This is a genomic window from Lysinibacillus sp. NPDC056220 (assembly GCF_049315265.1).
Classification (GTDB): domain Bacteria; phylum Bacillota; class Bacilli; order Bacillales_A; family Planococcaceae; genus Lysinibacillus; species Lysinibacillus pinottii.
The window spans coordinates 115,343-230,173 of record NZ_JBMOXD010000004.1; the positions used below are offsets into that span (position 1 = coordinate 115,343).

Annotated in this window: 125 protein-coding genes, 2 pseudogenes, 1 riboswitch and 2 other annotated features (2 of these 130 only partly in view); of the genes and pseudogenes, 37 read left to right on the forward strand and 90 right to left on the reverse strand. The window is 36.5% G+C overall.

Annotated elements, in window-relative coordinates:
• The 11 genes from ACOZBY_RS15225 to hmpA form a co-directional block, all read right to left on the reverse strand.
• Positions 1-252: the 5' portion of a c-type cytochrome gene (locus tag ACOZBY_RS15225; RefSeq protein WP_325882047.1), read on the reverse strand. The gene continues 699 nt to the left of window position 1, outside the view; only the first 252 of its 951 coding nucleotides appear in the window; it begins with the start codon at positions 250-252; its stop codon lies off the left edge, out of view.
• 231 nt (positions 253-483) lie between these two features.
• Complete coding sequence (locus ACOZBY_RS15230) at positions 484-1,188, reverse strand: DsbA family oxidoreductase (protein ID WP_036164834.1); 705 nt, start codon at positions 1,186-1,188, stop codon at positions 484-486.
• A gap of 2 nt (positions 1,189-1,190) precedes the next feature.
• The gene (locus ACOZBY_RS15235) at positions 1,191-1,976 is read right to left on the reverse strand and encodes a sulfite exporter TauE/SafE family protein (RefSeq protein ID WP_012295882.1); all 786 of its coding nucleotides are present in this window, start codon (positions 1,974-1,976) and stop codon (positions 1,191-1,193) included.
• 68 nt (positions 1,977-2,044) lie between these two features.
• Positions 2,045-2,272 (reverse strand): sulfurtransferase TusA family protein, encoded by a 228-nt coding sequence (locus ACOZBY_RS15240; RefSeq protein WP_012295883.1) that lies wholly within the window; start codon positions 2,270-2,272, stop codon positions 2,045-2,047.
• Between the two features lie 145 nt (positions 2,273-2,417).
• Positions 2,418-3,545 carry an MBL fold metallo-hydrolase gene (locus ACOZBY_RS15245; protein ID WP_031416578.1) on the reverse strand — a complete coding sequence of 376 codons (1,128 nt, stop codon included), beginning with the start codon at positions 3,543-3,545 and terminating at the stop codon, positions 2,418-2,420.
• An 84-nt stretch (positions 3,546-3,629) separates the two neighbouring features.
• Complete coding sequence (locus ACOZBY_RS15250; protein WP_012295885.1) at positions 3,630-4,025, reverse strand: DsrE/DsrF/DrsH-like family protein; 396 nt, start codon at positions 4,023-4,025, stop codon at positions 3,630-3,632.
• 16 nt (positions 4,026-4,041) lie between these two features.
• Entirely contained in the window at positions 4,042-4,590 is a 549-nt protein-coding gene (locus ACOZBY_RS15255) for a sulfurtransferase TusA family protein (protein WP_031416580.1), read from the reverse strand.
• A 63-nt stretch (positions 4,591-4,653) separates the two neighbouring features.
• The gene (locus ACOZBY_RS15260; RefSeq protein WP_012295887.1) at positions 4,654-4,953 is read right to left on the reverse strand and encodes a rhodanese-like domain-containing protein; all 300 of its coding nucleotides are present in this window, start codon (positions 4,951-4,953) and stop codon (positions 4,654-4,656) included.
• Positions 4,954-4,964: 11 nt separating this feature from the next.
• Positions 4,965-5,306, reverse strand: coding sequence for a rhodanese-like domain-containing protein (locus tag ACOZBY_RS15265; RefSeq protein ID WP_031416581.1), 342 nt, complete (start codon positions 5,304-5,306; stop codon positions 4,965-4,967).
• Positions 5,307-5,348: 42 nt separating this feature from the next.
• The gene (locus tag ACOZBY_RS15270; protein WP_012295889.1) at positions 5,349-5,609 is read right to left on the reverse strand and encodes a metal-sensitive transcriptional regulator; all 261 of its coding nucleotides are present in this window, start codon (positions 5,607-5,609) and stop codon (positions 5,349-5,351) included.
• 180 nt (positions 5,610-5,789) lie between these two features.
• Positions 5,790-6,956 (reverse strand): NO-inducible flavohemoprotein, encoded by a 1,167-nt coding sequence (gene hmpA / locus ACOZBY_RS15275; protein ID WP_036164842.1) that lies wholly within the window; start codon positions 6,954-6,956, stop codon positions 5,790-5,792.
• 190 nt (positions 6,957-7,146) lie between these two features.
• Here hmpA and ACOZBY_RS15280 point away from each other — a divergent pair, with 190 nt between their 5' ends.
• A complete protein-coding gene (locus ACOZBY_RS15280) occupies positions 7,147-7,584 on the forward strand; it encodes an Rrf2 family transcriptional regulator (RefSeq protein ID WP_012295891.1) in 438 nt (145 codons plus the stop codon).
• Positions 7,585-7,632: 48 nt separating this feature from the next.
• Here the strand turns inward: ACOZBY_RS15280 and ACOZBY_RS15285 are convergent, their stop codons facing one another.
• The 4 genes from ACOZBY_RS15285 to ACOZBY_RS15300 all read right to left on the reverse strand — a co-directional run bounded on the left by ACOZBY_RS15285 (position 7,633) and on the right by ACOZBY_RS15300 (position 10,132).
• A complete protein-coding gene (locus ACOZBY_RS15285) occupies positions 7,633-8,613 on the reverse strand; it encodes a GNAT family N-acetyltransferase (protein ID WP_012295892.1) in 981 nt (326 codons plus the stop codon).
• Positions 8,614-8,657: 44 nt separating this feature from the next.
• A complete protein-coding gene (locus ACOZBY_RS15290; protein WP_012295893.1) occupies positions 8,658-9,035 on the reverse strand; it encodes a VOC family protein in 378 nt (125 codons plus the stop codon).
• Between the two features lie 277 nt (positions 9,036-9,312).
• Positions 9,313-9,492 carry a hypothetical protein gene (locus ACOZBY_RS15295; protein WP_036164848.1) on the reverse strand — a complete coding sequence of 60 codons (180 nt, stop codon included), beginning with the start codon at positions 9,490-9,492 and terminating at the stop codon, positions 9,313-9,315.
• A 145-nt stretch (positions 9,493-9,637) separates the two neighbouring features.
• On the reverse strand, positions 9,638-10,132 hold the full coding sequence (locus ACOZBY_RS15300) for a DUF1648 domain-containing protein (RefSeq protein WP_197224175.1): 495 nt from the start codon (positions 10,130-10,132) through the stop codon (positions 9,638-9,640).
• A gap of 311 nt (positions 10,133-10,443) precedes the next feature.
• Here ACOZBY_RS15300 and ACOZBY_RS15305 point away from each other — a divergent pair, with 311 nt between their 5' ends.
• Entirely contained in the window at positions 10,444-12,138 is a 1,695-nt protein-coding gene (locus tag ACOZBY_RS15305) for a methyl-accepting chemotaxis protein (RefSeq protein WP_012295897.1), read from the forward strand.
• A 495-nt stretch (positions 12,139-12,633) separates the two neighbouring features.
• Positions 12,634-12,872 (forward strand) — a binding site (T-box leader).
• Positions 12,873-12,964: 92 nt separating this feature from the next.
• Positions 12,965-14,536: a 2-isopropylmalate synthase gene (locus ACOZBY_RS15310; RefSeq protein ID WP_036162389.1), complete on the forward strand. Its 1,572-nt coding sequence runs from the start codon at positions 12,965-12,967 to the stop codon at positions 14,534-14,536.
• 47 nt (positions 14,537-14,583) lie between these two features.
• Here ACOZBY_RS15310 and metG read toward each other — a convergent pair whose 3' ends face one another.
• The 4 genes from metG to rsgA all read right to left on the reverse strand — a co-directional run bounded on the left by metG (position 14,584) and on the right by rsgA (position 18,824).
• Positions 14,584-16,218, reverse strand: a complete 1,635-nt coding sequence (gene metG, locus ACOZBY_RS15315) for a methionine--tRNA ligase (protein WP_422762531.1) — start codon at positions 16,216-16,218, stop codon at positions 14,584-14,586.
• A 56-nt stretch (positions 16,219-16,274) separates the two neighbouring features.
• Positions 16,275-16,535 (reverse strand) — a binding site (T-box leader).
• A gap of 110 nt (positions 16,536-16,645) precedes the next feature.
• Positions 16,646-17,293 (reverse strand): HAD-IA family hydrolase, encoded by a 648-nt coding sequence (locus ACOZBY_RS15320; RefSeq protein ID WP_012295901.1) that lies wholly within the window; start codon positions 17,291-17,293, stop codon positions 16,646-16,648.
• Positions 17,294-17,308: 15 nt separating this feature from the next.
• Positions 17,309-17,734 carry a FosM family fosfomycin resistance protein gene (gene fosM, locus ACOZBY_RS15325; protein ID WP_031416589.1) on the reverse strand — a complete coding sequence of 142 codons (426 nt, stop codon included), beginning with the start codon at positions 17,732-17,734 and terminating at the stop codon, positions 17,309-17,311.
• A gap of 10 nt (positions 17,735-17,744) precedes the next feature.
• Entirely contained in the window at positions 17,745-18,824 is a 1,080-nt protein-coding gene (gene rsgA / locus ACOZBY_RS15330; protein WP_171821127.1) for a ribosome small subunit-dependent GTPase A, read from the reverse strand.
• A gap of 391 nt (positions 18,825-19,215) precedes the next feature.
• Here rsgA and ACOZBY_RS15335 point away from each other — a divergent pair, with 391 nt between their 5' ends.
• Both ACOZBY_RS15335 and ACOZBY_RS15340 read left to right on the forward strand, forming a co-directional pair.
• On the forward strand, positions 19,216-20,298 hold the full coding sequence (locus ACOZBY_RS15335; protein ID WP_036164860.1) for a type III polyketide synthase: 1,083 nt from the start codon (positions 19,216-19,218) through the stop codon (positions 20,296-20,298).
• Between the two features lies 1 nt (position 20,299).
• Positions 20,300-20,842 carry an isoprenylcysteine carboxyl methyltransferase family protein gene (locus ACOZBY_RS15340; protein WP_012295905.1) on the forward strand — a complete coding sequence of 181 codons (543 nt, stop codon included), beginning with the start codon at positions 20,300-20,302 and terminating at the stop codon, positions 20,840-20,842.
• Positions 20,843-20,860: 18 nt separating this feature from the next.
• Here ACOZBY_RS15340 and ACOZBY_RS15345 read toward each other — a convergent pair whose 3' ends face one another.
• Positions 20,861-22,048, reverse strand: a complete 1,188-nt coding sequence (locus tag ACOZBY_RS15345; protein WP_012295906.1) for a GTP-binding protein — start codon at positions 22,046-22,048, stop codon at positions 20,861-20,863.
• A 175-nt stretch (positions 22,049-22,223) separates the two neighbouring features.
• Here ACOZBY_RS15345 and rpmG point away from each other — a divergent pair, with 175 nt between their 5' ends.
• Positions 22,224-22,373: a 50S ribosomal protein L33 gene (gene rpmG / locus ACOZBY_RS15350; protein WP_012295907.1), complete on the forward strand. Its 150-nt coding sequence runs from the start codon at positions 22,224-22,226 to the stop codon at positions 22,371-22,373.
• Positions 22,374-22,449: 76 nt separating this feature from the next.
• Here rpmG and ACOZBY_RS15355 read toward each other — a convergent pair whose 3' ends face one another.
• From ACOZBY_RS15355 to ACOZBY_RS15370, 4 genes are all read right to left on the reverse strand, one after another.
• On the reverse strand, positions 22,450-23,169 hold the full coding sequence (locus tag ACOZBY_RS15355; protein WP_012295908.1) for a hypothetical protein: 720 nt from the start codon (positions 23,167-23,169) through the stop codon (positions 22,450-22,452).
• Between the two features lie 11 nt (positions 23,170-23,180).
• Positions 23,181-23,465, reverse strand: coding sequence for a hypothetical protein (locus ACOZBY_RS15360; protein WP_012295909.1), 285 nt, complete (start codon positions 23,463-23,465; stop codon positions 23,181-23,183).
• On the reverse strand, positions 23,452-24,030 hold the full coding sequence (locus tag ACOZBY_RS15365; protein WP_012295910.1) for a hypothetical protein: 579 nt from the start codon (positions 24,028-24,030) through the stop codon (positions 23,452-23,454). Before ACOZBY_RS15365 ends, ACOZBY_RS15360 begins: the two co-directional genes overlap by 14 nt.
• An 86-nt stretch (positions 24,031-24,116) precedes the next feature.
• Positions 24,117-24,755, reverse strand: a complete 639-nt coding sequence (locus ACOZBY_RS15370) for a hypothetical protein (RefSeq protein ID WP_012295911.1) — start codon at positions 24,753-24,755, stop codon at positions 24,117-24,119.
• A 235-nt stretch (positions 24,756-24,990) separates the two neighbouring features.
• On the opposite strand from ACOZBY_RS15370, the gene ACOZBY_RS15375 reads away from it, so the two are divergent.
• Complete coding sequence (locus ACOZBY_RS15375; protein ID WP_197150602.1) at positions 24,991-26,190, forward strand: hypothetical protein; 1,200 nt, start codon at positions 24,991-24,993, stop codon at positions 26,188-26,190.
• A 169-nt stretch (positions 26,191-26,359) separates the two neighbouring features.
• Positions 26,360-26,974 carry an exosporium glycoprotein BclB-related protein gene (locus ACOZBY_RS15380; protein WP_031416594.1) on the forward strand — a complete coding sequence of 205 codons (615 nt, stop codon included), beginning with the start codon at positions 26,360-26,362 and terminating at the stop codon, positions 26,972-26,974.
• A gap of 98 nt (positions 26,975-27,072) precedes the next feature.
• Here the strand turns inward: ACOZBY_RS15380 and ACOZBY_RS15385 are convergent, their stop codons facing one another.
• The 9 genes from ACOZBY_RS15385 to ACOZBY_RS15425 all read right to left on the reverse strand — a co-directional run bounded on the left by ACOZBY_RS15385 (position 27,073) and on the right by ACOZBY_RS15425 (position 36,147).
• A complete protein-coding gene (locus ACOZBY_RS15385; RefSeq protein ID WP_281486847.1) occupies positions 27,073-27,600 on the reverse strand; it encodes a YfiT family bacillithiol transferase in 528 nt (175 codons plus the stop codon).
• A 644-nt stretch (positions 27,601-28,244) separates the two neighbouring features.
• Positions 28,245-29,813, reverse strand: coding sequence for a BCCT family transporter (locus ACOZBY_RS15390; protein ID WP_012295916.1), 1,569 nt, complete (start codon positions 29,811-29,813; stop codon positions 28,245-28,247).
• A gap of 128 nt (positions 29,814-29,941) precedes the next feature.
• The gene (locus tag ACOZBY_RS15395) at positions 29,942-30,712 is read right to left on the reverse strand and encodes an alpha/beta hydrolase (protein ID WP_036164871.1); all 771 of its coding nucleotides are present in this window, start codon (positions 30,710-30,712) and stop codon (positions 29,942-29,944) included.
• On the reverse strand, positions 30,709-31,491 hold the full coding sequence (locus ACOZBY_RS15400) for an ABC transporter ATP-binding protein (RefSeq protein ID WP_012295918.1): 783 nt from the start codon (positions 31,489-31,491) through the stop codon (positions 30,709-30,711). Before ACOZBY_RS15400 ends, ACOZBY_RS15395 begins: the two co-directional genes overlap by 4 nt.
• A 29-nt stretch (positions 31,492-31,520) precedes the next feature.
• Positions 31,521-32,516, reverse strand: coding sequence for a FecCD family ABC transporter permease (locus ACOZBY_RS15405; protein ID WP_012295919.1), 996 nt, complete (start codon positions 32,514-32,516; stop codon positions 31,521-31,523).
• A 28-nt stretch (positions 32,517-32,544) separates the two neighbouring features.
• Entirely contained in the window at positions 32,545-33,552 is a 1,008-nt protein-coding gene (locus ACOZBY_RS15410) for a FecCD family ABC transporter permease (RefSeq protein ID WP_036162397.1), read from the reverse strand.
• A 104-nt stretch (positions 33,553-33,656) separates the two neighbouring features.
• Complete coding sequence (locus ACOZBY_RS15415) at positions 33,657-34,637, reverse strand: ABC transporter substrate-binding protein (protein WP_031416602.1); 981 nt, start codon at positions 34,635-34,637, stop codon at positions 33,657-33,659.
• Positions 34,638-34,841: 204 nt separating this feature from the next.
• On the reverse strand, positions 34,842-35,672 hold the full coding sequence (locus ACOZBY_RS15420) for a helix-turn-helix domain-containing protein (RefSeq protein ID WP_012295922.1): 831 nt from the start codon (positions 35,670-35,672) through the stop codon (positions 34,842-34,844).
• Between the two features lie 10 nt (positions 35,673-35,682).
• On the reverse strand, positions 35,683-36,147 hold the full coding sequence (locus ACOZBY_RS15425) for a DinB family protein (RefSeq protein ID WP_031416603.1): 465 nt from the start codon (positions 36,145-36,147) through the stop codon (positions 35,683-35,685).
• Between the two features lie 194 nt (positions 36,148-36,341).
• Between ACOZBY_RS15425 and ACOZBY_RS15430 the strand changes: the two genes are divergently transcribed.
• A complete protein-coding gene (locus tag ACOZBY_RS15430) occupies positions 36,342-37,088 on the forward strand; it encodes a sulfite exporter TauE/SafE family protein (protein ID WP_012295924.1) in 747 nt (248 codons plus the stop codon).
• Here ACOZBY_RS15430 and ACOZBY_RS15435 read toward each other — a convergent pair.
• On the reverse strand, positions 37,081-37,449 hold the full coding sequence (locus ACOZBY_RS15435; protein WP_012295925.1) for a YybH family protein: 369 nt from the start codon (positions 37,447-37,449) through the stop codon (positions 37,081-37,083). The two genes, ACOZBY_RS15430 and ACOZBY_RS15435, sit on opposite strands and share 8 nt — an antisense overlap.
• A gap of 137 nt (positions 37,450-37,586) precedes the next feature.
• Here ACOZBY_RS15435 and ACOZBY_RS15440 point away from each other — a divergent pair, with 137 nt between their 5' ends.
• The gene (locus ACOZBY_RS15440) at positions 37,587-38,072 is read left to right on the forward strand and encodes an SRPBCC family protein (protein ID WP_332291065.1); all 486 of its coding nucleotides are present in this window, start codon (positions 37,587-37,589) and stop codon (positions 38,070-38,072) included.
• A gap of 44 nt (positions 38,073-38,116) precedes the next feature.
• Here ACOZBY_RS15440 and ACOZBY_RS15445 read toward each other — a convergent pair whose 3' ends face one another.
• The 5 genes from ACOZBY_RS15445 to ACOZBY_RS15465 all read right to left on the reverse strand — a co-directional run bounded on the left by ACOZBY_RS15445 (position 38,117) and on the right by ACOZBY_RS15465 (position 43,800).
• A complete protein-coding gene (locus tag ACOZBY_RS15445; protein ID WP_036164885.1) occupies positions 38,117-38,878 on the reverse strand; it encodes a hypothetical protein in 762 nt (253 codons plus the stop codon).
• A 71-nt stretch (positions 38,879-38,949) separates the two neighbouring features.
• Positions 38,950-40,578, reverse strand: a complete 1,629-nt coding sequence (gene abc-f / locus ACOZBY_RS15450; protein ID WP_325882044.1) for a ribosomal protection-like ABC-F family protein — start codon at positions 40,576-40,578, stop codon at positions 38,950-38,952.
• A gap of 360 nt (positions 40,579-40,938) precedes the next feature.
• Positions 40,939-41,301 carry a hypothetical protein gene (locus tag ACOZBY_RS15455; RefSeq protein WP_036162402.1) on the reverse strand — a complete coding sequence of 121 codons (363 nt, stop codon included), beginning with the start codon at positions 41,299-41,301 and terminating at the stop codon, positions 40,939-40,941.
• A gap of 1,173 nt (positions 41,302-42,474) precedes the next feature.
• Complete coding sequence (locus ACOZBY_RS15460) at positions 42,475-42,987, reverse strand: DNA-deoxyinosine glycosylase (protein ID WP_036162405.1); 513 nt, start codon at positions 42,985-42,987, stop codon at positions 42,475-42,477.
• 18 nt (positions 42,988-43,005) lie between these two features.
• On the reverse strand, positions 43,006-43,800 hold the full coding sequence (locus ACOZBY_RS15465; protein ID WP_012295933.1) for a DUF2268 domain-containing protein: 795 nt from the start codon (positions 43,798-43,800) through the stop codon (positions 43,006-43,008).
• A gap of 105 nt (positions 43,801-43,905) precedes the next feature.
• On the opposite strand from ACOZBY_RS15465, the gene ACOZBY_RS15470 reads away from it, so the two are divergent.
• Positions 43,906-44,157, forward strand: coding sequence for a hypothetical protein (locus tag ACOZBY_RS15470; RefSeq protein WP_012295934.1), 252 nt, complete (start codon positions 43,906-43,908; stop codon positions 44,155-44,157).
• A 66-nt stretch (positions 44,158-44,223) separates the two neighbouring features.
• Here the strand turns inward: ACOZBY_RS15470 and ACOZBY_RS15475 are convergent, their stop codons facing one another.
• Positions 44,224-44,961 carry a polysaccharide deacetylase family protein gene (locus ACOZBY_RS15475; protein ID WP_031416614.1) on the reverse strand — a complete coding sequence of 246 codons (738 nt, stop codon included), beginning with the start codon at positions 44,959-44,961 and terminating at the stop codon, positions 44,224-44,226.
• Between the two features lie 258 nt (positions 44,962-45,219).
• Here ACOZBY_RS15475 and ACOZBY_RS15480 point away from each other — a divergent pair, with 258 nt between their 5' ends.
• The 4 genes from ACOZBY_RS15480 (at position 45,220) to ACOZBY_RS15495 (ending at position 47,237) form a co-directional block, all read left to right on the forward strand.
• Positions 45,220-45,342 carry a hypothetical protein gene (locus ACOZBY_RS15480; protein WP_012295936.1) on the forward strand — a complete coding sequence of 41 codons (123 nt, stop codon included), beginning with the start codon at positions 45,220-45,222 and terminating at the stop codon, positions 45,340-45,342.
• A 148-nt stretch (positions 45,343-45,490) separates the two neighbouring features.
• Positions 45,491-45,793, forward strand: a complete 303-nt coding sequence (locus ACOZBY_RS15485; protein ID WP_008175342.1) for a YunC family protein — start codon at positions 45,491-45,493, stop codon at positions 45,791-45,793.
• Between the two features lie 121 nt (positions 45,794-45,914).
• Positions 45,915-46,538, forward strand: coding sequence for a DUF2238 domain-containing protein (locus tag ACOZBY_RS15490; protein ID WP_036162408.1), 624 nt, complete (start codon positions 45,915-45,917; stop codon positions 46,536-46,538).
• A gap of 54 nt (positions 46,539-46,592) precedes the next feature.
• The gene (locus tag ACOZBY_RS15495; RefSeq protein ID WP_422762532.1) at positions 46,593-47,237 is read left to right on the forward strand and encodes an SIMPL domain-containing protein; all 645 of its coding nucleotides are present in this window, start codon (positions 46,593-46,595) and stop codon (positions 47,235-47,237) included.
• Between the two features lie 114 nt (positions 47,238-47,351).
• On the opposite strand, the pseudogene ACOZBY_RS15500 reads toward ACOZBY_RS15495, so the two are convergent.
• From ACOZBY_RS15500 to ACOZBY_RS15510, 3 genes and pseudogenes are all read right to left on the reverse strand, one after another.
• Positions 47,352-47,866 (reverse strand): annotated as a pseudogene (locus ACOZBY_RS15500) (histidine phosphatase family protein).
• The gene (locus tag ACOZBY_RS15505; RefSeq protein ID WP_200990718.1) at positions 47,866-48,744 is read right to left on the reverse strand and encodes a DMT family transporter; all 879 of its coding nucleotides are present in this window, start codon (positions 48,742-48,744) and stop codon (positions 47,866-47,868) included. The pseudogene ACOZBY_RS15500 and the gene ACOZBY_RS15505 overlap by 1 nt, the downstream one beginning before the upstream one ends.
• Positions 48,731-49,654 (reverse strand): DMT family transporter, encoded by a 924-nt coding sequence (locus ACOZBY_RS15510; protein ID WP_036162410.1) that lies wholly within the window; start codon positions 49,652-49,654, stop codon positions 48,731-48,733. The genes ACOZBY_RS15505 and ACOZBY_RS15510 overlap by 14 nt, the downstream gene beginning before the upstream one ends.
• Positions 49,655-49,772: 118 nt before the next feature.
• Between ACOZBY_RS15510 and ACOZBY_RS15515 the strand changes: the two genes are divergently transcribed.
• Positions 49,773-51,110 (forward strand): PLP-dependent aminotransferase family protein, encoded by a 1,338-nt coding sequence (locus ACOZBY_RS15515; RefSeq protein WP_012295943.1) that lies wholly within the window; start codon positions 49,773-49,775, stop codon positions 51,108-51,110.
• Between the two features lie 74 nt (positions 51,111-51,184).
• The gene (locus ACOZBY_RS15520) at positions 51,185-51,427 is read left to right on the forward strand and encodes a hypothetical protein (protein ID WP_031416620.1); all 243 of its coding nucleotides are present in this window, start codon (positions 51,185-51,187) and stop codon (positions 51,425-51,427) included.
• Positions 51,428-51,476: 49 nt separating this feature from the next.
• Here the strand turns inward: ACOZBY_RS15520 and ACOZBY_RS15525 are convergent, their stop codons facing one another.
• The 8 genes from ACOZBY_RS15525 to ACOZBY_RS15560 form a co-directional block, all read right to left on the reverse strand.
• Entirely contained in the window at positions 51,477-51,635 is a 159-nt protein-coding gene (locus tag ACOZBY_RS15525) for a DUF1540 domain-containing protein (RefSeq protein ID WP_004231699.1), read from the reverse strand.
• Positions 51,636-51,738: 103 nt separating this feature from the next.
• Entirely contained in the window at positions 51,739-52,623 is an 885-nt protein-coding gene (locus ACOZBY_RS15530; RefSeq protein ID WP_012295945.1) for a helix-turn-helix domain-containing protein, read from the reverse strand.
• A 68-nt stretch (positions 52,624-52,691) separates the two neighbouring features.
• A complete protein-coding gene (locus tag ACOZBY_RS15535) occupies positions 52,692-53,951 on the reverse strand; it encodes an erythromycin esterase family protein (protein WP_375827905.1) in 1,260 nt (419 codons plus the stop codon).
• Between the two features lie 19 nt (positions 53,952-53,970).
• Complete coding sequence (locus ACOZBY_RS15540; RefSeq protein ID WP_036164912.1) at positions 53,971-54,708, reverse strand: ABC transporter permease; 738 nt, start codon at positions 54,706-54,708, stop codon at positions 53,971-53,973.
• Positions 54,708-55,418: an ABC transporter permease gene (locus ACOZBY_RS15545; protein ID WP_012295948.1), complete on the reverse strand. Its 711-nt coding sequence runs from the start codon at positions 55,416-55,418 to the stop codon at positions 54,708-54,710. Before ACOZBY_RS15545 ends, ACOZBY_RS15540 begins: the two co-directional genes overlap by 1 nt.
• Positions 55,415-56,326, reverse strand: a complete 912-nt coding sequence (locus ACOZBY_RS15550) for an ABC transporter ATP-binding protein (protein ID WP_422762533.1) — start codon at positions 56,324-56,326, stop codon at positions 55,415-55,417. Before ACOZBY_RS15550 ends, ACOZBY_RS15545 begins: the two co-directional genes overlap by 4 nt.
• Positions 56,327-56,427: 101 nt before the next feature.
• The gene (locus ACOZBY_RS15555; protein ID WP_422762534.1) at positions 56,428-57,810 is read right to left on the reverse strand and encodes a histidine kinase dimerization/phospho-acceptor domain-containing protein; all 1,383 of its coding nucleotides are present in this window, start codon (positions 57,808-57,810) and stop codon (positions 56,428-56,430) included.
• Complete coding sequence (locus ACOZBY_RS15560; protein WP_036164918.1) at positions 57,807-58,475, reverse strand: response regulator transcription factor; 669 nt, start codon at positions 58,473-58,475, stop codon at positions 57,807-57,809. Before ACOZBY_RS15560 ends, ACOZBY_RS15555 begins: the two co-directional genes overlap by 4 nt.
• A 419-nt stretch (positions 58,476-58,894) precedes the next feature.
• Here ACOZBY_RS15560 and ACOZBY_RS15565 point away from each other — a divergent pair.
• A pseudogene (locus tag ACOZBY_RS15565) lies at positions 58,895-59,139 on the forward strand (transposase); the annotation flags it as partial.
• Positions 59,140-59,422: 283 nt separating this feature from the next.
• Here the strand turns inward: ACOZBY_RS15565 and ACOZBY_RS15570 are convergent.
• Positions 59,423-59,863 carry a VOC family protein gene (locus ACOZBY_RS15570; protein ID WP_012295953.1) on the reverse strand — a complete coding sequence of 147 codons (441 nt, stop codon included), beginning with the start codon at positions 59,861-59,863 and terminating at the stop codon, positions 59,423-59,425.
• 349 nt (positions 59,864-60,212) lie between these two features.
• Between ACOZBY_RS15570 and ACOZBY_RS15575 the strand changes: the two genes are divergently transcribed.
• Positions 60,213-61,058 (forward strand): aldo/keto reductase, encoded by an 846-nt coding sequence (locus tag ACOZBY_RS15575; protein ID WP_036164948.1) that lies wholly within the window; start codon positions 60,213-60,215, stop codon positions 61,056-61,058.
• Positions 61,059-61,111: 53 nt separating this feature from the next.
• Here the strand turns inward: ACOZBY_RS15575 and ACOZBY_RS15580 are convergent, their stop codons facing one another.
• Positions 61,112-61,495, reverse strand: a complete 384-nt coding sequence (locus tag ACOZBY_RS15580; RefSeq protein ID WP_012295955.1) for a winged helix-turn-helix transcriptional regulator — start codon at positions 61,493-61,495, stop codon at positions 61,112-61,114.
• 110 nt (positions 61,496-61,605) lie between these two features.
• On the opposite strand from ACOZBY_RS15580, the gene ACOZBY_RS15585 reads away from it, so the two are divergent.
• The 5 genes from ACOZBY_RS15585 to ACOZBY_RS15605 all read left to right on the forward strand — a co-directional run bounded on the left by ACOZBY_RS15585 (position 61,606) and on the right by ACOZBY_RS15605 (position 67,151).
• On the forward strand, positions 61,606-62,790 hold the full coding sequence (locus tag ACOZBY_RS15585; RefSeq protein WP_422762535.1) for an MFS transporter: 1,185 nt from the start codon (positions 61,606-61,608) through the stop codon (positions 62,788-62,790).
• Positions 62,791-62,952: 162 nt separating this feature from the next.
• On the forward strand, positions 62,953-63,903 hold the full coding sequence (locus ACOZBY_RS15590) for an ABC transporter substrate-binding protein (RefSeq protein ID WP_197150583.1): 951 nt from the start codon (positions 62,953-62,955) through the stop codon (positions 63,901-63,903).
• Between the two features lie 78 nt (positions 63,904-63,981).
• Positions 63,982-65,553, forward strand: coding sequence for a helix-turn-helix domain-containing protein (locus tag ACOZBY_RS15595; RefSeq protein ID WP_200990725.1), 1,572 nt, complete (start codon positions 63,982-63,984; stop codon positions 65,551-65,553).
• 162 nt (positions 65,554-65,715) lie between these two features.
• Positions 65,716-66,117 (forward strand): hypothetical protein, encoded by a 402-nt coding sequence (locus tag ACOZBY_RS15600; RefSeq protein WP_375827940.1) that lies wholly within the window; start codon positions 65,716-65,718, stop codon positions 66,115-66,117.
• Positions 66,118-66,217: 100 nt separating this feature from the next.
• Positions 66,218-66,324: riboswitch (SAM riboswitch) on the forward strand.
• Between the two features lie 89 nt (positions 66,325-66,413).
• A complete protein-coding gene (locus ACOZBY_RS15605; RefSeq protein WP_375828033.1) occupies positions 66,414-67,151 on the forward strand; it encodes a cyclase family protein in 738 nt (245 codons plus the stop codon).
• 29 nt (positions 67,152-67,180) lie between these two features.
• Here the strand turns inward: ACOZBY_RS15605 and ACOZBY_RS15610 are convergent, their stop codons facing one another.
• Together ACOZBY_RS15610 and ACOZBY_RS15615 are read right to left on the reverse strand one after the other, a co-directional pair.
• The gene (locus tag ACOZBY_RS15610; protein WP_012295962.1) at positions 67,181-67,777 is read right to left on the reverse strand and encodes a DedA family protein; all 597 of its coding nucleotides are present in this window, start codon (positions 67,775-67,777) and stop codon (positions 67,181-67,183) included.
• A 91-nt stretch (positions 67,778-67,868) separates the two neighbouring features.
• Complete coding sequence (locus ACOZBY_RS15615; protein ID WP_031416644.1) at positions 67,869-68,642, reverse strand: Cof-type HAD-IIB family hydrolase; 774 nt, start codon at positions 68,640-68,642, stop codon at positions 67,869-67,871.
• 324 nt (positions 68,643-68,966) lie between these two features.
• Here ACOZBY_RS15615 and ACOZBY_RS15620 point away from each other — a divergent pair, with 324 nt between their 5' ends.
• From ACOZBY_RS15620 to ACOZBY_RS15630, 3 genes are all read left to right on the forward strand, one after another.
• On the forward strand, positions 68,967-69,650 hold the full coding sequence (locus tag ACOZBY_RS15620; RefSeq protein ID WP_012295964.1) for a DUF2225 domain-containing protein: 684 nt from the start codon (positions 68,967-68,969) through the stop codon (positions 69,648-69,650).
• Positions 69,651-69,672: 22 nt separating this feature from the next.
• A complete protein-coding gene (locus ACOZBY_RS15625) occupies positions 69,673-70,026 on the forward strand; it encodes a hypothetical protein (RefSeq protein WP_012295965.1) in 354 nt (117 codons plus the stop codon).
• A 161-nt stretch (positions 70,027-70,187) separates the two neighbouring features.
• Positions 70,188-71,597 carry an erythromycin esterase family protein gene (locus ACOZBY_RS15630; RefSeq protein ID WP_422762536.1) on the forward strand — a complete coding sequence of 470 codons (1,410 nt, stop codon included), beginning with the start codon at positions 70,188-70,190 and terminating at the stop codon, positions 71,595-71,597.
• A 44-nt stretch (positions 71,598-71,641) separates the two neighbouring features.
• On the opposite strand, the gene ACOZBY_RS15635 is transcribed toward ACOZBY_RS15630, so the two are convergent.
• The gene (locus ACOZBY_RS15635) at positions 71,642-72,817 is read right to left on the reverse strand and encodes a DUF4272 domain-containing protein (RefSeq protein WP_422762537.1); all 1,176 of its coding nucleotides are present in this window, start codon (positions 72,815-72,817) and stop codon (positions 71,642-71,644) included.
• Positions 72,818-72,846: 29 nt separating this feature from the next.
• Positions 72,847-74,124, reverse strand: a complete 1,278-nt coding sequence (locus tag ACOZBY_RS15640; RefSeq protein ID WP_080717384.1) for an SMI1/KNR4 family protein — start codon at positions 74,122-74,124, stop codon at positions 72,847-72,849.
• Between the two features lie 285 nt (positions 74,125-74,409).
• Between ACOZBY_RS15640 and ACOZBY_RS15645 the strand changes: the two genes are divergently transcribed.
• On the forward strand, positions 74,410-75,051 hold the full coding sequence (locus ACOZBY_RS15645; protein WP_012295970.1) for a TetR/AcrR family transcriptional regulator: 642 nt from the start codon (positions 74,410-74,412) through the stop codon (positions 75,049-75,051).
• Positions 75,052-75,168: 117 nt separating this feature from the next.
• A complete protein-coding gene (locus tag ACOZBY_RS15650; protein WP_036164965.1) occupies positions 75,169-76,578 on the forward strand; it encodes an alpha/beta hydrolase family protein in 1,410 nt (469 codons plus the stop codon).
• 33 nt (positions 76,579-76,611) lie between these two features.
• Here ACOZBY_RS15650 and ACOZBY_RS15655 read toward each other — a convergent pair whose 3' ends face one another.
• Positions 76,612-77,442, reverse strand: a complete 831-nt coding sequence (locus ACOZBY_RS15655; protein ID WP_012295972.1) for a MerR family transcriptional regulator — start codon at positions 77,440-77,442, stop codon at positions 76,612-76,614.
• Positions 77,443-77,528: 86 nt separating this feature from the next.
• On the opposite strand from ACOZBY_RS15655, the gene ACOZBY_RS15660 reads away from it, so the two are divergent.
• Complete coding sequence (locus ACOZBY_RS15660) at positions 77,529-77,996, forward strand: GNAT family N-acetyltransferase (RefSeq protein ID WP_012295973.1); 468 nt, start codon at positions 77,529-77,531, stop codon at positions 77,994-77,996.
• Positions 77,983-79,326, forward strand: a complete 1,344-nt coding sequence (locus ACOZBY_RS15665; protein ID WP_036162418.1) for an MATE family efflux transporter — start codon at positions 77,983-77,985, stop codon at positions 79,324-79,326. The genes ACOZBY_RS15660 and ACOZBY_RS15665 overlap by 14 nt, the downstream gene beginning before the upstream one ends.
• 44 nt (positions 79,327-79,370) lie before the next feature.
• On the opposite strand, the gene ACOZBY_RS15670 is transcribed toward ACOZBY_RS15665, so the two are convergent.
• The 3 genes from ACOZBY_RS15670 to ACOZBY_RS15680 form a co-directional block, all read right to left on the reverse strand.
• Positions 79,371-79,826, reverse strand: a complete 456-nt coding sequence (locus tag ACOZBY_RS15670) for a GNAT family N-acetyltransferase (RefSeq protein WP_012295975.1) — start codon at positions 79,824-79,826, stop codon at positions 79,371-79,373.
• 219 nt (positions 79,827-80,045) lie between these two features.
• Positions 80,046-80,582 (reverse strand): GNAT family N-acetyltransferase, encoded by a 537-nt coding sequence (locus tag ACOZBY_RS15675; protein ID WP_196243928.1) that lies wholly within the window; start codon positions 80,580-80,582, stop codon positions 80,046-80,048.
• 91 nt (positions 80,583-80,673) lie between these two features.
• Positions 80,674-81,726 carry an AI-2E family transporter gene (locus ACOZBY_RS15680; RefSeq protein WP_012295978.1) on the reverse strand — a complete coding sequence of 351 codons (1,053 nt, stop codon included), beginning with the start codon at positions 81,724-81,726 and terminating at the stop codon, positions 80,674-80,676.
• A gap of 436 nt (positions 81,727-82,162) precedes the next feature.
• On the opposite strand from ACOZBY_RS15680, the gene ACOZBY_RS15685 reads away from it, so the two are divergent.
• Complete coding sequence (locus ACOZBY_RS15685) at positions 82,163-82,552, forward strand: RidA family protein (protein WP_012295979.1); 390 nt, start codon at positions 82,163-82,165, stop codon at positions 82,550-82,552.
• A gap of 160 nt (positions 82,553-82,712) precedes the next feature.
• Here the strand turns inward: ACOZBY_RS15685 and ACOZBY_RS15690 are convergent, their stop codons facing one another.
• The 6 genes from ACOZBY_RS15690 to ACOZBY_RS15715 form a co-directional block, all read right to left on the reverse strand.
• Positions 82,713-83,651, reverse strand: coding sequence for a ring-cleaving dioxygenase (locus tag ACOZBY_RS15690; protein WP_031416660.1), 939 nt, complete (start codon positions 83,649-83,651; stop codon positions 82,713-82,715).
• A 75-nt stretch (positions 83,652-83,726) separates the two neighbouring features.
• Positions 83,727-84,320 carry an NADPH-dependent FMN reductase gene (locus tag ACOZBY_RS15695; RefSeq protein WP_012295980.1) on the reverse strand — a complete coding sequence of 198 codons (594 nt, stop codon included), beginning with the start codon at positions 84,318-84,320 and terminating at the stop codon, positions 83,727-83,729.
• A gap of 140 nt (positions 84,321-84,460) precedes the next feature.
• Positions 84,461-84,805, reverse strand: coding sequence for a YunG family protein (locus ACOZBY_RS15700; RefSeq protein ID WP_012295981.1), 345 nt, complete (start codon positions 84,803-84,805; stop codon positions 84,461-84,463).
• 10 nt (positions 84,806-84,815) lie between these two features.
• Positions 84,816-84,983, reverse strand: coding sequence for a hypothetical protein (locus tag ACOZBY_RS15705; protein WP_422762538.1), 168 nt, complete (start codon positions 84,981-84,983; stop codon positions 84,816-84,818).
• 86 nt (positions 84,984-85,069) lie between these two features.
• Positions 85,070-85,303, reverse strand: coding sequence for a hypothetical protein (locus ACOZBY_RS15710; protein ID WP_422762539.1), 234 nt, complete (start codon positions 85,301-85,303; stop codon positions 85,070-85,072).
• A gap of 49 nt (positions 85,304-85,352) precedes the next feature.
• Entirely contained in the window at positions 85,353-85,772 is a 420-nt protein-coding gene (locus ACOZBY_RS15715) for an Lrp/AsnC family transcriptional regulator (protein ID WP_036214604.1), read from the reverse strand.
• A 107-nt stretch (positions 85,773-85,879) separates the two neighbouring features.
• Between ACOZBY_RS15715 and ACOZBY_RS15720 the strand changes: the two genes are divergently transcribed.
• Complete coding sequence (locus ACOZBY_RS15720; protein ID WP_036214601.1) at positions 85,880-86,284, forward strand: alkylhydroperoxidase; 405 nt, start codon at positions 85,880-85,882, stop codon at positions 86,282-86,284.
• Positions 86,285-86,344: 60 nt separating this feature from the next.
• Here ACOZBY_RS15720 and ACOZBY_RS15725 read toward each other — a convergent pair whose 3' ends face one another.
• The 8 genes from ACOZBY_RS15725 to ACOZBY_RS15760 all read right to left on the reverse strand — a co-directional run bounded on the left by ACOZBY_RS15725 (position 86,345) and on the right by ACOZBY_RS15760 (position 93,870).
• Positions 86,345-86,761 carry an Rrf2 family transcriptional regulator gene (locus ACOZBY_RS15725; RefSeq protein WP_012295985.1) on the reverse strand — a complete coding sequence of 139 codons (417 nt, stop codon included), beginning with the start codon at positions 86,759-86,761 and terminating at the stop codon, positions 86,345-86,347.
• A 105-nt stretch (positions 86,762-86,866) separates the two neighbouring features.
• Positions 86,867-87,391, reverse strand: a complete 525-nt coding sequence (locus ACOZBY_RS15730; RefSeq protein WP_031416663.1) for a cupin domain-containing protein — start codon at positions 87,389-87,391, stop codon at positions 86,867-86,869.
• A 228-nt stretch (positions 87,392-87,619) separates the two neighbouring features.
• Positions 87,620-88,738, reverse strand: a complete 1,119-nt coding sequence (locus ACOZBY_RS15735) for a serine hydrolase (RefSeq protein WP_422762540.1) — start codon at positions 88,736-88,738, stop codon at positions 87,620-87,622.
• 513 nt (positions 88,739-89,251) lie between these two features.
• Positions 89,252-89,695, reverse strand: coding sequence for an SRPBCC domain-containing protein (locus tag ACOZBY_RS15740; RefSeq protein WP_416277819.1), 444 nt, complete (start codon positions 89,693-89,695; stop codon positions 89,252-89,254).
• A gap of 106 nt (positions 89,696-89,801) precedes the next feature.
• Positions 89,802-90,950, reverse strand: coding sequence for a sensor histidine kinase (locus ACOZBY_RS15745; RefSeq protein WP_031416667.1), 1,149 nt, complete (start codon positions 90,948-90,950; stop codon positions 89,802-89,804).
• The gene (locus ACOZBY_RS15750; RefSeq protein WP_012295991.1) at positions 90,943-91,635 is read right to left on the reverse strand and encodes a response regulator transcription factor; all 693 of its coding nucleotides are present in this window, start codon (positions 91,633-91,635) and stop codon (positions 90,943-90,945) included. Before ACOZBY_RS15750 ends, ACOZBY_RS15745 begins: the two co-directional genes overlap by 8 nt.
• A gap of 203 nt (positions 91,636-91,838) precedes the next feature.
• Positions 91,839-92,156: a hypothetical protein gene (locus tag ACOZBY_RS15755; protein WP_012295992.1), complete on the reverse strand. Its 318-nt coding sequence runs from the start codon at positions 92,154-92,156 to the stop codon at positions 91,839-91,841.
• Between the two features lie 265 nt (positions 92,157-92,421).
• Positions 92,422-93,870: an Msr family ABC-F type ribosomal protection protein gene (locus ACOZBY_RS15760; RefSeq protein ID WP_422762541.1), complete on the reverse strand. Its 1,449-nt coding sequence runs from the start codon at positions 93,868-93,870 to the stop codon at positions 92,422-92,424.
• A gap of 542 nt (positions 93,871-94,412) precedes the next feature.
• Between ACOZBY_RS15760 and ACOZBY_RS15765 the strand changes: the two genes are divergently transcribed.
• A complete protein-coding gene (locus ACOZBY_RS15765; RefSeq protein WP_012295994.1) occupies positions 94,413-95,252 on the forward strand; it encodes a YitT family protein in 840 nt (279 codons plus the stop codon).
• Positions 95,253-95,302: 50 nt separating this feature from the next.
• On the opposite strand, the gene ACOZBY_RS15770 is transcribed toward ACOZBY_RS15765, so the two are convergent.
• Entirely contained in the window at positions 95,303-96,208 is a 906-nt protein-coding gene (locus tag ACOZBY_RS15770; protein ID WP_422762542.1) for a D-alanine--D-alanine ligase, read from the reverse strand.
• 4 nt (positions 96,209-96,212) lie between these two features.
• The gene (locus ACOZBY_RS15775) at positions 96,213-97,682 is read right to left on the reverse strand and encodes a PLP-dependent aminotransferase family protein (protein WP_422762543.1); all 1,470 of its coding nucleotides are present in this window, start codon (positions 97,680-97,682) and stop codon (positions 96,213-96,215) included.
• Between the two features lie 309 nt (positions 97,683-97,991).
• Here ACOZBY_RS15775 and ACOZBY_RS15780 point away from each other — a divergent pair, with 309 nt between their 5' ends.
• Positions 97,992-98,774 carry an ABC transporter ATP-binding protein gene (locus ACOZBY_RS15780; RefSeq protein ID WP_031416677.1) on the forward strand — a complete coding sequence of 261 codons (783 nt, stop codon included), beginning with the start codon at positions 97,992-97,994 and terminating at the stop codon, positions 98,772-98,774.
• Positions 98,771-100,384: a hypothetical protein gene (locus ACOZBY_RS15785; protein ID WP_416277814.1), complete on the forward strand. Its 1,614-nt coding sequence runs from the start codon at positions 98,771-98,773 to the stop codon at positions 100,382-100,384. The genes ACOZBY_RS15780 and ACOZBY_RS15785 overlap by 4 nt, the downstream gene beginning before the upstream one ends.
• A 46-nt stretch (positions 100,385-100,430) precedes the next feature.
• Here ACOZBY_RS15785 and ACOZBY_RS15790 read toward each other — a convergent pair whose 3' ends face one another.
• From ACOZBY_RS15790 to ACOZBY_RS15835, 10 genes are all read right to left on the reverse strand, one after another.
• The gene (locus tag ACOZBY_RS15790) at positions 100,431-101,045 is read right to left on the reverse strand and encodes an ABC-2 transporter permease (RefSeq protein WP_031416679.1); all 615 of its coding nucleotides are present in this window, start codon (positions 101,043-101,045) and stop codon (positions 100,431-100,433) included.
• A 4-nt stretch (positions 101,046-101,049) separates the two neighbouring features.
• On the reverse strand, positions 101,050-101,907 hold the full coding sequence (locus ACOZBY_RS15795) for an ABC transporter ATP-binding protein (RefSeq protein WP_197150561.1): 858 nt from the start codon (positions 101,905-101,907) through the stop codon (positions 101,050-101,052).
• The gene (locus ACOZBY_RS15800; RefSeq protein WP_031416681.1) at positions 101,908-102,285 is read right to left on the reverse strand and encodes a GntR family transcriptional regulator; all 378 of its coding nucleotides are present in this window, start codon (positions 102,283-102,285) and stop codon (positions 101,908-101,910) included.
• A gap of 532 nt (positions 102,286-102,817) precedes the next feature.
• Positions 102,818-103,243: a MarR family winged helix-turn-helix transcriptional regulator gene (locus ACOZBY_RS15805; protein ID WP_012296002.1), complete on the reverse strand. Its 426-nt coding sequence runs from the start codon at positions 103,241-103,243 to the stop codon at positions 102,818-102,820.
• Entirely contained in the window at positions 103,233-103,511 is a 279-nt protein-coding gene (locus ACOZBY_RS15810) for a transporter suffix domain-containing protein (RefSeq protein ID WP_012296003.1), read from the reverse strand. Before ACOZBY_RS15810 ends, ACOZBY_RS15805 begins: the two co-directional genes overlap by 11 nt.
• Positions 103,512-103,659: 148 nt before the next feature.
• Positions 103,660-105,297: a DUF4179 domain-containing protein gene (locus ACOZBY_RS15815; RefSeq protein ID WP_012296004.1), complete on the reverse strand. Its 1,638-nt coding sequence runs from the start codon at positions 105,295-105,297 to the stop codon at positions 103,660-103,662.
• Positions 105,284-105,817: an RNA polymerase sigma factor gene (locus ACOZBY_RS15820; RefSeq protein ID WP_422762544.1), complete on the reverse strand. Its 534-nt coding sequence runs from the start codon at positions 105,815-105,817 to the stop codon at positions 105,284-105,286. Before ACOZBY_RS15820 ends, ACOZBY_RS15815 begins: the two co-directional genes overlap by 14 nt.
• A gap of 258 nt (positions 105,818-106,075) precedes the next feature.
• Positions 106,076-107,437 (reverse strand): TraB/GumN family protein, encoded by a 1,362-nt coding sequence (locus ACOZBY_RS15825; RefSeq protein WP_012296006.1) that lies wholly within the window; start codon positions 107,435-107,437, stop codon positions 106,076-106,078.
• A 215-nt stretch (positions 107,438-107,652) separates the two neighbouring features.
• Complete coding sequence (locus tag ACOZBY_RS15830; RefSeq protein WP_012296007.1) at positions 107,653-108,345, reverse strand: stalk domain-containing protein; 693 nt, start codon at positions 108,343-108,345, stop codon at positions 107,653-107,655.
• 285 nt (positions 108,346-108,630) lie between these two features.
• Positions 108,631-109,344: an SDR family oxidoreductase gene (locus tag ACOZBY_RS15835; protein ID WP_031416686.1), complete on the reverse strand. Its 714-nt coding sequence runs from the start codon at positions 109,342-109,344 to the stop codon at positions 108,631-108,633.
• Positions 109,345-109,597: 253 nt separating this feature from the next.
• Between ACOZBY_RS15835 and ACOZBY_RS15840 the strand changes: the two genes are divergently transcribed.
• On the forward strand, positions 109,598-109,936 hold the full coding sequence (locus ACOZBY_RS15840) for a winged helix-turn-helix transcriptional regulator (protein WP_012296009.1): 339 nt from the start codon (positions 109,598-109,600) through the stop codon (positions 109,934-109,936).
• Between the two features lie 373 nt (positions 109,937-110,309).
• On the opposite strand, the gene ACOZBY_RS15845 is transcribed toward ACOZBY_RS15840, so the two are convergent.
• The 3 genes in view from ACOZBY_RS15845 to ACOZBY_RS15855 are tightly spaced (at most 13 nt apart) and all read right to left on the reverse strand, a layout consistent with a single transcriptional unit that may run on beyond the window.
• Positions 110,310-111,584 carry a hypothetical protein gene (locus ACOZBY_RS15845; RefSeq protein WP_422762545.1) on the reverse strand — a complete coding sequence of 425 codons (1,275 nt, stop codon included), beginning with the start codon at positions 111,582-111,584 and terminating at the stop codon, positions 110,310-110,312.
• An 11-nt stretch (positions 111,585-111,595) separates the two neighbouring features.
• Positions 111,596-113,272: an HlyD family efflux transporter periplasmic adaptor subunit gene (locus ACOZBY_RS15850; RefSeq protein ID WP_422762546.1), complete on the reverse strand. Its 1,677-nt coding sequence runs from the start codon at positions 113,270-113,272 to the stop codon at positions 111,596-111,598.
• Positions 113,273-113,285: 13 nt separating this feature from the next.
• On the reverse strand, positions 113,286-114,831 hold the 3' portion of the coding sequence (locus ACOZBY_RS15855) for a peptidase domain-containing ABC transporter (RefSeq protein WP_422762547.1). Its footprint extends 647 nt past the window's final position; the window shows 1,546 of its 2,193 coding nt (coding positions 648-2,193); its start codon lies beyond the right edge, outside the window; the stop codon is at positions 113,286-113,288.

Consider the following 114,831-nt stretch of genomic DNA (forward strand, 5'->3'; position numbering starts at 1 on the left):
ATGCGTATTATTAACAAGCTCATAGCCGTTTAATATTGCCTCTTTCATAGGTCCTTCTGGCACTTCATCAATACTTGGTGGAGCGTAGACAACTGACTGAGCAGCTGCTGTCGTTGGTAATTGCGCCTGCACTGTCGTATCGTTCTCCTCCACAATCGAATCAACTGTAATTTCGTCACTAATAATTGTTGCTACAAAAATTGTGCCTACTAACAATACTGTCCCTGCTACTCCTGCTACTATAGGTTTCATCTATAATACCCCCCTTTGTATACTCACTTATATTTTAGCAACATAGCATTTTATTGGATGTGATTTTTCTCACACTACTATAAAATAGAACCATTCAGATGATAAAAATGGATAAATTAACCATAATTTATTGTACTACTACACCAAAATCAAGACTTAATACCTCTTGCAGTATGTAGTTGAATCAAAAAAATGTCGAGTACTTTAAGTACTCGACACCCATTCATCAGTTTACAGGTTACACGCCCCATTTGTACACGTATCCTCACCTGTTCCCACTAATTTAATGCTTGGCTGAATTCCCACTATTTTAGCTGTCTGATGTAAAGTTCGCACAAAGACTTCATTTGGCTCTGCCCCTTTAATGCCATAACGATTTTCAAATACAAAGAATGGGACACTTTGTATACCAAGTTGCTGCGCATCATATCGATCCAGGTTTAAAGCCTCAAGAAAGGCATTAGTAGCTAGAACATCCTGCGCCCCATTTATATCTAAGCCTAATTGCCCAATCACTTTTAATAAAAAAGAATCATCATTCACATCTTCGCCAGCCATAAAATGACCAGCCATCAGTGCTTCTGTATATGCCGATGCTTGACCAAATTGCTGCGTCCATTTTGCTAAACGATGTGCTTTTTCTGTGTGAGCTGTTTTCATCTTTTCAAAATTATAATACAACCCAACTTCTGCAGCTCTGGATGCCATATTCGCTGTCATATCATATACTTCTTCACGTGTTGCGTTATACTTTATAGCCAACGCGTCTAAAAAAGTCGGTGCATTTACTTTAGGCGTATCCGGAGCTATTTGATAAGCCTTGTATTCAATTTCTACTTGTCCCGAATAGCCACTTGTATCAATTGCACGTTCCAATTCTAGCTTGGCAATATAACAAAATGGACAAGTAAAATCCGTGAAAACTTCAATTTTCAAAGTTATCCCCCCCCAATAATATCTACCCAAATTTTAATGGCAGTAGCCAATATGAGCATTGCCAAAATGCCTTGCAAGCTTTTGGTATTCAATTTTTTCCCAGCCTTTGCACCAAGTGGGGCCGCTATAAGACTGGTAATAATCATTATGAGCGCAGGGAAATATTCAACTTGTCCTGTCATTAATTTTCCAACCATTCCCCCTATAGAGGAGATAAATGTAATCGCTAAACTAGTCGCAATGGTCATACGCGTAGGGATTCCTAAAACCACTAGCATAATGGGGACTAATAAGAACCCACCACCTGCTCCGACAATACCTGAACCAATACCAACAACTACGGCTAATAAAATGGCCAATGTTTTATTAAAAGTAACATCCTGCATAGGTTGATCGTCAATTTGTTTTTTGGGAATAAACATCATGACTGCGGCTATTAAGGCTAGCACACCATAAACTATATTTATGCCTGCCTCTGATAAAAATTTGGAACCAAAACTACCAACAAAACTTCCTGTTAATATAGCACCACCCATATAGATAATGAGTGATTTATTTAAATATCCACCTTTGCGATATACCCATACACCAGCTATGGAAGCAAAAAATACTTGTATGGCAATAATTCCGGAAACCTCATGAGCTGAAAAGGCCATAAATCCTAATAATGGTGGAATATACAGTAGCATCGGGTAATTAATAATGGCACCACCAATACCTAACATCCCTGATACAAACGAACCAAGAAAACCAATCAAAAAGATCGTTAATATCCATGTAATATCCATACATTTTTCCTTCCTTCCGAAAAGTGAAAGAAGGGTTGTTCTATTTAATAGACAACCCTCCATTAGCCTTAAGCTTTCTGAATTAAAAACGTAATAACACCTGCTTCTTCAGATTGATCTAATATATTATGACCTCCAGCTTTTGCCCAAGCAGGAATATCCGCTAAAGCTCCTTTATCTGTCACCTGAACTTCTAAAATTTCTCCAGTATTTAATGTATCTATCGCCTTTTTTGTTTTCACAATGGGCATTGGACACGAAAGACCTTTTGCATCTAATTGTAAATTTGACTTCATATTGATCCCCTTCAGCACGGCAAAGGTTGTAAGCGATTTGCCGGTTCTTCTTGTTATTTTAGATTCCTGAAGGATGAGCACCTTCAATATCTGGAATATCCACATTTATAATACACAGACGTACCTATTGTACTTTTAGCAAATTTTATCGAACAGCACAGCGATTTGGACCGATTTCCATTTCAGTTTGTTCATCTGGTGTGGGAGTTATTTTCCCCATATTTACCTGACGGATTTCTTGATAGGCATTAGGTTGTGGTGGTAATTGATCTGTCACGACACGTTTAAATTCAACTTCATCATAAATATTCAAACCATGATTTTGTACAAATAAATCCCCTAGTCGTTTTGCTACTGTCCCATCTTCGTTAAGTTCATCAATTATCATAAAATGAGCTGGTAACACGATAAGCTCACCCGATAATTCTCGATAACGTTTGTAAAGTGTATCTCGTAAATCTCCAACCCAATCCTCAGCAAGGCCTGCTAAATCAGGACGTCCAATAGAATCGATAAATAAAATATCCCCTGTTAACAAATATTTGCTATCGACTACAAATGATGTAGAGCCAATTGTATGACCTGGTGAGTAAATAGCTCCTACATCTATTTTTGAATTACCAATTTGAACAGTCACTCCATCAACTAACGGTATATAGGAAAATACAACCTCTTCTGCATCTTTCGGCGGCAAGTAATAGACCGCACCAGTTGCCTCAGCTATATGACGTCCACCTGAAATATGATCGGCGTGTAAATGTGTATCAAAAACATGTGTGATTTTCACATTCTTCTGTTCAGCGAAACTTATAAATACATCTGTAAAGCGAACAGCATCAATGATAGCTGCCTCACCTTCAGATATCACCATATAAGAAAGACAGCCCTTCCCTAAACGGACAAATTGATACAGCTCTCCCCCACCCGTTAAATCACCCACTTTAATAGGCTCTAAATATTCACTCCAAGATTTCATACCACCTGCTAAATAGGCAACATCTCGACCAGCTTCCGATAGCATTTCAGCCACCATCAATGATGATCCTTCTTTAGCACAAACGACTAGAATTTTTTTATTGGAGGGGATTTTCGGCAAGATCTCCTCAACACCATCTAACAGTTCAAAATATGGTACATTTAAGTACTCAAATCGATGTCCTTCTATTTTCCAGTCTTCAAATGCATCTGCATTACGAACATCTAAAATAAACAATTCTTCATTGTTAATGACCTTTTTGGCAATTTGTGAAGCATTCCATTTCTGCATCGGCATGTATATAACCCCCATAGGTATAATTTCAAAGTTTTTTAGAGCGGAGAGGCATTCCCCTCCGCCTTACTGGTACAAAAGAATTCTTTAGAAAGTTAGTGATGGTGCTGCATCTTTTGCAAACTCAAGGAAAGTAACAGCTCCTCCTACTTCAATACCATCAATAAAATCATCTGTCGATAAGCCCATTACATCCATAGTCATTTGACAAGCAATAAATTTAACACCTAATTCTTGGGCTATGTCCACTAATTGAGGAATGGCAGGAACATTCGCTTTCGCAAAGCCTTCCTCAAATTGCTCTGCTCCAGCAGGTATTGGTAACGCATGCATCCCTTGCTTATGAATGAGATTCAATCCTTCAAACGTGAAGAAAATCGCTACCTCCTTCTCAGAAGCTGCTGCTGCTGTTGCAATATTAAACACCTTATACGCATCAAATAAACCACCGTTACTTGCAATAATTGCTACTTTGTTTGACATGATAAAATTCCTCCTATTAAATGTTTTTTGTTAATTTACCTTGCCAGGATGTCATTCCTGGTAGAACGTTAAAGACCTTTATAAAACCATGTAAGGCTAGCTTCTGTGCAGCCATATCGCTGCGCTTTCCAGTACGACAAATAACATAAATTTCTTGCTCTTTATCGAGCTCTGACAGTCGCGCTTCCAATTCACCCATTGGAATAGATTTAGCGCCCTCAATATGCCCAAAGGCAAACTCTGCTTCTTCACGCACATCAAGAATTAATCCGTCACGATTGATGATTTGCTCTAAATCAATCGTTTGATCAAACGAAATTTCTTCTATTTGATCGTTTGTACATTTGCGAATATAATGCTTGAGCACCCCTTCATTTTCTAAAGTGCCAATATATTGGTGACCTACAGTTTCTGCCCAAGCTGCAATATCAGCTTTAGAGCCTCTATCTGTCGCACATACTTCTAAAATTTGACCGTCTATAAGATCAGCCATTGCTTTTTTCGTTTTAACAATGGGTAACGGGCAAGAAAGGCCCTTGGCATCTAGCTGAAAATCTGCCTTCATTCTCATTACAACCTCCATATACCTATAAGGGTATTATTTTCAACAAAAAAATATAGCTATAAGCTAGTATTGTACTTCGCCCTCCCAGGACAACATTCCACCAACCATATTTGAAACATGAAAGCCTTTACCTTCTAAAATTTCGGTAGCACGAGCACTACGAGCACCTGATCGGCAAACCATAATATACGGTTCATCCTTATTCAAATCCTGTACGCGGAACTCTAATAAACCGAGTGGAATATGGATTATACCCGGAATATGACCAGCCGCTACCTCTTCTACCTCTCGTACATCAATCAGGCTCAGTTTTTTCCCCTGAATGATTGCTTGCTCTACTTCCTTTGCTGTAATTTCCTTCATTTACTTTCCTCCTAATACGCGCTCATTCCACCGCGAACATTGGTAACACGCTCAAAGCCTTGCTTTTTCAATTGCTTACATGCCTGACTACTACGCATACCACTTTGACAAATCACAACCACTTCTTTATCCTTCGGTAGTTTGTCAAAGCCGGACCCAAGCGGCATATTTTTAAACTGAGAGATATGGCGTCCTTTAAACTCCGCTGGCGTGCGTACGTCGATAAATATCTTATCCTTATCATTCAGCATATTTTTTAATTGGACTGTAGAAATAGATTGAACACCCTTTGTTGGTTTCATTCGCCAAATGAAAAATGCTGCAATAATTGCAATAACGATCCATGTTTCCAAGTTATCACTCCTCCTTTTTTATACATTAAAGGGTATATAAAACTATCTGCTTTTCACCACTAAATCCATTGCTTCTTGAATGGCTGAGTTCATCTTTTCCGCATTGCCCTCAGCAGTGGTGACACAATCTAATAAATTTTCACTAACAATAACTCCTATTGTCCGATCAACCGCTGAACGCACGGCCGACAGCTGTGTAATCACATCCTTACAGTTTTGACCTTCCTCCATCATGCGTAAGATTCCGCGTAATTGACCTTCCATCCGCTTTACTCGATTAGCTGTTTTAGAGTCATAAGCCATTCTGTTCCAGCCTCCTTTCAAAACGATAGATTGAACTTACTTACGAGATTCATATTATACCCCAATAGGTATATTGTCAACATGAAAGCTTCAACTCTTTTTCTTGAAGACCACTATCGGTATCGACTTATACAAAAAACCCTGCTATGAGTCATTACTCATCACAGGGATTCCACTATATTATTTAGCTAATTGCATAGCCGGTCCGAAGAATTCATAGTGAATTTTTTCATCTTTAACGCCAATTTCTTGTAAGTTTTTAATAACTGCTTCCATAAAGCCTACAGGTCCACATACATAGACATCAGCATTATCAGCCACTCTTTCTGCTAATAATTCTTTCGTAATTTGCTTGTTTTCATCAGAATATAGAGCCGTATACGATGCATTAGGTAGCGCATTTACCTTTCCTTGAATATCATCGCTAAACGCTACAACTTTCTCATTGCGTGCACATTGGATAAAGTTAACTTTATTCGTTGCATCATCTTTTAGGGATTGTAGCATACTGTTTAATGGTGTTACACCTATACCACCACTAACAAATGTAATAGGAGCAGTAGTTTCTTCTAAAACGAATAATCCTGCTGGCACACTTACATCTACTAAATCTCCAACTTGTAAGTCATCATGAATAAAGTTTGACACTTTTCCGTTTGGCGTCTGATCACTTTCACGTTTTACTGAAATACGGTAACCATCTTCTGCACTTGCTTGAGAAAGTGTGTATTGACGGTTCATTAAATACTCTTCACCAGGAACTTTCACACGAATACTAATGTATTGTCCCGGTTCGTAAGCTGGCAATGCTGAGCCATCCTCATTGACAAAATAAACAGATGTAACTAAGTCACTTTCTACCACTTTTTTCGCCACTTTTAATGGTCTAAATAGACGCCACCCACCATTATTTTCCGCTTTTTGGTATAACTCTTCTTCTACTTGAATGAAAACATCTGCAATAACGCCATATGCCTCAGCCCATGCATTAATAATATCGTCTGTCGCCGCGTCGCCAAGTACTTCCTTAATCGCTTTTAGTAAGTTTTCACCAACAATTGGATAATGCTCAGGTAAGATACCTAAACTACGGTGTTTATGTGCAATAAGCATGACTGCTGGTAAAATAGCCTCTAAATTTTCAATATGAACGGCCGCAGCATAAACTGTATTTGCTAATGCTGTTTGCTGACGACCTTTTTCTTGGTTAGTGTGGTTAAAAATATTCAGTAATTCTGGATGAGCTTGAAACATATTTTTGTAAAACGTCTTTGTAATTTCTACACCATGAACTTCTAATACAGGAACTGTTGCCTTAATGATTTGAATAGTTTCTTGTTTTAACATATCGCTTACCATCCTTTCGTGATTACAATATAACGCTTTCATTTTCTTAAAGCAATATGTAAAATACATCTTTAACAAAATGGACATAATTAATGTATTTTAAATACATCTTTAAAAAAGGTTTGAAAATATTATACTTCATTATAAAAATGCTATAATTGTTTTGAATTATAGAAAGTAGGGTGTTCTTATGCGCTTAACTTTATACACAGACTATTCTCTTCGTACGCTTATTTACTTAGGTGCTAAAGAAGATGGCCAATTATCAACTATTCAAGAGATTTCAGAGGCTTATAATATATCGAAAAACCATTTAATGAAAGTGACGCACCAGCTTGGATTGTTAGGCTATATAGAAACAATTCGCGGAAGAGGTGGCGGTATTCGCTTAGCCATCGATCCAAAATCCATCACCATTGGTGAAATTGTTCGTCATACAGAAGAGGATTTTCATTTAGTAGAATGTTTCGATAAAGAGAATAATCTATGTAAAATAGCTCCTGAATGTCAGTTAAAAGGTGTACTATACGAAGCTTTACAGGCTTACTTGACTGTACTGGATCGCTACACATTAGATGACTTTTTACATTCGAAGGAAAAATTAATGGCTCTCCTGCTAGGTAAATAAAAATACCCGCTCAACCTATGTTGGACGGGTATTTCTTTATGAAAATATTCACAATTGCTTAGTAAAGAAAATCATATCTAATGCACGAATGCCGTTTTCATATATGGGCTCTGGATAGTCACGAAAGAAATCCTTTTCAATAGACTCCATGCGAAAGCCTGCCTTCTGATAAAAGGCTATATTATCAATACTTGAATTTGCTGTTCCAACTAAAAGCGTTTCATAGCCTTCCTTCTCGCAAAATGTCGTGAGTTGTCTCAATACCTCTTTGCCAAGCCCTTTCCCTTGGAATTTTGGCACAATGGCAATATTCTTCAGCTCGATGGTTGTATTAGATTGAGGGATTAATAATGCTACTCCCGCAAGATTTTCTCCACACTTTACTTCAAATAAGGTACCCTCATCTAGGTATTTTTGGATAGCCTCTTCACTCTCATCTGCAAGTAAAAGTTGTGGTAAAAAGGCCTCTCGACTCCCATTTACTTTTTTTAGAGATGTTCGATATCGTACAAAATCCTCACGTTCAAAAACATTTAAAACACATGGTTGTTTCTCCTTAGCTTCTAACCATGAATGCTCTTCTGGATAATCTTCTTCCACCCCTAATCGAATAAAGCTCAGCTTTTCCTGTGCCTTTTGGGAACGGATATTCACCTTCCTAGCTCCCGCAAAAACGCGCTTTAATCCAAGCTCAAAAAAGGCGATATCTAAAATAGCTGTTTTAGCCTCAAGATTATAACCTTTCCCCCAAAATGGATGGCCGAGCCAAGAACCGATATGACAACTATTTTTTTGTTGGTCTATAAACATTAATGCCGTTACACCGATTAGCTGTCCCTCTTCATTTAAAACAACTCGAGGAACGGTCTTCCCTTCTTCTTCATCGATACATTCACGTTTGATAAAATGTATAGTATCTTCTACTTTACCAACAGGTAACCCAAGTGCATCTCGAACCTGTGGCATAGAAGACAACTCATGCATGGCCTCAGCATATTTGATATCATGTCTCACTAAAGTTACCGTCATCTTCTATTCCCCTTTTATTAACATTCTATTGTCGTACTCCATTCTCAACTATACGATAGCTGCCAGGAGACACCAAAGCGATCCTGAATCCACGCAAATCGCTTTGAAAATCCATAATGATCAAGTGGCATCAACGCTTGCCCACTCTCCACTATTTGGGCTACTAAATTCTTTATTTCTTCCTCAGATTCGCACTCTAGAAAGATAGAGGTCGATGGCGTAAACGAAAAATTATGTTGTATGACACTATCATTCACCATTAGTTTTAACCCCTTTAATTGTAGGGTGGCCATTGCTACCTGCTGAGAATTTTCCATATATTCTACATGCACAACTTCTAAATCTGTAAACCATCGCCGATATTGTTCAATAGCTTCATGTGCTTGCCCTTGAAACATTAAAAAAGTTGTCGCGCTTTTCATCTATTTTTTCGCTCCCTCATCATACATAATCCCTTACACATTGACTATTGGCTTATTTCTTCTTGCCTCTTCCTTTACCATCCATCTTAATACTTAAGACTGAAAAAGTTTCATCTAATGACATTAGGTTAGAAAACTTTAAATCACTACCATCAGCATACCTTTCCTCATCCACATGGATTGCTGAGGAAATTTCATCTCGATAAAAAAATTGTTCATATTTTTATTACCCTTTTTAGGATAAACAAAAAATAAATAGCCTTGCTCCATTAGACTATTATCTATTACCACTTTTTTGTAAATAAGTTACCATGGCATCTATGGAAAACGCAAAAGAAATAATACGGTCATACGGTGCCTCTCTAGAGTGAAAAACATCGTCTACTATCGAATGAGGTGGCTGGATATGAATGGAAATAGATAAATCATCCTTTAATTTAAATTTCTTTTGCATCATTTAAACACCTCTTCTCCCCCTCATTTTAAGCCGCTAAAGAAATGCTCATACATTTGCATCTTAGTTTTGATAGTATACTGAATAAATGACAGCTTGGAAACAAAAAATAAACGCTCGAAATATTCCAAGCGTTTACAGTTCAGCTTTATTTTATTTTGCGCGTACCTACTATGCCTTTAATAATCGGCATCATTATCCCAATTATGACAGTTGGCAAGAACCACCATCCTATGGAAGTAGTCTCTCCCAGAGCAATTCGTACCATTTGGAATGATAAGCATGCGAATAAAATAAGACAGAAATTTTTTACTTCGTTTAACATTTTTCTGCTGTTCAAATAAAATGCTGCTACATTCTGTTCATTCAAACGAGCCGGAAAGTTATGGATATGTGGAGCTTTCTCTAAAAGGCTCATTGTTATCCATAAAAACACACCTATAAACGGAAGAATAATGAGCTCTATTTTCGAACCCCATCGATCAACCTCACCTTTACCATCAAAATGAACAGGAATTTCTTCAGGCAATTTACCCCACATAACTGAAATATAAAGGATAGATAAGAGGAATATTATAACTCCAATATAATCACAAACCTTTTCAGACTTTGTTTTAGGTATTTTTAAAATAGGCCTATACATTACCTGCCACCTCAGTTCATCTTCATATGTAATTTACGTTTTGACTTCTCTATAAGTTTCAAAATTTATGAATATTGGCTTAATATTCAATATACACCATTAACTATCGCTTTATTTCTAGCATATTTTAGCAAAAAATCTTCTTTTTTTATTACTTCAATCACAAATTTCTGCCACCTTTAAACTATTTATTACAGTAGAAATACTCATAATACTTTGTAAAATTCATATTTTCTGATATAAATGATATATATACATATTTCATTAATTTGTAACATTTCTACTAAATACTGAGAAAGGAAATTTCATCTATGCGATTTACTATCTACAAGAAATTATTACTCGGTTTTTTTATAGTTATTTTAGTTCTAGTTGCTACTATCGGCTTAAATATAAAGCAGCTTGATTCTGTGAACAAAACTTATCGTACATTATTGGAGGAGCAAACAACTAAATCTATCGCTATTCAGGAATTACGCGTTATTGCCAAACAAGAGATTGTTAGTTTGCGTGGCTATTTACTGCTTGGAGATAAACAAAATCTCCAAAGCAATCAAGACTCTCGGACAGAATTTAAACAAAAATCTGAAGAGCTCATGGCATCTCTGACGACCGAAAAATCCATTAAATTTCTAGAAGCTATTAATAAAAGCGAGCAAAATGTTCAGCAGTTTGCCGATCGTATGTTTGAGTTAAAGGCTTCAGGTGAAACGGAAAAGTACGAAAAGCTCGATAGTACGCAAGGGCGGCTCATTATTAAACAATTTGACGAACGCGTTGAAAACCTTTCCAATTATCAACATGAATATATTGACGGAAAAATTGCTGCCACATCTCAACAAATTCAAGATATTAAGTTCCAAATGATACTTCTTGGGGTTCTTGCAGTTGTCATAAGTCTGATAATTGCAATGGTTGTTGGTAGTCTAATGTCTCGACCAATTAACGGTATGGCTAAGGCAGCTAAAAAAATAGCAGAAGGTGACTTAACGGCTGAACAGATTCGTATTAAAAATCGTGATGAAGTGGGTGACTTAGCCCAAGCATTTAATCAAATGGCCGTTAATTTGAAAGATTTAATTACAAATGTACGTCACAACACTGTACAAGTTAGTGGCTCTGCTGCAGAATTAACAGCAAGTGCTGACCAAACCATCCAAGCGACAGAGCAGATTACTTCTTCGATTCAAGAAGTGGCAAGTGGCTCTGAAGCTCAAGGTAAAAATGCTACAGAAAGCTCTGAAGCGATGAAAAATATGACAAAGGGCATACAGCAATTAGCATCTACTACGGCGGCGGTTTCGGAACTAGCAATGGAAACGAATTCAGAGGCTCAAAAGGGCAATAAATCATTACATCGAGTGATTTCACAAATGACTACTATTAATACTGCTGTATTAGAATCTGCAAGCGTAGTTAAGAATTTAGACGGTCATTCTATAGAAATCGGTAACATTATTGGCATTATTACAGATATTGCAGAGCAAACAAATTTATTAGCACTCAATGCCGCTATTGAGGCAGCTCGTGCGGGTGATCACGGGAGAGGCTTTGCCGTCGTGGCAGACGAGGTGAAAAAGTTAGCAGAGCAATCCAAAAAATCTGCAGAGCAAATTGCTACGTTAATAGCAGAAATCCAACAAGATACAAACCGTGCTGTAAAGGTGATGGATACAGGGACACAAGAGGTTCAAATCGGTATGCAGGTGGTACAGGTAGCTGAAGAAGGCTTCTCTAAAATTGTAGAGTTAATTGAACAAGTGTCCATGCAAATTCAAGATGCTACTACAGTTTCAGAAGAAATGTCATCCAGTGCGGAACAAATTTATGCATCCTTCGATGAAATAGCAACAATCGCTCAAATGTCTTCTAGTAATTTACAAAATGTCGCTTCTGCCTCTGAGGAGCAGTTAGCAACTATCGAGGAAGTCGCTGCTTCCGCAGCAACACTTTCAAATATGGCTGAGGAGCTTCAAACAGAAGTCTCTCGCTTTAAAATAGAATAAATGAAAACTGCTCGAATTCCTTCTAGGAAACGAGCAGTTTTTTTCTATATATGTATAGGTTTTCACTCACTTATATTTTTCATATAATGGCTGCTTCCTCACTAGCAACTTGTAAAGTAGCTCTCTTACCAACCTGACGCTTCCCTAAACAAACACAAATAGATTTACGTATTGCTCTAAAGGAGGCAAAAAAATAACTGCATGCACACTTTGTCTACATGTCTATACGCATTGATAACCCCCCATTCAAGGACTTCCTTTAAAGCAAATTGTACCTTCTAAATCAAAGACAAATTTTTTGTTTTCTTCTACCTTTCTAACGTTCATTCACAACTTTTATTTTCTAACAGACATTGCTTTTTTGTAGCCATTTATTTACTTCACAACTATCAAATTTTTATCAAAATGAGCACTACTTTAGACAGAATTAAAAAAATTTTTAGAAAATTATTGACAGGTTATTAATATCCAAGTAATATTGCTTTCAACAACACATTGCAGGCCAAGATTGGAAATAGTAAAAATGGTGATGTACTTGTAGAGAGCCGATGGTTGGTGTAAATCGGTAGACACACATTTTGAACTCGTCCATGAGCTACTCCCTGAACAGTCTAGTAAGGGATGTCGGTTTCCCCCGTTAACAGGATAGACAGTGATAGCTGTCGATAAGGGGACTTTTTCTGTACAGAGAAGGTCAATTAGAGTGGTACCGCGAGCAAAAACTCGTCTCTATTTTTAAATAGAGATGAGTTTTTTTATTTTTTAGTGAATCATTGGCCTACGTGTAGCTTTTAGATACTGATAACTACAAGAGGAGTGTTAAAGAATGGGCAGAAAAATTTGGGTATTTGATACAACATTACGTGATGGTGAACAGGTGCCAGGAGCTAAGCTAAATTTATATGAAAAAGTAGAAATAGCACAGCAACTGAAAAAATTAGGTGTCGATATTATCGAAGCTGGATTCCCCGCTTCATCACAGGGAGATTTTGATGCTGTCAAAGCTGTAGCTGAGAAGGTCGGTACTACTGGCGATATTATGATTACAGCATTAGCACGTGCAGTAAAGGCAGATATTGATGCCGTCTACCATGCTGTGAAATACGCTGAAAACCCTATGATTCACATGGTTCTTGGGACATCCGATATACATGTGGAGAAAAAATTTAGTAAATCAAAAGATCAAATTCTGCAAATTGGAGTAGATGCTGTAAAGTATGCCAAAACTCTTTTGCCTCAAGTTCAATATTCCACAGAGGATGCATCTCGTTCAGACTTTGAATATCTTTGGAAAACAATTGAAGCTGTTATGAGGGCTGGTGCAACTATGATTAACGTACCTGATACAGTCGGATTTGCAGAACCAGAAGAATTTGGTGAGATGATTTTTAAATTAAACAACCGTATGAAAAATTTAGACGACAGTGTCCTTCTTAGCGTTCATTGCCACAATGACCTTGGAATGGCAACTGCAAATACGCTTGCTGCCATAAAAAATGGTGCCGACAAAGTCGAATGTACAATTAATGGTATCGGTGAACGCGCAGGTAATGCGGCATTAGAAGAAGTCGTTATGGCACTAAAAACGCGTAGCACTATCTATAATGCTGATACTCGTATTAACACTAAAGAAATTATTAATACCTCTCGTCTTGTTTCTAGTTTTATGGGCTTAGATGTTCAAGTCAATAAAGCTATTACGGGAGATAATGCATTCGCCCATTCATCGGGTATCCATCAGGACGGATTACTAAAATCTCGTGATGCTTATGAAATTGTGCACCCTGAAGACGTTGGTCTTGATGATATGGAGCTAGTACTGACAGCACGTTCTGGCCGACATGCTGTGAAAAATGCTCTTGAAAAGTTAGGGTTTTCAAATCTTTCTACAGATGAATTCGAGGGAATCTTTGAAGGTTTCCTAAAGCTAGCGGATGCCAAAAAGGAAGTATACGATCACGATTTATACGTTATTGTTGAAAGCTATTATGAAAAACATGATGCTTCTCACAAGAATGCAACTCACTATAGTGACCAATTCTTTGATATTGAAGATTTACAAGTCGTCAGCAATACAAGTTTCCCTTCAGCGAGCGTTAAAGTACGGAAAGGTAACGAAGTATTGAAGGCTAGCGCAGTTGGCTCAGGTCCAATTGATGCTCTCTATTCTGCCATTGCAGAAATTACAAGCATGGATGTAAAACTAGTGGAATATAATATCAATAGTGTTTCGCGCGGCAAAGAGGCGCTAGGAAAAGTAAAAATCACGATCGAGCATGAGGGTGAAAAGTATATGGCAAAAGCTGCAGATACTGACATTTTAAAAGCTAGTGCCCTAGCCTATATGAATGCCATCAATAGCATTGTCGTGGCCAAATTAACACCTGTTATGAATTAAACAAGAAAAGCAGTATGGCCTCATTCAGCCATACTGCTTTTTCAAGTCTAGCGACTATCCCTTACTAAGTTTTGATATTCTTCTTCTATTAGTTCAATGTCCAGCCGTTCAAACAAAGGTGTTATGTCTTCAATGGTTTTAGGTAACTCTACTTGCTCATGCCACATTATTTCATCTATTCCTAACATATCTCTTACCTTCGCTGCTGAAAACGGTAGAAATGGTTGTAGTAATTGTCCGAGATTGGCAATGATATAGACACAGGTAGCTAGTGTACAATTGCCCGCCTCCACATTTTCTTTTACTTGTAACCATGGCTGTTGTTCATCGAAGTAACGATTAGCTCCACGAATATACTCAAAAATGGTCTCTAACGCTTGCTTGAAACGGCCACCCTCAATAAGAATACCCACTTCATTAAATAGCTGAATAGTTTGTTTACGAATAGTACTATCCACTTCAGCCTGTGGCACTTGACTAGCAAAGGATTTCTCTATAAATTTCAATGTTCGGTTCACAAAATTACCATAGGCACCAAGTAATTCACCGTTATGACTGTAAATAAATTCTCGCCATGAAAAATCAGTATCGCGATTTTCTGGTGCATTAGTCGTTAAGAAATAGCGAATAGAGTCAGCATCATAACGACTTAAAATATAAGGAACCCATACGGCCCAGTTTTGACTCGTCGATAATTTGCGTTTTTCTAATGTTAAATATTCATTAGATACGATATGTGTCGGTAAAGCTTGCACACCTAGTCCCATCAAAATAGCTGGCCAAATAACTGTGTGGAATGGAATATTATCCTTACCATGGACATAATACGAAATCGTTTCTTCATTCCATAAGTCTTCAATCGCCATATGATGTTGCTTTGCCCATTCTAGGCTAGCAGTTAAATACCCCGCCACTGCTTCAATCCACACATATATTTTCTTACCATCAAAGCCAGGAACCGGAACATCTATTCCATTTGGTAAATCTCTCGTTACTGCTCGGTCAGGAACGCCCTCTGCTAAGTAGCGCTCTGTCAATCCTAATGCATTATCCCTCCAACGTTTCTCTGCCTTTGCCTCGGATAAGAAGGACTCTAATTTCCCTTGAAATTGACTAAAGGTAAAATAAAAATGTTCTGTCTCTCGAATTACTGGCTCATTCCCACATATTTTACAGCTCTTATCGATTAAATCTAGTGGGTCTAAAATTTCCGAGCAGTTATCACATTGATCTCCTCTCGCCTTTGCACCACAATTTGGGCATATACCCTCTACAAATCGATCTGGCAAAAATTGCTGATCTGTCTCACAGTAAGCCTGTTCAATTTTCTTTTTATATAAAAAGTGGTTGGCAAGTAGCTGTAAAAATAAGCCCTTAACGGATTCATGATGGTGCTCTGCATCCGTTCTTGTGTATAAATCATAAGTAAATCCTAGCTTATTAAAACATTTTTTAAATTCTTCATGATAATGATTAGCAATCGCCTCGGTTGTTGTGTTTTCCTGAGCTGCACGAATAGAAATTGGTGTACCATTACAGTCACTACCCGATACGTATAATACTTGTTCACCTTTTTGACGGTAATATCTGGCCAAAATATCACCTGGTAATAATGCGGCTACATGTCCTAAATGCAAAGAGCCATTTGCATACGGCCAAGCGCCTCCAATAACGATAGTCATTCTAAATTGCTCCCCTCTCATTAAAAATGGTAAAAAAAATCGCCCTAATCAAATCTGATTAGGACGAGTCTACCCGTGTTACCACCTATATTTACAAATAGCTCACACTATTTGCCTTATTCAGTACGTCTTTTTTTAAAGTAAGAGATACTGCCGCTGTTGTAACGAGTGCCCATCTCGTCGTAATCTACTTGCTATAAGCTTTCGGTACGAAGCTCAAAGGTCATTTTCAAAAGGATTCATTTACCTCATTTCCACCAACAGAGGCTCTCTACAAAATGCTATTCCTATCTACTTTTCCTTTTCAATGCTTTATCTATAGGATTGGCACTATTCTACGCTTTATTACGATGAAATGCAATAATTGTCGTTAAGTCGCTTCCATTTTTTCGAATAGGCTCACCTAATGTTAATGGGTTTATCATAATTAGCCTAACTCTATGTTTAGTAACTCCGTTAAATCATCTATCACAATATGTGCCTGTTGCAATTCATGGTCCTGAGCAAAGTCAAAGCGAGCACCTATTGAAAGTAGCGCGTTATCGCGGGCAGCTTGAATATCGGAAGAACGATCACCAACTACCGCCCCGTCCTGAATTCCATTGTCTTGCATTACTTTTTTCACTAAGTCTGATTTATGACCGCTAGCAATGGATTGAATGCTGTAAGTCCCCTTTATAAATCGCTCTAATTGATAGGTTTCTACAATTGCCTGTAAATAGTCAACCTGTCCATTACTCGCTATGTATAACGGATAGCTTTTTGACAATGTGGCAAGAGTTTGCTCAGCATGTGGATAAAGCGCACCTTTACGACTACGGATTTGCTCCGTCAACTTTACATGAAAGAGCACATTGCTCTCCTCACGTATGTCTACTGAATGCATTGGACATAAGGTCTCCCATACTACCGGTAGAGGAACACCCATAATTTCACGGTATTTTTCAATGGGTGTTTCTCCCTGCCATAAGCCCTTTGTACGCAACACATCAAATGTGGCATCTAGCGCAGGTTCTAAAATAAGATTTGTTTGAAATAAAGTGCCATCCATATCAAAAATAAAAGCTTTCGTCATAAAATCACTCCTTGCTTAATGATTAAAAAACTCCATATGTAACTTCTCCTTCTTATAATAATCCAAACGATCTTGTAAAGTCCCCGTATGAAATTCAAACTTATGTCCATCAGGATCGGTAAAATAAATTGATTTTTTATCTCTTTCATCTCTTTGTCGGCCATCTAAAATAAGAACCTTCAATTGTACTAATTTATCATACATTTTATCGAACTCATCCTCAGAGATCGTGAAAGCGATATGTGTATAGGAATATTGAATGTCATTGCGCGGTATATCTTTTTCAACATTGAGGGCAAGCCACAGCCCATTTACATCAAAATAGGCTGTGCTGTTTCCCTTTACAAGTAACTTAGCACCGAAAACATTTTCATAAAATGCAATGGATTTCTCTAGATCAGACACTGAAAAGAGTAGATGATTTATGCTTTGTACTGTCATATGTGTGCTCCTATTTGTTTTTTCCCTTTTTAACACCTTTAGATATTTGCTTCCACTTACGTTGCTCCTCGAGCTTTGCCTGGACATTTGTTTTACGTTCCATGTAAGCTAATTCTCTTTGTAGCTTAAAATAGCTTTGCAAACGATTTTGATCAAGTTCACCATCAGCAATAGCTTTTCGCACTGCACAATGCGGCTCTTTTTGATGGGTACAATCACGATAACGGCAAGCTTTTGCTAATTCCTCAACATCTTGAAAGCTGGATGATAAACTATCACCTTGATTCCATAACTGTAGCTCACGCATTCCGGGCGTATCAATTAAACAGCCACCTGAGGGTAATATCACTAGCTCTCTATGGGTCGTTGTATGACGTCCTTTTGCATCGTCTTCACGAATGTCTGATACCTTCATCAGCATTTCGCCACACAGAGCATTCGTCAATGTAGATTTTCCTGCACCGGAGGAGCCCAGCAATGCTCCAGTGACCCCTTCAGTAAATAAGGCCTGAATTTCCGTTAAGCCTTCTCCAGAAATAGCACTCGTTACGAAAATATCTACACCCAATGCTACTGACTCAACTTCTTTTACTAAGCTTGATTCATCCTCGCATAAATCTGCCTTTGTAAGAACAATAATGGGCTTTGCACCTGAATCCCAGGCAGCTACTAAATATCGTTCCAAACGGCGAATATTAAAATCAGCATTCAAGCTCATGACTAATAACACAATATCCACATTCGATGCAACAATCTGTTCCTGTATCTCTAGACCAGCAACTTTTCGCGAAAAGACAGATTTTCGTTTGAATAACTGATGAATAATTGCTCGTTCCTCACCAGGCATTTTCTCTACCAGCACCCAATCGCCCACTGCCGGATAGTCTTCACGAGCTAAAGATGTATAGGCATAATGACCAGCGATTGTTGCAAGCCATTCCCCTTCTTGAGCTAACACTCGATAGGAATGCTTATGCTCTAAAGTGACCCTCGCAGGCACACAATTTTTAAACTTAGATTGTTTTTTCATTTCTAATATTTGCTCTTCAAAATATTTTGTAAAACCTAATGTTGTTAAATTCAAATTAATTTCCTCCTAAATATGCGTTTCTATGAGGCTTCTGTGCAGACTTCCACAAGAAGCAATTATCTTGATTCAGCAAATTTGAACCACGATAAAAAAACCTTGTACCTGCATAATTCGGCAGTTACAAGGTTTCACACGCACGTTTAAAGGATATACAAGTACATCGAGCTATGCACGACGTCTCTTTGTATATATTAGGCGTGTGAAATGAAACAAACCGAATTGCAGTTCGCTAAAAATAGATTTATTCATCATGTCACATCACCTACTTTCCATTTAGTTATTACCAATATATACAAAATTTTAGGAATTGTCAAATACAATATTATAAGCATGTATCTACTTCCTCAACGCATAGAATGTACAAGACCAATAAATGCGAGGAGATGTTGAATTGCCTAAAATCATTTCTATTAGCACACATCAACCACCTTACACATTACAGCAATCAAATGCAGAGGAACTAACAAAAGAGCTTTTCTATGAAAAAATCCCAAAATTAGAACGCTATCTAAAGGTTTTCGAAAATGGTGGAATTGAAACACGTCATTTTTGTGTACCACCTGAGTGGCATCGTACAAATCACTCATTTGAGGAGCGAAATAATTTATATATTGAACTAGCTACACAATACAGCGTAAGCGTCATTCAGGCATGCTTACAAAATGAAGCCTTCTTACATTCACCCATTTCTCCTGAAGAAATCGATGCCATCATATTTGTTAGTAGTACGGGAATTTCAACACCTAGCATTGATGCTCGTATTATGAACAAGCTTACTTTTTCCGATCGATTAAGACGTATTCCATTATGGGGCTTAGGCTGTGCGGGAGGAGCAGCGGGTGTTAGCAGAGCCTTTGATTTTTGTAAAGCACACCCAAATGCAAAGGTGCTTGTTGTTTGTGTTGAATTATGTAGCCTCACATTTCAGCCAAACGATTTTTCTAAAAGTAATTTAATTGGGGCTTCGCTTTTTGCTGACGGTGCTGCCTGTATGCTCGTGTGTGGCGATGAAATCATGATTGATACAAAAAAACCATCACCAGTTATTCTAGCGACAGGCTCTAAATGGATGCCTAATTCAGAAAATGTAATGGGATGGGACATTAAAAATAATGGGCTTCATGTCATTTTTCAAAAAAGCATTCCGGCTATTATTACTAGTTGGCTTGGACCATATATTGAACAGTTTTTACTGGAACAAGGAATTTACAGTGAACAGCTTACTCATTTCATTGCACATCCTGGAGGAAAAAAAGTATTAAAAGCCTATGAAGACACGCTTTATCTTTCTTCTCAAAAAACCGACATTTCTCGGGAAATATTACGACAACATGGTAATATGTCTTCGCCAACCGTGTTATACGTGTTAAAACAATTTATGTTACATGAAGGACAAGTGGGGGATACAGGTTTACTCGTCGCTCTTGGCCCTGGTTTTTGTGCAGAAGCTGTATTATTAAACTGGAGGGAGTAGCATGATCTTCTATTTAATTGTGACGCTTGTCATTCTACAAAGATTGACAGAGGTTTTCATTGCTAAACGAAACGAGAAATGGATGTTTTCTCAGGGAGCTTATGAGGTAGGTAACTCTCACTACTCTTATATGGTCACTATGCATATTAGTTTCTTCTTGTTTCTAATTGTTGAAGTAGTAACAAATAACAATGGTATTTCGCCCTTATTCCCATTACTTTTTATTTTGTTTGTAGCCGTTCAGGCATTGCGTATATGGTGTATCCGTTCTTTGGGAACATTTTGGAATACAAAGATTCTCATTCTACCTCACGCACAAGTTGTGCGTAAAGGTCCCTACGAATTTATGCGCCACCCTAATTATGCCGTCGTTTGCTTGGAAATTCTCCTTCTACCTCTTATGTTCCAGGCATATTTTACAGCGTTTTGCTTTACACTATTAAACATTACAATGCTATCTGTACGAATCCCAATAGAAGAAAAGGCTTTACGAGATGCCACTAATTATAATCGAGTGTTTGAAAAGAAGATTTCGGAGTCGTAGCCGAAATCTTCTTTTTTATTAATGCCATTCCCAGTTAAACGGATCTTGTAGTTGTTCCCACGGGTTACGAAACTCTTCATCTGTTAATAAACAGCTGTCCAACTGTTTGAAAATACGTTCTTTATCTAAGTCAATACCAATAATAACAAGTTGGGTCATGCGATCTCCAAACTCGCTATCCCAGTCTTCCAACACCTCTGGACTTTGTTGGAAAACATCTTCCTGCTGAGCTTTTGGTAGTGCAGCTACCCAATAAGAAACAGGTTCAATTTTTGCAGATGAACCTGCCTGTGATAGCAATAACGCAACATCTTGATGTTTAGCACTCCAAACAATCCCCTTTGCCCGCACAATTGATTGGGGCATGTGGTCACACCACTCGACAAAGCGCATCGGATGGAATGGCTTTCTACTTGTATAGGTAAATGAAGATATCCCGTACTCCTCCGTCTCCGGCATATGGTTTTCATGCCCCAACTCTAATTCTTTTAACCAGCCAGCTGATTCTGATACACGCTCGAAGTCAAAACGGCCTGTATTCAAAATGTCAGTAGAATCAATTTCACCATTAACCGTTCGGATTATTTTTGCCTCGGGCTGTAGTGCGCGCAATATACCCTCCAACCGTTCTAACTCTTCTATTGAAACTAAGTCACACTTATTTAATACAAGGACATCACAAAATTCTATTTGATCAATAAGAAGGTCTGCAACATCCCGTCCATCTAATTCACCAATTGCTTCCTTACGCTCTAATAAACTCTCTCCTGATTGAAAATCATGCCAAAAGCGATGCGCATCTACGACCGTTACCATCGTATCCAATTGACAAAATCTCGTTAAATCTATGCCGAGCTCTTCATCTAAATAGCTAAATGTTTGTGCAACTGGAATCGGCTCACTAATACCTGTCGATTCAATCAATATATAATCAATATTGCCAAGCTTCGCAAGACGTTCCACCTCCTGTAATAAATCTTCTCTCAATGTACAACAAATACAGCCGTTGGATAACTCCACAAATTTCTCTTCTGTTCGTGAGATACCGCTGCCATTTGCAATAAGCTCAGCATCAATATTAATTTCACTCATATCATTCACAATAACAGCAACACGTAAATCCTTTTCGTTTTGCAATACATGATTCATCATTGTGGTCTTACCAGAACCTAAGTATCCACTTAATACAGTCACAGGTATTTTCATTGTTATCTCTCCAACTCCTTAAATCGTAATCATTACTATTTACAATTTGTAATTAAAACATATAATTTTATAAAATGCAAAGCTTTTTATTATATACGAAATTAAACTTGACAATTTACAACCTAAAATATATTGTTTAAATCGTAATGATTACTATTTAAAAGGAGGCATAATTATGCGCGTACAAATAACTCTAGCCTGCACAGAAACTGGTGATAAAAACTATATCACGACGAAAAATAAACGTAATAATCCAGAGAGATTGGAGCTTAAAAAGTATTCCCCTCGCTTAAAACGAACTACTTTACATCGTGAAACAAAGTAATTTAGCAGTAGTTAATTAATTGGGGACTGTTTCAAAAGGGGTATGCTTACCCCCTAGAAACAGTGTTTTATCCCATCTATTCTCTATTTATTTCGAATGCAAGCTCGTTCAATTTTTGATCGAGTTCATCAAGCATTCGTAATCTATAATCGATCTGCTCGTCTAGATTAATAGATCCATTCATTTTTACTCTACTGTCATCAGTTTGATTTTTATAGCCTTTTATCTCATTCGTTAGTTTTTCGATTTCTTGATTTTTCGTCTCTAATTCTTTGACTAATTGTTGATATAGGCTGTCCGTCTCTACTTTGTCTCTATAGGATTGTTCTATTGTCTCTACGATACGTTCCATTTGTCCACCTGTAACGATGGTAAAGTCATGTAATCTTTTATCAAACCCTTCAATCATTGACCTATAGTTTTTATCTTCATTAGATACGTTAACGCTGTCCTTTAATAACTTATTTTCTGCTCGCAACTCATTTAGCTCTTTTAATAAGGACTCTATCGAAGTAATTTGTTTTTTCCTTTGTAACTCTCGTTTTTGTATCTCTTCATCATATGCTTCCAATTCCTTATCAAAATCTCGCTTCAACTTTAATAGCTCCATCGAGAGATCTTTTCTGAGTCTTGTTAATTGTATATTTTCCCGTTCAAGCCGTAGCACTAATGCATAATAATCACTATCCCTTAGCCTTTTCACTTCATTTTTATATTTGGCTAATTCGGCCCTTAAAAAAATTATCATTTGTTGGAGCTGTAGAGGATCATTGTTTTTGACAATATCGTTGTCCATCCTTGCACCTCCTAGCCTGAAAAACTTTTTAGAATTTCAATGACTTCTTCAAACTGTGCTTTACTGTCATCTAACACCTCATCTAGTTGTTTTAACCACTTTGTTTGTAGCTTCGAATGTTCATGTTGTTCAAAGATATTATTTTTTTCCCCAGAGACAAGATAGCCAATTAATTGTTGCAATGTATCTTTTTCAAGAAAGGCAAAGCTATTATCTTGTACATTACGGCGGTTAAGCTGGTCCTTCAGCAATTGTTGGATTACGCTACTAAGCTCTTGTTTTTCATGATCCACCATTGTTTCCCTCCTGCGTTTGACTAATTCCATTGAGATTAATTGGGTTTAACACAACCACACCATCTGTTAGCTGATCACAATATGTAAAACCCATAATAGTGCCAGAATACGATAAATTATGGGACCATTTAATTTGAAAATTGGTAAATGAAATCGTTTCATTTGGTTCGATGGTGGACTTCCCTACTGGTCTAAGCCAATATTCCTCCTTACTAGACTTGTCATTAAAACGTTCCCAATTACTTTGCCCCTGTGTCTTTAAAGTAGGTGTGTAATTTTCGTGAACATACCTTCCCGAGAAATAAAACGGAGAATCTTTCGGTAATTTAATACATAGATATGGATTTGTGACGGGTGTTTGACCAATATTACGAATATGGTAGGAGCCTAAACAAAGACTTTCTTGCTCAGAGTCATAGGATATATTGAACGAGGATGTAAAATAACTGATTAGACTAATCTTATTTTGAACTGCTAGCTCTTCTACCAGCTTTTTTATTTCTTGAACATACATGTTTGTCTGTTCTTTCACCGCTTGTATCTTGTCTTCTATTCGTGTTATCACTTAATGCCCCCTTACTATGATTCATAAAAAAAAAGAGAGGATAACCCTCTCTTCATGATATGACTTTCCTCTATTTGTTAGCACTACTAACCAACAGTTGGGAAAATAACTGGGCATTGTTGTGGACGAACCGCAGTTGGACATGTGAATGGTAAATCTGCTCTTGGTTCGCAGAAAGTTGCTAAAAATTCCACAGTAACTGGGAATGTTGATTGAATGCTTTGGCAAACAGCAACAGTAATTGTTAACGCAGAAAACGTAATTGCACCTGCTGCAGCTGTAAGTGTACCAGTTGTACAAACGAAGCAATCTAAATCTGTATATAGAATTTCTACATCTGTACCCTTAGGTGCACATAATGTCACTTGCTCACAGCGTGAAACAGGAATCTCTGCGCTTGTGAACATTGTTCCATTTGGTAATGTAACAACGATCGTAAGAATGAAATTCTTTTGAATATTTAAATGTTGTAGACAAACAGTTGATCCATCGATAGAGAATTGGCGATTCTCACGGTTTAGGATCACAATTGGATTTGTAGCTGCTGGAATTACTCGACATGTAACAATAGCACCTGTTAAGTCAGTAGCTGCTGTTACGCCTGGGAATGTAATTGCTCCAGTTGGTGAAATATCAAATGACATTTCCTTTACAATCCAGTCATATACCTTATCAACATTTATACAAATCAGTTCCTGCGCCTGGGATGGCATATGTTCTTGCATCCTTTTGACACCTCCATAAGTTTTTTATCTTTCGTTTGTAGCATATGTTTTTCAGCTATAAGTGCATGGGCTAATAAATAGTTACATTGGATATTTATAAAAATCAGCGACAATCATTTTGTCTTACAGTTCTTTCTTTATAATAAGAACTAAAATGTTGAAGGAACAGGTATATTTGTAACAGAAAGTCAATATTTTTAATAAACTAATAATGGAATGAAAGGGGTGAACTACAATGGAGGAGTCAAAATTGTATACCACTCAAGAAATTGAAAATTTAAAGCAAAAAATTGAAACCTATAGAGAATCGTTATCATCATTAAAAACGGGATCGTCAATTGAAGATTTCCTTTATATGAAGCAGGGGTTTGATGGACTGAAAACACAGATAGCCCATTTAGAGGGGATTACAGAGACATTGGATACTAAGCAAAATTCCTATATAAAAGGATATGATGATCAAATAAGGCTTCTTTCCATACAGATTGAGTCTCTGAATCAAACCATGGAAGAAATGAATCAAGAAATTTTAGCAGTTTTAAACAAATTATTAACTGTTGAAGGAAATGATACAACAACCATTTCTCCCGCCATTAAAATGCCTTCTCAAACTTCGGCTACTCATTTGCCTAGACAACAACCTAGAATGACACAGACAGCAGATAAAACTACGATAACATCAGCACAACCATCTTATAGACTATTACAAAGTTTGGCAGGTAAAGCCATAAACCACCAACAAAATGTCAATAACAATGGGGCTCCACCTCCTCACAATGACCAGCAGGTAGCTAAACCAGAAGAGCGGCATTTTAATCAGCAATATTTTCAATCCATTAATACGCATCCAAGCCATATATACAATGGTTTATTCAGAAACACGACAGTTGAATCCACCTTCCATTTTAAAAATGCCACGGATGCAAAGGAAGTTCCAGTAAGTGTTTATGATCCATCTGCTGTACAGCCCACTTTAAGTGAGGAAAACATCGAGAATGATCATTTACTATCAACTATTGTTCATGAATCGAGTACTGGAACCGAAAAATTAGATGATCCTACAGAGGCTGTGCCAACGGAAAATGAACGTAACAACCATGAGATTTCCGAAGTAACTAAAGGATCGTTTGAACAGGTTAATTCAGAGAAACTTAGCAAGACAGTTAGTGAAGACACTACTGCAATAGCTAGTGAGCCTCTCAACGAAGTCATTTCAGAAACAGTAGCACAGCCAGCTGACACAGTTGAAACACATCATTCTCCTTCAATCGAAACAGAAGAGTATGTCGAAGTGTATAATTCTGAAGCAGTCTATGAGGTTCATCCATCCCTGGAAGAAGAAAATAAGCAACCTGATCCTGTAAATATGCCGATTGAGGAAGAAAATAAGAAGGGAAAAAATTCATTTTTTGATTTCTTTAAAAGATGGAGTTAAATTTATCACTTTATAAGACGTCCACTATGTATGAAAACACATAGTGGATGTCTTTTTGTTTCAATAGAAAATTGATTTTATGAAATCATTGAATTTATAGGAGAGGTAGATATTTGCCCTTCCCCCCTTTTCACATATGAATAGAATAATGAAGAAAGGGGGTGTAAAAATGTGTTTTAACAACTCAATGTGTGGTTGCTCTAAAGGCAATGGTGATTGTACTGCCCTTGGACCATTTATCGGTATTGATGCGGCATGTATTACTCCACCAGCAGCTACAGGTTCCATTATCCCATTTTCTTCAGGAACAATTCCTGTTGTATTAGTATCTCTTGCAACTGGTTTAGTTAGTACTGTAAGCCTTGTTGGTTTTGGTACATCTGTTCCAGGTGTAGCTCTTGCTGGCGTTAATATTGATTTAACAAGTTCTCTTGCCACAGAAGCTTTTACTGTTCCACGTCCAGGAACAATTACATCTATTGCTGCAACAATTTCAGCAACTGCCGCTTTAACACTAACAGGAACAGCTACAGTGAGAGCACAAATTTACCGTGCAGTTCAAGGAAGCAATGTTTTCAGCCCTACTGCAGCATTTGTTGATTTAACTCCAGCTTTACCATTAGCAGCATTATTAGCTGGTGCAATTGCAAGCGGTAGTGCCAACGTATCAGTGCCAGTAACTACTGGTGATCGTTTATTAATGGTGTTCTCCATGACTACTTCAGGAGCTACTGTTCTGGTTACTCTTACTGGTAACGCAAGTGCAGGAATTACTATTGTATAAGTAAATAACGCTAACTCTTAAAGTTATAAGTATCTTTTCAAACCTAATAATTAAATTATAGTAGGCGATTTTAACTAAATCGTCTACTTTTTATGTAGCTAAAATGCTAATGCATGCTGGATATGTGCCAAATGATGTTTGCCATGCCATGCATATAAACCTACTGCTTGTTCCAATGTTGTTAACCCCGAATCAGGATGATTATAAGCTCGTTGTAATTGTTCATCCGTTAAATTTGTCAGTAAATAAACCCAACGCTCATGTAAACTTTCAATTAATGTCAGCGAAGTTGCTATTGGCATATCTGAATCTGGGAGCATTGCCCATACAGCCTCATTGTATGGCTTAATCGTTGGTACATCCTCTGTTAGCGCTAGCTTAAAACGGGTATAGCTGTTCATATGACTATCTGCAATATGATGGACTAGCTGCCTAACGGTCCAACCATTTTCACGATACGAGTTTGCCAATGCCTGCTCACTTGCTTCACTTAATACTTCTTTAAGCTGCTTTGGTAATAAGCTAATATCCTCCATCCATTCTTTTACATGCTGTGATGTCACTTCTTTTGGACATTGAAACTCCCCAATGGGATATCGTAAATCAATCAAATTGCTCTCCTCCATTTTTCCCTCTTACTTTTCCAAAATGTTTAGGTCATTATTATTCCTGGATATCAACAATCAACGTATCAAAGTGTTTTCCATTTGTATCAGTAAAACAGCCCTTTTCCAGGACTAGGAATTTTTACGCTTAAAGGGCTATGAGCACCTGCTTCGTTTGCTGGCCCGCTAAGACCTGTGCTCCATCCGCCAACTAAAATAGACTGGTTAGTTTTAGAATCTCTATAGTATCCTACAACTGTTAACTCTGTATTACCATTTCCTTCAATTCTTCAAAGATGCCACATCCATTTTGTGGGCTCAAACTTTGCATACTAGCACCAATAACACCCGATTTATTGGCATTACCTATAATGGCTCTATCACCAAATTCACTGCTTTTTCATTCCAATTAATAGCTGCAAAATCACTTATTTGCAAAAAATCTGGGGCATTCTCTGTTATTACAATTTTACCTATATTTGTATAACTACTACCACTAACAGCATCATACATATAAGGACAAATCTTCTACGACAACCCCCATCCCCTAAAAAAATTCTTTTTACCCTCAATTATTACAGACAATTCCGTTCATTAAAATACCCAATAGCAATAACACAAAAAGAAACTGTATTACTCATCAAAGAATAATACAGCTTATCACCTTATTTTTTTTCTTTGGCTTTTGCTTCTTTTTCAAGATGCTTCCTTGCTATCTTCAATCGTTGAATGTCTTTTTTCTTCAGAGGAACAATCTCTTCCTTCATCATTTTAATATAAGAAATCATTAACAACAGTAATAGGACTGTAAACGGTAACGCGGCAATTAATGAGGCTGTTTGTAGTGCATCCAGCCCACCTGTATACAATAAAACACCTGATATAGAGGCCATCAATATACCCCATACTAACTTGGATAGTACTGTCGGGTTTAAAGACCCCCTTGTCGTCATACTCGCCATAATGAAAGTAGCTGAATCGGCTGATGTAATTAAGAAAATGAAAATGAGCAAAATTCCAATAAAAGAAGCTATCATTGAAAGAGGTAAATACTCTAGCATTTGAAACAAGGCCACTGTTACGTCGTTATGAACGGTTTGCGCAATTTCAGCTTCTTTATGCAGGTCGAACCACATGGCAGTTCCTCCAAAAACAGCAATCCAAAAACAAGCAATAAGAGGAGGAATAATTAATACGCCAACAATGAATTCTCGAATCGTTCTTCCTTTAGATACACGGGCAATAAAAGAACCAACAAAGGGCGACCATGCTATCGCCCACGCCCAATAAAAGATCGTCCAATCCTTCACCCAAGTCCCCCCGATATACGGTTGCATCCTTAAGCTGTATTGAATGAAGTTTGAAATATAATCCCCTATTGCTAGTGTAAAGGTTTCCATAATAAAAACTGTTGGGCCAGTTATAAAGACAAATAGCAGTAAAACAATCGCTAGCATCATATTGACATTACTTAGGATTTTCATTCCCCTTTGAAGGCCCGTAGTGGCAGAGAACATATAGCCAATAAACATGATAAGAATAATGGCTACCTGTATGAGAAATGTATTAGGTAAACCAAAGACAAAGCTTAAACCTCCGTTTGTTTGGAGCACGCCCAAGCCAATAGAAGTAGCTACCCCCATAACTGTAGCAATAACCGCTAAAATATCAATTGTGCCCTTCACGACTCGATTTGTCCCCGTTACAGGCTCTAAAGCGGTAGAGATGAGCATATTTCTTTTTTTGTTAAATTGCACATAAGCCATGACAAGCCCCAATATAGCATAAACAGACCATTGGCTGATTCCCCAATGAAAGAAAGAATAACCCATTGCCAGTCGCGCTGCATCTGTCGTTAGAGGTGTTGTGTCACTAAAGGGCGGTGAAAAGTAATGACTCATTGGTTCAGCTACTCCCCAAAAGACTAATCCAACCCCTAGACCTGCAGAAAAGAGCATAGAAATCCATGTGAGAAAGCTAAATTCTGGTCGACCATCTTCTGCTCCTAACCGAATAGTGCCATATTTACTAATCGCCAAGCCAAATAGAAAAACCACGATTATAAAGACCGCCATTAAGTAAAACCAACCAAAAAAATCCGTCGTCATATGAAAGACGCTGTTCGCACCATTCTTAAACTGTTCCGGTATTATTGCCCCAATAATTACTAAAAATAAAATGGCTCCACTAGAAATAATAAATACTGGGTTGATTAAATTTTTAATTTTTTGCATACAGCGCCTCCATTAATCCCAGACGTTTTACCAAATTTCCTTTATTATGAGTTTCCTTCAAGTATTTTATAAATCAAAACTTCTTGAAAATAAAAAACCGCACTACCAATAGATAATGCGGCTATTGTTTATTCATTTGTAAAAGCAAAACGTATGGCTCTACTCATAACTGTAGGCACAACAGATGCATGATTTTCGTTTAAAGCTTCATAAAAATCAACCTTCATTACTTTTTCAAGTATTGTTGCCATTTGTCGTGCATCATCCACCATAAAGGTTTCCAGTTCACCAGCACTAATAAACAATGTTTCCTTCATAGCCTGATGCTCATTTAAAAATACTGAGGCACATGGGACTAATTCATGCTCATTCCACCAGATGGAAGGACTGATAGCCAGGTAATGTTGAAAGCTTGTTGGATGGTGAAATAATTGCCAAAGCGTAAAATAACCAGCTAATGAGTGACCAAATATCGATTGCTGTGCTTTATTTACTGGATAGTTGGCTTCAATCATTGGCTTTAGTTCTTCTTCTAGGAATCGACTAAAGTTTACTGCCCCACCAAGCTTTTCATGCCCTTTACCTTTAAATCTTGCGGGATAAATATACGTCTCTGCTGGTGCCGTAAAATCATAAAAACGTCGTTCACGCATATCTTCACCATGCCCGATACCAACAACAATGGATGGTAAAATACCCGTTTTTGGCGCATTACGACTTTGCAATCGAACTGCTTCCTTAACAAGAGAAAAATAAGAAGAACCATCCAATACATAGATGACCGGAAAGCCTTCCGTTGGCGCTTCCTCATTTGGTACATAAACGTTAATCCCATACGTATAGTCTGCCAATTTTGAAGTCATTTGCTGTGTTGAGTAATCTATTTCTGTTGGATTCATTTGTTTTCCTCCTTCAATATGTCATAGCCATAGCATACAGGTGTATTGGTTGCTGGATCTTCCATAATACGTGCATCAATGTTAAAGACTTGACGCATCACCTCTGCGCTTAAGATTTCCTGTGGTGTTCCTGTTTGCATGATAACACCATTTCGCATGGCGATCAGATGATCTGAATACCTAGCAGCATGGTTAATATCATGAAGAACCATGACGATTGTACATTGATGCTGTTCATTTAAATGTTTCACGATATCAAGTACTTCCAATTGGTGGGCCATATCTAAATACGTAGTCGGCTCATCGAGCAACAAAATATTTGTTTCCTGTGCCAATGCCATAGCGAGCCATACACGTTGACGCTGACCCCCAGAAAGCTGTGCTAGCTCCCGATTTCGATATTCCACCGTGTTTGTGACCGTTAACGCCCACTCAATCATTTCTTCATCCTTATTTGTTAATCGATTGACATTGTTGCGGTGCGGATATCTGCCATAAGCAATAAGTTCCTCGACTTTTAATTGTCCCGGTGCAACGGGTGTTTGTGATAATATTGCTAGCTTCTGTGCAATATCCTTTGTCGACAGATTTTGCATATTTTGCTCCTGCAAGTATACCGTGCCCTGTTGCTTTTTCAAAATTCTTCCTATTGTTTTGAGAAGCGTTGATTTACCACAGCCATTCGGTCCGATAATCGTTGTGACCTTGCCCTCTTCAATCGTTAAATTTAACCCTTCAAACACTCGAACCTGCTCATAGCCTGAAGCCAAATTTTCCATTCTAAACGCTGTTTGCACACCATTTCCTCCTATGCCTTAGATTTCACTAGTAAATACAAGAAATATGGAATTCCTATAATCGATACTACTATTCCAACAGCCAGCTCAGACGGTGCGAATACCGTTTTGCCGATAAAGTCAGCTAGAATTAGCAAGCCTGCACCAATTAATGCACTTACTGGCATGACATAGCGGTGCTGAATACCAACAAGCTGCTTGGCGATATGTGGTGCCATTAACCCAATAAAGCCAATACTTCCTGATACAGATACGCATGCGCTAACTAGTCCTACACTGGCTAATAACAGCTTCATTTTCTCTTTTTCAACAGCAATTCCTAAACTTGTGATGTTATCCTCTTCCAGCTGAAAATAATCAAGTAAATACGATTTTTTATGCACATAAATTCCTAAAATTACAAGCCAAGGTAACATAGTAAGAGCAAAAATCCAATTCGCATTGTAAATGGAACCTGCCATCCAAATAGCTGCAGATTCAAAATCCTGCGCACTCATTTTTAGAGATAGAAACAATGATAAAGCGCCAAATCCACTGTTAATGGCAATCCCAGTTAATATTAATCGCTGCATATCGAGATGACCATTTTTCAAAGCAAACGTAAAAATTAATATAGCCGCAATTGTTCCACCGATAAAACCGAACAATGGCATCATTAAAATGGATAGCCAGCTGTTCATATCTGCACTCACTAATTTTAATTGAAAGAAAAACATAAAAATTACGACCGCGGCACCAGCTCCAGCATTAATTCCTAATATCCCTGGATCTGCGAGCCCATTGCGCGTAATACCCTGTAATACAACCCCCGCCATTCCTAATCCAATACCAACGAGCCCAGCTATGACAATTCGTGGTAAGCGGAATTCAAAAATAACAAGATCAAATTTTGGATTAGGTTCAATACGCAATAATGTTTTTATGACATCCATCACAGACATATCAAAAACACCATTTGTAATATGTAGATAACTTGCAACTAAAATCAAAAGTAAAAGCGTCGACATAGTCATTAAGAATACACTTGAGGTATGTTTACGCACGTTTTTCACCTCCGTGCTTTCGAACTAAATATAAGAAGAATGGCACACCAACTAATGCTGTTAAGACTCCTATTGGCGTTTCAAATGGATAATTAACAAAGCGGCTAAGGACATCACAAAGCGCCAAGAAAAAGGCACCAATAACCGCCGCACAAGGGATAATATAGCGATAATCTACTCCAACAAGAAAACGAGTAATATGCGGAATAACTAACCCTACAAAGGCTATTTTCCCAACGAGAGCAACTGCTGTCCCTGTCAAGCATACGACAGCTAGCATACTAATAATCCGTACTGCCTTTGTTTTTTGACCTAGTCCCATTGCAATATCCTCACCTAGCGAGGTAATCGTAATGGCCCTCGCGGATAGTAAGGCCAATAATAAACCAACTAATCCAAATGGAATAGAGAGCATCAACATATCCATATCTACCATATGTACCTTAGTGTTATACCAAGCACTGACTGTTTGTGATACTTGAAAATACATCGCAATCGCTGTAGCTATACTACTTAAAAATGTCCCAATAACGGTTCCAATAATGGCTAGCCTTACTGGTGATAAACCATTCCGAATTAACGAGCCAAAGCCAAAAACAATGCCCGCACCCAGTGCAGAACCTAGCATTGACAATAAAATCATTTGATAATTAGGCAGTCCTGGGAAAAAGACAATGGCTAATGTTATAACAAATGCAGAGCCATCGTTGACACCCATCAATGAAGGAGATGCTAAATAATTTCGTGTAATTCCCTGCATAACTGCACCCGCAACTGCCAAAAAGGCTCCTACTAACAAGACTGCGCCTATTCTAGGAATACGTCCTGTCCGTATAATTTGATGATCAACATTAGAAGGATCGAATGCTGATATTGCTTGCCACACAGTGATTACACTAATATCCTTTGTTCCATACATAACAGAAACAAGCGCCACAAGGGCAATAAGGAGAGGAGATACTGCTAATATTGAAAATGACACTACGTTTGTTTTTTTCAACTTTCACACCTTTTTCTATACCATTTTAGTATCCAAACTTCTACTGAACAAAAGGCCGGTAATAGCCTGGTGATATCACCAAACCTACTACCAGCCTGTGTATACTATTTAAGTAATTTTTCAGCTGCTGCATCTAAGAATTTAACCTTAGACCAAGCCGTACCACCTTGTGCTAACGGGTCAATTGTATTGACATAAATTTCATTATTTTGTGATGCCTTTAAGCTAGTGAAAATTGGATTTTTTTGTAGCTCCTCTAACGCCTTAGGAGTATCCTTATTTTCGGATTCCTCAAATTGAAGGAAAATTGCATCTGGATTTACTTGAGCTAATGTTTCTAGCGATAATTCTGCCTGCGCTTTAGCTGTCGTCACTACCTCTGGAACTGGAGCACCTAAATCCTCATACAAAACAGGATTTAAATAAACACCAGCTGGATAAATGTACATTACACCACCGCGAACACGGATGATTAATACTTGTTTATCAGCTAATTGCTCCTTCGATTTAACCTGTGCATCAGCAACTTTTGCCTCATAGTCAGAAATGATTTTTTTAGCATCATCTTCTTTACCAGCTAGCTGTGCAAGCACTGTCAAATTTTCCTTCCAGTTTGTTGAAATATGTGAGTAAGGTATCATTGTTTGAATTTTGTTCAACTTTTCAGCCGTTTCTTTAGGGAATTTTGAAGTACCTACAATGACATCTGGATCCAAATTAAGAATGGCCTCTGCATTTGGCTCCATTTTATTTCCTACCAGTGTAGCACCTTCAAAATCAGATGCTAGATATGCTGGCACTTTGCCACCTACTTCAAGTACACCTACGGGCTTAATTCCAAGCATTGCAGCGTCTTCCATAGATTCAAGACTTGCAGCGACAATATTTTTCACTTCTACTGGAAGCTCATATTTCTCACCCAAGTACGTAATTGTCTGTGTCTTAGCTAGTTCTGTCTGTGATTCTGTTACACTTGTCTCCGTTGTATTATTTGTTGAAGTAGACTCCTCTGCCTTATCTGTTCCACATGCAGCTAATGATAGTGCTAAAAGTGCTGGTGCACACATTTTAAAATATTTATTCATAGATATTCTCTCCTAACAAGCTCATATTGATAATGATAATCATTTACATATGTATGTCAACATATAATTGATACTCATTATCATTTACGGATACTATCCTAACAAAGTGAAAATAGATTGTGAATGGACGATTTCGAAAATGACATGGACTTTTGCCGATTTATGCCATAAAAAAACTGCTCCTTTTTTATAAGAAACAGTCATTCATACATATTTGGCTTCCTCTATTTTTAACTTGCGATAGGCTGAGGGAGATAAACCCGTACACTTTTTAAATACTCTACTAAAATAAAAACAATCTACATATCCAACACATTCTGCAATTTCAGCTACAGGGATTCCACCATATTCTAGTAAGTCTTTCGCACGTCGTATACGGTATTCTGTTATATATTTGCTTGGATTCATACCTGTATGCTGCTCAAATAAATAGGCAAAACGACGCCGTTCAATGTCAAATTCACTAGAAATATTTGATACCGAAATCTGCTCCGCATAGTGCTCATGTATATACTGTAAAGCCTGCTCCATTAATTCATTGGCATTATCCAGAACCTTCACTTTTGCCGCTATAAGAATGTGTTCCAGCAAGTTCATGAATAATGTCTTGGACTTAAATACGGCCATATTACCTGGAAAGGAATAGCTTTCTACTAGCTGCTGTACCTGGGTAATAATTTGCGTATTATGTCCTGTTTTAATGAGAAAATGTTGTTCCACCAGTGGATATAATGCCGTCTCCTCCATAGGTAGATTATAGTGAACTACAGCATATTCCCAAACCTTCTGACTTGTTACGTTCACTTCAATTGGCATTTGAGGACCAGCATGCACTATTACTCCTGGCTCCATCACATATGGCGTTCCATTCAAGCTAAAGATAGCACTTCCTGCAAGCGGCACAATAATTCCACATTTTTCTGGTGCAGTAGTTCTCCCTAAATCAACCTCTCCTGGCTCCATTCTTTTGGTAAAGACATCGGTAAACTTTACAGATGCCTGTGCAAAGTAATCTATTAAATACTTGATATCCATGTGCTAGCTCCTATACATGTAAAACACTCTGAATTTGTGAAAAATGATGTAAATCATGGTCAATTAATCCGCCAAAATAATCAGCCATCGTTATGTTAGACTGTCCAATATTGAACGACTGCTGCCATTGCTCATCTGTAAATTGCTGAATGGTTTGAAGCAATTGACGTCTTGTCAAAACAAATTCAATAATCGTTTTTTCTAACTGCTGTTCACGACTTTTCTCAGCTGCCCTCGTGTTCATATTCGTGACATCTGGTCCTTTAGGTAACGATGTATTAGTAAATAAATATGGTATTCGTTGTTCTAACACAAATTTATCCCAGGGTGTAAGATGCCCTATCACCTCTGCAACTGACCATTTTCCAGATTCAATTGGCATACGCCATTGCTCCTCAGTTAAATTCCTCAAATTCTTTACCCAATGAAGAGAATGTTCATAGTGTTTAATAATCGACTTTTTGTCTCGCAGCATTGGATTTCGCCTCTTTCTTCCTTTGTATGCAGCAATCTCCCTTAGTCTTCCAAAAGATAAATAATATTTATATGTACTCAAAAATAATATATTAGATTTATAAATTAAATACCTTTACCCTAAAGCTATCCAAGTGAGGAGAGTAGCCTATGAAAAAAATTTTATGGATATTGTTCCTTGTACTCCTTAGTTTCATGGCACATTATACAAAAATCTCTTTAACCCTCGTATGCATTGGTATAATAGCTGCCTTTATCGGTACACTTGCGGGAGGTGGAGGTCTTATGACGCTACCCGCTATGATGCTGGTCGGTATTCCCATTCAAACTAGTATTGCTACAAATAAATTTTCGACCGGTATATCGGCTTTATCTAGCATTTTTTATTTACTGTATCATAAGGAGCTACATTTCAAAGTTATTTTAAAATACATAGCTATTGCTGTTATAGGAGGAGCTGGTGGTGCACTTCTAGCCGTGTCACAATCCGAACAAAATATGAATGTTACAGCCTGTATCCTACTGATTTTTGCATTAGTTGTCACTTTAAAAAACAAGGCTTGGACTGACACTGTGAATCCTACAGAGCATACAACGTCCTCCCTTTGGCAGCCATTTTTTATCGCTATGTATGATGGTGGGTTTGGTCCTGGTTCTTCAACTTTTAGTATTTTATATTATTGGCGTTGCCAACACACTTACATAAAGGCCGTACAGCTCACGCGTGCACTGCTTTTTGGAAGTTGTACTGGAGCTTTTATTGTTTTTTATCAAACAGGCTTTATTCAATGGCATTATGCAATTGCCATGGCCTTAGGCTCCATTATAGGCTCTCAATTAGGCCTCCTTGTGCTACCACACATTCCAATAAAAGTAGCCAAACGACTACTAACTGTGATTATCTCGATGTTGATTATTCAGATGGTATGGGAAATTATTTAATATATCCACTCAAATGTTCATGAATTAACTTCCATTCACCATTCATCCATGTAAAAATATTTGTCGCCCTACCGCTACCTGATACAGATTTCCCATTATGATAGCCTTCATAGTGATATGTATAAATACAGGTGGCTGTTTTTTCATCAACGGTTAGCCAAGTTATATCAGTTGCTGAATAGACCTCTTCTTGAATTACATTCCATGCGTGATTGAAGTAAGCACCAATTTCTTCTGTAGTCGTACATGTTTTATCCGAAAACCAATAGACAGCCTGTGGATGCAAAATAACCTTTACCTTATTAAAATCATGAGTATTTGTTGCTTGGATATAACGTTCTAATGCTTGTTCATATGTCATGTTCACGCCCCCTTTTTAACAATAGTATCCCAAATCTCACTTCTTATAAATAATATATTTATGGGATGTTCTCCTTTGAACAGTTCATAAAGAACACCTATAATAAGGACAAAATCACATAAAAGACGGAGGATACTATGCTAGCTACTATTGAAGAACAATCCAATCATCATGTTGCAACATTCAAACGCCAGCTCCCTCATTCAATAGATGTTGTTTGGGCAGCAATCACTGAAAATGACAAGCTGCAAAAGTGGATGAGCAATTTAGAAATCATTGATCTTCGTAAGAATGGTAAGATGCATTTTAATATGAACGATGGAACAGATGCCTATGAAACAATAGCCATTACCGATTATGCAGAAAATGAAACTCTCGAATTTGATTGGGGTACGGATACGGTACGATTCGAACTTTCTTCTAATGACGAGGGCACATTCCTCCTATTAGTAGAGACACTTCAAGAATTGACAGAGCATACGCCAAAGGATTTAGCGGGGTGGCATATATGTCTAAACTTGCTGGCTGATTTGCTAGATAGAAAGGAACAACTAAATTTCCCAATGGAGAGTTGGCAACAGCGATTCCACGACTACAGTGGCCTTATTGATTCTATAAAGTAAAACAACTAAAAAAATCCTAGAGCCACAAGACTCTAGGGTTTTAATTATTGGTCAAACGCTGTAGCTATTTCTATGGCCTTTAGAGGGTCTTTTATGGAATCGAGTGTATACACAAGCTTTTCATCCTGCCAAACGATTAAATTGCCTGTTTGATAAACGTCCAATTGAGCCATGCCATATTGCTTTGGAATAGGGAGCATATGACTTTTTAAATATTCTACTACTTGCTTTGCAAGCTTGACACCAGCCTCAGGATTTTCTGTTCGGGTATGTGTGGCAATTGCCCAGCGTCCTTCATTCCATCCAGTCCATAAGGAGCCTGCCCCCGCGTCTTGATAACCTTTAATATTGTCACCAAGATCCACTTTTTGTCCACCATTTTGATTAAAATTATCAAACGCTATTTGGGTGCTTGCCCCTTCTGCATTATTGTATTGCTTAACGAGCAATCGTGCTATAACGTTTGCTGATTTCTTTAATCGAATATCATTAATCGGCATACTCTCTTTACTTTCATAAAAGACAATTTCCACCTGATTCCCTTCTGTCCTTGTAGTAGCTGATAAAAAAGAATCCTGTGTAATAGGTAAAGTTGTTGGCATTTTTATGGTGAAATCAGCTTGTATTTGATCCTTGATTTGTTGCAGGACCTCTGTTTGTTCCATAGCTGTTCCATTATCATGTTGATTAGCTTGTTCGACAGGTATTTGGGTCTCACTTTCATGTGCTTGTTGATTTTCTTCCCGATTAGCACAAGCACCTATAAAGCAAATACTCAAAAAAAGGAGAACTAGCATTCTTTTCATTGCGTGTACCTCCATCTATTAATTTCCCTCTCTCGGTATTTTTCCCTAGTGAAAACCATCTTAAACGTTACCTATTTTAGGTCGTTAATTCGCTTCGTCAGTTCATTAAATTTTTCATCAAGCATTACATAGTCCTTATCTTTAGCTGTGAGAAAGCTAAGTTTACCTAATATTTCCTGCCGCTCGGTTTCTAGCTTTAAGCGAAGTGTCACTACACCCTCGTCTTGCTTAACCTCTTTTCTCCATTTTTTCTCTATCTGTTGAGCATGAATCTCCCATACACTATTCGTTACCTTTTCTAGAAAGTAGCGATCGTGTGAGACAACAAGTAATGTCCCATTATATTGGGCAAGCGTTTGCTCTAATTGCTCACGGGAAGGCAGGTCAAGATGATTCGTTGGCTCATCTAAAATAAGAACGTTCTTGTCTGCTAATATATAAGCCATCAGTTTACATTTTACCCGCTCACCCATGCTCATCTCCCCTATAACAGATGTCCAGTGAGTAGAAGTAAATCCTAGATTTTTCATGAGATTGCGGACTTTCCCTCGCTCTTCAAACGTTTCTTGATAAAAATATTGCTCCGGTGTCTGTTCAAGAGGTAGATCAAAGACTTCTTGTGATAAATAACCAATGTTAGCAGCCGGAGATAGCCATACTCTGCCCTCTGCCTTTAATTGACCTAAGATGACTTTTAAAAAACTTGTTTTTCCACTACCATTTATTCCTGTGATGGCAATTTTATCTCCAAACTGCGCAGTGACGTTCACATCCTTAAACAACACTCTGTCATTGAAGTGTAAGGATACATTTTTGGTCTCTAAAAAGCGTTTACCGACACGTTGATGGGTGCCTAAAGAAAAGCGTATTTCTGCCTCAGGCTTTACAGCTTCCACCCTTGCCTTCTCAAGCTCTGCTTCTAATCGCTTTTTCTTGGATTTCACCTGGGAATCAAGACGCTTTGCTTTCACACGATGGTATTCCTTAAAACCTTCTAGCTTTGTAGACTGAGCATGGCCCTTTTGAGACCATGCTGTCAATTCCTGCATCTGTGCCTCAATGCGCTCAATATTTTTTTGCTGCTTGTCGTATGCACGTTGTTGTGTTAATCTTCGATGCTCTCTTTCAGCCATATAGTTTGAATAATTGCCGTTATGTTCTATAAGTCTATTGTCCTCAATCGACCAAATTTTGGTCGCTACGCTATCTAAAAAGTATCGATCATGCGAGACAACAATAACCGTTCCCCTATAGTTTTGTACTTGTTTAATCAAAAAATTGGTGCTCTGTTCATCTAAATGATTGGTTGGTTCATCCAGCATTAGAAGTTGAACTCCCTGCGAGAAACCTTCCGCCAGGCGCATTTTGAGTTTTTCCCCACCACTTAATGCTGCAAATGGCACATTCGGCACTTTCCATTTAGATAGCAAATCTGCCTCTTTAGTTGTTATTTCCATCCTATTAAAATGAGCTAATTCCTGCTCTACAAATGCCGTTTTTACAGTTTGTAGCCCCTTGATTTCTCCTGTTGTGGGCACTAACATACCTCGAATCAATTGAAGCAATGTGGATTTTCCAGCACCATTTCTACCAATAATGCCGATTACCTCACCTTGCTTTACGGTAGCAGTCACATGTTCAAATAGGAATGTATCCTTTATTTCATAACTAATATCCTGTAATTTTAAAAGCTCCTTCATAACATTCATCCTCTCCAGTAGGAGGAATCAAAAAAATCCCTCCAAGTATTTTGGAAGGATTAGTCATCGCTACATATACACAAATAAACTGTTGCAACAGCTATATTTGTTACTCCATTACTTATTTTAGACATAGTAAAATAAGCTTGCGGAATCGCTTTATATTGGCAGATTAAGACCAATACAAGTGTTATTTATGGAAAATGGGCAGACTAATCCTATTTTTATTGCTGGTGAAATTTTAATTTCATCTTTAAAAAATAAGATTAGTTATTCATTAGCCACCCATCGTCCCTTCATCTTTTATTACCGTCATTGTAACACCATTTTTTTGAAAATGAAACTTTCTTTGTGTGAGCTTTATCTAAAACATTCAAATGAACGAATTTGATTTCTTGTTATGGTACGGAAATACCAGCCATACCGATTACTCCAACGAAAACCCGCAATGAAATCTCTTCCTATAACTGTGGGGAAAAACCAAAAGCTCCTACCTGTATTCAACCAAATAAAGGTGTTTCTAAATAAGCAGGAGTGAATACCACTTGATCCTTCTCGCCGTGCGGGCACTGGCGGTGAAAAGCCTGGTGGTGCACTCATTGGCATTTGTCCAGCTGGAGCCGGACCAAAATTAGGTGGACCAAATGGCGGTGTTTCAAAATTATCATTGCCACCCCAGCCAGGTCTTCTAAAATTATCTTCTCTAAATGGATTATTGTACACACAAGCCCTCCTTTTACATAATTCAATATATGTAATAGGGCAATTAACCGTTGAGCCATTGCCCACCTAAGCGAAGATAATAACAGGCCAATTTTCCTCATCCTATAACCTTTGGCATTTCTAATAAAGTATATTTATGATTTCCAACTTTATCGCATAGGAAAAGTATTTTTTGATATGTCTTTTTATTTTCAACAACAAACTAACGGATAAGTTGCGTCTTTAGGAACGATTTTAAATACACATTTAAAACCTGAAACACTTGCAGCTCTAAGGTTTATAGCCTATCCAAAATATAAATAAAGTAATTAATCATTTTAATAATAAATATATATTTATTATTTGCTCCGAAAAAAACTCTGTTTTAAAAATATACATCTCTTTCTAACGCTCCATGCTCTTACTTTCTTCACGTTTATGCACTTCAATTACTGTATGAGTAATATTTTCTTCAACATAGGAATTTTCTTCAACGTTGGAATTTTCCGAAAAATAAATTACACTTAATAAAAAGATGGTAACGAAAGAAGTTAAAAATTTTAAATTGTAACTAGTTTTAACAGTCGTATACTTTTCCTCCATCCCTTTTAACGATATATCCATAATTTACATTATAAATAAAAAAATGTTAATAGAAAGGAGTCTAGAATCTTATGAAATTATATTTGATGATTATGTTTTGGAGTTCAATTTTGGTGTTAGCTATTCTAATTATTAAAGATTATCAAAATAATGTTAATCCGTTTACCGAACCTCTCACTGCTCTTGTGTATTTAATAATTATTTTTTGGATTATATTTTTTTCTATAATGTATTTCACAAAGTATAAGAAAATTAAAATGGATTAGAAGTTGCTACTCTTACTCTTTTTTTTATTCCCTTTCTTCTAGCCAACTATAGAAGGCTGATAGACTTTCGCTTTTTTAGTAAATATAATATAAATTTCAAACAAAAAAACGTTCCCAAATAAAAGTTTGAAAACACATCAAAAAGCCACGAATGTTGAGATATCAACGTTTTCGTGACTTTTCTTATGAACATTCTTCATACATCTTTTTATGCAGGAAGCGAAAACGAGTTCATTAACGATTTTTTATCATTCTTTCTCGCCATATCATCACCCTTAACTATGTAAATTTTTATGTACAAAGCAATGCTTGAATGACCCGCAAACTATTGTGATAAATATGACAATATAATTCGCCATTCCTCAACTTTTTCGTCAAAGGATTTAATATTTTTCCCGGGTATCGGACTCGTTGATGGCATTTTTTTATAGGCTCGTCCTGCTAAAAGCTCTAATCCAATATGCTTTTTAAAAACATCGAATGCCTTCGCCCCATTAAAGAGTACTAACTTGATGTTCGGGTAGGTTTCAAAAAGGGTTTGAAAATCATTTGGCTTTTCATTACGAATCGCTGCATCCAAGCTCCCTTCTCTCTCACAGGCTTCAATTGTGTCCCAAAGACCGATTTCACGCTTTTTTAATAAAGCTATTCTCTCACAATAATCTTCAGGAACCTCGACCTGTAATAGCTGGCCAATGATAGGCCAAAAGTGATTGCGTGGATTACCATAATACTGCTGTTTTACTAATGACTGTTTTCCTGGCATGGATCCAACAATTAGCACCTTTGTGGATGAATCTACAATTGGTAATAATACATTTTTTATTTCACTAGACACAGCAATCACTCCTTTACTCTATTGTAGCGGAAACTCTGAGCCAGCAAGTATATCTTGGCTTGTTATTAATAAAGGAAGCTGTGATGAAAGATTCTTCATATATGACCGAACAATTTGATAGCCTATACAATAGCCTATCCACAGCGGAAGCTCCCCACCGTATAAGAATGGTCGATGCTTTTCCAATCCCTGCAGTTGTAGGTTTGGCAAAAACTGAGATTTCCATAGTTTGATAAGCTTCTCAAATGTATAGTTAGTTAACCATGGTGCTAGCCATCTATCTCCGTAAAGATCTTTCACAGCACATTCTGCTAAACCCTCTAATATAAGAGAATCCAATAAAGTCATTTCATCTAAGGATTTTTTAAGATAATGTAAACGGCAAACATGGTTGTATTCATGGGCGAGTAATGCTTGAAGCTCCTGTTTTTCTACTTCTCCCACAAATAAAAAAAGCGAATGAGGATAAGCCACACCATTTTTATTAGTGATATTCTGCTGCCTTGTAATTGGAAAGATATAAATAGGTATAGCAGGACCATTCCACTTCTGCTGTAGATACATAAACTCCTGCTCCACGCAGCCCCACACATTCATCTGTTTTAGTCTCTTTAAATTAATCTCTTCCTCTGGTAGGAAAAGACCTTGCTGCTGTAATTCAAAGTGTATTTCCTCTGTATATCCCTCTTGAAATAGTTTGATCAAACGATCACATAGCACCGAGCATTGTAAGCTATATAGCTCATCACTGCTCTTAGATTTTCTGGAAAATTCATACTCCTCAAGCCACTTATCTGTAGGCATAACTGCCATGTCATCACCTCTTGATAGTATATGTGATGGATAGACAATCGGCTAAAGATAAATGCATTAATTAGCATATATTAACTTGTAATGAAGTAGAAAGGAGGGATTATTGTGAATCCAACTGATGCTTACAATCTTTGTTGTAAATATCACGGTAAACGAGTTAGAATTTCGGATACATCTGGTAGAGTACATGTTGGGGAAATCACGAGGGTCGACAGAAGACAGGTATGGATTCTACCTGATAGAAGATATGGTGGTTATGGTTTAGGCTTTTGGGGATTTAGTGGAGGCGGCTTTGGCGTTGGTATTGCACTAGGGACTGTTCTAGGTATTGCACTAGCTCCAATTATTTTCTTCTAGCCTAAGCGATTTTATATATGTGAAAAACGAGCCATTTCAAACATTGTTGAGATGGCTCATTTTTCATTATTGAACTTGTTCTTGCTGCTGTTTACTTTCAATCAACTCGGATATTGTAACAAATGTGTAGCCCTGCTTCTTTAATGCCGGTATTATCTCCTCTAATGCTTTAATGGTTTGTGTACGGTTACCGCCACCATCATGAAATAATATGACATCGCCAGGCTTTGTGCCTTTCATAACCTTTTGTACAATTTTCTTTACACCGGGCTCTTTCCAATCTTGAGTATCCTGATGCCAAGACCACATCACGACCTTGTAGCCATCCTTAACAGCGGCATTTATCATAGCATCTGTGTAATTTCCACCAACAGGACGGAATAAAACTGGGGAAAATCCAGTAATACCATATATCGTGTTATTCGTCTGTCGAAGCTCTTCTTGCAATTTATTGATGGAAACTTTAAACGGATGTGTATACGTATGATTCGCTAATTCATGCCCTTCTGTATAAGTACGTAAAACAAGCTCTGGATATTTGTCAGCATTTTTTCCAATAATAAAAAAGGTAGCTTTGGCATCATATTTGGCTAATAAATCAAGCACCGCCGCTGTGTATTTGGGATGTGGTCCATCATCAAAGGTAAGTGCCACTATTTTATCCTCTGTGTTAATATCCCACACAACTTTTCCTGTTTCCTCATAATACGGACGTCCTTTATTAGCCTGGGCTTTGTATCCTACAAAAAATCCCGAGATGATTAAAACGAAAACCGTTAAAACCCTTACATATTTACGTGTCATAGCATCACCTCCCAAGTCCATATTCACAGAACTCCGTCAACTTACTATTTGCGATTTACAGTGAATTATACTTGTGAAGGATTGTCTGTTTTCCTGTTTTAATTATTTTAAAAAAATTTTATAAATTTGAACGAAATGTGAAACATCATTAATATTCCTTTATTTTTTTCTTTATTCATGTAAAATAAAATCATCACTGATATATAACAACTAATTAAATTTAATAAATGTTATGTAACACAAAAGGGGATAATATAAATGTGGATCATTACCGTATTTGAAGAAAACACGTATCGTATGTTTGAATATACTTCTAAAAGTGAAGCAACCATTGCATTAAATACATTTAAACAAACAGCTTTATTGTCTTATACCAAGTAAATGCTAAAAGGAATCTATTCGCCAAGAGTAGATTCCTTTTATTTTGATATTGGACTTCTTTTCTTTACTATTAAAAGATTTTTTATTAGAAATGTCGAACACCTAGCTAGTTATCGCCATATGTATATAGAGAAAAGGAGTGATTTCAATGGTGACAATTGAACCTATCATGATTAAGGGGCATTTCTTTACTGCAGTAGTTGTTCAATTACCTAAAACAACACTATTAACCATTTCCAATAATACAGGCTACATTATGTGCGGCGCATTAGATGTAGGTCTTTTAAATAGTCGCTTAGTGGATCGAAAAATCATTGCTGGTCGGGCAGTTGGTGTAAAAACGATTGATGAGTTATTAACAGCCCCGTTAGAATCCGTGACTTATGAAGCCGAGCAACTTGGCATTACAGAAGGTATGAGTGGTGTCGAGGCACTTTTAAAAATGATTTAATGTGTACAAAAGCGTCAGTTTTAGAACGAATAACTAGACGCTTTTCCTTTTTTTAACGCAGCATCGGTTGAATAAGCAAACTCCTACTTCCCCATACTGTGGGACAAAGGAGCGTGTTGTCATGAATAGTAATAAGCATTTTAAAATACATGTAACTTTTCTTGCCATCACTTTAATTGTTCTTATCTGGTCTGTTATTAAACCATCTTCCTACTTAGATTGGCTGGCTGAAGTTAGCCCAGGAATAGTTGCGATTATTATTGTAGTTTGTATCTATCCTAAATTTCGATTCACAACCATTTCTTACTCAATCATTGCCTTATTATCGATTCTAACATTTATTGGTGGGCATTATACGTATTCGGAGGTGCCACTATTTAATTGGATAAAAGAAGAATTTAATTTGCACCGTAATAATTACGATCGCTTCGGACATTTTTTAAAAGGCTTGCTGGCGATTGTTATAAGGGAAATTTTAATTCGAAAAACGCCTCTTACAAAAGGCGCTTGGCTATCGTTCATTTCCATTAGTATTTTACTTGCGATTGCTGCATTTTATGAAATCATTGAATGGTTAAGCACCCGAATCTCCAAGGGCAGTAAAGGGGCCAAAGACTTTTTAGGGATGCAGGGAGATCGTTGGGACGCTCAATGGGACATGTCTTTAGCGTTGCTAGGTTCTATTATTACCTTGCTTTTATTGACAAAGCTCCATGATAAATATTTAAAGAGATTAAACAAATAAAATCATTTTTTGCATACTATGATGAATAAAAAATCTTATGAAAGGTGGTATTGTATGTACTATGCTCAGCTCCATCATCAGGCATCCATTCCCCCACGTGTTATAACTGTAAGGGGCGATGGGCAGGTAAAGGCTAAGCCAAGCTCCATTCAACTTCAAATAGAAGTTCAAACGCGAGGCCAAAATGTACAAGAGCCACAGCAGGAGAATGCGGCAACTATGAATCGAGTTATTCAATCCATTACAGCCCTTGGCATTCCAAGCGAACAAATTCAAACAGCTGCCTATACAATTACCCCACTTTATCATTTTGAAGACGGCCAACAAATCTTTAATGGTTATGAAGTAACTAATGCCATTACCGTCCATGTATCAAATCCTGAACGTATTGGCTTAATCATTGATACAGCAGTAGATAATGGGGCAAATCGTATCACAAACATACAATTCAAAGTTGACCATGTAGATGCCTATTATCAGCAAGCATTGAGTTTAGCGCTGCATAATGCTCAGGCAAAGGCGAAAACCATTGCTGAAACGATGCATTTACCTTTGCAGCTACTCCCCACTGAAATTGTGGAAGAACAAGTTAATACGCCTATTCTATATCGCTCAATGGCAATTTCCTCCGATATGACACCTATTGAACAAGGGCAAATCGACATAAATGCCTCTGTCCGTGTGAACTTTCAATATTGAACGATTTGAGCCTTCAGCGAAGCAACGGCAGAAGGCTTTCCTACTGTGGATTCCATACCCGTTCTATTACGATGTTATTGTGCTTTACCTGTAATACAAAAACATCTGGATTACTTAAATCTTTCCAACATTGAAAATCAATATCTTTATTATAATGTTTCCATGACTCACTAGTAAGGTATTTTCAACATTTCGAGCAATAGCCTCCTCTACAACATTCACAATGCGGTCCATTGCTTCTTTGCTGGATTCTCCCCCATCAAATGATAAGTCCATATCCATAAATGTTGCCTGTAATTTTTCGTACCAATCTGGCAAATCTTTTGTACTTAAAAGTCGTTCAGACAATCGATGATCTATTTCAATTTGAATACCTTTTTCTTTACTGATAGCTTCAATGGATTGGACTGCGCGTAAAAGGGGCTTGAGAAAATTCGATGAATGGTAGTATCTTTGAAAAAATCAGCTAAGCTTTCTGCTTGCCTTATGCCTGTCTGTGTTAAAGGGGCGTCAGGTGATTGCCCTTGTGCAAGACAATGTCTAATGACATAGATATTACTCATAAATGCCTCCCGTCTTGAAAAAGTAGTTTTATTAGAATTGTACGTCATTAAATAATCCCAAATCATTAATTTTCATCATTTGTCTTTTTATGAACAACCCGCTCTTTAGATAATAACAGGGCACAAAGGATAATACATATGCCTACGAATTGTCTGATTTCCAATGTCTCTTTTAGTATAAAATAACCCAATAGTACACCTACTACAGGAACTACATAATTACTAAGAGATGCAAATAAGGCACCCTCTTTTTTTATCAATAAATTATAAAGCATGTAAACAATCCCCGAATGGAAAATCCCCAAAATGGTTACGGCAACAATCTGTATGCCACTCATATTTAGTTGGAATGGCTGTTCAAAGATCATCGCCATTGGTAATAAAATGACCGTGGCTATTCCTAAAACATTTCGCATATGTACGATAGGTGAGCCAGCCCCCAGCTTTTCCATTAATATTAATGATCGTGCAAAGCTCATTGCGGCCAAGAGCAGTAATGCATTGCCAAATACTGTACTTGAACCGTCCATCTCTTGTGTTGGCCATGAAAGAATACTGATTCCCACGAGACCTAATAAAATGCTAATGAGTTGGAACTTACTAACCTTTTTCTTAAAGAAAAAAACGACAAAAATTAACGTGATTATGGGAACCATAGCTATTACAATAGATGCATTACTACTGCTAACATATTTTTGACCTTGTGCAATCAGGACAAATGGAATTACTACTTCAAAAATGGCGATTGCCCAATAGTATTTATTATTCACATGATTGCTGTCCTTTTTCAAAAATATGCTAATGACGCTTAAACAAATGGCACCTATTAGCGCTTTCAACAACGATAAGGTTATTGCACCAACATCATTTGTCACTAGCGCTACAAAGAAAAATTGAGACCCCCATATACAGCTTATTAATAATAAGAGGCTATATTTGCTCATTTTTCGCTACCCTCTTCATGCCGAAATAATTTGTTCCTATAACCCCCATAACAATCATGACTCCCCCGATTAAATGGTACTTCTGGAAGGTTTCATGTAAAAATAAAACACCCGCAAATATAGTAATAAGCGTAGCCAAATTACTAAAAACACTCATTTTAGAGGCCTCTAATATAGATAGAGCATAATTTGATAAATAAGACGTGCCTAGCGAGGATAATAGGCCTAAATATAAAATGGCAATGATAAAGTCAACATGTAGAAATGGCTTATAAAAATCATGGATGGTGCCCTTCATCACATGATCTCCTATAGCTATCCCATTAAAAATAACAAATCCACATAACGTCATGACATAGGTTAATGTCAGTAAAGAATATTGCTTTGTAAGCCTTCTTGCAAAGACGTTATAAATTGATGCTGCAAAAGCTGAAAGCAAAATAAATCCGCTGCCAAAAATATTTCCAGTAGTAGCATTTGCCCCATTCATCATTAGCATATAAATCACACCAAGTACAGAAATCGAGATAGCAACATACTGTCCCCATGTAGCTTTTTCCTTTAACAATAAACTTGCTAGTGCTAATGTAAAAATAGGGATTGTTGCTTGAATAATTCCAGCTTCTGAGGATGAAATTCTAGCAAGCCCAAGCACTTGAAACGTGAAAAAAACTATAGGATACAATAGGGCTAAAGGTAAAATTTTTAATAAATCCTGTTTTTTTATTGTTAGCTTATTTTTCGTAAATACTAGTAAAATAACAATGCCGATGAAAGCAACTGTAAAGCGGTGAGCTAATGTATCAATAGGGCTCGCCACCGACAAAGTAAGTTTCACACATAGGAATGAAAGTCCAATAACAAATGCATACGAAATTGCTGCTATATAGGCTTTTCTTTTTTCTAACATACGATAACGCTCCTTCTCCATCATTTCCGGCCGGTAATGTTATCGTATAAAAAAGAACACACATTGACGATATGAAAAAAACGCATCTGTACCGATACAGGTGTGCTGGAGGTTAAATATGCTTAAATATGAATGGATTTATTCACAGCTTTTGACTCAAATACAAACAGGTACTCTTCAATCAGGGGCAAAGCTCCCTTCAATACGTCAGTTATCACTACAATATTCCTGCAGTAAAAGTACTATTTTAACTTCTTTAAAAAAACTTGAGGATCAGCATCTTATCTATGCATTACCGAAAAGCGGCCACTATGTTGTTGATCATCAATTACCCCTTCAGCCACAGGTTCAAGACCATATAGATTTTGCTACCTCCTCACCTAGCTGGCATGCTTTTCCGTACCAAGACTTTCAACATTGCCTCAACAAGGCAATCGATACATACCAAGCAGACCTATTTAGATATGGGACATCACAAGGCTTACCCTCCTTAATAAAAGAGGCAAAAAAACTATTAACAAACTATCAAGTGTTCACTAAAGAAGAAAACATTTTTATCACTTCGGGCGTACAACAATCCCTGTCTTTGCTGAGTATTATGCCATTTCCAAATGGTCGCTCAACAATTTTAGTGGAGCAACCTAGTTATCATTTGTATATGGATTATTTGAAAACCTATGGAATTCCTGCCATCGGCATAAAAAGAACAACAGATGGCATTAATTTATATGAGTTAGAGCGCATTTTTAATAGTTATGACATTAAGTTTTTTTACACTATGCCTCGCTTGCACAACCCTCTAGGGACTTCTTATAGCAAACAGGAGAAAGATATGATTCGTCAACTTGCTTATCAATATCATGTATACATTGTTGAGGATGATTATTTAGCGGATTTCGAGCAAAATTCGAAAATAGATCCTATTTATACAGATGATACACAGCAACATGTCATTTATTTAAAAAGTTTCTCTAAAATCATGTTTCCGGGTTTACGTATAGGGCTAGCCGTTTTACCAGAGGTCTTCATTCAAACATTTAGGCAATTTAAAAATACAACTGATATTGATAGCTCAATGATCTCCCAGGCAGCCTTAGAGCTTTACTTAAAAAGTGGTATGTTTGAACGTTATCAAAAGAAGGTCAGCGAGTCTTATGCCATACGTGCTAACAGACTTCAACAATCTATAACAGCCCATTTAGCAAAATTTAAAGCTTCTAAGGAAATCTGTATGCATAGCCATATTATTCTACCAAGACAGGTCAATATCGATAAGCTTATCCAGCACTTGAAACAAAGCAATATACTTTTAGATTCGATTAACCGTAATTATTTAGAGGGATTTTTTCATGAGCGAATGTTGAAATTAAATGTTTCCAATGTGGAAGAGTCAAAAATTGATGTTGGTATAAAGGAAATTTCATTGTCCCTTAATGATCCTAACAATTACTTTTAAAAAAAGTCATTCATGAAACCTACTTATTTTTCATATATTTAGACATCATAAATTGGTTCAATAAGGAGGATTCAATGCACTCTGAGAAATTGCGACTAAGGAAAATTCAGCGTCTTGCATATGAAATTATGGATGAGATGCACCAAGAAAAAGACCACACGGAAATGCATAAATTAATCTCGATCATTGATAACTTGTCGCGGGCAATTGGTGATTTAACAGATTCGGTGGGTAAGTACTCCTTGGATTACGTAGAGGAAAAAGTAAACAATGCACATGAACTTTTATTTAATAAAGAAAAGGTCGATGCTTATTAATAAAGACAGGGAAAAAGGGTAACCATATAAGTGGCTACCCTTTTTTGCATTAATGCGTTTCAGGTTCAAAAGTTTTACAGTCAGTTTCCTCACTGTTGGAAGCATGTTGTCCCTTCTGGCTGACAACATAAATTTTTTCTGCTGTGCATTTGTTTCCAGAATCCCAAAATGTGCAGTTATTGACTTCACAAAGAATTTCTTGTGCCATCGTTTCACACCTCCTCTTTGTTAGCTTTAACAAATTAGAGATAAACAATACGTTGTTCAACAAAGTCCATTCTCGGTTCACACGTGAGTGTAGCGTATCCAATTCACTCCATGCTAAAGTCTAAATTAGCTGGTTGTTTCGGTAAACGTTCCTGCGAAAGCATATTGGTTGTGGGTACCCAATTGTTGACTTCTTCAAAGCGGAAACCATCTGCCCACACTTTTCCTGAGCCGATTAACAACACACCAAAATAAATGGAATCACCTTCCTCGGGTACATCTAGAACAATAGAATAATGATTCCATTCAGTAGTTCCTGTCACAGAGCGCTGATCCATATTATCAAATTGAATCGTATCACCCGTACCATTATCTATACGCATCCACGCCCCACATTTTGTAGCTTCAGCCGTTTTTAAGTAACATGACATTTTCAGCCTCTTGCCTTTATAGTCAGCTGCCTGAAATCCTTGCATCATCGTAGCAAATTGCCCATTATTTGCTGATGCATTGGTGGAAAATAATACACCACTGCGCTTTCCTGAATGAAATACCTTATCATCCGTATGAAATTGATATAATTCTGGATTTGCGCCGCTCAGCATCCATCCCTTAACCTGTTCATTTAATTCCATCAACTTTTCCTCCTCCATCATAGCTAATGATTGCATCAATTTTCGGTACTTTCCTGGTGGTAAAGCATACACTTCTTTAAAAGCTCTTGTAAAAGCCTCTTGAGATTGAAACTGAAATTTAAAGGCAATCGTTATGATTGATGCATTGGAGTATATTAAACAACTGGCAGCCACAGCTAATCGCCGCATCCGAATATATTCACCAATCGTAAGCCCTGTTTCTTGTTTAAAGATTCGACTTAGATGGAACTTCGAATAGCCCGTAATACTCGGCATAAACTCAAGTTCTATTTCTTCCATCAATTGCTCCTCGATATAAGTAATAATCCTTTGTGTTGCCTGACTATACTCCATATTTCTCACCTCACTTTTATCATAATGGAGAAGAACAAAGATTTTTTGATGGAGATTGCTATATTTAACTAATCGGTTACTTTGGTTGGTGTCGCTTCCTGCACAATTATTAGACCATCATATGCGTCTGCTGGTGTCATTTTAATGGTATAGAGCATTTTTGTAAGCTTATACCAAGGACGAAAATCATCGCCTATATTGCCCATTCTTTGCTCCTTTGTAAGGATATTTGATAGCTCTTCTGATTGACTAGCATTTTCAAAATCCACATAAAAGATGTTGTCATGGATATCACTAAAGGCATCCACTAGAGCGTTATGATGTTCTATCGTATACTCCTTACGTTCACCAGACCCATTCGGTGCTTGGAATGTATTTGTCACAAAATCCGTACCAATGGCAAAGTACTGATCTTTATAGTACTCATTTAAATATTGTCCCATCGACTTATAACCTGCCATTGTAGCAGACGTTTTATCTATATGGCCATTATGACCAGACATCAATACTTTATCATGGCCCTTCGTCGTCTCGAAATCAACAATCCATTGTAAATTTTGAGCTAAGTATTCATCACGTAAATTCATGTAATTACCATCGTTTAAAAACAATTGCGTACGTTGCTTTAAAATTTGTGCATATTGCGCCGCAAAAGAGAAGGCATCCTTTGATGACTTTTTCTCATAGGCTTCCTTGTTTGATTGTAAATCTTTGATGATGGCATCAATTGTTTTATCTAGCTCTACTAACTGGCTATTCGATAAATCTCTCATTGTTTTGTTGGACACATGTTCAAGCTGAGCCGTATATTGCTTAGCTGTTTCAGCATCGACATCCCCATAATAATCAAGTAAGCCCTTTTTGCTATCATCATAGCGCTGCATATCATTACCATAAAAATAAATTTTATCTTCTTCCTTGACTGTTAGGTTATAGTCATGCATCCATTGCACAAAGTCCACCATTTGTTCAGTTTGATAAATGCCGTAATCCAGTGCTTTAATAGCATCTTGCGCCGTGCCAACACTATTGACAATAAATTGATTTATTTGTTGGGCTCCTCCAAAATCCCCCTCTAAAACAAAGACACGAACATTTTCATTCTTCATCATTGCTTCAAATAGATACTTTTTTAAGGCTTGGAATTCCACATTTCCGTGTGTTGCCTCTCCAAAGCCAATAACTTTTACATCATCAGGTATAGTAATATCTTTTATTTCACTACTATATTGAGAGGCATCTTTGACAGCCGCCCCCTGTCCACAGCCAGCTAAAACTGCTAGTAGTATACATGTAGTTAATATTCTCAAACTTCGTTTCATTTTCATGTCAATTCTCCCCTTTAGGTTAAATGGCTTTTCGTTGGAAGTAGAAATACCCACCAAGAAAAAATAGGATGAAGCCACCACCGACAACTGTTAACATTTGCTCCCATGGCACAAAAAATACATCGTCTGTACTGCCACCAATATACATCATCGAAAAGGGCTGTGCCCATGGATAGTAAGGTCCAATACGTTCAGAATTAATAGCAAAAATAGAGGGTAAGGTAAATACCACATTGACTGCAAAAGGAGCAGCAAAACTTTTAAACATTATCGACATCCATAATTGAAGGGCTACTAAAGGCAATGTCGCTACCCATCCTCCCACAATGCTTTTCCATACAATCTCCATTGGAAAAGGATCCGTATACCCCTTTATCATCCCTACAGCACAAACTGAACATAGATACAGTAGCTGCATCGCCATAACAAGCAGTACGATTAACACATATTTAGCTACAAATACTTTCCCCCTCGTTACAGGCAATGCTAATAGCTGCTTCCAGCCACCAGAATGATGTTCGTACCTACAAATGAGACTAGCCAAAACCCCCGTAATAAGTGGTAAGAATAATAAAGCATATGTTAAATTCATGGAGAACAACGCAATATACCATTCATTGATTGATACCCCTGACATATTATCCTCTAAATTGGCTGATAATCCGATAAATAGCCCAATAATGGGTCCTGCTAAGATAATTGGTACCATTTTTGATTTTCGTAATTTAAACCATTCAGCTCGCAGTATAGCCGTCATTATTTCACGTCCCTTCTTGCAAAATCAATCATGCCAGCAATATAGAGTAAGATACCAATCCCCACTCCTAACATGACATTGATGATCGGCTCATCCCATTGATTCATCAATGATGGCCACTTCCATATCATCCAATCCGGTAAAACATAGGAAGAATAGGAAAAAATCACTCCGAAAATTCCTACAGTAATCGAGATACCTTGGTTATGACAAACACTAGCAATCCACAGCTGAAGAGCTAGTATTGGTAATGCTGCAAGAGCTGGGAAGTAACTATACTTGGCGAGCTCTAAGTAAGGGACCGTTTCACCTAAGCTTAAAATTAGTCCGTAACCCAGTGTAAAAATCATTAATAGTGTTGAAGACAAAAATAACAGAATCGTTAATACTGTAAATTTAGATAAATACACGGATAGCTTTGAAACAGGTAAAGCGATGAGCTGTTTCCACGCATTTGTCTCGTTTTCTATACTCGCCATGAATGACGTTAGGATAGCAATACCTAATACAACTGCCAACGGTGTAAAGGAATGAATGTTCAGTAAAAAATAACCCCAATCATTCTCGCTCTGCTGTAAAAGATAGTCTTTCCTCACACCGTAATTGACCATTTGCAGAGCAACTACGCCAACGGGACCTAAAAGCGTTAAAAACCATATACCTTTCCGTTTGATCTTTAAAAATTCAGCAATTAATAGTTTACTCATCATAACTTTAGCTCTCCCGCCGTCATTTGCAGGAATATATCCTCCAATGAGCGTTTTTCTTCCTCTACTCGAAATACTGAAATCCCTTCCTGAACCAGGACCTGAACAATATGTGCTACTTTCTCGTCAGAACATTCCTCTAAGAAAATGACGTCATCCTGATAGTTTGCCTTAATGCCATTTGCTAAAAGGGAACGCCATCCTTTTTCACCATTGCTCACTTTAAAAGTAACCTTTGGTTGTGCAAATTTACGCATTCCCTCAATGGAATCTTGAAAAATCAATGTCCCCTTAGAAACAATACCTACCTGTGTAGCCATTTGATCGATTTCTGATAATAAATGACTGGAAATAATAATGGTCATCCCGTATTCCTTTGGTAGTCTTTTAATTAAATTGCGAATTTCAATAATACCTGAAGGGTCGAGACCATTCGTTGGTTCGTCTAAAATGAGTAGCTCCGGGTTGTGCAGTAAAGCAGCAGCAATACCAAGGCGTTGTTTCATTCCTAGTGAAAAGCCCTTTACTTTCTTATTTGCAGCTTCCTTCAAACGAACAGTTTGCAGAACTTCATCGATTCTGGTTTTTGGTACACCTAGTATTTTTCGTAGTGCCTCCAAGTTCTCACAGGCCGTCAAATGTGGGTAGTAAGATGGATTTTCAACTAATGAACCTACATTCGCTAATATTTGAATACGATCCTTCACTATGTCCTTTTGAAAAATTTTTATTGTTCCTGAGGATGGCTTCATTAGACCAAGAAGCATACGAATCGTTGTTGTTTTCCCCGCTCCATTAGGCCCTAAAAACCCATAAATTTCACCTTTGCGTATTTGCAAATTTATATTTGATACAGCTTGTTCTTTTCCAAAGTTTTTTGATAAGTTTTGTGTTTGTACGATATATTCCAATCTCCTCACCTCTTTAACTATCATAAGAATAGAAGTTTAAAAACAGGTAAGGGCTAAGTTTAAATTTTGTTTAAAAAAGACTAAAAAAAATCTGCGAGCCTTTACAGATCAAGCTTCGCAGATGGATTTACATGTTTTATTATAATTTTTGTACCCGATGGATCCGAACAAATATCCCAATCTAAATGCATGCCCTTTACCATAACATCTACAATTGATAAACCTATTCCTGCACCCTTTGCATTTGATTCATTTTTCATACCATTTCCATGATCCTCAATAATAAATGCCGTATAACTCGCTGTCGACTCTGTTTTCACACCTATGTATTTCCCGCTATTGGCGTGTCGTAGTACATTTTGGAAGAGGTTATCCAGTATACGGCCTAACCAAATGGGGTCTATATACCATTCCTGATGCTCAAATGCTTGTAGCTCAATATCAATGGCAAAGCCTTCTCGTTCAAAAACGGGATACCAGGTCGTCAGGTGCTCTCGTACAAAACGAATAACATTGATTTCTTTCGGTTCAAATTTATATTTACTTGACATGAGCAATGTGTAGGACATTAAATTTTCGATTAAAGCATCAATATTCACTATAGATGTTTCCATCGCTCGTAATGCATGCGTACCTTCCTCTGACAATGCTTCTTTACTAATTGAGTAGGATTGAGCTCTTACCTTTGTTAAAGGTGTTCGCAAATCATGTGAGAGATTCGCAATCAGCTCCCGTCTTAGTTGCTCTTCTTTTTGCTGACGCTGTTTGCTTTCTCTCAGCTCACAAACCATCCTATTAAAACTATGCTCCAGTTGCCCAATTTCGTCTTTCTTTTTCACATGGATTTCAATAGGTAAACCATCTACATCCCGTATTTCCATGGCATCTTGAAGATGTAAAAGTCTCTTTCGGATTCCTTTGAAAAATAACCAAGATACGACTATGAAAAATAGAATAATGGCTATAACGCCAAGAAATAAGAAGTTACCATAGTTTTCATAAATATTGATAAGTGGCGGATTAAATACGTTCCTTGGAACTTCTAAAACAATAAAGCCATTGGATACATCATCGCCCAAGAAGGAAATAACTGTAAATGGGTCTTCCCCATACCGCTGTTTTATGAATTTAGTAGTAAATGCGGGTGTCCACTTTGCTGGAAGCTCCTCCTGAACATTTACTGTAGTCAATAATGTCCCATCCTCACTTACCCAGAACATAGAAGCCGAAGGTAATTGCTCTTGCCACTTTTGAAAAAGCTGGGTAATGGCATCATTTGATACATTGCTTATATTTTTAGATTGTGCATGCCATTGTTTCTCGATTTCACTTTCCAAAAGTACCTCACTAGAAAACTCGCCCACCCCAGTCTTTGTAATTCCTAATACAAACATGGCTGTTACCATATAAGAAATTTGAACAATTGATAAGGCTAATATGATGATCAACATATATTTAGCTTGTAATGATTGGAAGAATTTCATAGTTTCACCCTATAACCAATCCCTCGAATCGTTTCAATAATCGTTGGCTTTGCGGGATTTATTTCTATCTTTTCTCTTAAATATCGAATATGTACCATCAATGTTTTATCACCTTCGATATAGCTCTCACCCCAAACCCCCTCATAAAGTTGCTCTTTCGTTAAAATTTGATTGAGATGGCGAATGAAATACTGTAAAAGATAAAACTGTTTACCCGTCAAGAGAATTTCTTCTTCAGTCAATGTATTCATTATCCTCATATCTTTTGTATACATTTTAAGATGCTGTAGTTCCAACACATCATCATTTTTTTGATATCTTCTTAGTAATACTTCTAGCCTTGCTACTAATTCATCTGGATGGAAAGGCTTTGTTAAGTAATCATCTGCGAAGTTCAAACCTTCTATTTTATCTTCGACTGCCGTTCTAGCAGATAGCATTAAAATCGGCAGTTCTTTATTTTCCCTTTTAATTCTTTTACCGATAGAAAAGCCGTCTAAACCAGGTAACATCACATCCAGTATGGCAATATCCTTTGAGGAAATATGTTGCTCCATACCGTCCCCAGACTCTAACCATGTTACTTCATAGCCCCTCTCAGTTAACTCTTTACTAACCCAATATCCTATTTCCTTTTCATCCTCTATGTATAATATACGAATCATTGTTTCACCCTCCTTATATCTATTCGAAAGCTATCCCAAAATACCATATTTTGCATTATACATTTATCTTAAATTGAAGTACAAGATAAATTCCATACTTGGTTATTATATGGTAATCCCCTACTTATTTTCTTCCTATTTTTTAACGTGAAAGTGAAAAAAACGCAACTTTTTACTAATTTAAAAAAGTTGCATCAGACTGCAGACAAACTCAATGAAATAAAGTAAAGCCGTTGATTTCCACTACGGGCGGACGCTTTCCGCGGGCGGGGTCGAGCTGCTTCCCTCGCTTCGCTCAGTCCAGAATCTCGACTTTCCCGCTTTTCCCACTGGAGTCACCGCCCTTCGTTCCCATCAACTTCTACATAAAGTACCCCACCTACATAGGGTGAAAAGTAAATTTTTGAGGTGATAATACATCGAAACCTTTGATTTGTACTAAGTGTCAAGCCTTTCCCAATGTACGAAAAGTAAGGATCACAAAAAACTCATTCAACTTCATATTTGGGAACTGTATGTGGAGGAAGCTGAACATTTACGCCATTCCTATGACATCAAACAAATTTATGCAAGCGTAAAGTAACGATTGAGCGTGTCTTTGCCGATGCAAAGGAAAAGCAGGGTATGCGATGGACAGCCTAGAGGTCTGAAAAAATTGTCCATGTAGGCGATGCTTACTCTTGCTGCCATGAATTTAAAGAAACTAGCTACTTGGACGTGGCTGGCGGTTTAAAAGAGTTCTTATACTTGAAGAGTCTGTTTTACGGGATATAAAATTACCATTTTTAAACATAATGAAAGAAAAAAAGTGACAAAAGGAATCGAGTGTGAACTTCTCAATTCCTTTTGTCGACAGTCTGACGCAACTTTTTATTAATTAAAAAAGTTGCGTTTTATGTTATAAAATAAAAAATAGACGCTCTTCTTATCTAAATTATCTATATCAATTATTGAATAATCAGCATATCGTTCTCATCGAACTGCCACATATCGCCGTAAGCAATTTCCCAATAGAAGCCATTCGGATCTTGGAAGTAGCCACTATAACCACCCCAAAATACAGTTTCAGGCTCTTTAATAATTTTTGCACCAGCCTTTTTAGCTAATGCAAAAATACTGTCCACCTCTTCTTTTGATTTACCATTATAAGCAAGAGTGATTCCGCCAAAGCCATGGTCAATTTCAGGTGGGTTAGCTTCATTAATATCTTTTGCCAATCTTTCAATTGGAAATAGTGATATTTTTGTCCCACCATTATTAAAGAATATAACATCAGGATTTGTTTCCTCTCCGTAAACTACAACCTCAAAACCTAGACCTTCTCGGTAAAAAGCGAGAGACTTCACCATATCTTTAACACCTAATGTAATTAAATTTAAACGATTCATCTTCAAAACCCCTTTTACAGTATTACTACATATATTCTCCATCGAACAAACATTTCCTTTTACTACTTAAATAAAGCCAAGATTTCCGTCTGTTCATTTTGTAGACAATTATCTTGCCACAACGACTAGTAGATATAGCCAATAAAGGTGCTTACTATTTTATTGGACAACTTCATTTATCTGATATTGAATAAGAGGCTGATGAATATTTTTATCCCTCTAGCCATTGTTAGCTCACAAAAGTTACCTCTACGTTTCTATGACACAAAAAAGTGCGTACTTTTTTTGAAGGTATGTTAGCAGCATAATGAAAAAGCAATAAGCAATCCAAACAATTGGAGGAATCGCAATGATTAATCATTTACAAGATACAATTACATTAAATAACGGTCTTCAAATGCCTGGTATGGGATTAGGTGTTTTTCAAGTAGCAAATGATGCTACTGCTGAAATGGTTAAAAACGCTATAGAAGTTGGCTATCGCAGCCTCGATACTGCCGCTATTTATGGCAATGAAGTAGGTGTCGGGGATGGCATTAAACAGGCGCTAGCATCGACTGGCTTAAATCGTGAAGATCTGTTTATAACATCAAAAGTGTGGAATGATGGATTAAGCTCTGATGAAACGAAGGCTGCCTATGAAGAGAGCCTACAAAAGTTAGGGTTAGATTATTTAGATCTTTACCTGATTCATTGGCCAGGTAAAGATAAGTTTGCTGAATCTTGGAAAGCTCTTGAAGACCTATATAAACAAGGTAAGATCAAAGCCATTGGCGTATGTAATTTCACTGTGGCACACTTGGAAAACTTATTATCATTTGCTCGTATTAAACCTGTTGTGAATCAGGTGGAATTCCACCCACGCTTACAGCAAGCGGAGCTTCGTTCATTCTGTAAAGAGCACCAAATTCAACTTGAAGCATGGGCACCTTTAATGCAAGGTGGGCTTCTTGAAGATGAAACGATTTCTAAAATAGCAGCAAAATACGGAAAATCAAACTCTCAAGTTATTTTGCGTTGGGATGTACAAAATGGCGTGATTACTATTCCTAAATCTGTGCGTAGAGAACGCATGATACAAAACGCCGATATCTTTGACTTTACTTTAACAGAAGCAGAGATGGCTATCATCAATGCGATGAACCTTGAACAACGTGTTGGACCTAATCCTGATGAATATGACTTTGCTCTATAAGCATTAAAAAGGAAAAGAGACTGTCGCGTGTTTGACAGTCTCTTTTTCCCTCATTACGATGTTTGCTGCATAGCTATATCTTCGTCACGTTGTTTTAATAGTACATCTTCGCCTTTATCCTGTAATACTTCAACATGCTTCTCGCCCCAAGTACAAAGCATGTTTAAAATAGGCTCCATTCCTTGTCCATAAGGCGTTAAGGAATATTCAACTTTCGGCGGAACTTGATTGAAGACCTTTCGAAGGATCAATCCAGCTTGCTCTAACTCTCTTAATTGACTAGTGAGCATTTTTTGCGAGATTCCTGGAATTAATCGTCGAAACTCATTTGTGCGAATTTTACCATGGTGGTTTAAATGACAAAGAATGACTGGTTTCCATTTACCACCAATGACTTCAAGTGTAGCTTCTACACCAATATTATAAATTTTTTGCATTGTAAACCCCCCGTAATATTCAAAAGTAACCAAAAGTACTCTACATATCTTTTAGGTATGTATGAATATTACTATACATGATAAAAAAAATCAAAGGAGATATTAGTAGTATGTCACATTCAAAAAAGCCAAGTGCTAAATTAACTTTGCTAGCACTGGCAATCAGTGCTTTTGGAATAGGGTCCACTGAATTTATCAGTGTTGGGCTTTTACCGTTAATGACAGATGACTTCGGTATATCTTTAAGCACAGCCGGCTTAACTGTTTCAATATACGCATTAGGCGTTACTGTTGGAGCTCCATTATTAACAGCCCTAACATCTCGCCTTAGTCGAAAAACTGTTTTATTGCTAGTCATGACAATCTTTATAATTGGGAACTTAACTGCAGCTGTGGCACCAAATTTCTCGATTTTATTAATAGGGCGTATTATTTCAGCATTAGCACACGGTGTGTTTATGTCCATCGCTTCTGTCATAGCGGCAGATGTAGTTGAACCAAATAAACGCGCAAGTGCAATTGCCTTTATGTTTACTGGACTTACATTGGCTACTGTGACGGGTGTCCCATTAGGTACATTCATTGGACAAGTAACAGACTGGCGTATGTCATTCATATTTATTGTTACTATAGGGATAATTGGTTTAATAAGTAATGCTTTGTTAGTACCAAGCCAATTATCAAAAGGTAACCCAATCTCTCTTCGTGATATCGGTAAAGTATTAGGCAATATTCGAATGTTATTAATCCTTTTCATTACATCAATTGGCTATGGTGGTGCCTTTGTGGTCTACACGTATGTTTCACCTATATTAGAGCAATATATGGGTTACTCACCACACGCGGTAGTTATTATATTAGTTGTCTATGGTATTTGCGTTGCTATTGGTAATACACTAGGAGGCCATTTTGCAAATCAAAATCCGCTTCGTTCCATCTTTATTATTTTTGTAGGACTTGCATTAGCTTTACTTGGTATTGGCTTTACTCTTGAATCGCCAATTATTGGGTTATTCATGGTCCTACTAATGGGCTTATTTATGTTCATGAATGTCCCAGGCTTGCAACTATATGCAGTTATACTGTCTGAAAAATATATACCATCAGCTATTTCAATGGCCTCTGCATTAAATATTTCTGCTTTCAATATTGGTATATTTTTAGGTTCCTATATGGGTGGTTTTATTATTCGTCATCAATCATTAGCACAAACGCCTGTATATGGATTCCTTATGGTTATGCTGGCAGCGGTCGTTACACTCCTATGGCTACTTTTTGATAAAAAGAATCAATAGGACTCTAAACTCTTCATTTTGTATAAAAAAGATGTAGAGAATATGTATTGTTTGTTTTTATATGGTATCCTATAATTTATTTGAATCAAACGAGAATGATTATCATTCTAAATTAAGATAAACATTTATCAGTTTTTAGTAAATTTATAGGAGTGAATAGCCATGCGTATCAGTCGATATTTTACATTTGTACTTATTCTTGTACTGCTGTTCGTTTTAAGTGCCTGTGGTTCAAATGAAACACAAACAAGTTCAGAGAGTGTGAATCCAACAAAAGAAGATACACGAGTTGTAGAGGATGAGTTTGGAGAAGTAACAATTCCAACAAATCCACAGCGAGTAGCAGCCATCTATATGGAAGATTATTTAACTGCCTTAGATGTCAAGCCTGTTGTGCAATGGTATCACCCTTCCTGGGGTAAACAAGATTATTTAGGCTTAGACGTACCTGAGTTTGACGTTACAGGTAGTCTAGAAACATTACTTCAAGCTAAGCCTGATTTAATCATTGTAGATGGTGCAGCAGATAAGGCAAAGTATGAAGAATATTCAAAGATTGCACCTACTTATCGCTTAAAAGAAGACATACTACAAGATCCACGTGAAATTGTGAAAACGATAGCTGATGTTTTAAATATCCCTGAGAAAGCGAATGAAATCGTTGATAAATATGAGGAACGTGTTACGAATTTAAAAGCTAAGTTAGAAGAATCCGTTGGTGACGAAACTGTTGCCGTTGTCCGCCTAAATGTGGCAGATAAAACGTTGGCATTATTCGGTATAAAGAATCGCTACACGGGCTACATTTATACGGAAGCTGGTTTAAATCCACATCCATTAGCTCGGGATATGACAGAGTTCCACGAGGTCTTGTCTGAAGAAGCTATTCCAGAATTAGATGCTGATCATATTATACTCTTCCCTTCAAATGGCACTTGGGAAACTGAAGAAAATCAAGAGGCGATTAAATGGTTAGATAGTACGCTTTGGAAAACAGTTCCTGCTGTAAAAAATGGACAAGTTTATATTGCTGATCGAACTTATTGGCAGTCTGGTGCCATTACTGCAAACCTACTAAAATATGATGATCTTGAGAAATGGTTCGTGAAATAATTTACAATAGAAAGCTCTTTAGGGGGCTTTCTTTGTGTTGTTTTCCAAATTTAAACTTTACTTAGGAGTGCGTGGACAATGGGTAATTTAATACAAATCTATCATTTACAAACTATTTCATATACTATTCTTTCAGCAGGTATGCAGTCATATAGCAATACATACTATTCTCTTTTCATCCTTATTAGTGGTAACGGAACACTTAAGACAAACCATGAAACTATCCACCTTATGAAAGGAAAATGTGTGATTATTCCACCTAATAGCCCTGTCGAAATTCACATTGCCGATGAGACACTCTGCTTTTACCAATTGACATTTAATACGATCTATCTTAGTGAAGCTCATTCTCCTACTAGTCTCTTTACAAGTGTTAGAGAACTACGTCTTCTTCCCTTCTCTCAATGCAATAGACTATTAGAAGCTATTTATCGGTGTCGTCAAACAAAAGATGAGCACACTGTTTTTGAGCAGCATGTTCGTTTCCAAGAATTGATATTATTTATTTTTGAGCAAAACCGAACGAAGCCTCTACAACAAAGTGATCGTCAATCTGTAGAGCAATCTATCCAATATTTGCACAACCACTTTGGAAAGGATTGGACTGTCGAACAGCTAGCAGAACTGGCAGGTGTACCAAAATGGAGTTACTCACGCATTTTTAAAGATATTACGGGACAAATACCTCTGTATTATTTAAATAGTATACGTATTGAAAAAGCCAAACAGTTATTAATGACAACGAATGATCGTGTATTTGAAATAAGTCAGTCTATTGGCTTTAATAATGAATACTATTTCAATCGTCGTTTTAAAGAGCATGTAGGTATTTCCCCAGGGCAATTCCGACGAAGTCAGAGCAATAATGTACGCGTATTCGCACCATTCTTAGAGGACTTCTTTGTAGCTTTAGGTATTACGCCCATTGCGCAATTCAGTCATTCCAAGTGGGGAAAACAAGACTATTTAGGTCTACAGGATGTGCCTGATATCGATGTACAGTATGGAAAAATGGAACACCTCTTTCACTATAAACCAACATTAATTATGTTAGATGCTGGTATAGAGCGTTGGGAAACCTGTCTTCATTTAAATAAGTTGGCCCCAATCTGTCACCTAAACAACCCTGGAGAGGACTGGCAATCGACTCTATTTAAAATTGCAGATTTAACAGGGAAAACCGCTATGATGCAAGATATTATTACGGAATATGAGGACAAGGTACAGAGGGCTCGAAAAATTCTAGGTAGATCCGTTTACGGACAAAGTGTGGCATTTCTTCGCATTTCAGCCATTGGCATTACACTGTATGCTGGCCCTGATTGCGGTTATACAGGGCCAATTCTATACCGTGACTTAGGCTTAACGCCTGATCCATTGGTGTGGAAAATACCGCTTAATCAGCGTAAAGCTCATCTGACTTCAAATCAGCTGCAACAACTAGACGCTGATCATTTGTTTATCACCTTCGACAAGCAACACTCCATTTATGAGAATGAAGAGCGTACTATTTTAACATCCTCTATGTGGAAAAACCTAAGGGCTGTTAAAAGAAACTGTGTCTATGAGGTGGATTTTTTAACGTGGATGAATTATGGAATCCTGTCACATAGCAAAAAAATAGATGATGTATTAAACGTTCTTGGCTAAAGAACAAAAGGGAAGCGCGCCATCGCTTCCTTTTTTAGTTTGTGTGGCATACCATTCAGCATAGTATATTAACACTTCAGTACAGGAATGGCGTTATTCAAACACCTAAAAAGATCATGATACATAAGATAAGATATCAGCTTCTGGCTAGGAGGAATTGATTTGTATTATAATCCTTATCCTTATTTTATTCACCCCTACCATTACCCGATACCATCGACAGACCATCAACTTGCAGCTAGAAACTTTTCACAACATTTAGCAATGCCGACTAGTAATAGTCCCTTTCCCCCTGTTGATACACAAAAATTAATATCTTCAGCTACGCGGATAAAGACGATTATGCAGCAGGCACAATTACTTACAGATAAAATTGATAGTTCTCAACAATTTGCACATGACTTAAAGAATGCTGCACAGCTTTCAAATAAAACAGAGGTCGAAAAATTAATTACATCCACAGGCATTACTACAAAATTTGAAACCAACTATACACCAGATAATTTTAGAATACAGCTTATGGATAGTGCCTGCTGTCGAGTAACGTTAATTTTGAATTGGTAAGTAAATTAATTTTAACCCTGTAATCCTATCAAAGTTGTAAACTATAAAAATATATGTTAAAGTATTTATACTATTATTTCTGAAAATTCTTATATCCTATTTCTTATCTAGAGAGACGGAGGGATCGGCCCGATGAAGTCTCAGCAACCAGCTCAAGCAGTATGGTGCTAATTCCTATTGGCAAAATTTAAGCCTGAAAGATGAGAAGACGCACTACCTATGTTTGATTCCGGGAGTCCTCTTCGATTGAGGACTCTTTTTTTATTGACTACTACTTTTAGAAAGCAGGGAATTTAATGTCTAACGAACTTTTACAAGCATTGCACTTACTAAAATCAAAACAATGGGTCGATTTGACACATACCTTCGGCCCAGACTCACCTCATTTTTTCATGTTTGAAGATGCTAAATTTGAAACATTATTCTCGCATGATGATGGATTTTTTGCACAGCAGTTTTCTTTTCCTGGACAATATGGAACACATATTGACCCACCCATTCACTTTGTAAGAGATACTCGATTTATAGATGAATTAGCACTAAAGGAGCTTGTTCTTCCGCTTATCGTCATTGATAAATCACAGGAGGCTGCTAGTAATCATGACTTTACGCTCAGTGTACAAGATATTCTAGAATTCGAGACACACTATGGACAGATTGAAGAAGGTACATTTGTGGCACTGCGAACAGATTGGAGTAAGCGTTGGCCAGATAAAGAGGCATTTAGTAATAAAGATGTCAATGGAGATAATCATCTCCCAGGTTGGGGCTTGGAGGCCTTACAATTTCTATTCAAGGAACGTAAAGTAAGTGCAATAGGTCATGAAACTTTTGATACTGATTCTGCCACTGATTTTCGTCAAAGTGGCCAATTAGTTGGTGAATATTTTGTCCTCAATCAAGACACTTATCAAATTGAGCTCATGACTAATTTAGACAAGCTACCTCCTAAAGGTGCTATTATTTTTAATATAGTACCCAAGCCTGAAAAAGCATCTGGATTCCCTGTACGTTCATTTGCCATCTTGCCATAACAAAAAGTCGGTAGGAATCCTACTGACTTTTACTTTTGTACGTTTCTTTTTTTAAATAAATAATAAACAATTAACATGACTAGGACAAACAGCAAGATGACGTACATACTGTAATGAGATAAATAGTAACCGACGAATCGCCATTTCTCTCCTAGCACTTTTCCTAAGGTTATAAATGTAAAAGTCCATATAAATGCCCCTGTATAAGCAAAGAAAGCGAATTTCCTATATGGATAATTATTAATAGCGGCGATATAGGCTGTTAGATGGCGTACACCAGGAATAAAATAGCCAGCAATTAATAAAAAAGGCCCCACTTTCATAAACATTTTTTTAGTAAATTCAATTTTTTGCTCAGTTATATGAATCTTTGGCCCATATTTCTGCAAGAGCGGTAAGCCAAATCGACGGCCGATATAGTAGCTTAAAGTAATCCCCCCCATTGCGCCAATCAGAGCACTTACTAAAGCTGGGATATGTCCAAGGCTTTCTCGATAAACACTATAGCCTACATAAGTTAAAAATACTTCATCGGGAAGTGGCAACCCAACAATGCCTCCAATTAGGATCACGATGATGCCAAAATACCCGTAATGTTCAATTAGAGATTGCACATGCTGCGCCATTTTTCATCCCACCTAATACATTGTTCTATATACTCATAACTGTATACCAAAAGAGTCTCTCAAGCCTCCACTTTACTTCCTTTCCATGTCGTTAAATAATGTGCAGCTTTCGTAAAGCAAAATCTATGCCGCCTTCAATGGATTTCTTTGTAACAAAATCTGCAACATTTTTTAGAGCTTGGCTCCCATTCCCCATAGCTACCCCAAGGCCAACCAGCTCTAGCATATCTATATCATTCTCTCCATCTCCAAAAGCTATGGCATCCTTAGCATTAATCTCAAAATAATCAAGTACAGCCTTTACGGCTATCGACTTGGACACATCTTGCTGTAAAACATTCACAATATAAGGATGCCATCGTTGCCGTAATATATTCGAAAATTGACGAGCTAATCTTTTTTCAGCCTGTTCATCAGCATAAAGGCACATAAGAAAAACCTCTTCATCCATAATGCTTTCTTTTCTAACTGGAAAATCACATAAAGACAATGTCTCTTGCATCGCGCTTAAGGCTAATGGATTTTGTATATCATTCATCGTAAGTTGTTCTGTAAAAAATGTTAAGGAATGCTGATGTTGCTGTGCAAAAGCTTGAACATTTTGAACAATGCCCTTCTCAATCGGAATTTTATGTATCACAACATCCTTGTGTTTCACATATGCCCCATTCGCTGTAATAAAGGTTTCAATCCCTAAATTTTTCAGCTCTTCACACATGGACAACGGTCTTCCTGTCGCAGCCACAAGATAGATTCCCTTTTCCTGTAATAGTCGAATAGCCTGCCTCGTACTTTCCTCCACAGCACCATTCTCATAATTGATTAGTGTACCATCCACATCAAAAAATACTATTTTATACGTCATCTGCTCCACCCTCTCATAGTAAACTTTTGAACTATACAATTCGAACCGTCCATTAAATAAATTGTACATAATTCGACAAACTTTTCGGTAACTATATAACTTACTTTAACTACACCGATAAATACTATTACAAGCACATTTCTAATGATATTTAACTAAAAAAACGAGTATTATTTTTAATTTTATAATTCCAAAGGAGTATACCAAAGAACACAGAATTGTTAAAATGGAAGATAATGAATTAAATACATTGAACGATTATTGATTACGTATAAATAGAACAAAAGAAATAATATTATTGAGCATGCAAAGGAGTTGATTCTTATGGCATTTAACATCTACTACTATGAAAGTAGCGTAGATTGTAAATTTTGCAAAAAGCATTTTACAACGTATAAAGTACGCCCAAATCGATATAAAATTATCGAGGAACAAACAGATTTCATGCCCGTCTATGATGGTCTTAACCCTTTGCTGTATGAAGTTGCCGTGTGCCCACATTGTGGCTTTGCCTTCCATAAATCCATGACACGTACATACGGACCTTTCATGCAGCTTATAGATGAACTATACATTAAAGAGCTACAGAAACCTATGAGTATCTGTCAAGAGCGTACAATCGATGATGCCATTATAAGCTTTAAGCTTGCTTACTTAGTATCTCGCGCATCAATGGAAGAATCGCTTTTGATGGCTAATTTCGCCTTAAAAATTGCCTGGTTATATCGTATAAAAAACGATGAAGAATCAGAAAAACGCTACCTTTTTGCCGCTAGAGATTTTTACAGTAAATCATTTGCTTCTAATCAGGAAGGTGGAGAGCGAATTCAATTTTTACATGCCGAGCTAAGCCTCCGACTTGGTGATATGACAGAAGCTAAAAAAGGATTTTCAAGGTTAATTGCTGATAGGAACGTCTCGCCAAAATATCGAAAGCTAGCACGTAATCGTTGGGAAAATTATAAATATGATGAACAACCTATAACAGTTAATGAAAGCATTCATTGATGTATCGAGGAGATGACTAGTTATGTTGCTATTTCAAAAAAAGATAGATGTGAGAGAAGAGGATATCTTTTCAGAGCTACATCACTTTTTATTAAGAAAAAATAATCGTTATTTAACAAACGAAGAGGTCGTGACTTTGACAGGTGTATCATCTGAGCTACTGTACAAATGGGTCAAAGCCGGAAAATTAAAAAATTCCATTTTCCCAAATTTAGGAGCACCTTGTGAAAGATGTGGACAAATTACTCAAGCGAAAATTTGCGTGAGCTGCTCCTCCTCTATTATTGGCACCCTAAATCAAGAGGAAAAGGATCGGGCATGGTTTAACCAAATTCAACGTAACCATGTTAGAGCTAGTACGTATCATTATAAATAGCTATTGAGCATCCCCATTTGTATTTCTTGCCTTACAAATGGAGATGCTTTCTTTTTTATAATCAGTCCAAATTTAAACAAAATTTAAACAAACTTCTCCTATGCTTTAAACTTAGCCCCTTATACTTAGGAGATTAACATAAAGAAAAGGGCTGATTCTTAATGAAAAGTTATAGAAAATGGAAAGCTTTATTAAACACAGCACTGACAGGCTTAATCGTATTTAGTGGTATAGCAAGTGCTTCAGCGGCTACCCCTGCGTTAAAGGAGCAGGAAAAATACGGAGTGGTTCAACAGGCTAGAACTACTACTGAAACATTAGAGGATTGGAAAAAATGGATGAATGATCATGCTTACAGCTTGACTTCCATTGAGCCAGAGCCAGCTAGTTCGCAAAAAATCCCTTCTAATAAATTCGAGGATTTAGAGATGCTCAAGCCGATATTACACGATAAACGCATTGTTTTTTTAGGAGAAAGCTCTCATGGAGTGGCACAGTTTAATCTCGTTAAAACACGTTTAATACAATTTTTACATCAAGAAATGGGTTACAATGTTTTAGCCTTTGAAAGTGGTCTTGGCGATGTCATGAATGCCCAAGGAAAAATTGACAAACAAGCTGCTCAACAAACAATGAAGGATGCTATTTTTGGAGTATGGTGGACAAAAGAAACTTTACCTCTTTTTGAATATGCAAAAACAACTCAAGCTACAGAGAAGCCTCTTGTTCTAGCAGGCTTTGATATTCAACAGCAAGGGGCATTTACAAATGGGGATTGGTTGCAAACCCCACAATTGGCTAAGCAGTTTAGGGATGCGGAGAAGCAACTCGCGGAGTGGAGCTCTAGCAAAGATCTAAAAGGCTACCAGAAAGAAAAAACAGCTATTATCAACGTATATAAACAAGTAAAATCTCAAGTTCAACAGAAAGAAAAAGAGCTTCAAAAGGTTTATCCGAATGAACTTCAAATAGTAAAATTGATGGAGCGCACTTTAGCAGACCGTATCCGTTTGGCAGACGAATATGTAGAGCTAACAATTCAGTCCAACATCGAGATGGAGCAAAATAAATATGATTCATTTTTAAAAACAATGGAGTGGCGTGATGAGGCAATGATGGAGAACTTACTTTGGCTAGCTGAGGAAGTTTATCCAACCGAAAAGTTTATCGTTTGGGCGCATAATGACCATATTCGTAAGGCACAATCAGACGTAATGGGCTCCCCATATCCAGTTAAATTAATGGGTGAACGTTTACCGGATATCTACAAAAAATACAGCTATGTATTAGGTCTATATATGACAAGCGGAGAGACTGCCAATAATATGGGCGAGACGATGGCCGTTTTACCACCTATAGAAGGATCCATAGAAGATATTGTATCGTCAGTCAACGAACCTTACACATTCATTGATTTACGTAATCGTCAAAATGAACGTGGTAACTCATGGATGTTTGAACCTCGCTTATCCTATAGCTGGGGAGTTATCCAAGAAAGTCTTGTTCCACGAGATCAATACGATGGTATTCTTTTAATTGATAAGGTGAATAAACCCACATATGTAAAATAACCTTTATAATATAGCAAACTAGTATCCTAGTTTGCTATTACTTTCTAAGTATCCATTGATATCGTTTCCCACTCTTCATTTTGATGACCGATCAACCAGAATAAGGCTCTACGTCTTTCCATAACAATACTTTCATTCATTCCAACAGGAGCCGGTCGTTCTTGTATACGACTATTTACGCACGCCCAGTGTAATCTGAATATCTTGTCGGCTTCATCCATTATTTCTTTCTGACTACGCATCATAATTTGAAGATAAAATTGCTCAAACGTTTCGCAGTTAGAAATAACTTGAATAGCGTACTCACAATCACATACTTCATCAGGGAAATCAAGCTCTTTAACAAATCCCAGTACCCAAATCAGTATCCAATAAGCTTCATATTGCCATGAAATATTAATGGCGTCTTGTGCATTTGGTTGTTGATCATATAAAAAGGCCCTTTCATTGTCCGTTAGATTTGCCTCGACTTCATATTTATGCAACATATTGATGAAGAAATCTCTTGATTCTTCAACATTTTCTCCTTGTGCCACATCACAAGCAAATTGAATAACAATTAGTAAAGCTACAGCTCTTCTAGCAATATCCTCTTTGGCTTTAAGCTGACAATCTCCAATTGGCGGAAGTTGCGGGAGCGAATCTGTGTATGGAATACCGTTTTCTTTTAAATACGCTATCGTTTTATTCTTTCTTTGATGACCTTCTTCCGATGTCACCTCTTGTCCCCTCACCTTCAGTGTACAAGCATAAGGCCTAAAGTTAGATGGCCCTGATTGCCCATCAGGATAAACAATGACTGCACCTTCTTTGTCTAACAAGGTACCATTTGGTAAAAATCCAATTCCTCCAATGGTTAATAGCAGGCTCAAACATAACTGCATTTGTTCATCCTTTATTTCTTTTTCACATTCGATCGCAATTACTGTATTTAACACAGAAATTTGCGTTAAAACTAATTCTTTTAAATGGTTATCTTCAAATGGAATACTGTTGTAATAGCTCATCATTCCAGGGATATTATTGACAAAGTATTCTGAGTTTGTATCTTCAGACATCACCCTAACCATCAATTTATATTTGTTAAAAAATGCTTTGGATTTTATAAGATAGTTATCTTCATTTTTTTCAATAGCAAAACCTTTACTAAAAACATCGAAAATCTTACATTCGATTTCTTTTGTATTATTCATAGAAGCGAATATAGTGAAATTGTTCAATTATTTCTCCCCCTTACAATTATTAGATTTCACCAAAGTTCAATGCCCTCTAGAGCTTGGCTAAAAAATTGTTTATGTTTTCGTAGTACTTCATTGTCCTTCCAAAACATAAGCAATGACAGCCATTTCTCCATATCCACTGGAGTTGTCGGTTTAATTCCCTGCTGCAACATTTGGCATACGGCTCGTATTGCTATTTGACGCTCTACTTCCCTACCATTCAACCACTCAAATAAAGTTTCTGCACTCGGCTGTGATTCTACTAAAAGCGTATCCCACCCCTCTATCGGAAAAGAAACATAACGTTTCATCCATGCTATTGTTCTAGGGTTATGAAAATGACGTAGTCGATGTAAAGCTGTATAAGATTCAATTCTCCTTTTTTCAATATCTTGAAGAACAAGTGATAACCCCACTTCTTCTGGTAGACAGTAGGCGGTTAAATAATCTCTAATACTAGTAGGCAAATCATTTTGGTCTTCCCAAAGTGTCATCACCCAATGACTTGCCTCTGTTGCACAAACCTCTACTAGCACTTTGCACCATACTTCTTTATCCGATAAACGCCGTGATTGTTCAATTTGATTTTGAAGTGCGGCAAACACTTCCCCAGTATTTAACCGTGTAAATGCTTCACGAACCCTAGTATCCTTCATACCATGCATCGACACATATAGGAGTAAAGTATCCAGTTGATACATAACGTTCTCCCACGTTGAAGTTAAAAATTGTTCAAACCACTTCAGCCAGATTTGAGAAGTGGTCAGACTTAAATCTAGTCCACCTTCACTACAAAACTGTAGATACTGTCCACAATCTGCCCCTATGCATCCTAAAGTTGTAGCTCTCTCTACATAATCTTTAAAATTCAAGGCAAGAAGGTCATACTCACCCCCCTCATGACTCCAATACCAAACGGAACCATCCTCAATCTTAATAAGAAGCGCATCACCATTGCCAGCCGTATGAAATTGTAGGTATAGTTGTTCTTTTGCATTATCACTGTCTCCGCCAAAATCAGGGAATTCGAGTTCTTCCAAGCTCCAGCCAAAATCACCTAAAGGTGTGTCTTCCAGCTCAATAGGAAGTAGTGCCTCGTCAGGTAAAGACCAATACACCCCCACTTGCCGAGAACAATGAAGTAATACATCACGGAACTCAGAAGGAATCGGGACGCCGAGCCGCATCTCTACCATTGATAGTTCATGCACAGTAGCCATAGGCTTTATCTCCAGTGGATGAATCCAAGCACCCTGCTGTTCAAGCTGTTTTAATAATTGCGTCCATCGATCAACCCATATTTGCATATCTATTCCTCCATGCTTAGAAAAATATTTCGGATAATGCTCTACTTTTTTCTCTACTAATGTATCGTCAGAAAGTCATTTATGTATTAGAGTTTGGTTTTACTTTGCCTAAAAACACTCGGATTTTACTTCTTTTTAAATTCAAAATATATGCTAAATTACTTACCTTTACTAGTTCTTTCCAGTTTTCTTCAGCAATTCTCATAAATCGTATCATGTTGACAATTTGGAAGGATGCGCCTATTATTATAAATACATTCGAATGTATCTATAAGGAGATATTTTATGGCCAGAAATAAATATCCAGAAGTTACGAGAAAAAGAATCATTGAATCAGCTGTTAAATTATTTACTTTAAACGGTTGGGATAATGTAACGATTCAAGAAATTGTCGATGATGTAGGGGATATTACTAGAGGAGCATTTTATCATCATTTTAAAACGCGTGCTGATGTTATTGATGCCATCACAAAGGAAATGCTAACAGCAAATAATTATTTTAATGACATCTCAGATTTGGAAAACTTAAATGCTTTAGAGCGTTTAAGACAAGGCATTTCTTTCTCAATTTCTCAAAGCGGAAAGGAAGAAAACTTATCCTCGATTCATTTGAAAATGAATTCTGCCGAGTTTGTTTATAGCCGCATCACAGAAGGAATTCAGGTTGTTGCACCAGGAATTCAAAAAATTATTGATGAGGGCAATCAAGACGGCTCACTGCAAGTTGCTTTCCCGAAGCAAGCAGCTGAAACTTTTACAATGCTTTTTGACATTTGGATGAATCCTGAAATATTTCGTGTAAGCCGAGCTGAATTTATTCATAAAATTGAACATATAAGTTTGATGTTCAAAGGAATTGGCATACCACTTATGAATGATGAATTGAAAGATGTTTTTTTAGCATTATTTGATAAAGTGCAGGAATAATAAACTACTATATGTAGTTTATTATTTTAATCTTATACATACATTCGTATGTATATATACTTAAAAATATTTTTAATTAATTTCATACATTTGTATGTATGAAAAAGGAGATAAATGATGAAAACCTTAGAAGTACTATTTACACTTATTTTAATACTATCGAGTATCTCACTAACTTTTAGACAACGTGGAGTAACTACAATAAATCTTATTATGATAGCTACCAATTATGTTTTGTTAATTGGAACAATTATGACAATTGGTGCTAACTGGCGCATGATCCCTGCTTATTTTGTTTTGATGTTATTAACATTACAAGTTTTTGTGAAGCCAAAAAGTACAATTGTTTCAAAAAAATTAAGGATGAAAATAATTAAAACTTCAGGTATTGTTGTGGCCACTATTACAATGTTCACATTACCAACGTTATTTCCAATCATGTCTTTTCCTGAGCCAACAGGAAAATACACAGTAGGAACACAGACATTTCACCTGACCGATAAGAATCGCAAAGAATTTGTCGTACCTAATCATCAGGTAAATCGCGAACTGATGATTCAAGTTTATTATCCTGCTGAAAAAGAGACAGGACAACCGTCACCCTACTTTAAAGATATAGATGCGTTAACACAACAGTTAGCAACGACACAGGGTTTTCCCAATATCGCGACAACGCATTTAGGACTGACGAAAACCCATTCTTATCAAGATGCCACAGCTATAAAGTCTAAAGAAAAATTTCCACTTTTATTATTTGCACATGGTATGAGTTTATATAGTCGCCAAAATACCTTCCAACTAGAAGAATTAGTGAGTCATGGCTATATTGCCGTTGCTATTAACTTTACAGGTGATGCGGCAACAACAATATTCCCCGATGGTGATCGGGTTGATTTTACACCAATTGAAAACACCATTACATTCTTGAATAATCGAATCCATCTTTGGGAGCAGGATGCATCATTTGTTTTAGATGAAGTCATTAAAGGCGATTTTGATAAGAACTTTCGTGCAATAGCCTCACTAATTGACTACGATAGCATTGGTATGCTAGGTCATTCTTTTGGCGGTGCTACTTCAGCTCAAATGCTAGTAAAGGATAATCGTATTAAAGCAGCCATTGATATGGATGGTGGGTTATATGGCGATCCAATGCCAAAAAATGGTCCTAAAAAGCCTTTTATGCTGATGAATGCTGAGGCATCCATTAACTTTATGAAAGAAGCGTATAACCAGCAGCCTGGTAATCGTGATGAATTGTTTGCAGAAGCTTATCTACGAAATAAAACAATTGAAAAGCCTGGTGTCTACACAGCTATTATTCCAAAAACAAATCACGGAAGTTTTACAGATTTAGCAGCCGTTTCGCCGATTATTAATGAATCTGGGGCAGACGTAAATGCAATTTATAAATTGATTAATGAATTATCACTTGGCTTTTTCGATAAAAATTTAAAAGGAATCCAAGACAATAAATTAAATAAAATACAAAAGGCACATCCGGAAATAAACTTAACATTGCATTAAGTACATTTGGGGTTGTTGATAGGCAGAGATGCATCAACAGCCTTCTTTTATTTCCACCATAATTTTTGTTACATATTCTTCTTCACGGTTTTTAATAACCGCATCATAAATATATTCCTCATAAACATATTGCCCCAGTTCATACCCCTGTTCTCTCATGACCTGAAATAATCGCTTGTAAGTTTCACCTAGTGTCGTAGATGTTCCAACATGGTATCCAACAATAAACTTTCCTTCAATCGCTTTAAAATAAGGATGACCTTCCTGTGGATGTGGCTGTTCAATATATAAATACCTATAATTATCATAGTTGCCCGCTAATACCTGCTCCCTTTTGGTAATTCCGCCAATGGGATAACCTGTGTCTAAGCGAGAGCGATCCAATTCATCAATAAAATCAGAGACCGCCTTCACAAATTGTTCTTCCGTTGAATCCTCAATATTTTGACTTAAATACAAGGTTGCCTCTGGAAAATGTTCAATTGTAATGCTATCAAAATCAAGTTGTAGGGACTCCTTCGTTAAATCAATTTTGACATCAATAATACCTTCAATCATCTCCAGTTCTTGCCGCTTTTTCGCAACAATTTCCTTTTGTAGATGCATCAATTCTAAAAAATTTTCAGGTGATTTCTCAGCCATATACTGCTGAATATCTTTCAAAGACATGCCAACAGCCTTTAATAACTCAATGACACCAAAAAAATCATACTGAGCGAGTGAATAATATCGATAATCTTTACTATCTTTCATAACAGGAGATAGCAAGCCAATTTGATCGTAATAAATTAAAGTTTGTTTATTAACTTTGCATATTTTAGCAAATTCACCAGTTGTAAAATATTTTACATTTTTATTAAGCATTTTTTGAGTATCCTCTCTTGACTATATAGTAACTATATACTTTAAATTGTACCTATTCACAATAAAAATAGAAAGGTTTTGACATTATGTTCACGGAGATTCGTGACATTACAGCTTTTAACAAACAAGAAATATTAGCATTACGCATTGCTGACAATCAGCAAAATTTTATCGAAAGTACAGACCAATGCTTAGCAGAGGCGGAAATGGATCGGCGCTTTACACCTTTAGGCTTGTATAAGGATAGCACCGTGATAGGCTTCGCTATGTATGGCGTATTTCCTCATGAGGATCATAGTCAACGAGTATGGCTTGATCGTTATTTAATTGATGAGCGCTATCAGCGACAAGGTTTAGGTAAACATTTTTTACAGCAGCTTATACATTACTTAACAGAAAAATTCAACTGTCACAAAATATATTTAAGTGTTTATGACAATAATGCAGTAGCTATTCAGCTATATAAACAGTTTGGCTTTATATTTAATGGTGAACTAGATGATAAAGGGGAAAAAGTAATGGTCTTAGAGGTGCATGGACATGACAACCATTAATCCAATAGAAACAAGGCCGCTCAAACCACTGTTTTTATCCTATTTATTTCCAGCAATGATTGGCATGCTCCTAATGTCCGTGAATATTTTAGTGGATGGCATTTTCGTCAGTCACGGCGTGGGTCCTACAGCGTTAGCAGGCGTTAATATTGCTGTTCCGATTTTCTCTATTCTGCTGTCTATTTCTCTTTGGATTGGGATGGGTGGAGCTACACTCTATTCCATTTCTCTTGGGGAGGGCAATAAGCAACGAGCCCATCAGCTCTTTACGTTGGCGTTTACTACAATGCTTGTGGTCGTGTTAACAATTATCGGGTTCCTTGCGTTTAATTTAAAAGATATTTCTTATATATTCGGTGCGAGTGATGATACGTATCCATATGTGCAAGAGTATTTACACGTTATTTTGTTATTTGGGGTGTTTTATACAATTGAAAATCTTTTAAGTATTTTTATTCGCAATGATGGTAATCCAAAGCTAGCTATGCTAGGTTTAATTACAACATCCGTATTGAATATTATCTTAAATTATATTTTTATCTTCGTTCTAGATTATGGTGTAACAGGCTGTGCATTAGCAACAGCAATAGCTACTATCATAGGTACAGCTGTACTATGTCTTCATTTTTTCCGTCCACAATCTGAATTAAAGTTTGTCTCTTCATTCTTCAATAAAACAGATTTAAGAAAAATTTTTGCTATAGGCTTACCTAGTTTTATTGTCGAGGCCTCTGTAGCAGTTATTATCATTTTATATAACGTTACCTTTTTACACTATCTAGGGGCAAGTGGGGTGACAGCCTATGCAATGGTCAATTATATTCATACAGTCCTGTTAACAATTTTTCTAGGTATTGGCATGGCCCTACAGCCATTAGTTAGCTATCATCATGGGGCAAGATTATTGGAGAGGTTAACAGCATTACTAAAAATCGGATTAGCTACGGCTTTTATTTTAGGATTAACAACAGCACTTATAGCCATGCTTTTTCCTTCACAGCTCATGGCGTTATTCGGAGATAGTTCATTCGAAATTCGTCATATGGCAACTCAAGGCTTTGTTCATTTTGCTATAGGCTATGTATTTTTAGGTATCAATATGGTGCTCGCCGAATTCTTTCAATCTATCGAAAAAATTCGTATTGCCACGACTATTATGTTACTTCGGAGTATTATTTTATTTATTCCAACGCTTATTCTTCTACCTAAAGTGTTTGGCTCTCAAGCTATTTGGTGGACTTTCCCAGTGGCAGAAGGGATTACAGCCTTGCTTATTTACGGGTATATCAAAAAAAATCCACGAATAATTGCCTCTCCTGGCGATGCTTAAATGAAAAGGGACCTTGTCATTAAACAGGTCCCTTTCCCTACTATTTACTCAGTTAAATATTGAATAACAGCCATTTCTTTACCGAAACGATCACCGTTATCGACAAACCCTAAACTTGCATACAGATGATGCGCGGCTTTATTTTCTGGATGATAGCCTACTATAACCTTTGTAGCATCAGGTAACTTAGCTATTTCATTTATTATTTGCTTTGTGGCTTCTTTGCCAATACCTTTGCCTTGAAAGTGCCGATCAATCATTATGCGATAGATCCAGTACCCGCCAAGCTCTTCCTTTACAGCATTGAACATTAAAAACCCAACAATTTGGTCTTTATAGTAAATGGCGTACGGCTTTAAAGTCGGTTCGAACTTTGATTGCGCAATAGAAATAGCATTGGATTCAACATAATCCCTTTGCTCTTCTGATATTTCTAATAGGCAGCAATCATACCAATTATTATTATTTACTTCTTCGATTCTTACAGTATTGCTAGACATATATGGTCCCCTTCCGAATTTAGGGAAACGCTAAACACTCTGTTAATAAGGCGTTGTCCCCCAGTATTGAACGATAAAAATAAATGTATTTGTCATAATGACCGCCCCCTTCAACAAAGATTCACACCTATAATAACATACTTTTTTATACACGATTAACATTTTTTTCTTTTAGCAAAATTAAAACCAGCACAAAGAATTTTTATGCTGGCTCCATGTCTATTTTGATATGTTCATATACTCTTCCAGAAGAATACTCATAATGATTTCGTCTGAATAGGTATTGTTCATCAATAATGCCTGCCTCAACACTCCTTCTTTTTTGAAGCCGACCTTTTCATAGGATTTAATCCCTCTTATATTATGAGAGTACACTTGTAATTCCAAACGATTCAGACATAGCTCCTCAAATGTGAATTTTTGAGCAAGTTGAACTGCTTCTGATCCAAATCCTCTGCCACAATCCTCTAACTCATGCAGGGCTATACGAAACATTGCCTTTTTATTATCTCGATCAACTTCCATAATAGCTAAATCACCAATTACTTGATCATTATCTACTAAACAAATAGCAAAATCATAGCGTGTAGAATCTTCTTTAAAGCGGTAGATAGCCTCTTTAATCTGTTCTTTTGTTAGCAAGTTACGAGTCCCTGTCATATACATGATTTCCTCATTTTGAAAGCATCTTTCAATGCTTTCACTATCATTAACAGAGATTTCCCTTAAATATACCTTCTGTCCCTTTACCATCATTGTAAAAAACACCCCCTACTTATTTTAAATGAGCTAAGCCAGAAAGTAAAAAAGGATCATCTCTACGTACGAGATGAATCCTTTTGTAAAGCTATTCCATCAATTTTTTGTTCTCTACGGCGTCCATTTTCTGTTTAGTTTCTTCCGAGGAAGTAACACCTAGAATATCAAGCAAGAACATGAACAGTGGGATACCAATGATTAATCCCCAAACACCAAGGAAATGCTCTGAGAAAAGAATGACCATGAATGTGTAGAAAATCGGTAAATCTGTTTTAGCTGACATAAGCTTTGGATTTAAGAAATAAGCTTCAATTGCATGTAAGACCATAACAATTACTAAAATGTAGACAATGTACATTAAGCCACCAATACTATAGGCGATAATACTGAGTGGGATTAATGAAATAATAACACCTGCAACTGGCACTAAGCCAAGGATAAAGAGCATAATCCCAAGAGCAATTAGATGTGGGAAGCCCATAATCGAAAGGGCAATCACTGATAATACACAGTTAACAGCAGCAATAATAAACTGTGCCTCAATCACTTTACCGAATGAACGGATGAATATTCTTGAAAAATAATTCAGTTCATCGTAAAGAGGTCCAATTTTGCTATCCTTAAACTTTGCCGTAAATTCAATGATTCGCTTCTTTTCCAACAATATGAACAAACTCAATATTAGGGAAATCAAAATTTGCATAATGATTTTACCAATATTCGTAATATTTTTGAGAGTTATATCCACACCCTGTTCTAAATACTTGCCAAGCTCAATCTTCTCAAAAGTTGGAGCTAAATATCTCGCAATCTCATTGTCATCTGGATCAAGGTTAAAACTGGCAATAAGATCAAAAAGCTGTGTAACTTGCTGTGTGACAATTGGCAAGTATTTATAGATCACAGCGACAATACCAGCGACCAGTAACAAATATAATGTTACAGTAACAGCTTTTTCATTCATAGGTGTGTATTTTCTTATGCTTTTTGTTGTCTTCGTAGTAAGCTGATTCATCAAATAGGTAATAATAAACGTAAGCAAAATTAAGTTGATCATACTTCGCATTAAATATAATGCAATAGCAATTCCAACTAGAATAATAAAACGTTTAAATCCATTACTCTGAAAGAATTTACTCATTTATTCACTCCTTCTACAAAACGGCCTCGCTGCCTCTGCTACCTAAGGTTGCACTAGTAACTAAACATCAGTAGTAAACATTAATTTACATCAATACGCATCATTCTTATGTAAAAATTTCCCTCTCATTTAATGAGTATAACCATCCACCTTCAAAATAAGACGAAATTCATGTTTCTTTAGAAGTATCTGTATCAAACCTAAGGGCGTGAAGTGAATTGTATGTCTAGTCAAATTAAAAAGTTAATACTTTTATCTATTTTGAATGCTTTATCAGCGTATAAGCCTTTATTTTATGAATCTATTATAACCCTTTGAAACCACATATCCAATTTGAAAGTTCATTTATAATGGTATTTGTATAACTTTTACCCATGAATACTTTATGCTATTTTTATGGAGAGATAATAATGAATAATAGCAAAGGACTGATTCCATGAAAATTAGTAGAAATCCTGAAAACATTCATCCACCTGTAGCCCCTTATGTACATCAAATTGAAATAACAGAACCAAGCAGATGGTTAACATTATCTGGACAAATTGGCATGAATATTGATGGGTCTATACCTGAAGATCCTGTCGCCCAATTGAAGATAGCGCTAGAGAATATTCGGAAAAATCTGGATCATGCTAATATGGGGATTCAAGACATTACAAAGCTCGTGTTTTATTTGGTAGGCGATATGGAGGCTCATCAACGAAAAGAAATAATTAATGATTTTTTGCAAGAGCATCTTCCATGTACAACCTTGCTGTATGTAGTGGCACTGGCTGCTCCGGCCATAAAAGTTGAAATCGATGCTTGGGCTTGTAAAGAATTATAGATTCATTTTATGTTGAGCTTTATAAATATGTGATTTGTCTTTAATCATAGAAAATGCCATGGCCCGTGCGCTCAACGGCAGATGAGGATTTGCCGGATCAAAAAAATGCGAAAATGTTGAGTTCTCAACATTTCGCATTCATTTAAGTAGATTCTATATCTTAGTCAAGCTCACGTACTTTAATCGGAATTAGTGTTCTTTCTAATTGCTCTCGATGTTGTTCATATTGAGATGGTAACATTAATTGACTTCCCATCGTCTCTATTGTTTCGTCATGAGCAAATCCTGGAGGATCTGTAGCAATTTCGAATAAAATTTCACCGGGTTCTCGGAAATAAATCGCATTAAAATAATTACGATCTTTGACTTCCGTTACATGTTGTCCATGATTCATAACATACTCTTGCCATTCTAAATGATCCGTATTATCTTGTGCTCTCCACGCAATATGGTGAACCGTCCCTACACCCATTTGCCCACGTTGGCCTACAACCATTTTTAAATCAACTGTATTGCCAATCTCTGCATTGGATTTAAAACGAGTATAGTCACCTTCTGTCGCTACTCGTTCAAGACCCATTACCTCTGTTAAAACTTTTGCAGTTTCTTCAGGGTGGCTAGAATATAAAGTAGCTCCACCAAATCCTTTAATGGCAACCTCTGGCGTTACTTCTCCAAATGTCCTGTTATTTAATTCACCTGCAGCACGGGCAACGAGTTCAATATGCAGACCATGTGGATCATCGAACTGAATGACTTGCTCACCAAAGCGTTCAGCTTTTTGGAAAGGAATCGAGAATTTTGCTAAGCGATTAATCCAAAATGGTAGTGCCCCTTCTGGTACAACATACGTTGTGACACCAACCTGACCATCACCAATACGCCCTTGATATGCATTGGCCCAAGGGAAGAAGGTAATAATTGTTCCAGGTTTCCCACCTTCATCACCGAAATATAAATGATATGTGCCAGGATCATCGAAGTTTACAGTTTGTTTCACTAAACGCAAGCCTAACACACCTGCATAAAAATCAATATTCTCTTGTGGGTGGCCTACAATAGCTGTGATATGGTGAATACCTGCTGTATGTTTTTTCATGTTAACATGCCCTTTCCTGTCTAATTTTTCTCTCCCACACTTTATCCAATATCGTCCTATTTCAAACAGGCAAGCTTAACGAATTGTGTATAAAGCTTTTGACCATGGGATTACTTGATCTAACATTTGATTGACTGAGTCCGCTTGTACAGCTTTTGGTTTAAAGTCTGAACCATTTTCAAAATCTGTGAATAAGGATAAGGCAGGATGAACACGTACATCTGCAATTAAAAGCTCACCCATAATGCCACGTAAATGCTCTGCCGCACGAGCTCCACCTACAGAACCATAAGAAACGATTCCTGCTGCTTTGTTATTCCACTCAACACGTAAATAATCTAGCGCATTTTTTAGAGCACCTGTAATAGAGTGATTGTATTCTTGTACGATGAACACAAATCCGTCTTGTTTAGCGATAATTTCTGACCAAGCCTGTGCACCTGAAGCATCTTGCCCTGGCTCTCCTAATAATGGCAATTTATAATCCGCAATATCAATTACTGTATAATTTGCATCGCCTCGCTGATCTGCGATTTCCTTTACCCATTGTGCCACCTGAGGACTTACACGTCCCTCACGTGTTGATCCAATAATAATACCGATATTTAATTCTGCCATTGTTTGTTCCTCCTCTTTTTTTGAAGAAAATAATTTATTCCAAAAACCCATTATTGTACCTCCTTACGAAAGCTAAAGGTTCGAATTCATTTATCTTGAATTTATTTATCTTGAATTCGAGATAATAATAACACGCCTCTTTCCTAAACGTCAACACCTTTGTTTTTAAAATTTAGAAAAGGCAGAGGAATCTATCCCTCTGCCCTTTCTAAATGTCTATTAACTTGTGATTTTAAATAGCTATATTGAGCACGATTCGTATCTAGATAAGCCTCCGCTCTATTTGAATCAATATCTTGATAATCAATTTTTGATGAAAACTGCTCCTCCGTAAAATCCATTCTCTCTCCATTGATTACATTATAAAAGTGCCAGCCTTCATCCAAACGTGTTTTCCTAATTTCCCCGCCGAGAATATCTTGTACCACTAGAGAAGTAACACCACATTGTCCTTTTGCAGGGTTCCCAATACGCCATTTAGAACTTGATTGAGCTGACCAAGCTTGCCTTAAAGCATTTAGTACATTTATCTTCATACTAGTCTCCTTAAAATGGAACGTCATCTATGCTTATAGGCGTTAGATTTCCTAAAATCCAATCTTCTTTAATTGCGCCATAGACAATACTATCAGTCACTGTACCATCTTCATTTTCCCAAGCATTTCGTAAATAGCCTTCCTTCACAAAACCGGCTTTGCTAAAACATCTCCGCATCCCTATATTATCAACCCTTGTATAGCCCTCAATACGAATTTTACCCTTTACCTCAAATAGATACTCTTGTAACCATCGAAGTGCCCTTACGCCATATCCTTTTCCCTACAATTTTCATCTAGACGGATATCAAACAGTGGGATGGTATCACTGATATCATGAATAAAGATAATCCCTATCCTTTTTCCATTTTCCAGTATCCAATGGGTTTCACGATCATTCCCATAATAGCCCTCTACAAATGCTGCCCGAACTGTCTCTCTTTTATGTGCTGATTTGTGTGGTACATCCAAATATTTTGAGTTAGTAAATGGACTCATGCATCTACTTCACCCGTAAATAATTTGATTTCCATAAAAATCTCCTATTTTATTTGTCCTCACATATATCAGAAAAAATAAAATTGCTTTTTGTATGTGCATATCGCTGTAAATCATCAATAAACTGCTCTACATCAGGAAAAGATTGAAAATGAGCCTTTAATAAGAAACAAGTCTCTCCCGATATTCGATAGCAAAACTCTACGTTTGTAAATGTCTGGATATGCTCTTTAAAATCTATATAGCGATTATTTTTAATTGTTGCCTCAATTAAAGCTTCAATAGGAAAGCCTAGCGCCTTTGTATTAATGTCCAACGTATAGTTCCTTATAATTTGCTGCTCCTCTAAATGCCGTACTCTTTCACGAACTGCAGGTGCCGATAAGTGTACTCTTCTGCCTAATTCACTCATAGAAATTCGACTGTCTTTTTTCAATTCTTCTAGTATTCTTTCGTTAATGAAATCCATTATAGAAAATTCCCTTCATTTTAAAAGAGAAAGAAAACATTTCCCTTCTATTTCGCATATTAACTACGTTATTCATATTTTACACTAATTAAAAGGAGGGAAGACTAATGACACTAATTCATTTATATAACAAGGGATTAACACCATTTCAACAACTATTAGGCTATAACGAGGACATACAGTCGCACTGGTTACAACTTGGGAAAGCAGTCGAAAAGGACGGTCATTTATCTGCACATTTGAAAGAAGAGGTCCGAAAAACATTGGCACAAAAAAATGGTTGTCAGTACTGTCAGGCAAAAGGTCTACCAGACCCTCAGCATTACGATGAGAAAACAACTGTTTGCACAGGTTTTGCTGAAGCATTCTTAGTCACTAAGGGTCATACTGCACCCTATATCACTGCTCTCTTAAAGGAATATTTAACAGATGCAGAAATCAGTGAACTACTGGCATTTATTTGCTTCACCACCGCACAGCAATACTTCGGGGCCCTTATGCAATTGAAATAATAACAGAACTAGGGTCCCCCTAGTTCCTATCCGCCAGTCTCAACCTTCTATCCGCCTACCTCATTTTTTATCGATTTCATGGGCTATATCAATAATAAATTTCTTACTTAGCTCTTCTTTCATGTTATTCTCAGCATCCACCATTACTTGTTCAATGAGACAACCTTCGTTATGAAAGGAATCCTCATGATCAGAGGAACAACTAAATAATGTGGTTTGTCCTTCGATAGCGTAAATCACATCTAAAAAGGAAATTTCTTGAGGTCGCTTAGAAATACGATACCCTCCATTAACACCTGGATTCGATTCAATTAAACCAGCCTTTACAAGCTTTGTTAAAATTTTCGAAAGATAGGTTGGGGATAGTTTCTGCATGTCTGCTAGCGTCTCGACATTCATTGATTTACCTTTAGGCATATTCGTCAAAAACACCATTGTATGTAACGCATAGTTTGTTGCTTTTGAATATTTCATCATTCATTACCTTCTTTCATTAAATAAGGACCTTTATTATCTGCAATTAAAAAACATTCTACCATATATCGAAAAAAAGCATGTTTAATAAAACACGCTTTTTATCTTTTAGTTATTTTGACCATAGCCCGCTTCTTTAGCCACTGCATCTGCCTTCGTCACATGAATAGTCCCAAATGGATGGTTGGGTGGCGCATAAATCGTGTAAAGCTTTAATGGTTCATTTCCTATATTTATAATATTATGCCATGTCCCTGCGGGTACCATGATGGCTGTATCTTCAGAAACATTTCTTTGAAAGTTTAAATAATCCTTCGTCGGTCCCATTTGGGCAACTCCTTTACCCTCTTCAATACAAATGAACTGATCAACATGAGGATGCACCTCTAAGCCAATATCATCTCCTACATCGATGCTCATCACAGTTACTTGTAAGTTGGACCCTGTCCACAATGCAGTACGGAAATTTTTATTATGCTTCGCTACCTCCTCAATGTCTACAACGAATGGCTCTGGTCCATAATCTGTCCGCATATTACTTCTGTTCCCTTGTTGCTGTGCTGGATAAGCCCAATAAACAGGGTGATAGCCGTAATTATAAACGGGGTAATTATGATAATAAGGGTAATGCATCCATCTCAATCCTCTCACATATTATTAATGTATAGTATGCAGACGGTTGAAGGAATGTACGAATTCTAGCTACCTCGGCTATAAGGACGCTCTTTGGATATTATTATAAAAAAAGGGATGGGGGGCTTCCCATCCTGTGTTATGGCTTATTTGAATGACATGATCCTACATTCTCAGATTGTCTTGAAAGATTGCTTGATGACCATAGATGATTTTAGAGGCAATGCATCACTCAGATAATTCACTTTGAAGACGCATCCTAAATTTTTCATCTGTAAGAAATTTTAATTGAAAACTATTCATACTAGTAGATAGTTTAATTTGTTCCATTGTATTTAAATCGTTAGCAAAAAAGGCTATCTCCGTCTGATTCCCTTCCTTATCCTTCGCATAGGCAGCTAGTGTCAATACGAAGGCTGTTGACCCTCCTTTTTGACCTGCGTGTGTAAGCCATTCTTGATTTTTCGGATTTTGCATCAACTGTTCCATTACAGGATCTAAATATTTATGTACATCTTCAGTAAAGTAATTTTTACTGTTCAATTTTTCTAAAATAGATATGTAATCACTTGTTGAAGCCCTTATTAAACGATCAGACCATACCCTTTGAACATCCATATTGAGCATTTTTATGGCCTGAGCTTTCTGCTCTTTTGTTAAAGGTTCTTCTAGCCAATTTTTGTGAATAGCCCATGCCCTTTCTCGATATTCAGCCATCCCCATATCTTTTAAGGCTGTTAGTGTTTCTTTTTCCGTTAGGCTCTTTTCATCTCGTAGTTGGATAGGGATATAGAGAGCACTTGTGATTGGATAGAGAGGTTCATGACCTTTTACACCCAGTTGAGTGAGAACCTCATTGATATTTTGAAGCCCTAGTACATGCATTAAATAATCTGTATTGGCATTAGAACTATAAGTAATCATTCCATTCGCAACCTCGCTCAGCGGTACACTTTCCTTGCCATTGAGGTTTAACTGCGCTAGCCACGCTTCATGGGCGCCTCCATCTGTTTTAGGGATATAAAATGTCTCTATTTCCCTTAAGCGAACTTGTTGCTGAGGATTAATATGTCCATCTGCGGCTTGTTGAGCATATGCGATAGCTACGATGATTTTAACTGTACTGGCTAATGGTAGCTGTTCCATGGTGTTTAGTTCCACCCAATACTGCTGATTGTGTTGAATGGCTACGGAAACATTTTTATCAGCTCTATGTTCCTTTATAAATTGAACAATATATTCTGGGTCATCCTTCTTCATCTCTTTTTGAAATTTCCAAAATACTATACCTATGACAAACCCTGCACAAACTAAAAGGCCACCAGTTATCCAATACCACTTTTTCATATCGATCCCTCCTTTATTCTGCTGCTCCCAATAACCAGTCCTTATTGCTGTGGATGAATTATTTAATCGGAGCGCAATTGCTCTATTTATAGCTTCCGGTGGCATGACTTCCACAACTATACAGACGAAACGCCTAAGTTGGGTTCAAAGTAGAGAGTCCTTTTTTATCAAGCCTTTTCATGACTAGCTCCATGGGTTGTAGCCGTAACGTCAATTCTCACCCCCGAAGGTAGAAAGAAAATAACGTCTAGCAAAGTACTGGTGCATTTAGTCATCGATTCTTCTCGAGAAATAAAACAAATGCTAATGTAGCCCAAAAATTAAACTTAGATAAACACTCGATAAATTAGCCATGTATTGAATGTAATAATGAGTATCAATTATTGTACTATGTTGAAGCATTACATTAGAAATAATCGTCGGACTAAATAACAGCAATCAAAATGGTACAAAATGAAAAAATTCGTTTATCCAAAAAATTAACTCAAAAATAGGTCATCAAATCATACTACTCTAATGAATTAATGAAGCTCTTAAAGTACTTACTCCACTCTCTAAATATCCTTTAAGACATGTTAACGTATAAACCCATCCCTCTTTTTGTCCCATCATTTTTGCCATAATTTCAGGGTCATGCGCATTAAACCCCGACTCTACTACAGTAATAATAGTCTCGCCTTGAGATTCTTCGAGAGCGATGGTAACTATCGTCACTTCACCATGCTCTTCGCCCCATGCAAACATAACTTTTTCATTAGCCTCCATCTCCAGTACTGTGATTGCACCCTCCGCATGATACTCATCATATGTAAGCGTAATCCTCTTCACCTCTGTCCATCTTTCAGAGCTACTAGAGAACCAATAATGCCCGATTTCAGTAGGAGAAATAATGGCTTCAAAAACTTTATAAGCTGGCTGTTTGATTTTTAATTTAGTCGTCACATCCGTACTCATCATCAATCATCACCCTTTTTATCATGTATATCTATTACATTCGCCAAATTTCCCCTCTTCCCTCTCTTTTAATAAAAAATGCGATTCCCCTCATGGTAGAATCGCACCTTTACAATGGTAAAATGACCTCAAATCTTGTACCGACATTCAATGTACTGTTAACATTTATTTTACCTTGATGTTTTTCAACGATTGTTCTTACAATAGATAAACCTAACCCCGAACCACCTAACTCACGAGCTCGGGAATGATCGACACGGTAAAATGGCTCAAAAATATAATGTAGCTGATCTTTTGGTATCCCTATTCCTGAATCTTCAATTGAAATATGAGTAGCTCCATTTTTAACACGCCCTCGAACTTCAATCATTCCATTTTTATGATTGTACTTAATTGCATTTTCAATCATATTATAAAAAACTCTATAGAGTAATGTTTGATTTCCCTTTATTGTTTCAACATCAATATTGACAGAAATAGTAATGTTTTTTTCTAAACATAAAGGCTGTAATTCCTGTGTAATCGTGTCAAGCATTGTTCTAAGCTCAATATCATCTGTAAAATGTTCCGTTTGTTCATAGGCTAATGCTAAAAGATCATTTACCACTTGGATGAGCCTTTGTGTACCTTCCTCTGTCACCTCTAGCGTTTCCTTATAATCTTCTACTGTCGGAGATTTTTCTAGTTTTAAAACCTGGATACCTGCCATCATTGTTGTTAGTGGCGTTCTCAATTCATGTGCTGCATTTGCGGCAAAGCCCTTTTGGTACAGAAACGATTTTTCCAAGCGATCTAGCATGTGATTAAATGAAACTGTAAGATCCCCCATTTCATCTTTAGTAGAAATATGTTCAATACGTTGAGATAAATTATGTTCGCTTATATTTCCGATTTTTTGCCTAAGATCATGAACTGGCTTTAAAGCCCGACCAGCCACTACATAAATCGAAGCTATCCCTGCTACAATAATAATTAACATCCAAATGACACTCTGATTGATAAATTTCTTTTTCGCCTCTCTTACATCCGTAATCTTTATCTGAGCAACGATATCCTGATTCATCTTGGTTTCTACTGCCGACTCATCCATGATTTCCTTGTGAAGACTATTTTCTTGATTGAGTAGCGATGACGTAATAGGTTGAACGATTTTCTCTTCAGCACTATAAATCGATAATAGCGTTAGTAAAATGGTAACCACTATAAAAATACAGCCAGTTAAAAGTGTTAGTCTCATTCTTAATGATAAGTTATTCATGGGAACCTCTATCATTTTCTGTAATGATATAACCTTGTCCTCGGATTGTCTGAATCACTTCTATTTCCCCCAAAACATCTGCTATTTTTTTCCGTAATGAATGGATATGGAACTTGAGTGAATTTGAAAATAAATCCGTTTCACTGTCCCATACATGCTCTATCAACTCCTCTGAACTAATTACTTTATTTTGATGTAGCATGAGATATTCTAAAATAGCATATTCCTTTTTGGTAACATGTATCATCTCACCATCCACTAAAACTATTTTCTTTGAGCTATCAAGTGTTATATTTTCAAAAGATATAATGGCACTTTTTTGACTAAAAGACCGCCTTAATAAGTTGCGTATACGCGCATCCAACTCTTGAAAATCAAAGGGCTTTATTAAATAATCATTGGCTCCACAATCAAGACCCATTATTTTATCATGAATAGCTGAACGTGCTGAAAGGATAAGTATTTTCACATCCTCGTTCTGAACTCGAATCTGCTCTAACACCTCTATGCCATCCATTTTGGGTAGGTTTAAATCCAATATAATAAGGTCATATTCATTGATTTCGAATAATTCTAATGCTTCCTTACCATCAAAAGCTGTATCAACGGCATAGCCAGATTTCTTTAACCCTTTAGAGATGATCCTGGATAAGACAGCCTCATCTTCGACCAATAAAAGTTTCATCCGTTCTATCCACCTTTAAAAATCAGACTTTTTTAACGAACCGTTAGTTTCATAAATTTTCTAACAAACACGTTCTACTCCTTTGTCCTAGAATAGCCTACTTGAATTAGCTTTTAAAATAATTTAAATTAACTAACACTTGTCTCTTTTACCTTTACATAGTAAGAAGCTTGTTTTGAAAAATCAAAACAAGCTTCTTTTCATTACTTATCCTTTTCCCCGCCATCAACTATTGTAGTTGTCATCATCACAGCACCCTCAGGAATAGCTGGCATTTTACCAGGTTCAAATGTTTTTACGCTCACTTTTACTGATTCTTTTTCATCTACTTTTGTTTTTTTCATTAACAAGCCTTTATGAACCTCCTTTTTCTCTCCAGGCTTAAGTATCTTCATATCAGCCTTGATTGATTGTGCCCCTTTTTCATTCTCATCATTTGAAGAAGCTAATGCAGAAAATGAAAAACCACTTGTTAATAACCCTAATGCTAGTGTTCCTACCCCTAATGCTCTTAATTTCATAAATATCCCTCCAAGAAAATGATTTGTAACAATAGTTACAGACCAAGTATATCGATTGCTAGGTTAGAGGAAGGTTAGATTATATAATAATTGATGATTTTCTTATACATTCCTATAATGTTCAAAATTTCGCTGACATATCTGTTTTGAATATCGATCATCATTCCTTTTTATAGTATATTTACGCTTTTATATACTCTTCTTATGAACATAAATTCAATAAAAAAAGTACGATTCTTCTGCTGAAAGAATCGCACCTTTACATTTAAAATATCTTATTATTCTTTATTGTGAATTGTATGTCAGCTACATTTTCGATAAAATTTTTATCATGGGTCACGAAGATTACGGTCCCCTCATAAGCCGTTATAAATTGCTCTAGCGCTTCTAATGCTTGAATATCTAAGAAGTTGGTTGGCTCATCCAATAACAGTATATTATAGTTTCCCAAAAACAGATAACATAGCTGGAGGCGTATTGCTTCCCCACCGCTTAATGAGTTCACACTCTTTTGTATATCAGTTCCTACAAACTGCATGGAACTTAAAATATTTCTTAAAAAGCCTTCATCGTAATCAGCGCGATTTTTTAAAAATTGGAGAACTGTTTCCTCACTTTTAAATTGATAGCTCATTTGATTAAAATAGCCGACTTTAGCCTTAGGAGAAATGGTCAATCCCTCCCCATTAGTTGCAATATATCGTAATAATGTACTCTTTCCGCAACCATTACTACCTGTAAGCACAATTTTTTTACCCAATGGTATTTGGAAGTTTACTTCTTCCAATAGTGCTTTTCCCGGAACGTGTAACGTGAATTGATCTGCCATAATCGGAAATTTATTGTGCAGTTCTAAAGCTTTCGATTTTCGAAAAACTATTTTTCTGTCTACCTGCACCGCATCTACTTTCTGAAGCTTCTCTATTCGCTGTTCTATTGCCTTGGCTGCCCGTTGTACGTTTTTTTGACTTGTACCTTTGGACTTTGTCATAAACGTAAGGTTCGGTTTTGCATGAGCTTCTCTTTTTGACATGTTACCTGCTTGGGTAATTTTTTCAGCCTTTTTCATTTTATCTTCAGCAGCTTTTTCAAGACGACTTCTTTCTTTCAAGTACAAGTCATGCGCCTGACGTTGTTGATCTCGCTCCAGCTGCTTTTGCCAAGCATAATTACTATAATTGCCCGAATAAATGTTTACTGTGCCCCCATCAATCTCCCAAATTGTTGTGACCAATTCATCCAGAACCGCTCGATCATGGCTAATTAGTACGAGCGCACCATAGTAATAACGCAATTCATCCACTAGAAATGAAATACCCTCTTGATCTAAATGTGTCGTTGGCTCATCAATGAGCAGTGCCTCCTTATAATAGGAGAATAATTGAGCTAACTTTAATCTCGTTTGCTCTCCACCACTTAGTCCCTCAGAATTTGATGGAATAGCTAATTTCCCTAATAACTGTCCCTCCGCCTCTACGAGCATTGGTGCTTCCATTTGTTCAAAATAACCGAAATGTACATGACTTTTTACTATCCCACTTGTGGGCTGAATCTTGCTAGCCAGTATCTTCATTAATGTACTTTTCCCAGCGCCATTTTTCCCAACGATACCGATACGATCAAATTGGTGAATGGCCAATTTTTCAATGTTTAAAATCTCTTTATCTAAATAACTTACAATTAGGCGATCTAATTCAAAGCAAACTTTTTCCATACGACTACCTCCCGAAATTGAATCATTTCGTATCGATAGCTATGGTACCGATACGAGCTTTTAGTTCAAGCTCGTATCAAAAGAATAATAGCATATGCATGATCTATTCCTCCTTATTGGATAAAGCAACCAATCACAGACAATTTGCCTGTAATCCAAGTAACTAGAATATATTTAGAGAATATGTCTCTACATAAAGGCGTGAGCTATTCTATTTCTTGTATGATAGAAGATGATTAAAAAAGGACAGACTATCTCGTATACTCTGGCTTCACAAACCGTTTTGACCCTATTCAGTTATTGGCTTAAATCAGGGCAACGTCGCCTCATTGAATATGTCATTTTTTAATAACCCTCCCAAAAAGTGTTATGACTATTATAAATATTTTTTTTAATTAGTCAAGGTCTTCCAGACTAAAGACATGTAAAAAAAGGACGATATATCCTAAATGAACATTACAAAAAAAGTATATCATTTGGTGAAAACCTGATATAGTATGGATTTAAGAAAAAATCTAATTTGATATGGTGGTGTTATGTGAATGAAAAAATACGTAATGGATATTTTAATGATTATGCTTGGATCACTGCTCTTTGCCCTGGCAGTTAACTTATTTGTTATTCCGAATGATTTGGGTGAAGGTGGCGTAACGGGTTTAACGATTATAGCCTATTATCTTTTCGGATGGTCTCCGAGTATTGTCAGCTTTATTATGAATGCAGCTTTACTAATAGTTGGCTATAAATTTCTAAATAGACAAACAACAATTTATACGATTATTGCCGTCTCATTCCATTCTTTATTCTTACATTTAACGGAATCTTGGTCGATTTCCTCAAATGAAATTATCGTTAATACGATTTTTGGTGGAGTATTTGCTGGGGTCGGTATTGGTTTAATTATTCGAGTTGGAGGTACAACTGCTGGTTCTACGATTTTAGCTAGAATCACCAACAAATACCTTGGTTGGAGTATTAGCTATGGACTTTTATTCTTTGATTTAATCGTTGCTTTTTCATCTTATTTTATCATCGGTGCAGAGGCATTAATGTTAACGATAATCATGCTTTATGTTGGTACAAAGGTGATGGAGTTCGTTATCGAAGGAGTTAATCCTAAAAAAGCAATTACAATCATCTCTAAAAAACCTGAAGACATTGCTGGACAGGTAACTGCTTACATGAACCGTGGCGTTACGGTACTTTCTGGTCATGGCTATTATACAAAGGAACAAAAAGAAATTTTATATATCGTCATTAGTAAGCAAGAAGTTGTAAAGCTCAAAAAAATAGTTAAAGAAGTCGACAAGGATGCCTTTATTGCCATTCATGATGTAAGGGATGTTTTTGGAGAAGGCTTTATTGAATTAGCAAAATCATAAGATAGTCAAAACACCTTTTGGATGTGACAACAAAAAGGTGTTTTTTCTATTTATCTATTATCAATTTGTAAGGAGCTATCAATTATGCTATCTAATAGGGCAGAATAGTTTATTCCAGCGGCAAGGGCGCTTTTGGGTAGCAGGCTATTTTGGGTCATGCCAGGTAATGTATTAACCTCCAACACATAGGGAACGCCCTCTTTAATTAACATATCTACTCTAGCATACACACTACATTTTAAAGACTTATAGCTGGTCATCGCAGCCTTTGCCACACGGTCATGAATAGCAAGTGGGAGTTCCACAGGCTCCTCTATTGTTGAAGCATCATCATATTTCGCCTGGTAATCAAAAAATACTGCCGTATGTTTGATTGAGAGGACTGGTAATAGCTTATCATTGAGGATTGGGCATGTAATTTCGTCACCAATCATGTACTGCTCAATAATGATTTCGTTATCCCACTTAAATACCTCTGAAACAGCTGCCAATAAGGCATTTCGATCATGGACAATTTGAACACCTACACTAGAGCCACCAGCATTTGGTTTAACAACAAGCGGATAACCTATCAGCTCTATGTCCTGTAATGGTAGCTCCTCTCCCCTTATGAGATGCATCCAATCTGGTGTTGCGATCCCTTCATAGCGCAGTATTTTTTTGGCCATATTTTTATCCATGCACAAACTACTTGCTAGAAGACCGCTTCCTGTATAAGGGATACCCAATGTTTCTAACACACCTTGAATCGTGCCATCCTCCCCAAACTTACCGTGTAATGCTAATAAAGCTACATCGATACCTTGCACTTTTTCTATTACCTCTTGATGGTCTTCCAATAAGATTTCAACAACATCGTATTTTTGTTTATTTAAATGAGCAACCATTTCCTTCCCTGTCATCATCGAGACCTGCTTTTCAGAGGAGGTGCCACCCATGATTACGCCAACTCGCATTTTTTCAACCCCTTCTATCATTTCTTAATGTATCACCGATAATTTGAATACCCCGAACAATATTTTCTTCTGATAACCGTGAAAACCCTAGGCGAAATGTGTTTCTACCAAGTCCATTTGTGTAAAATACATCTCCTGGATAAAACACCACGCCTTTGTCATAACATTTTTCTAATAATTCGCGAGCATCAATGCCCTCTTCTAGTTCAATAAAGAGATGAAGTCCTCCATCCCCTCTGATTTTGCAAAAAGGGATATATTGCATAGAGGCTTGACGAGCAAGCTCATATTTTTTCTTGTAAACGGATCTTGCTTTCTTTAAATATTTTTCAAAATAACCATCCTGTAAATATTGATATAACACTGCCTGATCCAATGTCGATGTATGAATTGTTCGCGCTCTTTTCATGCTTTCTAGGCTGGCAATTAACGCCTTATCTGCTAAAATCCAGCCAACACGTAAACCTGGGAAAAGAATTTTAGAAAAGCTGCCAATGTAGACAATGTTATTACCTGACCCACTAAAAGCGATGAGTGGCGCCAAATGAGAGCTTGAATACCTTAATTCCTCATTAAAGCCATCTTCTACAATAGGTATTTCAAAGTTGGAAAAAAGCTGAAAGATAGCATTCCTCTTCTCAGAAGAAGTGACAATTCCTGTTGGATTATGATAGGACGGAATAAGATAGGCAAAATCATAATCCATTTCGGCTAACGTTTTTTCCACCTGCCCCATGTCAATCCCATCATCTCTCATATCAATGCCATGTATATCTAGCCCATGTAAACGAAAAAGCTTCAATGCCGCGTGGTGTGTAGGGTTTTCACATAGTACACGTCCAGATTTTTTGGCTATTGAGGATAATAGAATATCTAATCCCTCCGTAAAGCCGTTAGTAATTAAAATATCTTTATTAGAAATATCTACGCCCTTCATTTCCATATAATGAAGGAGATAATCGATTAAAGGCTTATACCCTTTTGCATAGCCATAATTCAGCACAATATCGCCTTCAAGAGACATCCGTGTAAGAAAAGCCCTTTTAAAATTTTCTACATCAAAAAGCTTTTCTTCTGGAGCAATGCTGGTAAAGGAGATCATTCCTTTTTGCCACTTTATATCTTGTCGTACTAAATCGATTTCATCAGCTAACAAAGTTGCAGTATTAAGCCTATTCTTCCAATCAAGTTCGATAGTGGACGTTTTCAAAGTAGTAACCTTACCTACAAAGTTGCCTTTTCCCTTCACTGCATAAATGATGCCATCCTGCTCTAGCTCGGCATATGCATTTAACACTGTATTTCTGCTAACTGCTAATAGCTTACTAAGTTCACGGGTAGATGGAAGCTTTTGATGTTCTAACAGATGCCCTTTGACAATCATGTCTTGAACATAATCCTTCAATTGCACATAAACAGGACGATCATCCACCATCTTAAAATCATTAAACAATCCCTGACCCCCTTGCTTCATTCTTGCACAACGAGAGCGAACTCAAAAGGTCCACTCATCATGTAATTTCCTATTATAGTGGTTGTTCTTCTTTCTATCTTATTTTAAAAATGTCAACCTTATCAAACGTGGTAACGGTCTTTCACACTGTTAACATGATAAGGGACATAGTGATTGATTTAAAAATGATTCGCCTAGACGAAAAGACACTAACCTTCCTTCATGGACCATTAGGTCAACAGTGGACCCTTCCCAATAGGAATATATTTTCTTTTTATATGTTATAGTGTATTAATGGATATTTTTTCTATAATATGGAGGTGCACGAAATTGGAAGACATTTTAACGATTACAAATTTAACGAAAAGTTATGGAAATAAGGAAATATTAAAAGGTGTAAACCTTCATGCAGCTAGAGGAGAAATTATCGGATATATTGGTCCTAATGGTGCTGGCAAAAGCACGACTGTTAAAATTATTTTGGGACTTGAAGGTGATTATGGCGGTGAAATTAAGCTCTTTGGCAAAAGTATTGGGCAAGATCAAATAGACTATAAGCGGAGAATTGGTTACGTTCCAGAAATTGCGGATGTATATGACAATTTGACAGGCTATGAATATTTAACCTTTATCGGTCAGTTATATGGGCTAGAGCTAGAGGAAGCAGCTAACAAATCGAAATCGCTCATGGAATTGTTTGGAGTGGGTGAGGCATACCATTCTAGAATTTCCTCGTATTCGAAGGGCATGCGACAAAAACTATTAATCATTGCTAGTCTTTTACATAATCCAGACTTACTATTTTTAGATGAACCGATCAATGGTTTAGATGCAAACAGTGTAATGATTTTTAAAGAGATTTTAACACAGCTTGCAGCCAATGGAAAAACAATATTTTACTCATCTCATATTATGGATGTCGTGGAAAAGATCAGTAGTCGCATCATCCTGCTATATGATGGCAACATAGCAGCGGACGGTACATTTGCGCAACTACAAGCCGGTAACACTGAGGGAACGCTAGAAAGGATCTTTAATCAATTAACAGGATTTCATGAGCATCAGGAAATTGGTGAGAAATTTGTATCCATCGTTCGAGGAGTACAATCATGACCGATTTTAAAACACTCCAATTGCTTGATTTATTCCGCTGGCTCTTTGTAAAAATGGGCATTGATTATGACCTAATGAGAAAAATTCTTCATATCAAATTAACGATGGATGAACGTAAAGTACCCACACTATTTAACCAGAACAAAAAGAAGGACAATCAAAAATATGGCTATATTAAATCGCTATGGATTTATGTTTTATTCGGCCTTATTCTTATTCCACTCATGGGGTTTGGTCAAAATTTTCTATTTCAAATGAGCATTGCGTTTGCCATGATCATTTTTTTAATTATGACTTCATTGATTTCTGACTTTTCCTCAGTACTATTAGATGTACGAGATAAAAGTATACTATCAACTAAGCCGATTTCTGCTAGAACCATTAACGCTGCAAAATTTATGCATATTTTCATTTACTTATTCTATTTAACGATTGCCTTAACAGGTATCCCTTTACTTGTCAGCCTTTTTACGCAAGGAATTGTATTTTTCCTTTTAACCGTTCTAGAGATTATATTAATTAATTTGTTTATTGTAGCGATCACTGCCATTTTATATATTGCCATTTTACGCTTCTTTGATGGTGAAAAGCTGAAGGATATGATTAACTATGTACAAATTGCCTTGTCGTTAATGCTCATGATCGGCTACCAGGTTCTCATTCGATCCTTTGAATTCGTTGATTTGGATATGACAGTGTCATTTCATTGGTGGAGTCTCTTCCTAATACCGATGTGGTTCGCTGCGCCCTTTGACTTATTACTAAATGGTGATACTTCTTTATTAACAATACTATACAGCATCTTTGCCGTAATCATACCGATACTTTCGATTGGCTTATATATTAAACTCATTCCAACCTTTGAACGTAACCTTCAAAAATTATTAAGTACAAGTAAATCAAAAAAAGAGAAGCACAATCGACTGAAGACGTATTTATTAGCAATGCTATGTAGAACACATGAAGAAAGAGCATTCTTTCGTTTCGCCTCTCTTATGATGAAACAAGAACGAGAGTTTAAGCTCAAAGTTTACCCTTCATTAGGTTTTTCATTTATTATCCCATTTATTTTTATATTTACCTTTAGCGGATCCGAAAAGATTGATTACGCTACTAGTATGAGCTACTTAAATATTTATTTTAGTATGATGATTATTCCAGCTGCAGTACTTTTACTTGGTCATTCGGCTAAATATAAAGCTGCGTGGATTTATAAGATACTTCCATTAAAAGATTATACGAATTTACAAAAAGGCAGTTTAAAGGCTTTTTTAATCAAATTGTATGTCCCACTATTTTTAGTACTAAGTTTGGTCTTTAGCTATATTTACGGTATTCGAATTATCCCAGATCTACTAGTAGTTTTAGTGACAAGCTGGTTATATACACTATTTTGTTTCTTGATGATGAGCAATAAAATACCTTTTACCAAACCATATGATGAGGTTGGAGATGCTCAAGGCTGGAAAACTGTTTTATTGTTTATCCCTTTAGCTATGCTGGCAGGTCTCCACTATTTAATTGTTAGTCAAGCGGCATTCGGACCTACTATTTATTTCATAGTGCTTTTTTTCATCAACATGCTAGTATGGAAGTTAGCTTTCAAATGACAAAAACGGCTCGAGTCCCACCTTTTATGGGACCGGCCGTTTTCTTTTAAAATGCCTTGCGCTTATATATCCTTACCGAGAGCATCCATGAGCCTATATATATTAGAACGATTAGTAATGAGACAATAAGGTATAGTTGTATTTCCTGTACAGTCATGAAATTTTGCACAACAGTTGTTATTTGTTTATTTAAGTTAGGGACAAAATAATTGATGATCACCATATAAACACCCAATAACCCCATAATAGCAATAGTTAAATACTTTGTTTTAAATTTATAGGAAATCGGCAGAATAAAAGAAATGACAATCATAACGAGGCCCATAATCAGCAATATTTCTTTCCACAATACAGCTACCTGTTTCCCATTTAAAAGAAAGTCGAACAAATACGTATAACACATAAAAAGCCCTGTAAAAATTAAAGCTCCAATATATTTTGAACTAACAATTTCTCTCCTTGTATAAGGTAATGAATTGAGTAAAATATTAGCATTATCTTTTTCATCATTCGAAAAAGCACTTAAAACAAATACGATACTATATATAAATACTATATATACTGATGGAACATTGACCATTAAATAAAGAATAATCGTTGCTATGTAAATGACTAGAATGTTTTTTTGAATTAATATATCTTTTAGAATAAGATTCAACATATCCTTACCATCCTTTCTTTGTATAATACATAATGTCTTCAAGCGTAGGCTTTTCAATCACAACTGTATCGCCAAATATAGTAACTACCCGATGTTTATTGGTTGTTAATGCTTCAAAACCCCTGTTTGTTTTACGAAGGGAGACGAATTCCTGCTCCGTTTCACGATCTAATAAATCCAAGGTTCCTTTAACAATAGCGTATTCCTCTTGAATTTTGTAAAACTCCTTTGTAAAAATATGCTCGCCATTATGAATAAACGTTATATAATCTGCGATACGATCTAAATCTGTAGTAATATGTGTGGAGAAAAATATAGTTTTGTCCTCATCTTGCATTAACTCATGTAAAATATTGAGTAATTCTCTGCGAAAAATAGGGTCAAGGCCAGATGTTGGTTCATCCATTATGATTAACTCAGCGTGATGTGCTAACGCGATGGCTAATGATGCCTTCATTTTCATCCCTTTCGAAAAGGTCTTCATATTTTTGTTCAAGGGCAACTCAAACTGTTCCACATAATGCTGAAATGCCTCATCATCCCATCTTTTATAGGCAGGTTTAATAATCCTTTTCATATCCTTGAGTGTGATATTTTCATAAAATATATTCTCATCATAAACAAAACCGATACGTTCCTTTATTTCCTTTTCGTGTTTATCATAATTTTTACCAAAAATAGAAATAGTCCCACTATCCTGCTGCAATAAATTCATAATCATTTTAATGGTCGTTGATTTTCCTGCACCATTTCCTCCAATAAACCCTGTAACAAACCCTTTTTTAACGTGGATTGAAAAATCCTTTATTTGAAAACCATTAAAGGACTTTTGTATATGCTGTAATTCAATAACATTTTCCATTTATTCATCCTCCGTATACAATAAAGTAAGCATAGCCTTTAACTCCGCCAAACTAATATCCATTTCCTTCGCATTTTGAATCGCCACCAACAGTTTTTCCTCAATGGCCTTCATTTTTCTTTCCTTCATCATTTCTGAATTTTGTTCAGAGATGAATGAGCCTTTCCCAACAATAGAGTAAATATAGCCATTTTTTTCAAGCTCCTCATATGCCCGCTTCGTCGTAATGACACTAATCTCTAAATCTTTTGCAAGTTGGCGCATAGAAGGTAATGGCTGACCTTCTTGTAATTGCCCTGTTAGAATAAGCTTTTTAATCTGTGCATAGATCTGCTCATAAATAGGCTCTTTAGAACTGTTCGAAATAATAATTTGCATGCAAATCCCTCTTCTTGAAATATTGTATATATACTTTATATACAATATATACACATTAACATAAATATGCAAGTAAAAATTTCCTTTCCATAAAATAAAATCAAAGCATATAGCCCAATGAATGACTACATGCTTTTACGTTTAAATTGAAAATCAAGTATAGGTGTCTCAATCTGCTTACAGCCATAAGCGTGTCTTTTAAAGTGCGCCGAGTAACCTCCTGCTCAGATAAATAATCTTGTGTGCCACGTACATTTTGGTAATCCATTTTTTTCATCACTATTGCCTCTCATTTTTGACAAATAAAATAACCGTATACGATAAAGCTCCCAATCAGCTTTATTTATACGATTACATGAGAAAAAGTTTTCCTATTCATTAATTAAATAATAAAGATAGCAAGACTACTGACTATGATGATGTTTGGTTGTGTACGATTGGACAAAGTAGATTGTCATATGTATTCCCCCTTTTATGTTTAGGGATACTATAGGCATTTAAATAAGTTAAACATCTAATTATTTACATAATTTCACAGTAGCGCTTTTTTTAACATTTCTAGTGCCTCTAGCACATTCGCCAAATCCTCATCCGATAGCTGCGCTTGATATTTCTCAGTGATTACTTGATTAAAAGCTTCACTTTCCTGTTTATACAGCAACCCTTTTTCACCTAATTCAATTGAAAAGCCACGTTTATCCTTGGCATGCTGCTTTTTTATAATATAGCCATCCTTTTCAAGCTTTGCTATCTGCTGGCTCACGGCACTTTTGGTAATCGTCATTTTCTCGGCTATTTCTGATGGTGAAATGGAAGGATGACGAATCACTAATGCCAAAAGGACCGCTTGCTGATTATTTAAATTGAACTTAGTATAGTCTCTTTCCATTTTCTCAAGAACAATCCAAATATCTTCAATCGTTTGATTAATTTGCTCTGCTACATGATTAGTCTTCATTTTTTTGAGTATCACCTTTTTCACGCCATTTTTTAGGATTAAGATAGCCTTTAAATTTGTTAGCTACTTCTTTCCCGACAAGTAAAGCGCCCAACCAAAATAAGATTTCAGCTACAATGATGCTGCCTGGAATAATACCTGCTTTTACTTTCGTAGGAATAGGTGTGAATGGTGTAATAATTGGAATTAACCACAACGAAAGTGAAAAAATAATAATCCCGATACCCAATTTATAGGCAATGGACTTTTGTTTTTCAATAGAGGGCATACAATGATTCTCCTATTTAATAATTTAGTTAAGTTAACTTAACTATATATTAAATATTATTGTAAGTAAAGCAATTATGGACATAATGAGTAAAAAACCCCATCTATTTGAGTTTTGATTGTCCAAATAGATGGGGTGATTTTCATCCTTATTCTCCTATTCTTAGAGGTATACGGAGTTCTTCATCAGGTTGGAGAGTTGCGTACTTCCAAATATAAATATCAATGTCTTTTTTATTGAAATTATCATACTCGTCTATTATTTTATTATGATCCAAGCGTATGCGCGGTATTCCACCGACTCTTTCATTATTATCCAAGTAATATGTTTGCCCAACTCCACCGAACGATGGATTTGTACTAGAAGACTCCACATAGAAGTAATTGTCTTTCTTATAATATGTCCATGTGATAGGATATCCACCAATACTAGACGTTTTAGTTTGAGGTTTGTCCGATATATTAGTCAGTCGAACTGGTTGACTATCCCCTTCGAACTCATTAACTCGTTCCTTCGCAACAAGCGTTACAGGTTGATTGGCTAAGGCAGTAGCATTCAGACCTACCATTTCAAAATGAAGTTCCGTTCTGTTTGCTTCTAAATTTAATCTTCCTTTTAATAGTGTTCCACCTACATCAAGGTAATAGTCATTGTAAGGCACACGGATGTATGTCTCTTTATCTTTGGATGTAAAAATCAATCGTACTTGAGTCGGGGTCACTTTTATTTCATGGATTTTAGCCCCAACAGCAATTTCATTGTCCAATGGAATATTTAGTACTTGTTTAAATGACCCATTTTCCAAGTGTTTTTTTGATAGGTCCATATTAATATTCCAGGTACTCTCTTTGGTCTCTGTGATGTAATCATAAGTAAGCTGGAATTTTGCGCCTTCAGCCTGTAACACATCCGATTTAAATATTTGCTGACTCAAGTATCTCTCTGTAACTTCCCCTGGAGGGTGGAAACTAAAAGTTTCAGATTTTTGGATGGAATTATCTTTTACATTCATAGCCTCTATAAAAATCCCTTTATCCTGCATATCAGGATCTGTAAATGTAACCGTTGATTGAAGTAGTACTTTCCCTTTTGAATGTTCAAAGGAATGTAAGGTTACACTATCAATGCCATCCTTGTGAATAGGTAAGACTTGAGTATTAAAGTTGTTAGGATCATAGTTGATAGACTGCTTTCCAACATCGATGATTTGAATTCCTTCTATCGTAAAATCAATATTAGTCGTCTGGTCTTTTGCCACCCATTCTGTCTCAAATATACCTTGGAACATACCAAGTTCTTCGTTCCAATCCTGTAAATACACTCCCTCAATAAAGTTCCCCTCTGAATCTTTTAATCCAATCTGATCAAATCTTACATCATTTCCATCCCAAGAGGTGTTAGGTTTCAGGCTATACAGTAAAGAAGTTCTATTATCATCTATAAACGCCGTGTGTACCGTTAACGTAAATCCGTCCTTCGTAATGGATTGCTCAATCGTCTGACCTAAGCCTTGTGCTAATGCCGATTGAATACCAGCTCTATATGAAAGAATGTTTGACCAATCATAATTCAGAGCTGCATAAACTGGCGTGGCCATGAGCGCGACAGCTAGTCCAGCCACCAAAGCGAATTTCTTTCTTCTGCGGGGGCGTTGTTCAATCGTTTCACCTTCAGCCATCTTTAACTCATCTTGTTCAATAGAGCTCCACATTTGTTCAAAGTCAGGGTAGACCATATTATGATCTGCCTTCATCAATTTTTTCAGCTTCTGTTCAGTGCGTTCCAAATTGATTCTCTCCCTTCAACCATAGATTTTGGTTTTGTTCCAGTTTTTTGCGCATTATTTTTAATGCTTTATGCAGCCTCGACTTCACTGTACCTACAGGAATTTTTAACGTTTCTGCGATTTCTACTAACGACAACTCACCGATAAAACGAAGGGTGACAACGGCCATGAGCTTTTCTGGCAGCTGCTTGAGCAATTCCTCCCATTCCTCCCCAGCTACCTTCTCCATGACAATAGTGTCTACGGACTTGACCAATGCCGTATTCTGCTCATGGAGAAGTTGAACCTGACCTTGTTTTTTCAATTGAGCCTGCTTTCTTTTTAACAAGTTTAAGCATTGGTTCATCGCAATGCGCATAATCCAAGCACGTGTATGCTCAATGCTTTTCCAATCCTGACGGAACACGGTGACAAATACATCATGGCAGAGATCCTCTGCATCTTGTGCATTTCTTAGCATGTAGTAACAGGTACGGTATACATCCTTATTGTATGAATCAAATAATTCTCGTTCTGTCAATCTGAGTCACTCCTTTCTGACTGTTCTACTTTATAAACAAATGACTATTAGAAATGGTTCATCTTTTTTAGAACTTTCTTGTTATGTAATTCAATTAACCTCACAATAAAAACAGGTAGCAATAGTGTTTATGATAGGATATCTAAAACCCTCTGTTTTTTAGCTTTAGATTATATCATTGGGTTAGGATATTATGGGTGCAACTAAAAAAAAGGCAACCCTAGCTAAATTCATAGCTTTGGGTAGCCTTTTCAAATTTTATTGATAAAACGGCTTTACCTTGTATCCGTTTTTCTCCAAATGATAACGAATATTTTTATCTACTAGGAAATGTCCTGATCCCACAACAACAAAGTACGTCCCTTTTTTCTCTTCCAGTACATTCATGATCTTCTTGGCCATTTGCTCATCACGTAAACCGAAAAGCATTTCATTGAACTCAGATGATGTACCCTCCATTGCTTGGAAGCTTTTTGCGAATTCTTCAACATTCCCTTGCTGCCAGCTTGTAAACCATTCTTGAAGCATTTCGGATTGATTTTCTTCAGATGGATTTATGATATTATCCAACACAGCAACTAATGATTCCTCCTGTGCCTCTGGGGATAATGCTTCAAACATATCAACCTGTGCTCTTGTACCTTCTAATTCAATCACTGGCTTTTGCTGTAACTGTGCGTTCAATAAAAAGTATATATCAATCCCATGCATTGCCATTTCTTGTGGTGTCATTCCAAAGGAATCGTCCATTGCCAGCATTGATAATGCGTTAGAAAGCATCCATGGCTTTTGCACTGTCAGTTCCTCCATTGGAAGATTGTAAAGCTTAGCGACTTGTTCAAGCTTCGCGTATGTTTCTGGTGCAACCGTATCTTTTAGTGTTTTACCATCTGTATACATTGCTTTTTCTGCATAGTATTCGAGTGCTTTCGTATCCAAGATATTCGCCTCTACTAATAGCGCATCCGATTCATTGAATGCCTTTACTAGCTTTTTATTAAATGGATATAAGTCTGGTGTTCCTAGATGAATAGAACCTAGTAAATATACAAGTGTATCCTCATCCTCGACAACCCAAGCTACTCCGTTCGAACCTTGCTCTGCAAGCGCATATGTACTCTGAATGAAACGCACAGCTAATATAACAGCTTGTTGTGTCGTTGCCTTGTTCTCCAGTTGCAATCCGTTTGAAGAGCCTTGTAAAATATTATGCTCTTTCATAAATTGAATAGGATCTTTACCCACAGATAAATCATAGCGCGCTACAATATTATATAAACGTTTTACAATATCCCCACGTGTGTTATCGTTCTTCACACTCACTGGTTTATATTGTTTGTTTTCTTCTAAGCCTAGAGATGCAATTTTCTTTTCTGTTAAAGCTAGTAGTTCATTTACTTTATCTACCGGAATTTCTTGAAGGAAACCATCAAAATACCATTCCATTGGGTAGATTCCGTATTTTTCACCCTCATTTAATGTTGATATTGCCCACTCACTAATTGACGGTGTTAGAGGCAGTGACTGCTCCTCCGCATGAATCACAGGTACAACCGTTGTTAGCATCAATGAAGCACCAAGCAAAATAGCGCTTGTACGTTTCATGATCTTTTTTATCATAAGATTTTCTCTCCCTTTTCTTCTTCCTTAACTACAACGTTTGAAATTATACCATAAATATACCAACTATTTTATATGTAAATGTGAAAATATTTACAAAAATGTATGGACTCTTAATTATGTCGCTATAGTTGTTCAAGATCAATGTTAAACAATATTTACCCCATTAAATAAGACGATGACACACATTCTTGTCATCGCCTTTAAATTAAAGCTTATTGCGTAAATTTAGGGTCTAATATACCAAGGCCACTGCCTTCCATTTCAAACTTCACTTTTGAAGCACCGTCTAAATTAACATTAACCTTTACCTTTTCTTTTATTGATCCACTATCATAGATCAATTTATTATCCGCGTAAATTTTCATATAGCCTATGCCGAATGAGCCCGCTGCTAGCTTTTTAACAGGCGTTAGAGATGTTTCAAATGTCTTATACTTTCCATTAACTAAGTATTCAACTGTATGATCTTGTACAGCCCCTCCACCGTGGAAACCTCCTAGTTGATAGGATTGTTCAAACTTTTCTCCAGTACTAATAACAATAGAGCTCGGGTTATGGAAGAAGTGATCTTCATCACTCCCAATAGGTTTTACATCTTTTAAAGAGATGAATTTAGGAACATCACCAATATAAACGGATTTTGATTTGCCATCCCATGTCACATTTTTTCCTAATGATTCAGCAATAAATCGCATCGGAACATAGGTAGTTCCTTCATAAATAAAGCCAGATTGACCCTCTTGTGGCTTTTTTTCCACCTTATCTACATAGTAATGAATCGTATCTTGATAAACATTTATTTTTTTCAAACTGCTTGCTGCGTCTGTTGTTGAAAGGTAGGTGAAGGTTAAACCTCCTAATATAAAAAAGCCTAAATAACTTGTTATGATAAGTAGTTTTTTCATATAGTACACTCCTTAATATATTTATATGTAATTATACCAAAAATTACATACTATATTCCAAGATATTGTTCAAAATAGAAAAAACCTGTTTATCACTTCTTTGGTCATAAGCAATTCTTATTCTACATCATTAAATTTGCCTTTTAAATGAAGCCTAAGGTTACTAGGCTATATTTGTTTAATCTCACAGACTTTTGTTTATGAAAATGAAGCTTTTCCCTTTTAATAGTATCAGTATCTGAACATTTCTTAAATCCTTATGCATTTTTTCATTTAGTTACGGACTTAAGCTAAAATGTGTCCTCCTTCTACATGAAGAATGGTTCCGGTCACGAAACTATTTTTTAGTAAGTATAATACGCTTTGTGCAACATCTTCAGCCCTCCCTATACGTTTCACTGGAAGTTTGTTTTCAACAGAAGCATAGAAATTATTACGTACTTCTTCTGACATTTTATTACGAGAAGGTGTATCAATGATACCTGGTGAAATAATATTCACTCGAATCGGAGCAAGTTCTAATGCCAAAGTTTGACCCAGATTTGAAACAGCTGCATTGACTGCACCTAGATTTGCTGAACCAATCATAGACTTATAGGCTACAACCCCAGAAAACAAAGTAATGGAACCGTTTGGTAAAATGTTTAACGCGCCGTATTTAGCTGCATAATACTGCCCCCAAAATTTGTTTTCAAACAACTGTCGAGCTTGAGCTGTACTTGTTTGGAGAAATGAGCCACCGGATGTTTCTGCTGCGCTTACTACGAGATGATCGAACGGACCAACTTTTTCAAAGAAAGACACAACTTGCTGTTCTTGTGTTGTATCTAGTATGTAAGCTATAGCCTTCGCCCCCAATTGCTCTTTTGCATTCCGTAATTTATCTTCAGATCGGCTTGCAATGATTACTTCAGCACCTTCGGCTATTAGTTGTTTCGCAGATTCCAAGCCAATTCCTGAGCTCCCACCAATAATGACAATCTTTTTATCTTTTAACATGTTTTTACCCCCTATATTTACCAATGGTAAATTAAACATTTAATTTCTCTTGCATGTGTATATCAAGCATTAATTTTTAATGGGTATCAGAAGTCTCATTAAGATCACCTCTTCAATCCAGCCACAACGCTATTATATATACAGTAACTTCATTTATGGAAGTAGTGATATTTATTATATAAAGTTTCTAAAAGGATACTATTGTGGTAGTATAGGGTGAATTAGATAAAGAAATTTTAGGAGGCTGCTTCTGATGAATGTGATTGAGCCAGTCGTGTTGACCAAAGGAACTCCAGGTGAGACTTGTCCCATTGCTAAAACGCTGGATGTGATTGGGACTAAATGGACATTTTTGATTATTCGTGATCTGCTTATAGAAGGAACGATGCGCTTTAGTGACCTATTGAAATCAATGGATGGAATTAGCCCGAAAACACTTTCCCTCCGACTTAAGTTGCTAGAGGACCAAGGAATATTAGAAAGAAAGGTATACCCTGAGGTTCCCCCTCGCGTGGAATATACGCTAACAAAAAAGGGAAAAGGCTTGGAAGGGATTTTCATTGAACTAAAAAGATTTGGATTAAATTTATAAAAATAATATTTAAACTGTAAGTAAGGCATACTTTAAAGTTAAGCATTAATTGCTTCTATCATTGTGCAAAATGGACGAAATTCAATGAATAAAGAAGATCAAATACGTGATCTTATTATCCAAACTTCACTAAGTTTATTTAATAAACAAGGTTACAACCAAACTTCTATTCGAGATATTATGAATGCTACGGCATTAAGATATTAAAAAAATGCTTCAGGCATTTTCCGAGAAAGAGACTGATAGGTAATTCCAATAAAAAGAAAATGCTACACCAAGTTAAAACTCGTATAAAGGTAAACGATTTACCTTTATACGAGTTTAATCAAATTTTTATATACTAGTTGAAAGTAACCTACAATGACGTTAATAATTACATAAAATATCCATTTAATGCCTGTGTATACTTTTCACTTAGCATATAGTATTCGCATTTATAAATTTTAATTTGTGAATCAATTCGCTGAATATCTCTATCTATTCTTTCCACTTCTGCACTAGTAATTACTCCAGCATTAAATTGTATTTGTAAATCCTTTTTATCTGCAATTAAAGACGCTCTAGCTTCCTGCAAATTATTCATTTGTAAAAACATTTCTTCTTGTTCAAAGTAAAACTTTTTGATTTTTACTTTTAATTCCTTTACAAGATTATCTTTTTCATATTTAGCTACTTGCCATGTTTGGTAATAATAATCTTTTAAATTTGTTTTATTAGAATCAGCACTATTGTAGTTTTTCTCTGCTAACAATATATCCTCCTCTAATTCTCGAACATTGAACATTTTATACATTTTATTTTCCAGTTCCATTATTGGTAATCTATTAATTTCTTTATCAATTGATTGCAGCTGAAGCATTCGATTATAGGGCAACCCAATCTCCAATTTCAGTTCCTCTAAATAAAAACGATAGGCTCTTTCTTTTTCATCAAGCTGCTGGTTTAATTTTTCAATTTCCCGCTCTTTTTTCTCAACATCTTTGTTGCTCGTTACCCCCTGTTCTTTCATTATCAATAAATCTTCGATATCCATATGAATATACGATACTTCTTTCTTAAGTTGATCAATTTCAGTCTCAAGTAATAAAAGGCTAATATACTTTTGAGAGATATATTGTTTAATAGCCTCCCTAGTTTTTTCAATTCCGATATAATTTTTATTTTTATTAGTATCTATTACTTTAGCAGCATTATTCAATTCTTCGCGTTGCACTTTTATCTTTTCTTGTAGCTCCTGATTTCTTATAACCTCCTGGCCTTCTAATAATTGATTCAGTGTCGTATTAATTAAAATTTGTGTACCGATCAATTGTCCAATCGCCTCTTTTTCTTCCTCTGGTAATTGGTTAAAATTTGGGTGCTGATGAAGAAAGTACTCAGGATCTGTAGGAAGTAAACTTATAGTTGGATTATGAATATTATCTAGCTCTTTTAATTCATCTTGTATATTCTTGTGTTGTGAACTTAACGCCTTAATTTTAGTTTCTAAAAGTTTTATATTCCCATGATTATTTAGTGCTAATTCTACTGCCTTTTCAATTGTAATCGTTTCTATATCTTCTGTTTCTTTCGCTTGAGCTACTGTTGATACGCAAAACATACATAATACAATGCTCAAAAAATAAGGTACAATTGATTTTAAGTTCATATTTTATACCTCTATTCTATAAGATTAACTTTCTCTAAAAGATAATTTAGAATTTTTTTAGAATCTGTAATGACAGACGCTTCTGCTGTCATACCTACCTTAACTTCACCTTTTTCTCCTTTTTTATTGCTAAGCGATTTACTTGTAAGAGATGCTTCCACTGTATAATAACTCAAGCCATTTTCACCCGTCACTGAATCTGGACTAATTGAAGAAATTTCTCCTGATAAATAACCAAAATTTTGTTTTGGAAAAGCTGAAAAATGAAAATTAACCTTGTCACCTATTTTTATTTTGCCTATTTCTTGATTAGGTACCGCTAAAGTAACTTTATATTGAGATTCTTGATCAGGAATTATAGACAAAATTGGTTCTCCAGCTTGAAGAAATTCTCCAACATTAATTTCCTTAATAACATTTATCGTTCCACTTGTAGATGCTTTAACTGCACCTTTATTTGAGGAAATTTCTAGCTGTTCAATATTTTCTTGTATCGCTTTTTTCTTTTTCTCCGCCTCTTCAATTTGACTATTTATTTCTACAACTTTATCTAGCTCAAACTTTTTTAGTGTGACTTGTACACCCTCATTTAGTAATCCTTTTTGGTTGTCTATATCTTGCATACTCTCGGCTAAATGTTGCTTTTCTAGGTTTAGTCCATCATTATTTATGACTAAATCTGTTACTTTATCTAAATTTTCCATATCAATTTTCGTTTGTTTTAGTTGTTTTTCTAAAGTATTGATATGTGTATCTATATCCAAGATTGTGTTATTAATAAATTTTTCTAATTCTAAAGAGGCGTTTTCATACTGCATTTTTTCATTTTCAATCTGAGCCTTTGGAACAAAACGCTCACCTAACTCTAAAGATCTTTTATATATTTTTTCATTATCATTCATTATTAAAGTTAATTGATCAATTTTTTTTTGATAATTAGCCAATTGAGAATTACGTACTGAATCGCTTGGGTCTAAATGATTTTGTTTAGTAATAATTGATTTTTTTAGTTTTCTTTCGTTATCTAAATCAACCATTACTTCATTAATTTTATTTTTTAGTACCCCTTTTTCTACCTCATACTTAGTTTTTTCATCTTTGAAAGTTCTTTCATTTTCTCGTATCTTAATATCAGTCATTTGGCTAGATTGCTCTAACGTATTTCTTTTCTGTTCTACATCCATAGAGCTACTTTTAAAATCTATTTCTAGTTGCTTATAATTCGCAATATATTGATCTACTAATTTTAAGTATTTTAATTCTCTATCCTCGGATTTGGAAAATTGATTCTTTCTTTGTTGAATGCTCACCTTGTATTTGTTCAGAAGGTTTAATTCTGACTCGATTTGTCCTAATTCCGTTTTTCTATTCCCCAATTCTTTTAAAACTTCTTTTTGCTCTATAGAAAATAGTAAATCTCCTTCTTTTACTTTTTGGCCCTCTTTTAGATATAGCCCTTGAACTTTACCGATTATTGGAGAATGCACTGTATGTACTTTTTCATTTGGACGTACTATGCCATTCGCTTTTGCAACAGTATCTATCTCACCAAAGTAACTCCAAGCTAATGCACATATTAATATAACTACCAAAATAGAAATAAAGATTGATACGAACGGATGTGGCTTGGATTCTAAAATCTCCCGACTATCAGTTAACTCATTTAAATTACTTATTTTTATTCTCATCTATTTTCACCTTTTAACTAGTAACTAACTCTATTTGTTCATTTCCACCAGCAATTTGATTTCTCCAAAGTTCATAATATCTACCTTTACTATTCAGTAATTCTTCATGTGTCCCTAATTCAATAATTTGCCCCTGTTCAATCACACAAATCTTATCGCACTTCTTAATCGTGCTTAATCTATGCGCAATAATAATAGTAGTAATTCCAGAACAATAGTCATCGATGGTCTCCGAAATGGCTTTCTCTGTGATGGAATCCAGGTTACTTGTTGCCTCATCCAGTATAAGAATATCCGGTCTTTTTAAAATTGCTCTTGTAATAGATAGACGTTGACGTTGTCCGCCCGATAAATTAGATGCATTTTCCTCAAGAACCGTACTATAACGCAAAGGTAGAGTATTAATAAAATCATGGGCTTTCGCAATTTTTGCCGCACTCACAATATCCTCAAGTGTCACATCATTATCTGTCCCCAATGACAAATTCTCTTCAATTGTCCCGCTAAAAAAGAAACTCTCTTGAGAAACATAGGCAATTTTCTCACGCAATTTATGAAAATCTAAATCTTGAATATTATTACCATTAATCAAAATTTCACCTTTTTCTGGCTGATAGAAATTTAATAGAAGCTTTGCTAAAGTTGTCTTTCCGGAGCCACTTTCGCCAACAAAAGCTACCTTTTCCCCCTGACCGATCGAAAGGTTCATATCTTTTAAGATTAGACTTCTTGTGCCATACCTAAAATCAACATTTCGTATATCTATATCGCCTTTTAGATGCTGAGGAACCATTCTTTTTCCTTTATGCTTCTCTTCTTCCGTTTCTAAATCAAGTATTTCTCCTAACCTTTGAGAAGCGACAATAGCGGATTGAAGCATTGGCTGCAAATTCACTAAGTTTTGCAATGGCGTTAAAAAGTAGGCTAATAATGCATTAAAGGCTATTAGCTGGCCCGCTGTCATATTTCCTCTTAGAACTTGATATGATCCTACCCATAGTATGACCGTTCCACTTACTAGACCTAAATAATTTTTCAAAGAGTTTTGATAGTTATCAATTAGCCCGTGCTTAAAAATACTTTTTAAAAATTTAATAAAGCGTTTTTCAAGTTCATCTTTTGTTGCTTTTTCGGCATTGTAAGCTTTAATGGTTTCGACTCCATTAAGAGATTCTACAAGATAAGCATTTAATTGGGCGTTTTCTTCCATTTCTCTACGATTAATATTTTCATAGGTTTTTTTGAATAGCCATACAATCAATATGTAAACAGGGACCATAACCAATGTTATTCCAAATAAAAAGGCACTTTGGGTATACAGTATAACAGCCCCAACAATGACCATCATGGTATCTAGTACAATTGTTAAAGTTGCTCCTGATAATGCCTCCCGAACTTTAGACGCATCCATTATTCGAGAGATAATTTCCCCTACCTTTCTTGTACTGAAAAAATTCATAGGTAAATTTATGACATGACTATAATAATTTAGAATAAGTGAAATATCGAACTTTTGACTAATATGTAACAATAAATAGTTACGAAATGCGTCAAGTATA

What these genes read in the sequence shown, in the direction of transcription:
- ACOZBY_RS15395 (WP_036164871.1), bottom strand. Translation starts at nt 30,712, where the DNA reads ATGAATCCAACAGAAATAGATTACTCAACACAGCAAATGACTTCAAAA.
- ACOZBY_RS15390 (WP_012295916.1), bottom strand. Translation starts at nt 29,813, where the DNA reads ATGCAAAAAATTAAAAATTTAATCAACCCAGTATTTATTATTTCTAGT.
- ACOZBY_RS15420 (WP_012295922.1), bottom strand. Translation starts at nt 35,672, where the DNA reads ATGGATATCAAGTATTTAATAGATTACTTTGCACAGGCATCTGTAAAG.
- ACOZBY_RS15255 (WP_031416580.1), bottom strand. Translation starts at nt 4,590, where the DNA reads ATGAAGGCAGATTTTCAGCTAGATGCCAAGGGCCTTTCTTGCCCGTTA.
- ACOZBY_RS15310 (WP_036162389.1), top strand. Translation starts at nt 12,965, where the DNA reads ATGGGCAGAAAAATTTGGGTATTTGATACAACATTACGTGATGGTGAA.
- ACOZBY_RS15685 (WP_012295979.1), top strand. Translation starts at nt 82,163, where the DNA reads ATGAAAATTAGTAGAAATCCTGAAAACATTCATCCACCTGTAGCCCCT.
- ACOZBY_RS15345 (WP_012295906.1), bottom strand. Translation starts at nt 22,048, where the DNA reads ATGAAAATACCTGTGACTGTATTAAGTGGATACTTAGGTTCTGGTAAG.
- ACOZBY_RS15440 (WP_332291065.1), top strand. Translation starts at nt 37,587, where the DNA reads ATGCTAGCTACTATTGAAGAACAATCCAATCATCATGTTGCAACATTC.
- ACOZBY_RS15495 (WP_422762532.1), top strand. Translation starts at nt 46,593, where the DNA reads ATGTACTATGCTCAGCTCCATCATCAGGCATCCATTCCCCCACGTGTT.
- ACOZBY_RS15560 (WP_036164918.1), bottom strand. Translation starts at nt 58,475, where the DNA reads ATGATTCGTATATTATACATAGAGGATGAAAAGGAAATAGGATATTGG.
- ACOZBY_RS15305 (WP_012295897.1), top strand. Translation starts at nt 10,444, where the DNA reads ATGCGATTTACTATCTACAAGAAATTATTACTCGGTTTTTTTATAGTT.
- ACOZBY_RS15750 (WP_012295991.1), bottom strand. Translation starts at nt 91,635, where the DNA reads ATGAAACTTTTATTGGTCGAAGATGAGGCTGTCTTATCCAGGATCATC.
- ACOZBY_RS15360 (WP_012295909.1), bottom strand. Translation starts at nt 23,465, where the DNA reads ATGGTGGATCATGAAAAACAAGAGCTTAGTAGCGTAATCCAACAATTG.
- ACOZBY_RS15625 (WP_012295965.1), top strand. Translation starts at nt 69,673, where the DNA reads ATGTTGCTATTTCAAAAAAAGATAGATGTGAGAGAAGAGGATATCTTT.
- ACOZBY_RS15300 (WP_197224175.1), bottom strand. Translation starts at nt 10,132, where the DNA reads ATGTATAGGCCTATTTTAAAAATACCTAAAACAAAGTCTGAAAAGGTT.
- ACOZBY_RS15690 (WP_031416660.1), bottom strand. Translation starts at nt 83,651, where the DNA reads ATGAAAAAACATACAGCAGGTATTCACCATATCACAGCTATTGTAGGC.
- metG (WP_422762531.1), bottom strand. Translation starts at nt 16,218, where the DNA reads ATGACTATCGTTATTGGAGGCGCTTGGCCGTATGCAAATGGCTCTTTG.
- ACOZBY_RS15480 (WP_012295936.1), top strand. Translation starts at nt 45,220, where the DNA reads ATGTGGATCATTACCGTATTTGAAGAAAACACGTATCGTATGTTTGAA.
- ACOZBY_RS15605 (WP_375828033.1), top strand. Translation starts at nt 66,414, where the DNA reads ATGTCTAACGAACTTTTACAAGCATTGCACTTACTAAAATCAAAACAA.
- ACOZBY_RS15595 (WP_200990725.1), top strand. Translation starts at nt 63,982, where the DNA reads ATGGGTAATTTAATACAAATCTATCATTTACAAACTATTTCATATACT.
- ACOZBY_RS15295 (WP_036164848.1), bottom strand. Translation starts at nt 9,492, where the DNA reads ATGATGCAAAAGAAATTTAAATTAAAGGATGATTTATCTATTTCCATT.
- ACOZBY_RS15640 (WP_080717384.1), bottom strand. Translation starts at nt 74,124, where the DNA reads ATGCAAATATGGGTTGATCGATGGACGCAATTATTAAAACAGCTTGAA.
- ACOZBY_RS15840 (WP_012296009.1), top strand. Translation starts at nt 109,598, where the DNA reads ATGAATGTGATTGAGCCAGTCGTGTTGACCAAAGGAACTCCAGGTGAG.
- ACOZBY_RS15545 (WP_012295948.1), bottom strand. Translation starts at nt 55,418, where the DNA reads ATGATGAGTAAACTATTAATTGCTGAATTTTTAAAGATCAAACGGAAA.
- ACOZBY_RS15630 (WP_422762536.1), top strand. Translation starts at nt 70,188, where the DNA reads ATGAAAAGTTATAGAAAATGGAAAGCTTTATTAAACACAGCACTGACA.
- ACOZBY_RS15825 (WP_012296006.1), bottom strand. Translation starts at nt 107,437, where the DNA reads ATGATAAAAAAGATCATGAAACGTACAAGCGCTATTTTGCTTGGTGCT.
- ACOZBY_RS15650 (WP_036164965.1), top strand. Translation starts at nt 75,169, where the DNA reads ATGAAAACCTTAGAAGTACTATTTACACTTATTTTAATACTATCGAGT.
- ACOZBY_RS15590 (WP_197150583.1), top strand. Translation starts at nt 62,953, where the DNA reads ATGCGTATCAGTCGATATTTTACATTTGTACTTATTCTTGTACTGCTG.
- ACOZBY_RS15475 (WP_031416614.1), bottom strand. Translation starts at nt 44,961, where the DNA reads ATGACACGTAAATATGTAAGGGTTTTAACGGTTTTCGTTTTAATCATC.
- ACOZBY_RS15745 (WP_031416667.1), bottom strand. Translation starts at nt 90,950, where the DNA reads ATGAATAACTTATCATTAAGAATGAGACTAACACTTTTAACTGGCTGT.
- ACOZBY_RS15830 (WP_012296007.1), bottom strand. Translation starts at nt 108,345, where the DNA reads ATGAAAAAACTACTTATCATAACAAGTTATTTAGGCTTTTTTATATTA.
- ACOZBY_RS15760 (WP_422762541.1), bottom strand. Translation starts at nt 93,870, where the DNA reads ATGGAAAAAGTTTGCTTTGAATTAGATCGCCTAATTGTAAGTTATTTA.
- ACOZBY_RS15290 (WP_012295893.1), bottom strand. Translation starts at nt 9,035, where the DNA reads ATGAAAAGCGCGACAACTTTTTTAATGTTTCAAGGGCAAGCACATGAA.
- ACOZBY_RS15425 (WP_031416603.1), bottom strand. Translation starts at nt 36,147, where the DNA reads ATGCTGCGAGACAAAAAGTCGATTATTAAACACTATGAACATTCTCTT.
- ACOZBY_RS15580 (WP_012295955.1), bottom strand. Translation starts at nt 61,495, where the DNA reads ATGCAAAAAATTTATAATATTGGTGTAGAAGCTACACTTGAAGTCATT.
- ACOZBY_RS15645 (WP_012295970.1), top strand. Translation starts at nt 74,410, where the DNA reads ATGGCCAGAAATAAATATCCAGAAGTTACGAGAAAAAGAATCATTGAA.
- ACOZBY_RS15260 (WP_012295887.1), bottom strand. Translation starts at nt 4,953, where the DNA reads ATGAAGGAAATTACAGCAAAGGAAGTAGAGCAAGCAATCATTCAGGGG.
- ACOZBY_RS15680 (WP_012295978.1), bottom strand. Translation starts at nt 81,726, where the DNA reads ATGAGTAAATTCTTTCAGAGTAATGGATTTAAACGTTTTATTATTCTA.
- ACOZBY_RS15665 (WP_036162418.1), top strand. Translation starts at nt 77,983, where the DNA reads ATGACAACCATTAATCCAATAGAAACAAGGCCGCTCAAACCACTGTTT.
- ACOZBY_RS15585 (WP_422762535.1), top strand. Translation starts at nt 61,606, where the DNA reads ATGTCACATTCAAAAAAGCCAAGTGCTAAATTAACTTTGCTAGCACTG.
- ACOZBY_RS15735 (WP_422762540.1), bottom strand. Translation starts at nt 88,738, where the DNA reads ATGAAAAAGTGGTATTGGATAACTGGTGGCCTTTTAGTTTGTGCAGGG.
- ACOZBY_RS15380 (WP_031416594.1), top strand. Translation starts at nt 26,360, where the DNA reads ATGTGTTTTAACAACTCAATGTGTGGTTGCTCTAAAGGCAATGGTGAT.
- ACOZBY_RS15505 (WP_200990718.1), bottom strand. Translation starts at nt 48,744, where the DNA reads ATGAGCAAATATAGCCTCTTATTATTAATAAGCTGTATATGGGGGTCT.
- ACOZBY_RS15710 (WP_422762539.1), bottom strand. Translation starts at nt 85,303, where the DNA reads ATGAGTCCATTTACTAACTCAAAATATTTGGATGTACCACACAAATCA.
- ACOZBY_RS15660 (WP_012295973.1), top strand. Translation starts at nt 77,529, where the DNA reads ATGTTCACGGAGATTCGTGACATTACAGCTTTTAACAAACAAGAAATA.
- ACOZBY_RS15285 (WP_012295892.1), bottom strand. Translation starts at nt 8,613, where the DNA reads ATGACGGTAACTTTAGTGAGACATGATATCAAATATGCTGAGGCCATG.
- ACOZBY_RS15720 (WP_036214601.1), top strand. Translation starts at nt 85,880, where the DNA reads ATGACACTAATTCATTTATATAACAAGGGATTAACACCATTTCAACAA.
- ACOZBY_RS15355 (WP_012295908.1), bottom strand. Translation starts at nt 23,169, where the DNA reads ATGGACAACGATATTGTCAAAAACAATGATCCTCTACAGCTCCAACAA.
- ACOZBY_RS15715 (WP_036214604.1), bottom strand. Translation starts at nt 85,772, where the DNA reads ATGGATTTCATTAACGAAAGAATACTAGAAGAATTGAAAAAAGACAGT.
- ACOZBY_RS15340 (WP_012295905.1), top strand. Translation starts at nt 20,300, where the DNA reads ATGATCTTCTATTTAATTGTGACGCTTGTCATTCTACAAAGATTGACA.
- ACOZBY_RS15770 (WP_422762542.1), bottom strand. Translation starts at nt 96,208, where the DNA reads ATGCGAGTTGGCGTAATCATGGGTGGCACCTCCTCTGAAAAGCAGGTC.
- ACOZBY_RS15570 (WP_012295953.1), bottom strand. Translation starts at nt 59,863, where the DNA reads ATGAATCGTTTAAATTTAATTACATTAGGTGTTAAAGATATGGTGAAG.
- ACOZBY_RS15730 (WP_031416663.1), bottom strand. Translation starts at nt 87,391, where the DNA reads ATGCATTACCCTTATTATCATAATTACCCCGTTTATAATTACGGCTAT.
- ACOZBY_RS15805 (WP_012296002.1), bottom strand. Translation starts at nt 103,243, where the DNA reads ATGAAGACTAATCATGTAGCAGAGCAAATTAATCAAACGATTGAAGAT.
- ACOZBY_RS15695 (WP_012295980.1), bottom strand. Translation starts at nt 84,320, where the DNA reads ATGGGTTTTTGGAATAAATTATTTTCTTCAAAAAAAGAGGAGGAACAA.
- ACOZBY_RS15675 (WP_196243928.1), bottom strand. Translation starts at nt 80,582, where the DNA reads ATGATGGTAAAGGGACAGAAGGTATATTTAAGGGAAATCTCTGTTAAT.
- ACOZBY_RS15240 (WP_012295883.1), bottom strand. Translation starts at nt 2,272, where the DNA reads ATGAAGTCAAATTTACAATTAGATGCAAAAGGTCTTTCGTGTCCAATG.
- ACOZBY_RS15790 (WP_031416679.1), bottom strand. Translation starts at nt 101,045, where the DNA reads ATGTTGAATCTTATTCTAAAAGATATATTAATTCAAAAAAACATTCTA.
- ACOZBY_RS15615 (WP_031416644.1), bottom strand. Translation starts at nt 68,642, where the DNA reads ATGACGTATAAAATAGTATTTTTTGATGTGGATGGTACACTAATCAAT.
- ACOZBY_RS15385 (WP_281486847.1), bottom strand. Translation starts at nt 27,600, where the DNA reads ATGGAGGAGAGCAATTTGATTGATTTACGATATCCCATTGGGGAGTTT.
- ACOZBY_RS15755 (WP_012295992.1), bottom strand. Translation starts at nt 92,156, where the DNA reads ATGAAATTAAGAGCATTAGGGGTAGGAACACTAGCATTAGGGTTATTA.
- ACOZBY_RS15400 (WP_012295918.1), bottom strand. Translation starts at nt 31,491, where the DNA reads ATGGAAAATTTGGCTTCAGGCTATGAGCAGGTTCGAGTGTTTGAAGGG.
- ACOZBY_RS15850 (WP_422762546.1), bottom strand. Translation starts at nt 113,272, where the DNA reads ATGAGAATAAAAATAAGTAATTTAAATGAGTTAACTGATAGTCGGGAG.
- ACOZBY_RS15520 (WP_031416620.1), top strand. Translation starts at nt 51,185, where the DNA reads ATGCACTCTGAGAAATTGCGACTAAGGAAAATTCAGCGTCTTGCATAT.
- ACOZBY_RS15725 (WP_012295985.1), bottom strand. Translation starts at nt 86,761, where the DNA reads ATGATGAAATATTCAAAAGCAACAAACTATGCGTTACATACAATGGTG.
- ACOZBY_RS15490 (WP_036162408.1), top strand. Translation starts at nt 45,915, where the DNA reads ATGAATAGTAATAAGCATTTTAAAATACATGTAACTTTTCTTGCCATC.
- ACOZBY_RS15430 (WP_012295924.1), top strand. Translation starts at nt 36,342, where the DNA reads ATGGCACATTATACAAAAATCTCTTTAACCCTCGTATGCATTGGTATA.
- ACOZBY_RS15700 (WP_012295981.1), bottom strand. Translation starts at nt 84,805, where the DNA reads ATGAAGATAAATGTACTAAATGCTTTAAGGCAAGCTTGGTCAGCTCAA.
- ACOZBY_RS15835 (WP_031416686.1), bottom strand. Translation starts at nt 109,344, where the DNA reads ATGTTAAAAGATAAAAAGATTGTCATTATTGGTGGGAGCTCAGGAATT.
- ACOZBY_RS15845 (WP_422762545.1), bottom strand. Translation starts at nt 111,584, where the DNA reads ATGAACTTAAAATCAATTGTACCTTATTTTTTGAGCATTGTATTATGT.
- ACOZBY_RS15670 (WP_012295975.1), bottom strand. Translation starts at nt 79,826, where the DNA reads ATGTCTAGCAATACTGTAAGAATCGAAGAAGTAAATAATAATAATTGG.
- ACOZBY_RS15740 (WP_416277819.1), bottom strand. Translation starts at nt 89,695, where the DNA reads ATGATGAGTACGGATGTGACGACTAAATTAAAAATCAAACAGCCAGCT.
- ACOZBY_RS15370 (WP_012295911.1), bottom strand. Translation starts at nt 24,755, where the DNA reads ATGCAAGAACATATGCCATCCCAGGCGCAGGAACTGATTTGTATAAAT.
- ACOZBY_RS15270 (WP_012295889.1), bottom strand. Translation starts at nt 5,609, where the DNA reads ATGGCTTATGACTCTAAAACAGCTAATCGAGTAAAGCGGATGGAAGGT.
- ACOZBY_RS15415 (WP_031416602.1), bottom strand. Translation starts at nt 34,637, where the DNA reads ATGAATAAATATTTTAAAATGTGTGCACCAGCACTTTTAGCACTATCA.
- ACOZBY_RS15575 (WP_036164948.1), top strand. Translation starts at nt 60,213, where the DNA reads ATGATTAATCATTTACAAGATACAATTACATTAAATAACGGTCTTCAA.
- ACOZBY_RS15705 (WP_422762538.1), bottom strand. Translation starts at nt 84,983, where the DNA reads ATGCGGAGATGTTTTAGCAAAGCCGGTTTTGTGAAGGAAGGCTATTTA.
- ACOZBY_RS15485 (WP_008175342.1), top strand. Translation starts at nt 45,491, where the DNA reads ATGGTGACAATTGAACCTATCATGATTAAGGGGCATTTCTTTACTGCA.
- ACOZBY_RS15765 (WP_012295994.1), top strand. Translation starts at nt 94,413, where the DNA reads ATGAAAAAATACGTAATGGATATTTTAATGATTATGCTTGGATCACTG.
- ACOZBY_RS15375 (WP_197150602.1), top strand. Translation starts at nt 24,991, where the DNA reads ATGGAGGAGTCAAAATTGTATACCACTCAAGAAATTGAAAATTTAAAG.
- ACOZBY_RS15445 (WP_036164885.1), bottom strand. Translation starts at nt 38,878, where the DNA reads ATGAAAAGAATGCTAGTTCTCCTTTTTTTGAGTATTTGCTTTATAGGT.
- ACOZBY_RS15320 (WP_012295901.1), bottom strand. Translation starts at nt 17,293, where the DNA reads ATGACGAAAGCTTTTATTTTTGATATGGATGGCACTTTATTTCAAACA.
- ACOZBY_RS15795 (WP_197150561.1), bottom strand. Translation starts at nt 101,907, where the DNA reads ATGGAAAATGTTATTGAATTACAGCATATACAAAAGTCCTTTAATGGT.
- ACOZBY_RS15245 (WP_031416578.1), bottom strand. Translation starts at nt 3,545, where the DNA reads ATGCCGATGCAGAAATGGAATGCTTCACAAATTGCCAAAAAGGTCATT.
- ACOZBY_RS15525 (WP_004231699.1), bottom strand. Translation starts at nt 51,635, where the DNA reads ATGGCACAAGAAATTCTTTGTGAAGTCAATAACTGCACATTTTGGGAT.
- ACOZBY_RS15280 (WP_012295891.1), top strand. Translation starts at nt 7,147, where the DNA reads ATGCGCTTAACTTTATACACAGACTATTCTCTTCGTACGCTTATTTAC.
- ACOZBY_RS15515 (WP_012295943.1), top strand. Translation starts at nt 49,773, where the DNA reads ATGCTTAAATATGAATGGATTTATTCACAGCTTTTGACTCAAATACAA.
- ACOZBY_RS15800 (WP_031416681.1), bottom strand. Translation starts at nt 102,285, where the DNA reads ATGCAAATTATTATTTCGAACAGTTCTAAAGAGCCTATTTATGAGCAG.
- ACOZBY_RS15510 (WP_036162410.1), bottom strand. Translation starts at nt 49,654, where the DNA reads ATGTTAGAAAAAAGAAAAGCCTATATAGCAGCAATTTCGTATGCATTT.
- ACOZBY_RS15530 (WP_012295945.1), bottom strand. Translation starts at nt 52,623, where the DNA reads ATGGAGTATAGTCAGGCAACACAAAGGATTATTACTTATATCGAGGAG.
- ACOZBY_RS15235 (WP_012295882.1), bottom strand. Translation starts at nt 1,976, where the DNA reads ATGGATATTACATGGATATTAACGATCTTTTTGATTGGTTTTCTTGGT.
- ACOZBY_RS15785 (WP_416277814.1), top strand. Translation starts at nt 98,771, where the DNA reads ATGACCGATTTTAAAACACTCCAATTGCTTGATTTATTCCGCTGGCTC.
- ACOZBY_RS15555 (WP_422762534.1), bottom strand. Translation starts at nt 57,810, where the DNA reads ATGAAATTCTTCCAATCATTACAAGCTAAATATATGTTGATCATCATA.
- ACOZBY_RS15775 (WP_422762543.1), bottom strand. Translation starts at nt 97,682, where the DNA reads ATGAAGCAAGGGGGTCAGGGATTGTTTAATGATTTTAAGATGGTGGAT.
- ACOZBY_RS15250 (WP_012295885.1), bottom strand. Translation starts at nt 4,025, where the DNA reads ATGTCAAACAAAGTAGCAATTATTGCAAGTAACGGTGGTTTATTTGAT.
- rpmG (WP_012295907.1), top strand. Translation starts at nt 22,224, where the DNA reads ATGCGCGTACAAATAACTCTAGCCTGCACAGAAACTGGTGATAAAAAC.
- ACOZBY_RS15465 (WP_012295933.1), bottom strand. Translation starts at nt 43,800, where the DNA reads ATGGCAGTTATGCCTACAGATAAGTGGCTTGAGGAGTATGAATTTTCC.
- ACOZBY_RS15655 (WP_012295972.1), bottom strand. Translation starts at nt 77,442, where the DNA reads ATGCTTAATAAAAATGTAAAATATTTTACAACTGGTGAATTTGCTAAA.
- ACOZBY_RS15610 (WP_012295962.1), bottom strand. Translation starts at nt 67,777, where the DNA reads ATGGCGCAGCATGTGCAATCTCTAATTGAACATTACGGGTATTTTGGC.
- ACOZBY_RS15535 (WP_375827905.1), bottom strand. Translation starts at nt 53,951, where the DNA reads ATGAAAATGAAACGAAGTTTGAGAATATTAACTACATGTATACTACTA.
- fosM (WP_031416589.1), bottom strand. Translation starts at nt 17,734, where the DNA reads ATGACAGTACAAAGCATAAATCATCTACTCTTTTCAGTGTCTGATCTA.
- hmpA (WP_036164842.1), bottom strand. Translation starts at nt 6,956, where the DNA reads ATGTTAAAACAAGAAACTATTCAAATCATTAAGGCAACAGTTCCTGTA.
- ACOZBY_RS15810 (WP_012296003.1), bottom strand. Translation starts at nt 103,511, where the DNA reads ATGCCCTCTATTGAAAAACAAAAGTCCATTGCCTATAAATTGGGTATC.
- ACOZBY_RS15540 (WP_036164912.1), bottom strand. Translation starts at nt 54,708, where the DNA reads ATGACGGCTATACTGCGAGCTGAATGGTTTAAATTACGAAAATCAAAA.
- ACOZBY_RS15435 (WP_012295925.1), bottom strand. Translation starts at nt 37,449, where the DNA reads ATGACATATGAACAAGCATTAGAACGTTATATCCAAGCAACAAATACT.
- ACOZBY_RS15620 (WP_012295964.1), top strand. Translation starts at nt 68,967, where the DNA reads ATGGCATTTAACATCTACTACTATGAAAGTAGCGTAGATTGTAAATTT.
- abc-f (WP_325882044.1), bottom strand. Translation starts at nt 40,578, where the DNA reads ATGAAGGAGCTTTTAAAATTACAGGATATTAGTTATGAAATAAAGGAT.
- ACOZBY_RS15405 (WP_012295919.1), bottom strand. Translation starts at nt 32,516, where the DNA reads ATGTCGACGCTTTTACTTTTGATTTTAGTTGCAAGTTATCTACATATT.